Annotated in this window: 92 protein-coding genes, 2 tRNA genes and 1 other RNA gene (2 of these 95 cut by a window edge); 51 read left to right on the top strand and 44 right to left on the bottom strand. The window is 46.4% G+C overall.

Going from position 1 to position 115,343, the window contains the following annotated elements; all coding sequences use genetic code 11:
* On the top strand, window positions 1–346 hold the 3' portion of the coding sequence (locus U0358_RS08795) for a cytochrome b/b6 domain-containing protein (RefSeq protein ID WP_322406043.1). The gene continues 302 nt to the left of window position 1, outside the view; the window shows 346 of its 648 coding nt (coding positions 303–648); the start codon falls outside the window, past its left edge; the stop codon is at window positions 344–346.
* Here the strand turns inward: U0358_RS08795 and U0358_RS08790 are convergent.
* Window positions 343–807 carry a c-type cytochrome gene (locus U0358_RS08790; protein ID WP_322406042.1) on the bottom strand — a complete coding sequence of 155 codons (465 nt, stop codon included), beginning with the start codon at window positions 805–807 and terminating at the stop codon, window positions 343–345. The genes U0358_RS08795 and U0358_RS08790 overlap by 4 nt on opposite strands.
* Before the next feature lie 141 nt (window positions 808–948).
* On the opposite strand from U0358_RS08790, the gene U0358_RS08785 reads away from it, so the two are divergent.
* Entirely contained in the window at window positions 949–4,029 is a 3,081-nt protein-coding gene (locus U0358_RS08785; RefSeq protein ID WP_322406041.1) for an amidohydrolase family protein, read from the top strand.
* On the top strand, window positions 4,029–5,330 hold the full coding sequence (locus tag U0358_RS08780; protein ID WP_322406040.1) for an amidohydrolase family protein: 1,302 nt from the start codon (window positions 4,029–4,031) through the stop codon (window positions 5,328–5,330). The genes U0358_RS08785 and U0358_RS08780 overlap by 1 nt, the downstream gene beginning before the upstream one ends.
* A 99-nt stretch (window positions 5,331–5,429) precedes the next feature.
* On the opposite strand, the gene U0358_RS08775 is transcribed toward U0358_RS08780, so the two are convergent.
* Complete coding sequence (locus U0358_RS08775) at window positions 5,430–6,224, bottom strand: response regulator (protein WP_317498595.1); 795 nt, start codon at window positions 6,222–6,224, stop codon at window positions 5,430–5,432.
* A 100-nt stretch (window positions 6,225–6,324) separates the two neighbouring features.
* On the opposite strand from U0358_RS08775, the gene U0358_RS08770 reads away from it, so the two are divergent.
* Both U0358_RS08770 and U0358_RS08765 read left to right on the top strand, forming a co-directional pair.
* Window positions 6,325–6,630 (top strand): STAS domain-containing protein, encoded by a 306-nt coding sequence (locus U0358_RS08770; protein WP_011234950.1) that lies wholly within the window; start codon window positions 6,325–6,327, stop codon window positions 6,628–6,630.
* Window positions 6,630–8,300: a SpoIIE family protein phosphatase gene (locus tag U0358_RS08765; RefSeq protein ID WP_322406039.1), complete on the top strand. Its 1,671-nt coding sequence runs from the start codon at window positions 6,630–6,632 to the stop codon at window positions 8,298–8,300. Before U0358_RS08770 ends, U0358_RS08765 begins: the two co-directional genes overlap by 1 nt.
* On the opposite strand, the gene yciH is transcribed toward U0358_RS08765, so the two are convergent.
* From yciH to U0358_RS08750, 3 genes are read right to left on the bottom strand one after another with little or no spacing between them, the layout of a single operon-like run.
* Window positions 8,281–8,616 (bottom strand): stress response translation initiation inhibitor YciH, encoded by a 336-nt coding sequence (gene yciH / locus U0358_RS08760; protein WP_317498597.1) that lies wholly within the window; start codon window positions 8,614–8,616, stop codon window positions 8,281–8,283. The two genes, U0358_RS08765 and yciH, sit on opposite strands and share 20 nt — an antisense overlap.
* Window positions 8,617–8,621: 5 nt before the next feature.
* The gene (locus U0358_RS08755; protein ID WP_322406038.1) at window positions 8,622–9,380 is read right to left on the bottom strand and encodes a hypothetical protein; all 759 of its coding nucleotides are present in this window, start codon (window positions 9,378–9,380) and stop codon (window positions 8,622–8,624) included.
* Between the two features lie 28 nt (window positions 9,381–9,408).
* Window positions 9,409–10,092 carry a sensor histidine kinase gene (locus U0358_RS08750; RefSeq protein ID WP_322406037.1) on the bottom strand — a complete coding sequence of 228 codons (684 nt, stop codon included), beginning with the start codon at window positions 10,090–10,092 and terminating at the stop codon, window positions 9,409–9,411.
* A 137-nt stretch (window positions 10,093–10,229) separates the two neighbouring features.
* Between U0358_RS08750 and cysB the strand changes: the two genes are divergently transcribed.
* On the top strand, window positions 10,230–11,204 hold the full coding sequence (cysB, locus tag U0358_RS08745) for an HTH-type transcriptional regulator CysB (protein ID WP_317498617.1): 975 nt from the start codon (window positions 10,230–10,232) through the stop codon (window positions 11,202–11,204).
* 23 nt (window positions 11,205–11,227) lie between these two features.
* On the opposite strand, the gene U0358_RS08740 is transcribed toward cysB, so the two are convergent.
* The 3 genes from U0358_RS08740 to pabB all read right to left on the bottom strand — a co-directional run bounded on the left by U0358_RS08740 (window position 11,228) and on the right by pabB (window position 14,691).
* The gene (locus U0358_RS08740) at window positions 11,228–12,601 is read right to left on the bottom strand and encodes an L-serine ammonia-lyase (RefSeq protein ID WP_322406036.1); all 1,374 of its coding nucleotides are present in this window, start codon (window positions 12,599–12,601) and stop codon (window positions 11,228–11,230) included.
* 96 nt (window positions 12,602–12,697) lie between these two features.
* The gene (locus U0358_RS08735; RefSeq protein WP_317498601.1) at window positions 12,698–13,312 is read right to left on the bottom strand and encodes a CoA pyrophosphatase; all 615 of its coding nucleotides are present in this window, start codon (window positions 13,310–13,312) and stop codon (window positions 12,698–12,700) included.
* Window positions 13,309–14,691 (bottom strand): aminodeoxychorismate synthase component I, encoded by a 1,383-nt coding sequence (pabB, locus tag U0358_RS08730; RefSeq protein WP_322406035.1) that lies wholly within the window; start codon window positions 14,689–14,691, stop codon window positions 13,309–13,311. Before pabB ends, U0358_RS08735 begins: the two co-directional genes overlap by 4 nt.
* Window positions 14,692–14,828: 137 nt before the next feature.
* Between pabB and U0358_RS08725 the strand changes: the two genes are divergently transcribed.
* Both U0358_RS08725 and rmuC read left to right on the top strand, forming a co-directional pair.
* Complete coding sequence (locus U0358_RS08725) at window positions 14,829–16,352, top strand: fumarate hydratase (protein ID WP_322406034.1); 1,524 nt, start codon at window positions 14,829–14,831, stop codon at window positions 16,350–16,352.
* Complete coding sequence (rmuC, locus tag U0358_RS08720) at window positions 16,352–17,695, top strand: DNA recombination protein RmuC (RefSeq protein ID WP_322407470.1); 1,344 nt, start codon at window positions 16,352–16,354, stop codon at window positions 17,693–17,695. The genes U0358_RS08725 and rmuC overlap by 1 nt, the downstream gene beginning before the upstream one ends.
* A gap of 25 nt (window positions 17,696–17,720) precedes the next feature.
* On the opposite strand, the gene cysZ is transcribed toward rmuC, so the two are convergent.
* Window positions 17,721–18,461: a sulfate transporter CysZ gene (gene cysZ / locus U0358_RS08715; RefSeq protein WP_322406033.1), complete on the bottom strand. Its 741-nt coding sequence runs from the start codon at window positions 18,459–18,461 to the stop codon at window positions 17,721–17,723.
* A gap of 145 nt (window positions 18,462–18,606) precedes the next feature.
* Here cysZ and smc point away from each other — a divergent pair, with 145 nt between their 5' ends.
* The 3 genes from smc to ligA are packed head-to-tail and all read left to right on the top strand — an operon-like array spanning window position 18,607 to window position 25,086.
* Window positions 18,607–22,065 carry a chromosome segregation protein SMC gene (gene smc / locus U0358_RS08710; protein ID WP_322406032.1) on the top strand — a complete coding sequence of 1,153 codons (3,459 nt, stop codon included), beginning with the start codon at window positions 18,607–18,609 and terminating at the stop codon, window positions 22,063–22,065.
* Window positions 22,066–22,089: 24 nt separating this feature from the next.
* Window positions 22,090–23,061, top strand: coding sequence for a cell division protein ZipA (zipA, locus tag U0358_RS08705; RefSeq protein ID WP_322406031.1), 972 nt, complete (start codon window positions 22,090–22,092; stop codon window positions 23,059–23,061).
* Window positions 23,062–23,073: 12 nt separating this feature from the next.
* A complete protein-coding gene (ligA, locus tag U0358_RS08700; protein ID WP_322406030.1) occupies window positions 23,074–25,086 on the top strand; it encodes an NAD-dependent DNA ligase LigA in 2,013 nt (670 codons plus the stop codon).
* Here the strand turns inward: ligA and U0358_RS08695 are convergent.
* From U0358_RS08695 to gloB, 3 genes are read right to left on the bottom strand one after another with little or no spacing between them, the layout of a single operon-like run.
* Window positions 25,083–25,589, bottom strand: coding sequence for a hypothetical protein (locus U0358_RS08695; RefSeq protein WP_317498607.1), 507 nt, complete (start codon window positions 25,587–25,589; stop codon window positions 25,083–25,085). The two genes, ligA and U0358_RS08695, sit on opposite strands and share 4 nt — an antisense overlap.
* 8 nt (window positions 25,590–25,597) lie before the next feature.
* Window positions 25,598–27,232: a LysM peptidoglycan-binding domain-containing protein gene (locus U0358_RS08690; protein ID WP_322406029.1), complete on the bottom strand. Its 1,635-nt coding sequence runs from the start codon at window positions 27,230–27,232 to the stop codon at window positions 25,598–25,600.
* A gap of 48 nt (window positions 27,233–27,280) precedes the next feature.
* A complete protein-coding gene (gloB, locus tag U0358_RS08685) occupies window positions 27,281–28,042 on the bottom strand; it encodes a hydroxyacylglutathione hydrolase (protein WP_317498609.1) in 762 nt (253 codons plus the stop codon).
* Between the two features lie 74 nt (window positions 28,043–28,116).
* Between gloB and U0358_RS08680 the strand changes: the two genes are divergently transcribed.
* Window positions 28,117–28,887 carry a methyltransferase domain-containing protein gene (locus tag U0358_RS08680; protein ID WP_322406028.1) on the top strand — a complete coding sequence of 257 codons (771 nt, stop codon included), beginning with the start codon at window positions 28,117–28,119 and terminating at the stop codon, window positions 28,885–28,887.
* The gene (locus tag U0358_RS08675) at window positions 28,884–29,273 is read left to right on the top strand and encodes a rhodanese-like domain-containing protein (protein ID WP_317498611.1); all 390 of its coding nucleotides are present in this window, start codon (window positions 28,884–28,886) and stop codon (window positions 29,271–29,273) included. The genes U0358_RS08680 and U0358_RS08675 overlap by 4 nt, the downstream gene beginning before the upstream one ends.
* A gap of 1 nt (window position 29,274) precedes the next feature.
* On the opposite strand, the gene rnhA is transcribed toward U0358_RS08675, so the two are convergent.
* The gene (gene rnhA / locus U0358_RS08670) at window positions 29,275–29,748 is read right to left on the bottom strand and encodes a ribonuclease HI (protein WP_317498612.1); all 474 of its coding nucleotides are present in this window, start codon (window positions 29,746–29,748) and stop codon (window positions 29,275–29,277) included.
* 51 nt (window positions 29,749–29,799) lie between these two features.
* On the opposite strand from rnhA, the gene dnaQ reads away from it, so the two are divergent.
* The 9 genes from dnaQ (at window position 29,800) to tilS (ending at window position 41,812) form a co-directional block, all read left to right on the top strand.
* On the top strand, window positions 29,800–30,507 hold the full coding sequence (gene dnaQ, locus U0358_RS08665; protein ID WP_317498613.1) for a DNA polymerase III subunit epsilon: 708 nt from the start codon (window positions 29,800–29,802) through the stop codon (window positions 30,505–30,507).
* Window positions 30,492–31,832 (top strand): TIGR03503 family protein, encoded by a 1,341-nt coding sequence (locus U0358_RS08660; RefSeq protein ID WP_317498614.1) that lies wholly within the window; start codon window positions 30,492–30,494, stop codon window positions 31,830–31,832. Before dnaQ ends, U0358_RS08660 begins: the two co-directional genes overlap by 16 nt.
* 140 nt (window positions 31,833–31,972) lie before the next feature.
* A tRNA-Asp gene (locus tag U0358_RS08655) sits at window positions 31,973–32,049 on the top strand.
* Window positions 32,050–32,075: 26 nt separating this feature from the next.
* Window positions 32,076–32,152, top strand: a tRNA-Asp gene (locus tag U0358_RS08650).
* 206 nt (window positions 32,153–32,358) lie between these two features.
* Window positions 32,359–34,536 carry a M3 family metallopeptidase gene (locus U0358_RS08645; RefSeq protein ID WP_317498619.1) on the top strand — a complete coding sequence of 726 codons (2,178 nt, stop codon included), beginning with the start codon at window positions 32,359–32,361 and terminating at the stop codon, window positions 34,534–34,536.
* 100 nt (window positions 34,537–34,636) lie between these two features.
* Window positions 34,637–35,932, top strand: coding sequence for an NAD(P)/FAD-dependent oxidoreductase (locus U0358_RS08640; RefSeq protein ID WP_317498620.1), 1,296 nt, complete (start codon window positions 34,637–34,639; stop codon window positions 35,930–35,932).
* A gap of 78 nt (window positions 35,933–36,010) precedes the next feature.
* Entirely contained in the window at window positions 36,011–39,487 is a 3,477-nt protein-coding gene (dnaE, locus tag U0358_RS08635; protein WP_322406027.1) for a DNA polymerase III subunit alpha, read from the top strand.
* A 15-nt stretch (window positions 39,488–39,502) separates the two neighbouring features.
* The gene (gene accA / locus U0358_RS08630) at window positions 39,503–40,459 is read left to right on the top strand and encodes an acetyl-CoA carboxylase carboxyl transferase subunit alpha (RefSeq protein WP_317498622.1); all 957 of its coding nucleotides are present in this window, start codon (window positions 39,503–39,505) and stop codon (window positions 40,457–40,459) included.
* Between the two features lie 6 nt (window positions 40,460–40,465).
* On the top strand, window positions 40,466–41,812 hold the full coding sequence (tilS, locus tag U0358_RS08625; protein WP_322406026.1) for a tRNA lysidine(34) synthetase TilS: 1,347 nt from the start codon (window positions 40,466–40,468) through the stop codon (window positions 41,810–41,812).
* On the opposite strand, the gene U0358_RS08620 is transcribed toward tilS, so the two are convergent.
* Window positions 41,778–42,683 (bottom strand): GGDEF domain-containing protein, encoded by a 906-nt coding sequence (locus tag U0358_RS08620; protein WP_317498624.1) that lies wholly within the window; start codon window positions 42,681–42,683, stop codon window positions 41,778–41,780. The genes tilS and U0358_RS08620 overlap by 35 nt on opposite strands.
* A 167-nt stretch (window positions 42,684–42,850) precedes the next feature.
* On the opposite strand from U0358_RS08620, the gene U0358_RS08615 reads away from it, so the two are divergent.
* From U0358_RS08615 to U0358_RS08575, 9 genes are all read left to right on the top strand, one after another.
* Window positions 42,851–44,818 (top strand): monovalent cation:proton antiporter family protein, encoded by a 1,968-nt coding sequence (locus tag U0358_RS08615; protein WP_322406025.1) that lies wholly within the window; start codon window positions 42,851–42,853, stop codon window positions 44,816–44,818.
* Between the two features lie 120 nt (window positions 44,819–44,938).
* On the top strand, window positions 44,939–46,168 hold the full coding sequence (locus U0358_RS08610) for an efflux RND transporter periplasmic adaptor subunit (RefSeq protein WP_317498626.1): 1,230 nt from the start codon (window positions 44,939–44,941) through the stop codon (window positions 46,166–46,168).
* A 5-nt stretch (window positions 46,169–46,173) separates the two neighbouring features.
* Complete coding sequence (locus U0358_RS08605; protein WP_317498627.1) at window positions 46,174–49,350, top strand: efflux RND transporter permease subunit; 3,177 nt, start codon at window positions 46,174–46,176, stop codon at window positions 49,348–49,350.
* 131 nt (window positions 49,351–49,481) lie between these two features.
* Entirely contained in the window at window positions 49,482–50,192 is a 711-nt protein-coding gene (locus U0358_RS08600) for a DUF599 domain-containing protein (protein WP_317498628.1), read from the top strand.
* 12 nt (window positions 50,193–50,204) lie between these two features.
* Entirely contained in the window at window positions 50,205–51,236 is a 1,032-nt protein-coding gene (gene astE, locus U0358_RS08595; protein WP_317498629.1) for a succinylglutamate desuccinylase, read from the top strand.
* 157 nt (window positions 51,237–51,393) lie between these two features.
* Window positions 51,394–52,581: a thiamine pyrophosphate-dependent dehydrogenase E1 component subunit alpha gene (locus tag U0358_RS08590; RefSeq protein WP_317498630.1), complete on the top strand. Its 1,188-nt coding sequence runs from the start codon at window positions 51,394–51,396 to the stop codon at window positions 52,579–52,581.
* Window positions 52,581–53,558 carry an alpha-ketoacid dehydrogenase subunit beta gene (locus U0358_RS08585; protein ID WP_322406024.1) on the top strand — a complete coding sequence of 326 codons (978 nt, stop codon included), beginning with the start codon at window positions 52,581–52,583 and terminating at the stop codon, window positions 53,556–53,558. The genes U0358_RS08590 and U0358_RS08585 overlap by 1 nt, the downstream gene beginning before the upstream one ends.
* Before the next feature lie 12 nt (window positions 53,559–53,570).
* On the top strand, window positions 53,571–55,148 hold the full coding sequence (locus U0358_RS08580) for a dihydrolipoyllysine-residue acetyltransferase (RefSeq protein ID WP_322406023.1): 1,578 nt from the start codon (window positions 53,571–53,573) through the stop codon (window positions 55,146–55,148).
* Window positions 55,149–55,562: 414 nt separating this feature from the next.
* Window positions 55,563–56,618, top strand: coding sequence for an endonuclease/exonuclease/phosphatase family protein (locus U0358_RS08575; protein WP_322406022.1), 1,056 nt, complete (start codon window positions 55,563–55,565; stop codon window positions 56,616–56,618).
* Here U0358_RS08575 and U0358_RS08570 read toward each other — a convergent pair.
* Both U0358_RS08570 and U0358_RS08565 read right to left on the bottom strand, forming a co-directional pair.
* Window positions 56,608–57,468 carry a DMT family transporter gene (locus tag U0358_RS08570; RefSeq protein WP_416183003.1) on the bottom strand — a complete coding sequence of 287 codons (861 nt, stop codon included), beginning with the start codon at window positions 57,466–57,468 and terminating at the stop codon, window positions 56,608–56,610. The two genes, U0358_RS08575 and U0358_RS08570, sit on opposite strands and share 11 nt — an antisense overlap.
* 60 nt (window positions 57,469–57,528) lie before the next feature.
* Window positions 57,529–57,942, bottom strand: coding sequence for a DUF3293 domain-containing protein (locus tag U0358_RS08565; protein WP_322406021.1), 414 nt, complete (start codon window positions 57,940–57,942; stop codon window positions 57,529–57,531).
* Between the two features lie 70 nt (window positions 57,943–58,012).
* On the opposite strand from U0358_RS08565, the gene U0358_RS08560 reads away from it, so the two are divergent.
* Both U0358_RS08560 and U0358_RS08555 read left to right on the top strand, forming a co-directional pair.
* A complete protein-coding gene (locus U0358_RS08560) occupies window positions 58,013–58,426 on the top strand; it encodes a VOC family protein (protein WP_322406020.1) in 414 nt (137 codons plus the stop codon).
* Between the two features lie 149 nt (window positions 58,427–58,575).
* Window positions 58,576–59,871 carry a methyl-accepting chemotaxis protein gene (locus U0358_RS08555; RefSeq protein ID WP_322406019.1) on the top strand — a complete coding sequence of 432 codons (1,296 nt, stop codon included), beginning with the start codon at window positions 58,576–58,578 and terminating at the stop codon, window positions 59,869–59,871.
* A 39-nt stretch (window positions 59,872–59,910) separates the two neighbouring features.
* On the opposite strand, the gene U0358_RS08550 is transcribed toward U0358_RS08555, so the two are convergent.
* On the bottom strand, window positions 59,911–61,482 hold the full coding sequence (locus U0358_RS08550; protein ID WP_317498637.1) for an AbgT family transporter: 1,572 nt from the start codon (window positions 61,480–61,482) through the stop codon (window positions 59,911–59,913).
* 66 nt (window positions 61,483–61,548) lie between these two features.
* Between U0358_RS08550 and rnhB the strand changes: the two genes are divergently transcribed.
* The 4 genes from rnhB to U0358_RS08530 all read left to right on the top strand — a co-directional run bounded on the left by rnhB (window position 61,549) and on the right by U0358_RS08530 (window position 66,170).
* Window positions 61,549–62,148, top strand: coding sequence for a ribonuclease HII (gene rnhB, locus U0358_RS08545; protein WP_317498686.1), 600 nt, complete (start codon window positions 61,549–61,551; stop codon window positions 62,146–62,148).
* 66 nt (window positions 62,149–62,214) lie between these two features.
* Complete coding sequence (locus tag U0358_RS08540) at window positions 62,215–63,150, top strand: isopenicillin N synthase family dioxygenase (RefSeq protein ID WP_317498638.1); 936 nt, start codon at window positions 62,215–62,217, stop codon at window positions 63,148–63,150.
* A 12-nt stretch (window positions 63,151–63,162) separates the two neighbouring features.
* Complete coding sequence (locus U0358_RS08535; RefSeq protein WP_322406018.1) at window positions 63,163–64,968, top strand: bifunctional metallophosphatase/5'-nucleotidase; 1,806 nt, start codon at window positions 63,163–63,165, stop codon at window positions 64,966–64,968.
* The gene (locus U0358_RS08530; protein ID WP_322406017.1) at window positions 64,968–66,170 is read left to right on the top strand and encodes a multidrug effflux MFS transporter; all 1,203 of its coding nucleotides are present in this window, start codon (window positions 64,968–64,970) and stop codon (window positions 66,168–66,170) included. The genes U0358_RS08535 and U0358_RS08530 overlap by 1 nt, the downstream gene beginning before the upstream one ends.
* A 5-nt stretch (window positions 66,171–66,175) precedes the next feature.
* Here U0358_RS08530 and U0358_RS08525 read toward each other — a convergent pair whose 3' ends face one another.
* Both U0358_RS08525 and fadE read right to left on the bottom strand, forming a co-directional pair.
* On the bottom strand, window positions 66,176–67,744 hold the full coding sequence (locus U0358_RS08525; RefSeq protein WP_317498641.1) for an AbgT family transporter: 1,569 nt from the start codon (window positions 67,742–67,744) through the stop codon (window positions 66,176–66,178).
* 103 nt (window positions 67,745–67,847) lie between these two features.
* Window positions 67,848–70,301, bottom strand: a complete 2,454-nt coding sequence (fadE, locus tag U0358_RS08520) for an acyl-CoA dehydrogenase FadE (protein WP_317498642.1) — start codon at window positions 70,299–70,301, stop codon at window positions 67,848–67,850.
* Window positions 70,302–70,448: 147 nt separating this feature from the next.
* On the opposite strand from fadE, the gene U0358_RS08515 reads away from it, so the two are divergent.
* A complete protein-coding gene (locus tag U0358_RS08515) occupies window positions 70,449–71,210 on the top strand; it encodes a DUF3108 domain-containing protein (protein ID WP_322406016.1) in 762 nt (253 codons plus the stop codon).
* 18 nt (window positions 71,211–71,228) lie between these two features.
* Here U0358_RS08515 and purN read toward each other — a convergent pair whose 3' ends face one another.
* The 5 genes from purN to U0358_RS08490 form a co-directional block, all read right to left on the bottom strand.
* Window positions 71,229–71,867: a phosphoribosylglycinamide formyltransferase gene (gene purN, locus U0358_RS08510; protein ID WP_317498644.1), complete on the bottom strand. Its 639-nt coding sequence runs from the start codon at window positions 71,865–71,867 to the stop codon at window positions 71,229–71,231.
* Window positions 71,867–72,922 carry a phosphoribosylformylglycinamidine cyclo-ligase gene (gene purM, locus U0358_RS08505; protein ID WP_110013902.1) on the bottom strand — a complete coding sequence of 352 codons (1,056 nt, stop codon included), beginning with the start codon at window positions 72,920–72,922 and terminating at the stop codon, window positions 71,867–71,869. The genes purN and purM overlap by 1 nt, the downstream gene beginning before the upstream one ends.
* An 84-nt stretch (window positions 72,923–73,006) precedes the next feature.
* Window positions 73,007–73,720 (bottom strand): response regulator, encoded by a 714-nt coding sequence (locus U0358_RS08500; RefSeq protein ID WP_317498646.1) that lies wholly within the window; start codon window positions 73,718–73,720, stop codon window positions 73,007–73,009.
* Window positions 73,717–74,748, bottom strand: a complete 1,032-nt coding sequence (locus U0358_RS08495) for a sensor histidine kinase (protein WP_317498647.1) — start codon at window positions 74,746–74,748, stop codon at window positions 73,717–73,719. Before U0358_RS08495 ends, U0358_RS08500 begins: the two co-directional genes overlap by 4 nt.
* A gap of 16 nt (window positions 74,749–74,764) precedes the next feature.
* The gene (locus U0358_RS08490) at window positions 74,765–76,216 is read right to left on the bottom strand and encodes a TrkH family potassium uptake protein (RefSeq protein WP_317498648.1); all 1,452 of its coding nucleotides are present in this window, start codon (window positions 76,214–76,216) and stop codon (window positions 74,765–74,767) included.
* Window positions 76,217–76,338: 122 nt separating this feature from the next.
* On the opposite strand from U0358_RS08490, the gene U0358_RS08485 reads away from it, so the two are divergent.
* From U0358_RS08485 to U0358_RS08465, 5 genes are all read left to right on the top strand, one after another.
* A complete protein-coding gene (locus U0358_RS08485) occupies window positions 76,339–77,481 on the top strand; it encodes a peptidase C39 family protein (RefSeq protein WP_322406015.1) in 1,143 nt (380 codons plus the stop codon).
* Window positions 77,482–77,553: 72 nt separating this feature from the next.
* Window positions 77,554–78,672 carry an NADH:flavin oxidoreductase gene (locus U0358_RS08480; protein ID WP_322406014.1) on the top strand — a complete coding sequence of 373 codons (1,119 nt, stop codon included), beginning with the start codon at window positions 77,554–77,556 and terminating at the stop codon, window positions 78,670–78,672.
* Window positions 78,673–78,707: 35 nt separating this feature from the next.
* Window positions 78,708–79,361: an isoprenoid biosynthesis glyoxalase ElbB gene (gene elbB, locus U0358_RS08475; RefSeq protein ID WP_317498651.1), complete on the top strand. Its 654-nt coding sequence runs from the start codon at window positions 78,708–78,710 to the stop codon at window positions 79,359–79,361.
* A 101-nt stretch (window positions 79,362–79,462) separates the two neighbouring features.
* Window positions 79,463–79,821, top strand: a transfer-messenger RNA (tmRNA) gene (gene ssrA / locus U0358_RS08470).
* A gap of 193 nt (window positions 79,822–80,014) precedes the next feature.
* Window positions 80,015–81,238: an integrase domain-containing protein gene (locus U0358_RS08465; protein WP_322406013.1), complete on the top strand. Its 1,224-nt coding sequence runs from the start codon at window positions 80,015–80,017 to the stop codon at window positions 81,236–81,238.
* A gap of 166 nt (window positions 81,239–81,404) precedes the next feature.
* On the opposite strand, the gene U0358_RS08460 is transcribed toward U0358_RS08465, so the two are convergent.
* From U0358_RS08460 to U0358_RS08445, 4 genes are all read right to left on the bottom strand, one after another.
* The gene (locus U0358_RS08460; protein ID WP_322406012.1) at window positions 81,405–82,715 is read right to left on the bottom strand and encodes an SIR2 family NAD-dependent protein deacylase; all 1,311 of its coding nucleotides are present in this window, start codon (window positions 82,713–82,715) and stop codon (window positions 81,405–81,407) included.
* A 101-nt stretch (window positions 82,716–82,816) separates the two neighbouring features.
* Window positions 82,817–84,913, bottom strand: coding sequence for a DEAD/DEAH box helicase (locus U0358_RS08455; RefSeq protein WP_322406011.1), 2,097 nt, complete (start codon window positions 84,911–84,913; stop codon window positions 82,817–82,819).
* Window positions 84,906–85,541 (bottom strand): HamA C-terminal domain-containing protein, encoded by a 636-nt coding sequence (locus U0358_RS08450; RefSeq protein WP_322407468.1) that lies wholly within the window; start codon window positions 85,539–85,541, stop codon window positions 84,906–84,908. The genes U0358_RS08455 and U0358_RS08450 overlap by 8 nt, the downstream gene beginning before the upstream one ends.
* A 385-nt stretch (window positions 85,542–85,926) precedes the next feature.
* Window positions 85,927–86,742, bottom strand: a complete 816-nt coding sequence (locus tag U0358_RS08445; protein WP_322406010.1) for a hypothetical protein — start codon at window positions 86,740–86,742, stop codon at window positions 85,927–85,929.
* A gap of 274 nt (window positions 86,743–87,016) precedes the next feature.
* On the opposite strand from U0358_RS08445, the gene U0358_RS08440 reads away from it, so the two are divergent.
* Window positions 87,017–87,577 (top strand): tyrosine-type recombinase/integrase, encoded by a 561-nt coding sequence (locus U0358_RS08440; protein ID WP_322406009.1) that lies wholly within the window; start codon window positions 87,017–87,019, stop codon window positions 87,575–87,577.
* 37 nt (window positions 87,578–87,614) lie between these two features.
* Here U0358_RS08440 and U0358_RS08435 read toward each other — a convergent pair whose 3' ends face one another.
* The 7 genes from U0358_RS08435 to U0358_RS08405 all read right to left on the bottom strand — a co-directional run bounded on the left by U0358_RS08435 (window position 87,615) and on the right by U0358_RS08405 (window position 96,898).
* Window positions 87,615–88,418, bottom strand: coding sequence for a DUF3037 domain-containing protein (locus tag U0358_RS08435; protein ID WP_322406008.1), 804 nt, complete (start codon window positions 88,416–88,418; stop codon window positions 87,615–87,617).
* Complete coding sequence (locus tag U0358_RS08430) at window positions 88,418–89,122, bottom strand: HipA family kinase (RefSeq protein ID WP_322406007.1); 705 nt, start codon at window positions 89,120–89,122, stop codon at window positions 88,418–88,420. Before U0358_RS08430 ends, U0358_RS08435 begins: the two co-directional genes overlap by 1 nt.
* Before the next feature lie 103 nt (window positions 89,123–89,225).
* Window positions 89,226–90,230, bottom strand: coding sequence for a YecA family protein (locus U0358_RS08425; RefSeq protein ID WP_322406006.1), 1,005 nt, complete (start codon window positions 90,228–90,230; stop codon window positions 89,226–89,228).
* A 427-nt stretch (window positions 90,231–90,657) separates the two neighbouring features.
* Window positions 90,658–92,166 carry a phospholipase D family protein gene (locus U0358_RS08420; protein WP_322406005.1) on the bottom strand — a complete coding sequence of 503 codons (1,509 nt, stop codon included), beginning with the start codon at window positions 92,164–92,166 and terminating at the stop codon, window positions 90,658–90,660.
* 13 nt (window positions 92,167–92,179) lie between these two features.
* A complete protein-coding gene (locus U0358_RS08415; protein WP_322406004.1) occupies window positions 92,180–95,260 on the bottom strand; it encodes an efflux RND transporter permease subunit in 3,081 nt (1,026 codons plus the stop codon).
* Window positions 95,260–96,378 carry an efflux RND transporter periplasmic adaptor subunit gene (locus U0358_RS08410; RefSeq protein ID WP_322406003.1) on the bottom strand — a complete coding sequence of 373 codons (1,119 nt, stop codon included), beginning with the start codon at window positions 96,376–96,378 and terminating at the stop codon, window positions 95,260–95,262. The genes U0358_RS08415 and U0358_RS08410 overlap by 1 nt, the downstream gene beginning before the upstream one ends.
* A gap of 67 nt (window positions 96,379–96,445) precedes the next feature.
* A complete protein-coding gene (locus U0358_RS08405; protein WP_322406002.1) occupies window positions 96,446–96,898 on the bottom strand; it encodes a GbsR/MarR family transcriptional regulator in 453 nt (150 codons plus the stop codon).
* Between the two features lie 263 nt (window positions 96,899–97,161).
* Between U0358_RS08405 and U0358_RS08400 the strand changes: the two genes are divergently transcribed.
* From U0358_RS08400 to U0358_RS08390, 3 genes are all read left to right on the top strand, one after another.
* On the top strand, window positions 97,162–97,476 hold the full coding sequence (locus tag U0358_RS08400; protein ID WP_322406001.1) for a hypothetical protein: 315 nt from the start codon (window positions 97,162–97,164) through the stop codon (window positions 97,474–97,476).
* 167 nt (window positions 97,477–97,643) lie between these two features.
* Window positions 97,644–98,045 carry a GFA family protein gene (locus U0358_RS08395; RefSeq protein WP_317498670.1) on the top strand — a complete coding sequence of 134 codons (402 nt, stop codon included), beginning with the start codon at window positions 97,644–97,646 and terminating at the stop codon, window positions 98,043–98,045.
* Between the two features lie 237 nt (window positions 98,046–98,282).
* Complete coding sequence (locus U0358_RS08390) at window positions 98,283–100,169, top strand: diguanylate cyclase domain-containing protein (protein ID WP_322406000.1); 1,887 nt, start codon at window positions 98,283–98,285, stop codon at window positions 100,167–100,169.
* 38 nt (window positions 100,170–100,207) lie between these two features.
* On the opposite strand, the gene U0358_RS08385 is transcribed toward U0358_RS08390, so the two are convergent.
* The 9 genes from U0358_RS08385 to U0358_RS08345 form a co-directional block, all read right to left on the bottom strand.
* Complete coding sequence (locus tag U0358_RS08385) at window positions 100,208–100,933, bottom strand: hypothetical protein (protein ID WP_317498672.1); 726 nt, start codon at window positions 100,931–100,933, stop codon at window positions 100,208–100,210.
* Window positions 100,934–100,979: 46 nt separating this feature from the next.
* Complete coding sequence (locus U0358_RS08380; protein WP_322405999.1) at window positions 100,980–102,797, bottom strand: alkaline phosphatase family protein; 1,818 nt, start codon at window positions 102,795–102,797, stop codon at window positions 100,980–100,982.
* A 23-nt stretch (window positions 102,798–102,820) separates the two neighbouring features.
* Entirely contained in the window at window positions 102,821–104,413 is a 1,593-nt protein-coding gene (locus U0358_RS08375; protein WP_317498674.1) for an alkaline phosphatase, read from the bottom strand.
* A 190-nt stretch (window positions 104,414–104,603) separates the two neighbouring features.
* On the bottom strand, window positions 104,604–105,221 hold the full coding sequence (locus tag U0358_RS08370; protein ID WP_322405997.1) for an ABC-type transport auxiliary lipoprotein family protein: 618 nt from the start codon (window positions 105,219–105,221) through the stop codon (window positions 104,604–104,606).
* A complete protein-coding gene (locus U0358_RS08365; protein ID WP_322405995.1) occupies window positions 105,218–106,156 on the bottom strand; it encodes an MlaD family protein in 939 nt (312 codons plus the stop codon). The genes U0358_RS08370 and U0358_RS08365 overlap by 4 nt, the downstream gene beginning before the upstream one ends.
* Window positions 106,146–106,931: an ABC transporter ATP-binding protein gene (locus U0358_RS08360; protein WP_317498677.1), complete on the bottom strand. Its 786-nt coding sequence runs from the start codon at window positions 106,929–106,931 to the stop codon at window positions 106,146–106,148. Before U0358_RS08360 ends, U0358_RS08365 begins: the two co-directional genes overlap by 11 nt.
* Window positions 106,928–108,043: an MlaE family ABC transporter permease gene (locus U0358_RS08355; protein WP_317498678.1), complete on the bottom strand. Its 1,116-nt coding sequence runs from the start codon at window positions 108,041–108,043 to the stop codon at window positions 106,928–106,930. The genes U0358_RS08360 and U0358_RS08355 overlap by 4 nt, the downstream gene beginning before the upstream one ends.
* 71 nt (window positions 108,044–108,114) lie before the next feature.
* The gene (locus U0358_RS08350; RefSeq protein WP_317498679.1) at window positions 108,115–108,732 is read right to left on the bottom strand and encodes a TetR/AcrR family transcriptional regulator; all 618 of its coding nucleotides are present in this window, start codon (window positions 108,730–108,732) and stop codon (window positions 108,115–108,117) included.
* A 48-nt stretch (window positions 108,733–108,780) separates the two neighbouring features.
* Complete coding sequence (locus U0358_RS08345) at window positions 108,781–110,769, bottom strand: oleate hydratase (RefSeq protein ID WP_322405993.1); 1,989 nt, start codon at window positions 110,767–110,769, stop codon at window positions 108,781–108,783.
* Window positions 110,770–110,990: 221 nt separating this feature from the next.
* On the opposite strand from U0358_RS08345, the gene U0358_RS08340 reads away from it, so the two are divergent.
* The 4 genes from U0358_RS08340 to U0358_RS08325 all read left to right on the top strand — a co-directional run.
* Window positions 110,991–112,010, top strand: coding sequence for a zinc-dependent alcohol dehydrogenase family protein (locus U0358_RS08340; protein ID WP_322405991.1), 1,020 nt, complete (start codon window positions 110,991–110,993; stop codon window positions 112,008–112,010).
* A 174-nt stretch (window positions 112,011–112,184) separates the two neighbouring features.
* The gene (locus tag U0358_RS08335) at window positions 112,185–113,606 is read left to right on the top strand and encodes an aminotransferase-like domain-containing protein (protein WP_322405989.1); all 1,422 of its coding nucleotides are present in this window, start codon (window positions 112,185–112,187) and stop codon (window positions 113,604–113,606) included.
* An 87-nt stretch (window positions 113,607–113,693) separates the two neighbouring features.
* Window positions 113,694–115,052, top strand: a complete 1,359-nt coding sequence (gene ccoG / locus U0358_RS08330; RefSeq protein ID WP_322405987.1) for a cytochrome c oxidase accessory protein CcoG — start codon at window positions 113,694–113,696, stop codon at window positions 115,050–115,052.
* A 76-nt stretch (window positions 115,053–115,128) separates the two neighbouring features.
* On the top strand, window positions 115,129–115,343 hold the beginning of the coding sequence (locus U0358_RS08325; RefSeq protein ID WP_322405985.1) for a cytochrome ubiquinol oxidase subunit I. It continues 1,174 nt past the right edge of the window; only the first 215 of its 1,389 coding nucleotides appear in the window; its start codon is at window positions 115,129–115,131; its stop codon lies off the right edge, out of view.

Below are 115,343 nucleotides of genomic sequence, written 5' to 3'. Positions count from 1 at the left end.
CTGGGCTGTCATTATTATGCTTGGGTTGCTCTTAAGTCAGGTTATTACAGGGTTATTCTCAACCGACGGCATTTTATTCTCGGGGCCATTATCAAATTGGCTATCTTCAGATGGTCAAAAAGCGGTAACCAGCTGGCATAAAACTCAGTTCGACGTGATATTAATTGTTATTGCCGTACATGTTCTGGCCGTGCTTTTTTATCGCCTTAAAGGAACACCTTTAGTGGCTTCCATGGTGCATGGTTACAGAACCACCAGTCAGCAAGCGCCAAATCTTAAACCCGGCTGGCAGGGGCTCATTTTAGCGGTTGCTGTCTGGTTAATTTTAATGTTGCTGCTTAACTAGTCTTTATATTCGTCGTGGCAACCTTTGCAGGTTTTTGCGGCGTCCATAAAAACCGGTTTTATTGAGTCAATAGAGCCTTTTTGACTAACGTCCGCCAGTCTGGCAGCGTACTCTTGCAAGTCATTAGCGCGCTGCTGAAAGTCATCCCAGTTATCCCATATGGCGGTTAATGCATCAGAGTTGTTGCCTGGCATTGCGCCTTCAACACCGAAACCTGACCATGGAATACCTGACATTTTCTCAAAATCATTTGCACGACGTTGAAAAAAGTCTGCGTTGTATTCAACTTCGCCTTTAACCATTGCAGCCATAGCCGCAAAGTTTTGCTGCATAACCGATAACGCTTTTTGGCGGTATTCTACGGCTTTATCGCCATCATTAAAGGCGTGCTCATTAGCCGTAGCATTGAATGACAAAGTCACCAGTCCAGCTATAGCTGTTGTTAATAGTTGTTTTTTCATTGAAACACTCCGTTTGTTAAATTCACTGAACGTTAATAATACACGATCTGTCGGTTAATGCTTGTCACCTCTATATATAACAAAGTAACTTATCTAATGAGATAACTAAATGACAAAAATAAGTCAAAATGGGGACAATTCATGAAAAAAGTGCATCAGTTCAGTGCTCTGACGTTAGCGGTAACGTCGGTACTGACCGCGTCGGTTGCGGCTGATCAGACTTCCCGGACAAACGGAATGCGCGATAACACGCCAAGTCTGACGGCAATTCAGAATGCAACAATTATCAGTGAGCCGGGAAAATCTATCACTAATGCCACTTTGGTTATTGAAAATGGCGTCGTTCAGTCAATTGAGCGTAATAACCGGGCGCCTGCCGGAGCGCGGGTGATTGACGGGACCGGATATACAATTTATCCGGGGTTTATTGACCCCTACAGCAGCTACGGAATTAACGTTAGCAGTGAGCAAGAACGTTCGGACACGCCCATTTATAACAATGAGCGTGAGGGTGGTAACGCGGCAAATGACGCGATTCACTCGCAAAAACACTGGTTCAGCGAATTTAAGACCAACTCTGAAGATGCAAATAAATGGGTGTCACAAGGCTTCACCAGTGTCCAGTCGGCTAACTTAGACGGCATTTTTCAGGGACAGGCGGTAACGGTTTCGCTGGCAGACAGAATACCTAACGACGTTATTTACCAAAGTGAGGCAAAGCATTTTGGTTCATTTGATAAAGGCTCCTCACAGCAGCAGTATCCGTCATCTCTGATGGGCAGCATTGCGCTAGTCAGACAAACCTTATCTGATGCTAACTGGTATGAAAACTCTTATGGAAAGCAGTCGCATAATCAATCGGTCGAATTTAATGCGGCGCTTGATTCACTGACAGATATAGAGAATAACGGAATTGTTTTTAAGGTTGACAATGAGAAATCACTCTTGCGTGCTGATGATGTTTTTGATCAATTCAAAGTTCCGTCAGTGTATGTAGCCTCGGGTTACGAATACGCGCGCTTAGATGCAGTAAAAAATGCCGGAAGTGACTTAATTCTTCCGCTTAATTTTCCGGCTGCACCAGACGTTGACGGTGTCGATGCGCATCTCGACGTCGATTTAGCAAAGTTGCGGCACTGGGAACGGGCTCCGTCTAACCCGGCAATGTTAGCTGAGGCTGGTGTGGACTTTGCTCTGACTTTACACGATTTAGAAAGTACAGAGAGCTTTTGGCCTAACCTGCGTAAAGCGGTTGAGTATGGCTTGAGCGAAGAGCAGGCTCTTGCAGCGTTGACGACTATTCCGGCGAAAATTGCCGGGGTAGACGACAAAGCAGGGAGGCTGGCTCAGGGCTACAAAGCTGACTTTGTTATGGCTAAAGGCGATTTGTTCGTGGATGGCACTATTCAGTCAGTTTGGTTGCAGGGCGAAGAAAACGAGTTGGTATCCCGGGATAAAGTCGACTTTGTCGGCAATTACAGTATGAAACTGAATAATCAGGATATCGAGATTGACATTAAGCCTGGTGCCGCGCTGAGCGGTGAAGTTAAGTCAAATGAAAAGACCAGCGCTCTACGTCACGTGCAGTCAGGTAACGAATCTTTATCCTTTGTTGCCGACCTTGATGCAGAACCGGCCGGAAGTTGGCGCTTTAAGCTGGAACCTGAAGCTCAGGGAACGTTTTCAGTAACGGCGGTTTCTCCTGAAGGTGAAGAAGTTAGATTACAGGCTCAAATGGATTCAGACGAAAGCGAGACTGAAACGAGCGGTAAAGCGGAACCTGTGGAATATGTTAGCGAGCTGACGTTCCCTAATGTGGCATATGGCCTTGACGGTTTGCCGGAGCGTCAGGATGTCCTTATCCGTAACGTAACGGTCTGGACTGCAACTGACGATGGGATTCTTGAAGAAACGGATGTGCTGGTTCGAAATGGTGAATTTGCAGCTATTGGCAAAAATTTGTCTGCGCCGTCTGGCGTGACTGAAATTGATGGCGCGGGGATGCATTTGACTCCGGGCATTATTGACGAGCATTCACACATTGCTATTGAAGGTGGTGTTAACGAAGGTTCTGAAGCGGTGACATCGGAAGTTCGAATTGGTGATGTGATTAACCCGGATGATATTCACATTTATCGCTCGTTGGCGGGTGGTACCACCATGGCACAGTTGCTTCATGGCTCAGCGAACCCTATTGGCGGTCAGGCGCAAGTGATTAAATTACGCTGGGGAACCGATGCTAATGTCATGAAATTCGATGCAGCCCCTGAGTCTATCAAATTTGCATTGGGTGAAAACGTTAAGCAGAGTAACTGGGGCGACAACATGACCGTTCGCTACCCTCAAACTCGTTTGGGCGTTGAGACCATTATGCGTGACGGTTTCCAGGCTGCACTTGAGTACCAGCAGCGGAAGCAGGCTTATGAACGTATGAGCCGTTCAGAACGTAATAGGGCTGCAGCTCCAAGGCCTGATTATCGTCTGGAGACGTTGCTGGAAATTCTAAACAGTGAACGTTTTGTGCATGCTCACTCTTATGTAGCGTCAGAAATTTTGATGTTAATGGAAGTCGCAGAGGATTTTGGGTTTACCCTGGATACTTTTACTCACATTTTGGAAGGCTACAAAGTCGCTGATGAAATGGCTGAGCATGGTGCCAGTGGCTCAACCTTTGCGGACTGGTGGGCATATAAGTTTGAGGTGTACGACGCTATTCCTCATAACGCGTGCTTGATGAAAGAACGCGGAGTCTTAACCAGCATTAATTCTGACAGTAATGACTTACAACGTCGTTTAAATACTGAAGCGGCTAAATCGGTTCGGTACTGTGATATGGAGCCACACGAAGCACTGAAAATGGTGACCATTAACCCAGCTAAACAGTTGAAAGTGGACAGTTATGTGGGGTCTGTTGAAAAAGGCAAACAAGCTGATTTCGTACTTTGGAGTCATTATCCTTTAAGTGCTTATGCGCAAGCAGAGCAAACCTGGATTAACGGCCGTAAGTTTTTCGACCGCGAACTCGATAAACAGCGACAGCAGGCGGTTAAACAAGAAAAGAACGCACTTATCCAGAAAGTTTTAGCGGCAGGTGATGATGCAAAAATAGGGGCTAAAGATGGTTATAAGTCGGATCAGCCTACCTGGCACTGTGATACTGAACACGACTTTTGGCTAGATCACTTTACCGGTAAAGGGCATCAGCACGGAGGACAACATTAATGAATAAATTACTTACAACCGTTAGTGCCGCATTGGTCAGTGCGCTGACGCTTAATAGTGCTGCGGCACATGATGAAGTTCCGGGCGAAAAGCAAAGCAACCCTATTGTACTTCAGGGAGGAACCTTGCATACCGTTTCTGATGGGGTGCTTACCAACTCAGACTTAGTGTTTGAAAACGGTAAAATCACCGCTATTGGTCAGGATGTCAGTATCCCGGACGGCGCTGAAGTTATCGATATTTCCGGTCAGCACGTGTATCCGGGAGTTATCGCCATGGATACCACTATTGGCCTGAATGAAATTGAAGCAGTAAGGGCAACCCGCGACGCGCGTGAAGTGGGTGATGTGCATCCGGAAGTTGCCGGTCACGTTGCCTTTAATGCTGATTCGGAAATTATTCCGACGGTACGTTACCACGGCATTACTCACGCTCAGGTCGCCCCTGAAGGTTCGCTGGTAGCCGGCCAGTCATCTTTAATGAATTTAGATGGGTGGAACTATCAGGACGCTCTGGTAGCGGCAGAAATGGGTGTGCATGTTTCCTGGCCGCGCACATACGTGTTAAATACCTGGTGGGAGAGCCGTTCACCTGAGGAGCAGCGTAAAGCGAACGAGGAATCCCGTCAGCAATTAATGAAAGTCTTCGCTGATGCAAAGGCTTACTACGATGCAAAGCAGGCCGATCGTAAAATTGATCTGGACCAGCGCTGGGAAGCTATGATGGGCTTGTTTGACGGCAGTAAGAAGCTGTACGTACATGCCGACGATAAACGTCAGTTAGAGCAGGCCATTGATACCAGTCAGGAGTATGGTTTTGAACTGGTGCTTATGGGAGCCAGAGATGCCTGGCGTATTGCCGATAAGCTAGCCGAGTTTAATGTTCCCGTTGTTTTTGGCTCGCCTTACGGTCTGCCGGCTCGCAACGACGAAGGTTATGATCAGGCCTTTGCCACGCCGGCTCGTCTGGCTGAAGCCGGGGTAAACTTTGCTATTTCTTATCCGGGTTACTGGGACGTACGTAACTTACCTTTTGCCGCGGGAAACGCAGTTGCTTTTGGTTTGGACCAACAGCAGGCTCTTGCGGCTATTACGTTGAAGCCCGCTGAGATTATGGGTGTTGCTGACAAGCTGGGTTCACTGGAAGTCGGTAAAAGCGCTTCACTGAGTGTGTCTGAAGGTGACTTACTTGATCCCATTGGGCAGAAGTTAACGCACCTTTATATCGATGGACGCCAAGTAAGCTTAAGCAGCCGACATACTGAGCTTTACGAGAAGTATCGCCAGAAACCATCTGAATAGCCGTTCTTTGGCTAAAGCTAAAATGATAAAAGCCCCTGTCAGTTCAACTGGCGGGGGCTTTTCGTTTTAACGAACAAATATTAATTCTTAAATTCAGGATCAGCTGTTTAATAAACGGGCGATCAGTTTTCTTAACGTTGCCGGTTCAAAAGGTTTGTCGGTTAAGGCATCGACTCCGCTTTGTTTTACGTTAGCAAGTTGCGGCTCGTTAGCGCGTGCAGTCACCATGAGAACCGGAGTGTGAGCGTGTGCTGAACTATTACGAATGTATTGAGTGAGTTCACTGCCGTTTACTTCCGGCATATGAAAGTCGGTGACAATCAAGTCAAATTGATGTTCCACTAAGATATCAATAGCCTGCTGACCATTTTCTGCTTCAACAAAGCTTTCGACGCCGAGGTTTTCAAATACACGTCTTAAGACATGGCGCGAGGTCATGCTGTCATCAACGATCAAGACCCGCAAATCCTCGATATCATAAAGCTCAAGATGAAGTAGCTCGGGTTCCATCATGTCCATGGTGGCGGTAATGGCCCGCTGGAGCTGATCTGGCGTAAAAGGTTTTGGTAAAATGGCGATAATACCGGCTTGTTTGAACTGCTCCAGTTGATCGGCACGATGTTCTGATGATACCAACATAAAATGTAAAGTATCTTTTAAGTCATTAGTATTAATGAATTCAATGAGTTCATGTGAAGTGCCGTCAGAAAAATACATAGCGCTGGTGACAATATCGGGCTGCCAGCGAAGTATTTCTTCTTTTGCTTCAGCAATGGTTGAAGCGCCACGGGTATGTTGAATGCCGGCCTGGTTCAGGTGCTGAGTAATTACTTTTCTTTGCACATCGGAAGGTTCGATAAGCAAAATACGGAGTTCGTCAAAGGCTATTGCCATAATCACATAATTAGAATTTATTGTGATCGAAAGAGTAGGGTATTCAGCAGATAAACTCAATCAGAAAATCTGTGTTATGCTCATTAAAAAAGAGGTGAGTATGAACGTTAGTCGCGACTTTTCAAATGATGGTAAGCAATTAGTTATTGCTATTAAAGGGAAATTTGACTTTAGTCTGGTACAGGAGTTTCGTCAGGCCTACAGTCATATTGGTGATTCACAGCCAACCGTAATTATCGACTTGAGGGAAACCGATTATCTGGACAGCTCGGCACTCGGTATGCTGCTCAATATGCGTAAATCTTTAGGCAGCAGCGTAAAGGGCATTCAACTGATTAACGCTAAACCGGACGTGCGTCGTATTCTCGATATATCCCGCTTTGATAAGATGTTTGTTATTGCCTGATGAAGGTACTGATTGTTGATGATCAACCTGCTAACCAGGTGATGCTGAGTGGCCTGATAAAACGCTTTGGGCATCAGGTCACCTGCGCTCACAACGGCATGGAGGCTATCGATATTTTTGTCAGCCTGGCGCCGGACGTGGTGTTACTGGACGTTATGATGCCGATTATGGACGGCTTTCAAACCGCTCCTCGGTTAAAAGCCCTAAGCGGCGATGTCCATTTGCCAATTTTATTTATTACGGCACTGGATGATCAGGAAACCTTGTTGAAATGCCTTGAGGCTGGTGGGGACGACTTTATTAGTGTGCCGTTTGAACCGGTTGTCTTGCAGGCAAAACTCAACGCTCACGCGCGGGTTCGCGAGTTGAGCTATTCCCTCAAGGGTAAAAATGAGACTCTGGCTTACCATTCTAACCGAATGGAGCGAGAGCAAAACGTTGTCAGACACATGCTGACTAACGCGCTGCAGGAAAACGAAACAGAATACCCATTCTTAAAAACCTATCTGGCACCGGCCAGTGAATTTAATGGTGATTTAGTTCTCTCCAAAGCTGGGCCTCTGGGAAATTTTTATTTGTTTGTTGGTGATTTTACCGGCCACGGATTAGCTCCCGCCACCGGGGCTCTCCCTGTAGCCCAAACCTTTTTTGATTTAGCTGAAAAAGGGCTTTCAATAGCGAATATGGTTGAAGAGTTTAACCGCAAGCTGGTTAAGCTGTTACCCGACGACATGTTTTGTGCCGCTTTTGTCACTGAATTGTCCGCCAATGGTGAACGTTTAACATACTGGAATGGCGGCATTCCCGATGCACTGCTGATAAATGAAGCTGGAGAAGTTGAAAAACGGCTAGTGCCTGAGCATATGGCGTTGGGTATTTTGTCTCCTGAAGAGTTCAGTAGCCAGGTGAGCCACTGTTTTGTTGAGAAAAACACACGACTGATAACCTATACCGACGGTGTGGTTGAGATGACTAACAAGGCAGATGAGCGTTTATCTGAACGGGGGTTCGAGGCTTTGTTGTTACGCTATGCTCGCGAGAGAGACTTTGAGGGGCTGGTTGGCTCATTACAAACCTTTCAACAAGGGCAAGAGCAGTTGGATGATATTTCATTAGTTTGTCTGGATTGTGCAGCCACCGACATACCTGTCAACCAGCCTGATACTAATGTCACTCATTTGCCTTTCCGGTTAGTAATTTATCTAAAAGAAAACGAAATTAAGGGGCACGACCCAATTATTAAGCTGGTGGATTCCTTAAGTCATCTTGAAGGTATTGGCGCGCACAAAACAACCTTGTATTTATTGTTGGCAGAAGCTTTTAACAATACCCTGGAACACAGCGTTTTGCAGCTGGATTCGGGAATTAAAGAGACCGGGCACGGGTTCGATGAATACTACCGGACACGGGAAGCGCGGCTGGCTGTGTTAGAGGACGTAGAAATAGAAATCGATATTGAATACGAGCCGGATAACAGTTTGCTTTCATTCAGTATTTCATCCAATAGCGAGAATGGCTTTTCGGAATATCAGCAAGTATCTCAAGATGACGAACAACAGGCGTTTGGTCGTGGATTACAGCTGATAAGAAACTTTTCAAGCCATGTTGAGTGGCGTGACGGCGGACGGTGTTTATATATTGAATACGACCTTAGCCGCCCGCACGCTTAACTTTATAGCCTTCCTTTTTCAACCAGCTTTCAATACTGTCGCGCTGGTCACCTTGCAACTCTATTTCATATTCTTTAACCGAGCCTCCAACGCCACAGAGTTGCTTGAGTTTTTTGGCTATTGCTTTTAACTCTGATTGCGGTTTATCCAGTCCGGTAACAATAGTTACTCCTTTGCCTTTTCGACCTTTGGTTTCCCGGCGCAGGCGAACAATACCATCGCCCTCAGGAACTTCCTCTGGTTCAGGCTCTGGATCAATACGCCCCGAGTCTGTTGAATATACCATTTGGCTGAGTTGGTCTTTCCAGTCCGGCATTCTATCTACCATTTTCTCTTAGGTTGGAACAGTTCTTCTAAATCGTCTTCTTTTTTGTGTTTTTCTTTATCACGCGTATGAGCATCTTTTAGCTCTTGTGCAATTTTTTCCAGTGCTTTTTTAATGGATTGCTGGCGCGACGTAGTGTAGTCGTCACTAAAGCTCTGGTCTTCTATCGTGCGTAATGCTTTTTCATAATACTGTCTGGCGGAGCCTAACATCTGGCTTTCGTAAGCATGACGTCCGCGACGTATTAAGGTCTCAATATTAATTTTCAGTTGCAACTTGGTCAAACGTTGATCTTCGACACTAAAAACATTGCTGTCGACCCGGCCGCGGGAATGTTCGTTTCGTAAAGTAGAACGTAAACGCTTGAGCCCGTTGATCATTGCTATGATTTGCTTGTTATTTTCCGGGATCTCAAAGTCTTCACTGATTAACGAAGTGTCATTACGGTCAACACTTTGTATACGCTCTTCGTAGCTCTGTATTCGAGCCTTATAGTCTTTTGAAGGCGAGACAGCATTCATACTCTTAAGTATTTCTAACGCACGGCTATTAAGAACCACCAGCATGGATTTACCAATAGGGAAGAAGCTCGCCATATGAATGAGATCTTCAATCTGTTCAAGCGAACTGCGGAAACGCGCCATCTTTTTGCGACGCTCTAATTCTAAACGCTGTCTGTTCTGTTGTACCGCACCGACTATAATTGCCATTATTATTAGTAATATAATCAATGCGATGACAATGGTGTAAATCATATTACGCTCGTTAAGTTATAATTATTTTTCAGGGTAATGTTAAAGAGAAAACACCACCACCTAAGTGTCCATTATTTTTTAGCTCGATAAAACCTTTTTTATTATTTCGCTCGTGGGCACTTGCTATCATCTGGGCAAAATATAGACCTAACCCTGTCCGGGATTGTTGAATATTTAAGTGTTGTATCGGCATCGCGGCGTTTTCCAGCATTCTAGCAGGAAAACCATCGCCGTTATCGTGAACCATAATACGACATCCACCGTTTTCGGTTATCTCTACTTTTATAAAGAGCTTATCGGCTGTGTAGCGCATTGCATTAATGATGATGTCATTAAGTAGATGAAAGATCAGCTCTCTGTCGAAACAGCCTGTTGCTGTTTCATCAATGTCGGTACTGACAGTAATGTTACGCTGTTCAAGATAGAGCTCATTGTTTAGCAAAAGCTCTTCGACGAGTTCGTCGACGTGGTGCCAGTCGCTATTGAGTGGTAAGGCGTTATTATCGTTGCGATAAAGCGTGAGCATTTGCATTAAACTTGAATTGATACGCTGAGCCTCGTAATGGACTTTCGCCATTTTTTCTGTTGCACTGCTGTCGGTGACCTGTTCTGATACTTCTTCTATCATCTGAATGAGTAAGCACAGTGAATTTTTCATGTCGTGCACGGAAGACGCCAGGACGGTTGAAAAATCAAATGCGGGTTGGGTCATAGATGATAGTTCCTGTGGTCCAAATAGAAGCTCAGACAAAATACTGTTGCGATAGCTTTTATATTTGTCATAGTTATCAAGATTATTATAGTATTTTCTTATATCACATTTAGCAAACTAGAGTGGCACGTTCCTCAATGAAATTACAGCAGTTACGTTACATTGTTGAAGTAACAAATCATAACCTGAATGTTTCTGCTACGGCTGAAAGCTTATTCACCTCGCAGCCGGGCATTAGTAAACAAGTCAGAATGCTGGAAGACGAGCTGGGCGTGCAGATATTTGGCCGGACAGGCAAGCACCTGACTCACATAACGCCAGCGGGTAAAGACATCATAGCGGTCGCTCAGCAGGTTCTGGATAACGTTCAGTCAATTAAGACGGTTGCTGCTGAACACACCTTGCCAAACCAGGGTAAACTCAACATTGCGACGACCCATACTCAGGCTCGCTATGCCTTGCCGTCCGTTATTCAGCGATTTATTCAACAATATCCAAAAGTTTCACTGCATATGCATCAGGGGTCCCCTGAGCAAATTAGTGAGGCGGCGGCGAAAGGGCGGGCAGATTTTGCCATTGCGACCGAGGCGCTGCATTTATATCACGACCTTATTATGTTGCCCTGTTATCACTGGAACCGGTCTATTGTTGTGCCTAAATCACATCCGCTTACGCAACTGAGTAAGCTATCTATTGATGATATTGCTCAGTTTCCTTTGGTCACTTATGTGCATGGTTTCACTGGTCGTTCCGAGTTGGATAGAGCCTTTGCCGATGCCGGACATGAGCCTAAAATTGTTTTTACAGCAACCGATGCTGATGTAATAAAAACCTACGTCAGAATGGGGTTGGGCATTGGGGTTCTGGCTAGCATGGCTTACGACCCAAAAGAAGATACCGATTTAGTGGCGATACCTGCAGAGCATCTTTTTACGCACAGTACGACTAAGATTGGTTTCCGCCGAGGGACTTTTTTACGTACTTATATGTACGACTTTATTGAGAACTTCGCCCCACACTTAACGCGCGATAGGGTACAAAAAGCTACTCAGCTAAAAAGTCAGGATGAGATTGATAAACTCTTTGATAGCTGCTCACTGCCGATGCGCTAAGCACCGGCAGTAGCGTCAAACACTTAACATTCAATAATATTGACTGCCAAACCGCCGCGAGCGGTTTCTTTGTATTTGGTTTTCATATCGTTGCCGGTGTCCCACATGGTTTTAATCACTTTATCCAGAGACACTTTGTGGTCGCCTTCGCCTCGCATGGCCAGGCGGGCGGCATTAATAGCTTTAACCGAGCCCATGGCGTTTCGTTCAATACACGGTACTTGTACTAAGCCGCCCACAGGGTCGCAGGTTAAGCCCAAGTTGTGTTCCATACCAATCTCTGCCGCATTTTCGACCCTGCACGGGTCACCGCCCATAAATTCGGCCAGAGCACCTGCAGCCATTGAACAGGCAACACCCACTTCACCCTGACAACCGACTTCAGCACCCGAAATTGAAGCATTTTTCTTATAAAGAATACCAATGGCAGCGGAGGTCAGCAGAAAGCGAACCACTGAGTCTTCGTCCAGCGTTTCTATGAATCTGTCAGCGTAACTCATAACTGCGGGTATAATACCAGCTGCGCCATTGGTAGGAGCGGTGACGATACGACCCCCAGCGGCATTTTCTTCGTTAACCGCTAAAGCGTATAAATCTACCCAGTCCATGACTTGCATGGCATCGCTCGACTTTTCTTTTTTCAGGCGCTGATATAAAGCCGATGCCCTGCGACGAACTTTAAGTCCACCCGGCAGTATACCTTCGGTGGTAATGCCGTTTTTGATGCTTTCCTGCATGGTGCGCCAAATTTTCATTAATCCAGCCCGAATATCCTCTTCACTGCGGAAGACTTTTTCGTTAGCCATCATTAATGAACTCATGCGCATACCGTGCTCTTTACAATGCGCCAGAAGGTCTGCAGCACTGTCAAACGGATATGGAATCGGTTTAGACGACTGTTCTATCGCTTCTTCCAGCGTTTCGTCGAAATCTTCATCGCGCACAATGAAGCCACCGCCGATGGAGTAATAAAGGTCGTTATAGATGATTTCGCCGTCTTTCAACAGTTTCAATTCCATAGCGTTGGCGTGTTTGGGCATGGTTTTGCGGCGGTGAAAAGTAATGGCGCCTTCGCTGGGGAAGGAAACCTCATTCTCTCCAAGCAAATTCAGCTTTTCAGTCTTACGAGTTTGCTCCAGAAAATCTTCCACGCTGTCAGTGTCTACTGTTTCGGGAGTCTCCCCGACCAGCCCAAGAATAACGGCTTTGCCGGTACCATGACCTTTACCCGTTTGGCCAAGTGAACCGAACAATTCGACTTTTATTCCATCCGCGTTATTTAAATGCCCTGATTTTTTTGCGGCATGCAAAAATTCATAGGCTGCTTTCATCGGCCCCACAGTATGAGAACTGGAAGGACCAATACCAATTTTATAGATATCAAAAACGCTGATCATATTTATCCTTACCTGTCGCGCATGCGTACTCTGTTTATTATAGTATTGTCGCACGACTCATGTGGGGGGAAGCAAGTTTTGAGCAAAAATAAGTGGTCAGTTCAGTGGTCTGAAGTGATTTTTTCCGTCGGGCTGCAGTTGTTCTGATAACTCACGTAAAATACCGGCGGTTGCGCCCCAGATATTCCGGTGCTGCCAGGGGATGAAATACACGCGGTCATAGATAAACTTACGAATACGATAAACGTAGTGGTTCCCATGATCGAGAATATCAGCCAGCGGTACTTCAAAAATTTCAGCAACTTCACTTTCCTCGGCAACCAGCGGCTGTTGTGGTGAGACAAAAGCCACGTAAGGTCGGATCATAAAATAAGACAGCACTGGGTAGTCGTGTAAGCGTCCAATAACCTCCACCTGACTGCGGGGCAGGCCAATTTCTTCTTCAGTTTCTCGTAGAGCCGTGTCCAGTAAATCGCTATCGGTTTCGTCAAAGCGACCTCCCGGGAAACTGATTTGACCCGCATGCTTACGCAATTTGCTGGAGCGCCGTGTGAGTATAAGCGACAACCCATGCGGACGCTCAATAATAGGAATTAACACTGCTGCCGGGCGCAAACGTTTACGCAGTGGCTCATCAATTCTACGTTCCGCCGGTAGGGATGGGTGCATGCTGAAGCGACGCATAAAGTCAGCGCGACTGTTTATGGTCATGAGGTTAACACCGGCAGTATGCGTGACACTTTATCTTTAGTTTCCTGATACTCCTCTGCTGCCGTTGAGTCCGCGACCAGACCGCCGCCAGCCCAACAGTGTAATTGACCGTCTTCGGCGAGCAGCGTACGAATGGTAATACTGGTGTCACTGCGACCGTGCTGAGAAAAGTAGCCCATACTGCCGCAGTAAATATTACGACGATTCGGTTCCAGCTCTTCAATAATTTGCATAGCCCGAATTTTCGGCGCGCCGGTAATAGAACCACCCGGGAAGGCGCCGTTAAACAGACTTAACGCGGTGCGACCCGGCTGTAATTTACCGACTACTGTAGAAACCAGGTGATGCACCGCCGGAAAGCTCTCTATGGTAAACAAGCTTGGGGTTTTGATGCTACCCGGCTCACAGTTTTTACTGAGATCATTACGCAGTAAATCCACAATCATCAGGTTTTCTGCCCGGTCCTTTTCTGAGCTTAACAGAGTCTGCTGGCTGGCTTGATCTTTGTGCGTATCGTCAAATCGCGGACGTGTACCTTTAATGGGTTTTGTTTCTACTTGCCCCTTAGCGTCGGTTAGCAAAAAGCGTTCCGGCGACAGGCTCAGAATAGCGCTGCCGGGAAGACGCATAAAGGCAGAAAACGGTGCTGAATTAGCGTGTCGTAATTTAAGGTAAGCGGACCATTCACTGCCCTGATAACTGGCTGAATACCGTTGCGCTAAATTAATTTGGTAGGTATCTCCAGCCAGTAGGTAGTTTTGTACCGCGTTAAATTTACCGATGTACTGCTGCTCGCTCATATTGCTTTGCCAGTCGCTTAGCAATTGAAAAGTGTCAGGCTTTTTTGTTGCTACTTGTTGCTCCCAGAACGCGCGAAGCTCGTCTGACCGTCCTACTGGCGCAACTAACCAGACCGTGTCGCTCTGCCGGTCGATAATCAGTGCTTGGCTGTAATAAGCCAGTATTGCATCGGGTGACTGATAGGTATCTGCATTGAATTCAGGGATGACTTCCAGTGAGCGGCCATGGTCATAGCCAACAGCGCCGGCAAAGCCGCCCTGAAAAGGCAGTTCAGCAGGCCCCGAATAACGACCTGATAACTGATTCAATTGCTCGGCATAACGGCAAAGTTCAGCTGCCGAATCGGGCAAGGGAGGAAGTTTTGACGGGTTATCTGCCGATACTTTCAGGTTTCCTGCCTTGCAGCTTAAAACCAACTCTGGCTGCCGGAAGATAATATCGTAGGCACAGTTCTCATGACTTTGCGCGGCAGAGTCCAGTAACAGTGCGTAGCTTTCATGCTGACAGCGCTGAAATAACTCAATAGCTGAGGCCTGGCAATTAAGTTCTATCGCACAGAGATCCGGGAAAACACTCACATCATGCTCGCAATTCAGGCTGGTTATTCATTATCAACATACTACCACAGCAAATATTCGCCGGTCAGTGGCTCTGGTCAGTTGTTAGCGAAAACGCTATTATAGCGCCACGCAAAAGTTAACCAAGAGGCAGTTCCATGACCACCATTCGTCAGGCCGATTTTATTGACAGTATTGCCGATTCATTGCAGTACATTTCCTATTATCACCCACTGGACTTTATTAAAGCACTGGACGAGGCATATCAGCGTGAAGAGAGCGAAGCGGCGAAAAATGCCATCGCTCAGGTGCTGACTAACTCGCGTATGTCGGCACAAGGGCACCGTCCAATTTGTCAGGACACCGGTATTGTCACCTGTTTTGTGAAAGTGGGCATGGGTGTGCAGTGGGATAAAACTGATCTGACGGTTCAGCAAATGGTGGATGAAGGTACTCGCCGCGCTTATAACAACCCGGACAACCCACTGCGTGCATCGATTGTGGCAGACCCGGCGGGCGCCCGAAAGAATACCGGCGATAACACGCCGGCTGTTGTGCATATTGATATGGTACCGGGTAATGAAGTTGAAGTGATGATCGCTGCAAAAGGTGGTGGTTCTGAGAATAAATCGAAAATGGCGATGCTGAACCCCAGTGACTCTATTGCGGACTGGATTGTAGAAACCTTGCCGAAGATGGGCGCTGGTTGGTGCCCGCCTGGTATGCTGGGTATAGGTATTGGTGGTACGGCTGAAAAATCAGCGGTACTGGCAAAGGAGTCGTTGATGGAATCTGTCGATATCCATGAGCTTCTTGAGCGAGGCCCGCAAAATGCCGAAGAAGAGCTGCGTTTAGAAATTTTTAACCGCGTTAACGCATTAGGTATTGGCGCGCAGGGTTTAGGTGGTTTAACAACGGTGCTGGATGTGAAAATTAAATCACTGCCAACCCACGCGGCCTCTAAGCCGGTGACTTTAATTCCGAACTGCGCGGCCACCCGTCACGTACACTTTACGTTAGACGGCAACGGCGCGGCAGATTTAACTCCGCCGAAATTGGAAGACTGGCCGGATGTGACTTTTGAGCTGGGTGATGATGCTCGTCGCGTGAACCTGGATGAAGTGACCAAAGAAGACATTCAGGACTGGAAAATGGGCGAAACCGTGCTCTTGTCCGGCAAGTTGTTGACTGGGCGTGATGCGGCGCACAAACGTATTAAAGGTATGCTGGATAACGGTGAAGAGCTTCCGGTTGATTTTAATAACCGCTTTATTTACTACGTTGGTCCGGTTGACCCGGTCGGTGACGAAGTAGTGGGGCCGGCTGGCCCGACAACCTCTACGCGTATGGATAAGTTCACGGACCAGATGCTGGAAGAAGCCGGTATTATTGGCATGGTCGGTAAAGCAGAGCGTGGCCCCGAAGCCGTGGAAAGTATTCGTAAGCACAAAGCCGTTTACCTGATGGCCGTTGGCGGCGCTGCTTACCTGGTAGCAAAAGCCATTAAAAAGTCCCGTGTGGTGGCTTTTGAAGACTTGGGTATGGAAGCTATTTACGAATTTGAAGTGGAAGACATGCCGGTGACTGTGGCTGTGGATAGCGATGGTCAAAATGCGCATACGCAGGGGCCTGCTATTTGGAAAGCAAAAATTGCTGACCTCAATGAAAAACTAGGAGCTTAATTATGTCGCTGGCACTGTGGCAATGGATGGCAATAATAGGCGTGCCGGTTGTGACTGTAGTTGCGGCGTTGTTGTTGCTTTGGCAACAGCAACGCCGTTTGCGTTTACAGGCGGAGCAACAAAATTCGGCACTGGAGCAAGACGCGGACATTCTTCGTGAGCGCGTCGATGAACTTCAGCTCGAAGTCTATGAAAAAGACAGCCGCTTGCGTGAAACTCTGGCCAGAGCTGAACATGAGCAGAAAACCGCAGAAGAAAAGCTGAATTTACTGAAGGTTAGCGAAGAACGTCTGACCCAGCAGTTTGAAAATTTAGCCAACCGTATTTTTGATGAGAAGTCCAAAGGGTTGCAGCAGCATCACCAGCAGTCGTTACAGGCAACGTTAGAGCCGTTCAAACAGCAAATTGATGCGTTTAAAAAGCAAATTACTCAGCAGTATACCGATGAGACCAAAGAGCGCTCGGCACTTAAAAATGAAGTGATGTCGCTTAAGGATTTGAATCGTCAAATGGCGTCTGAGGCCGAAGCCTTAACCCGTGCATTAAAAGGCGACACTAAGCAACAAGGTAACTGGGGCGAAGTGGTACTGGAGCGTATTCTGGAGCAGTCTGGCCTGCGTGAAGGGCATGAGTATCAGACCCAGGCGCATCACCGCGACGAAGAAGGTAAGTCATTTAAGCCGGATGTGATTGTGCACTTGCCGAATAAAAAAGACGTGGTTATTGACTCGAAAGTCAGTTTGTCGGCCTATGAGCGGTATTTTAATTCTGACGACGACGCAGAACGTGAACGAGCGTTAAACGAGCACGTTCAGTCGCTGAAGCAACACATAAAACAGTTGGGTAAAAAGAGCTACCATCAGTTGGAAGGGCTGCGCACGCTGGATTATGTGTTGATGTTTATTCCGATTGAACCGGCGTTCTTGCTGGCAGTTGACAGAGACCCGGAGCTTATCCGGCTGGCGCTGGATAACCAGATTATGCTGGTAAGCCCGACTAACCTACTGGTTGCTCTGCGTACGGTGCATAACATCTGGCAGTATGAGTATCAGAATCAGAACGCTGAAAAAATAGCGACCGATGCTGCACGTTTGTACGACAAGTTTGTGGGCTTTGTGGAAGACTTAGAGAAAATAGGTAATGGCCTGCAGACTCTGGATAACCGTTATCAGGAAGCGATGAAAAAACTGAGTACGGGGCGCGGTAATCTCATCGGGCGGGTCGATAAATTCCGTCAAATGGGTGTGCAAACTAATAAACGGTTAAACCCGGATTACCTTGATTCCGAAGAAACCTCTCCGGAAGGTATTAAATCCGATGGTGCAGATAAGAAAAACGACTGAGCCAAAGCTCAGTCGTTTGTTTTTATCAACCTAATGCGCTGCGACGATAATGATCAACCCACAGTGAGGTTGCTCCACAAACCGCCAGCGGCATAATAATCAGGTTAATCAGCGGTATCATGGTCAGTACGGTGACCCCGAATCCAAAGCCCAGCGTTTTACTGCGTTGTCGGTGTAATTCAGAACGCATACGCGGAAACGACAGCTTATGATTGTCGAACGGGTAATCTAAGTATTGTATCGACATCATCCAGCAGACAAAGACATACCAAAGTACCTGTCCAATAACCGGAATAACCAGCGACAACAGAAAGAAACCGAGCGCCCGCGGAATGTAGTACATAAGTTTTTGCATTTCGCGTTTTAGCGTACGCGGAATATCTTTAAACAGACCCAGGAAACCCTCGTCGCCTAAGGTCTCGCCACTTTCATAGCGTTCTACTTTTTCTGCCAGAAGCCCGTTAAAAGGGGCTGCAATTAAATGCATGATGGTACTAAAAATAAACGAGAAGAGCGCAATAATGGTAATAACCGCCAATGGCCATAAAATAAACTCGAGCCACTGAAAGAAGTCGGGCAACCAGGCCATAAAGCGGTTCAGCCAGTAGTCCACCTCAGCATACAGCCAACTGAAAGCAAGCGAGAACAGGATAAGGTTGGTCAGAATAGGCACCACGACATAGCGGCGCAAACCTTTGGTTCGAATAAGCTCTAAACCGCGTCCTATATAAGCTAATCCAGAATTACTGTAGGCTGCTTTTTGCATGAAAACTCCAGAGGTTTTAATTTGCTTAGTATAATAAGGCAATACAATGGCACTGTGCGGGCTAAATTGTTACAAATGGCTACCGGATCTGCTAGAGTCTTGTGATAATAAACCGTCGTATTAAATTGATAATAAAAACAACTGAATGCGCCTAAAACACATCAAATTAGTTGGCTTTAAATCCTTTGTTGATCCAACGAAAGTTCCTTTTCCTGACCAAATGACCTGTGTCGTCGGTCCGAATGGCTGTGGCAAATCCAATGTGATTGATGCTGTGCGCTGGGTGCTGGGTGAAAGTTCAGCAAAAAACTTGCGTGGCGATGCCATGAGTGACGTAATTTTTAATGGCTCGAATGCCCGTAAACCGGTTTCTCAGGCCAGTGTTGAACTGGTTTTTGATAACAGTTCTGGGCGCATTCAGGGCGAGTATGCTGCGTTTAATGAAATTTCGGTTAAGCGGCTGGTGACCCGTGACGGCCAGTCGAACTATTTTTTGAACGGCAGCCGTTGCCGCCGCCGCGATATTACCGATTTATTTCTGGGAACCGGGCTGGGTCCGCGCAGTTACGCGATTATTGAGCAGGGCATGATTTCCCGGCTGATTGAATCGCGCCCGCAGGAACTGCGCGTGTTTATTGAAGAAGCCGCAGGCATTTCAAAGTACAAAGAGCGCCGCAAAGAAACCGAAAACCGGATGTTGCATACGCGCGAGAACCTGGAGCGCCTGAGCGATGTTCGTGAGGAGCTCGGTCAACAGCTGGAGAAGCTGGAGCGTCAGGCTGCGGCTGCCATTCGTTATAAAGAACTGAAAGCCAGTGAGCGGAAATTTAAAGGCGAATTGCAGGCCCTGCGCTGGCTGAAACTGGATAATCAGCGACAGCAGTTGCAGGCGCAATACGCTGAACAGCAAACAGAGCTTGAACGCTGGCAGGCACAGCAAAGTGGTGATGAACGGGGTGCTATTGAACTGAAAGAGCAGGCTGAAGAGGCGCGTGACAGCGTAGAGCAGTCGCAGGAGCACATGTTTTCAGTGGGTAATGAAATTACCCGTATTGAGCAAACTCTGAAACATCAGCAAGAGCTAAAAGAGCAGCGCAGCCAGCGACAGCAGCAGTTGAACGAAGAAATAAGCCAGCTAGATGAGCAACTGGCGGGTGATCGGCTGCAAAGAGAACAACTGGAAGAACAGCAACTGATGCTGGAACCTCAGCTGGAGCAAGTTGAGGAACAGCTGGAAAGCGTGGCTGAACAATCTCGGCAAGCCAATGAGCAATGGCGCCAGTGGCAGCAACAACAACGACAGCAGCAACAGCAGCAACGCGATGTCGAAAAACAGCAACAGCAGGCCCAACTTAAGCTGCAGGAGCTGAAACAGAGCCAACAGTACGCGCTGCAACAAGTGGAGCAATTTCACAGCCAGCAACAAGAGTTGCAGCAACAGGAACAAACATTATCTGTTGACGAGAACGAACAGGCTCTGGTCGAACTAAAACGTCAGCTGGAGCAGGAAGAAACTCGGTATCAGAACAGTAAGCAGCAACTGCAGACTCTGCAGCAAGCGTTTAAAGATCAGCAGCAACAACACCGACAGAATCAACAACAACAAGACAAAGCTCAGGCTCAGTTAACCGCCATTGAGCAACTGCTGGAAGGGAAACAAAATAACGACAGCCGCAGCGAAAAATGGTTACAGGAAAACTATCCAGACAGTTTGAAGGTAAGGGAATTACTTCAGGCTGAAAGTGGCTGGGAAATGGCGGTTGAACAGCTGGCTTACGACTGGCTGGATGCCGTGGTTCTGGAACAAGCGCCGGAAGAACTGGAAGCGGTTTCCGGGGTGAAGCTGGTGTGGCCTGTGAGTGGGCAAGAACCTGAAAGCTGGTCTCTGGCCAGTAAAGTTAAAGGTCCGCTACGTTATTGGGCGCCGTTGCAGCAGTGTCTGGCGATTGAGAAGGATAGTAACGCGGAGCAGCAATTGCAACAAAGCAACGCCAGTTTTGCGGTATCGAAAGCCGGCAACTGGTATTGGCAGGACGGTTTTATCGCGGCTCGAGTTGACGAGGATAACAGTGTTCTTCACCTGCAGACACAGCGCCAAAACTTACTAGAACAACTGCAGGTGCTGGCTTCCAGGTTGTCTGCAAGTGAAGCGCAGCTGGAGCAAACTCAGACGCAGGTTGAGCAGGCGCAAGAGCAGCTAGAGCAGGTTCAGCATCAAGTCCAGCAGATTCGTAACGAGCAAGGTAAAGTTGAAGAGCGGCTGCAGTGGAACTTACAGCAGGCCGAGCAAATACAGCAGCAGTTAAAGAGCCTGCAAGATAAGCAGCAAGAGCAACGATTGCATGCGGAAGATGCTGCTGAGCAGCAACAGCAGGTTGAAATGCAGTTGGAAGAGTTTGAACTGTTAATGGAGCAAACGGAGCAGGTTGATGAAGACTACGGTGAGCAACTGGAGTCTCAAGTTCGTGCCGAAGATGAGCAGTTACAGCAATTGCGCAGCCAACAGCAGCAGATGACGCTGCAACAGCAGAATTTACAGGCTCAGGCCGCACAGTTGCAGAAATTACTGCAACGCAGTGAACAACGCTACCAGCAACTTTTGCAGGAACGAAGTGAGCAGCAGACTGCAGACACGGATGAAAATGAAAGTGCACTCGATGAACAGTTAACCGAGCTGTTGGATAAGCGTGGTGAAGTTGCGGAACAGTTGCAGGAGCAACGCCAGCAATTGTCGCGGTTAGAGCACGACTTGCAGCAAATAACTCAGGGACAATCTGCAATTCAGGCCAAAATAGGGCAGGCCAAAGAGGCAATGCAGAGCACTGAAATTGAGCAGGTAAAATTGCAGGAACGCAGTCAGGCTGTACTGGAAACTTTGGCTGAAACAGGCCTTACATTGAAAAGTATACTGGAAGAGCTGTCCTCCGACGCTGACGAGAAGCAATGGCAGCAAGACCTGGAGTCAATACAAAATAAAATAAAACGCTTAGGCGCTATTAACCTGGCGGCAATTGATGAAGCCGAAGCGCAAAGAGAACGTAAACAGTACCTCGACCAGCAGGTGGATGATCTATCATCGGCGTTAGACACTTTAGAAGCGGCGATTCGTAAGATTGATAAGGAAACGCGACATCGGTTTAAAACCACTTTTGACGCGATAAACCATGATTTACAAATTCTGTTTCCGAAAGTTTTTGGTGGTGGCAGCGCCACTCTTGAACTTACCGATGATGACTTGCTGGAAACTGGGGTTACTATTATGGCAAGACCGCCGGGGAAGAAAAACAGTACAATTCATTTGCTTAGCGGTGGAGAAAAGGCACTGACCGCATTATCATTGGTATTCGCGATATTTCGCTTGAACCCGGCACCTTTTTGCCTGTTAGATGAGGTTGATGCGCCATTAGATGATGCCAACGTAGGACGGTTCTGCCGTTTGGTGAGTGAAATGTCCGAATCGGTGCAATTTATTTATATCAGCCACAATAAAGTGGCCATGGAAATGGCTACCCACCTGGCAGGGGTTACAATGCAGGAAGCGGGCGTTTCGAGATTGGTGGCGGTTGATGTTGAACAGGCTGTGGCGATGACAGACGCCGGATAACAAAATAAGCTTGATGGAGCAAAAATGGGCAGTTTACAAATAACCCTCAGTATTCTTGGGATCCTGGCAATCGCAGGTATTGTTGCGCATGGCGTATGGAAGATACGTAAAGGTAACCAGCAACAACGACAGCGTGAACAACGGGTTGCAGAAAATCGCCAGCAGCAATCGTCCCGTTTTGACGACGACGGTATTGGCGAAGTTCGGGTTTTAAAGAAAGAGGGGACCGGTGGCGGCTACAATGATGAACAAGCTTTTGAGCCAAAAGCAAAAACCTCGTCGCACAGGAATTCGATAGTAGAAGACGATGATGCCGACGCTGTTGAGCAGATGTCTATGGATCTTAGCAATGAGGACGATATGTCTGACTCATTGCCGTCTATGCGAGTCAGTAACGATGAACCGGTTGAAGTAGAACAAACCGAGCTTAAGTTTGATGGGGATGTTACCTCTGAGCCGAATGAGTCTTATAAAAGTGCAGCCGAACAGAGCTCTTTGCAAGAGTCGGTGCAGGCGCCTGAGCAAGAGCAAGAACCAGAACCAAAAGTCAGTGCAGATACGACTGATGATTTTGAATCAGCTCCGGAAGAAGTTATTGCGTTACATGTTAAAGGACCTGTACAGGGCGCAGTATTATTGCAAATGATGACTGAGCTGGGCTGTAAATTTGGCGAGCTGGGTATTTTCCACCGCTATGAAAACACCGCAGGCACCGGACCAATGATTTTTAGTGTCGCCAACATGTTCAACCCCGGCACGTTTGACCTGGATAATATGGAAAACTTTGAAACCGACGGCGTCGCGTTTTTTATGGCCTTACCCATGAAATTTGACGGTCAGCAAGCCTTTAATATGATGTTGAATGCGGCTAAAAAACTCGCTACCGAAATTCCTCAGGGGCAGGTTCTGGATGGCCAGCGTCAATTATTGACCCGTCAGTCGATTCACGAAGCACGCCAGCGTATTCGTGAATTTGAACGTAAACACTCAGCTTAATTACAGGTCATTATGAATCAGTCTGTTCACCAGCGCATGCAAGAGCTGGAGCAATTACTTAATCGTTACAACCAGGAATATTATGAGAATGACGAACCGTCAGTGCCGGATGCTGAATATGATCGTCTTTTTCGGGAACTGAAAAACCTGGAAACTGAGCACCCGGATTTAAAAAGTGCCCAGTCTCCAACGATGAAAGTAGGGGGTAAACCCTTAGGCAAATTTAGAAGTGTTCAACACGAAGTCCCCATGTTGTCACTGGATAACGCTTTTTCTGTCGATGAATTTGAAGCTTTTAGCAAGCGTGTTGAACAGCGGCTGGATACTAATCAAACCGTGACTTTTTGTTGTGAGCCTAAGCTTGATGGTGCTGCGGTGAGTCTACTGTACGAAAAAGGCCTGTTAGTGCGTGGAGCGACTCGTGGCGATGGACAAAGCGGTGAAGATATTACCGAGAACGTTAAGACCATACGCAATGTGCCGTTAAAGCTCTCTGGTAATGTCCCGGAGCGACTGGAAGTACGGGGTGAAGTGGTTATGCCATTGGGGGCTTTCGAGCGCTTTAATGAGCAAGCCCGGCGGCGCGAAGAAAAGGTCTTTGCTAACCCCCGTAACGCAGCGGCAGGCAGTTTACGCCAGTTAGACTCCAGAATTACCGCAAAACGCCCTTTGCATTTTTATGCTTACAGTCTCGGGTTAATATCAGAAGCCACGCAGCTTCCCGACAGTCATCACCAGCGTTTGCTGCAGCTGAAAGACTGGGGACTGCCGGTCAATATCGAAATAAAAACGGTCGATTCCGTGCAGGGGTGTGACGACTACTACGAAGCTATTTTAGATCGCCGGGAGAGGTTAAATTACGATATTGATGGCGTAGTTTTTAAAGTGGATTCTATTCGTCTGCAACAGGATTTAGGCTTTGTCGCACGAGCGCCGCGCTGGGCTATCGCACGAAAATTTCCTGCTCAGGAACAACTGACGACCATTACCGGAGTTGACTTTCAAGTTGGCCGTACTGGCGCGATAACGCCCGTAGCGCGCTTAGAGCCCGTTAATGTGGGCGGTGTTACAGTATCTAATGCGACTTTGCATAATGCGGATGAAATTGAACGATTGGGCGTGCGTGTTGGCGACTGTGTCAGTATTCGCCGCGCGGGCGATGTTATTCCGCAAGTGGTCAGCGTCATAAAAGATAAACGTCCTGATAGCACTGAGGCAATTGAATTTCCTCAACATTGCCCGATTTGTGAATCCGAAATTGAACGCGTTGAGGGCGAAGCCGTTGCCCGCTGTAGCGGTGGTTTGTACTGCGCGGCTCAGCGAAAGGAAGCGATTAAACACTTTGCTTCCCGTAAAGCCATGGATATTGATGGTTTAGGCGATAAAATTGTCGAGCAACTGGTGGAGCGGGACTGGATAAAATCACCGGCCGATCTTTATCGTCTGTCCAAAGCCGAGTTAGCAACTTTGCCGCGAATGGGCGCTAAGTCTGCTGAAAATCTACGAAATTCTATTAAATCGACGCAGGAAACAACCTTAGCTCGCTTTATCTATGCATTAGGTATTCGGGAAGTAGGGGAAGCGACGGCTAACGCGCTGGCGAATCATTTCAAAAACCTGGATGCTTTAGTTGCCGCTGAAAGTGAACAGCTACAGGAAGTTCCGGATGTTGGTGCTGTCGTCGCTAAGCACATTGTGTCTTTTTTCCATGAACCCCACAACCAGCAGGTGGTCAAGGAGTTGCGTGAGTTTATCTCCTGGCCTGAGGGGGACGAGGTAAGCTCCGTGCAAAGTGATCGTTTATCCGGCAATACCTACGTTATTACCGGTACCTTGTCGGCCATGACTCGTGACGAAGCGAAGTCTGCTTTAGAGGCGTTAGGGGCGAAAGTTGCTTCCAGTGTTTCTAAAAAAACAACCGCGCTGGTTGCCGGGGAAAATTCCGGGTCAAAACTGACCAAAGCCCAGTCCCTTGGGCTCGATATACTAGATGAAAATGCGTTAACTGAACTGCTCAGAGATTAACGTCCTTTTGAGCTCAGGTCTTTCAGCAGGCCTGAGCCATTAATATCGACAATGCCTTTTTCTTCGTCAAACTCGAACCGTATAGTTGGGTGCGTGCTTTCTAGCAGAAAACGACGATCATCGATTTGTACAAGTAAGTGCTTTAAGGGCTCATCTTCGTCGAATTCTTTTCGATGATTAATGCTGACTTTATGATCACCAATATTGAGCTCGAAACCTTTAAAAAAACCATCAGCAAACTCTGCCACATAAACCTGCCCTTGCTTATTCACAAACATATTAAGAATATAGTTCGGTGGCATTTGTGAGGTACGCATTTGTGACTTTCCGGCAGTAAAAATAATGGTGTCATACACCTTCTTATATTCGAAACCAAAAGTTAAAGGTTCCGTGCGGCCTGAAGGGTAGATAATTTTACCACTACCTTCGGCTTTCCAGTCGGCTAAAGTTTGAGCGCTAAATAGCAGCGCTGCAAAGACAAAAAAGTACTTTACGTTGTTCATAGGTTGCCTCAACTACTCACCTCGGTAACATCGACTTTTAACTTAAGCATTTGTCCGGGCTGTAGATAACGATTGCGTTGAATGTTATTCCATTGCTCAATTTGGCGAATGGTGACATTAAACTTATCAGCAATCCTGGCTAGTGAGTCACCGCTACGCACACGGTAGCTAATATTACGCATAATACTGTTAATACTGCTTTGTACCGTTGACGATGGCTTGGCTTCCGTCCAAACCACTAACTCTTGTCCAGGTCTTAAATAATCTCCCGGAGCCATCGAGTTCCAGCGTGCTAAATCGCGCAAGTTCACTTGGTATGCTCGGCTTAGATCCCAGAGTGTGTCGCCAGATTGCACCACGTAATCAATACGTTTACCGGAGCGTTTTTGATCTTGGCGATTTTCACGGCGCTGATCCTGCGATAACTTGTAATTATCGATATTGAGTGTCGCAACCGGGACTAACAGATGGTCGCCTGCGCGAATGATATCACTGCTGATGTCATTAACCTGCTGTATCACGTCAACAGACGTATTGTATTTTTTAGAAATAACGAGCAGGCTCTCACCCGATTTAACCTCGTGGCGGGTCCAGCTCAGCCAGTCTTTTGGTTCAGTTTCATTTAAGGCCTGTTTAAACTTTTCTGCATTCTGATTCGGAAGAAGTAAACGGTGAGGGCCGTTTGGCGCCGTTGCCCAGCGGTTATAACCAGAATTGTACTGGTGCAGTAAATCCAGAGGCATCTCAGCCATATCAGCCGCTAATGCCAAGTCGATTTGTGCAGGTGTTTCAACCACCTCAAGCTTGGGTTGATTCTCTATAGGGTACCATGCGACTCCGTACTCTTCGCTATTGGCGAGTATTTCCGCTAACGCTAATAATTTGGGGACGTAAGCACGAGTCTCGCGCGGTAAGGACAAATTCCAGAAGTCGGTTGGTTTGTTCAGACGCTCATTTTTACGAATTGCAGCGGCGACCCGGCCTTCGCCTGAGTTATAGGCTGCTAGTGCGTGCATCCAGTTACCGTCAAAGTAGCGGTGAAGCGCCTGTAAATAATCGAGTGCAGCGTGTGTTGCGGCAAAAACATCGCGACGACCGTCGTACCACCAGTTAATGTCCAGACCATATTGGCGCGCGGTACCCGGAATAAACTGCCAGACACCTGAGGCGCTGCCATGGGAATAGGCGAACGGGTCGAAAGCACTTTCGACTATCGGCAATAAGGCCAGATCCACGGGCATATCACGCTTCTCCAGCTCTTCAACAATGAGGTGAAGATAAGGTTCGGCACGCTTAGCCACACGGTCTAAATATTCCGGATGACTGGCATACCAGTTGCGCTGGCTCTGTACTCTGGGTACATCGGGCACATGAAAGCTGAGTTGCTGGCGAATACGCACCCACAAATCTTCCTGCTCCTGCGGGGTAAGCTTTACAGGTTCGCTGATTTTGATTTCTTCTTCGGCGTGCCGGCTGATCACTTCTTCCGGAATGACCGTCAGTTTCAGTTCCGCCGTTTCGTTCTTTGAGCTTACCGGTTCATTACTGCTAAACAGCGTTGTGCTCTGGCAGCCACTTAATGCCAGGCCACTGGCCACCATACAATACTTTAACCATGCGTTCTTTCGCTTGCTGTTTATCATGCGCAATCTATTTCCGATAATTATGAACATCTTGAGGAGTTTAAAGAATCAGGCATTATCTTTCCACTGCCTAATTGTGTAAAAAACATCCTCTGGGGTGTTTTTTACACTTCCGGCATGTTTATTGGCTGCTGAAATAACGCTTTTCTGGTCAAACCGGAGAAAGGGGTTAATGGCTAACTCCAGCTGCAGCGTGCTTGGCAGAGTTATTTGTTTTTGTTCACGTAACATTCTGACCTTTTCAGCGTAACTTTGCAGCACCGCGTTCTCTGGCTCAACTTTCAAGGCAAAATTTATATTCGCCTGAGTATACTCGTGGGCACAAAAGACCCGAGTTTCTCCCGGCAGCTTACGCAGCTTTAACAGTGAATGCGTAAATTGTTCTGGCGTACCTTCAAACATACGGCCACAACCACCGGAAAACAGTGTGTCACCGCAAAATAGAAAGCCGGGAGTATAAAAACTGATGTGATCCAGTGTGTGTCCCGGCGTGGTTAATACTTGCCACTGAATACCTCCAACGGTCAGCTCATCGCCTTCTGTAACTGTGCGGGTGAGCGTTTTTATATCAGGGTTTTCGGGGCCGATAACCGGACACGGGATTTGTTCCAGCAATTCAGCTATGCCACCAGTATGGTCGTAATGGTGGTGAGTAACTAAAATAGCCTCAATACTTTTATTATTTTGTTCCAGCCATTGTTGAACGGGTTTGGCTTCGCCGGGGTCTACAATAATAACGTTGTCATTATTATTGGTTTCAATTGCCCATATGTAATTGTCGTCGAAAGCTTCAATAGCGTGCACTCGCATGTTAACCCCTATAACGCTAGGATGAGAAACCCAGCGAGTAAGTTGAAGATAAGTTCATAATACAGGAATTAGCCGTGTTAATTAAACCAGCATATTCGAAAATTGATTTAGCGGCTCCCGGGAATTGGCAGCAAATGGCCTGTGGCCACTACATGATGGAACAGACGGCTGAGTTAATTCGAGCTCATCAGCGGCGACTAAAGCCGGGGAAAACCGTGGCTATAGGTTCTTTGGGTCCGGGGCTTAATGAGTGCCTTAAAAATGGAGCTCAGTGGTTTACTGTCGGTACAGGCAGTGACGTAGCGGTTCGCAGCAAGTTAACAGAGCTGGCTTTAAAGGAAAACAGTGTCGACAACCTAATTGCTCCTTTTGTCCTTGAATTTTGTCGGCATCCGCACCAACTACTTAGGGAGGCTACGCGAGTACTGGACGACGATGGCGTATTAATACTGACGGGGTTTAACCCCTACAGTCCGGCGGTAGCCAGTGGCTTTCTCATTCGCCATAAAAAACGTTTCCCATGGTGTGGGAGGTACTTTACACCAGTAAGAGTTAAAGACTGGCTGGAATTGTTGGGGTTCGAAATCCTGGAGTCTGAATTTTATGTTTCGAATTTTCTGCACCATAGCGAGTATCGGGGAAGTGACTGGTCAACGAAGCTAAGCAACTTAATACCAGGACTGCGCGCCGCTTATTTCATAGTGGCACGCAAACAAACGCTGATTAACAGATTAAAACCGTCAGCTCAAAGAAAGCAGCTTTCGGTTAACGGAAGGCAGGCAGCAACAGCAATGACGACGAAACAATTTTCAAAGTCGAATAAACAAATAAGAGGTAAATTATGATTACAGCACAAGAGTTATGTGGAAAAGCGAAATCGAGCGTCAAAGAAGTGAACACCGAAGAACTGCAAGAAGCCATAGAGCAGGGTGCGCGTGTTATTGATGTGAGAGAGCCGGCGGAGTATGGTCAGGGACACATTCGCCAGGCGGTGAACATGCCCCGTGGAGTGCTGGAAATGCAGTTAAATCAGCATCCTGATGTGGCCGGATATGACAATGCTCTGGAGCGCATCGCCGAAAAGCCCTTGTACCTTATTTGCCGAACCGGTGGTCGTTCAGCTCTGGCCGCAGAGAGCCTGCAACGCATGGGATTCGATAACGTTTACAGCGTAGATGGCGGTATGAGCGCCTGGCAGGAGAAAAAACTGCCGGTAGTTGCCGGCGAGTAGTTTACTCGCTGTCAAATCCTTTATCTTCAAGCATAGGCTCGCGCGTTGCGGCGTCGCGAGCCAGTTCATCACAACGCTCATTTTGTTTGTGTCCGGAATGGCCTTTAATCCATTTCCATTCAACTTTATGGCGGTTAACTTCTTCGTCCAGTTGTTGCCATAAGTCTTTATTTTTTACCGCTTTACGCGCCGAGGTACGCCAGCCGTTTTGCTTCCAGCGCTGCATCCACTGCTCGACGCCTTGCTTCACATACTGGCTGTCGGTGGTCAGAATGACATGGCAGGAGCGCTTTAACTCGCGCAGTCCCGCGATAGTAGCCAGCATTTCCATGCGGTTATTGGTGGTCAGACGATAGCCCTGACTTAATTCTTTGTGATGCTTCCCGTATTCCAGTACGGCGCCGTAGCCACCCGGCCCCGGGTTTCCCAGACAAGAACCATCAGTATATAAATGAACAGCTTTTGAGTTCGACATGTTACTTGCTACTATATCCTTTGTTTCCAGCGAGTATATCAGGATTTCAGCATGCGTCAGGTCGTATTAGATACAGAAACTACCGGAATTGACCCCGCAAAGGGGCACAGAATTATTGAAATAGGCTGTGTGGAGCTTATTAATCGCAAATTAACCGGTAATCATTTCCATGTTTACATTAATCCGGAGCGGGTGGTCGAGCAGGAAGCGATTGAAGTTCACGGTATAACCAATGACTTTTTAACCGACAAACCCGTATTCGCTCAGGTGGTTCATGATTTTATTGAATTTATTAAAGGATCTCAGTTAGTTATTCATAATGCGCCATTTGACGTGGGTTTTATGGATGCTGAGTTTAGTCGTATTCGCCCGGCTGTTGGCCTGACCAATGATTTTTGCTCGGTACTCGATACCTTGCAACTTGCCCGGGAAATGCGGCCAGGGCAAAGAAACAGTCTGGATGCATTATGCCGCGCCTATGACGTTGATAACTCAGCACGTGAACTGCACGGCGCCTTACTGGATGCCGAGATTCTTGCTGACGTCTATTTGATGATGACCGGTGGGCAAACGGCATTAAACCTGGCCAGCCACGGAAAAGACAATCAGGGTGGCTCACATAAAGTAGAACATCAACGGGTCACCAATCGCCCCGCATTAAAGGTTTTACGGGCAACGGCCGATGAAGAGACATTACATCAGGAGCGTTTGGCGCGAGTCAAAGAAGAAGGTGGACATTGTCTGTGGCAAGACTCTTAATAGTATTATTGGTTTTAATAAGTAGCTCATCAGCCTACGCGGTACAGAGTTTTAGCACGGTTGACTCTGGCTCTGACTCGAAAGAGGAAGTTGAAAAGCGTGCTATGACTCTTATTGAAGGCGATCTTACTAATAAGTTGCCAATTAAAGGACAAAGTTTCCGTATAGATGAGAACGTAGAAGAAATCACTCTGTTGTTTTTTCGCGAACCGGGCAGTAAGCCTTTGGTTCTCATCAAGCCTGACGGGAGTAAATGGTACGACGCCCGTTATCCGACAGAAAAAGTAACTTGGTACACTGACCCTAATTTTGACATTATCCGGATAAAAGAGCCTCAGCCAGGCCCCTGGCAGGCTGCTGGACGTATTGATGAGGAAAATAAAGCCTTAGTCATCTCTGATATTCGCTTTGAAGCAGAGCCTTTACCCAGTCCATTATTTCAGTACGAAGAGCTGAAAGTAGAAGGGAAACTCTATAATGGCGATGAAGTTGTTAAAACCTCACGTTTTCGTCAGACCGTGCTACTGGATGTCCTGTTTGTCAGTACCAATAACTCGGACTTTGATAACTTTGGTTCGAATCCGTCACGTGTAGCGCAATTCGAAGATGACGGCCGGGGTCATGATGAGAGAGCGGGGGATGGCATATTTACCGGTTTCTTTAATTTGGATGTGGCACCGGGTGAGTGGATGGCCACTTATGAAATGACCACTCCTTTGTATCAACGAGTATTTGAATTCGGTCCTGTTGTGGTTGAGCCGTTACCGGTTGAATTTGACGTTATTCAGTCAGAGTCTGTGGACGATAATCATCAGTTTGTTATCCGTGTTGATGAAGATCGGATAGATCCGCAGAGTCTTGTGATTAATGGTGAAACCAGCTTTCCGAACGGTGAAGTTCGGAAATTTACGGTCAGCCAGATAGAGAGTTTTCCGCACCGTGTCGACATTGCTAACCTGGCTTTTGGTAAGCATCTTATAGATTTAGATATTTTTGCCACCAGTGTAGGGGGGCGTGAATTTGAAGCCAGAATTGATGATTTTAGTTTTATTGCAAAAGAACCGCCACCACCTGAACCGACAGCGGCAGAATTAGCAGAACGGCAGCAATTAGAACTTGAACGTCAGCGCGAACAGGCAAGGCAGGAGCGTGAGGCTAAGCAAAAGCAGGCGATGACCAATCTAATCATTATTGTTGTTGTTAATATTGCTCTCATTGCGTTAGCTTTAGTTGGGCTGTGGTGGTTTAAGTTTCGTCGGAAAAAAGTTGCGGTTGAGAGCGATGAAGCGGAAACTGAAAAACCAGAGAAAAGTGGTAAAAAGTGACCTTTGTGGTTAAAAAAGCGCAGATCTGAATATAAATCAGACAGTCGGTTAAAATCTTTAAAAAAAGTGTTGACTCATTTGCCCCTCACTCGTAATATGCACGCCGCGTTGAGGGAGACTTCAAAGCAAAGTGCTAATGCGGAGTGGTAGTTCAGTTGGTTAGAATGCCGGCCTGTCACGCCGGAGGTCGCGGGTTCGAGTCCCGTCCACTCCGCCATTTAGTACGCCCCAAAGAATTTTTGCGGAGTGGTAGTTCAGTTGGTTAGAATGCCGGCCTGTCACGCCGGAGGTCGCGGGTTCGAGTCCCGTCCACTCCGCCATTATTCTCTCTCTTAGTAATTCCCCCTGTAAAATCTAAATTAATTATCTTTTTTACTTTCTTCCGTTTGTTGTATTTTTCATTCATCTTAAGTTTTACCCCGAAGATCATGCTTTTTGCCGTTTAGCTCTTGAGCCTGAGGCTCCACAGGGCTAGAGTATTGTCACCAAAATCACAATGACAAAACGTAGACAACGGGAGATACCCATGCGTAAAACTTTACTGGCTGTAGCAGTGGGCGCGGCAGTATCGTTGGGAGCTTGCAGTGATGCAAATAACTCATCAACAACTGAGAATCAGGCTGCTTCTGCTGACAGCAGTCAGCAAGAAACTATGACTAACCCATTCTTCGAGGCCAGCTCTCTGCAATACCAGGCACCGGACTTTGATGCTATTGAGTTCAAACATTTTGAACCTGCATTTGAGCGCGGAATGGAAGAGCACATGGCTGAAATTGAAGCTATTGCAACGAACTCAGCAGAACCTACTTTTGAAAATACCATTGTTGAAATGGAAAAAGCGGGCAAAATTCTGGGGCGTGTAAGCTCAGTGTTCTATAACCTGTCTTCTTCTAACAGCAGCGATGAAATTCGTCAGTTACAGGGTAAGCTAGCGCCTGAGATGGCCTCTCACCGTGACAACATCATGCTGAACCCAGATTTGTTTGCGCGAGTTAAGAACTTATTTGATAACCGCGACTCTTTAGATCTGGACTCTGAGTCTGAGCGTTTACTGGAAGATACTTACAAAGGGTTTGTTCGCGCCGGCGCAGAGCTGAACGACGAGCAGAAACAACAAATTCGTGATATCAACGAAGAGTTATCCAGTTTAACAACTGAATTCCAGAAAAGCTTAATGGCGCTGACTAACGAAAACGTCATTGTTGTTGATGATAAAGAACAACTGGCTGGACTTAGTGACAGTAAAATTGCGTCGTTAGCCAAAGCGGCAGAGAGCCGTGATATGGAAGGTAAGTACGCTATTACTCTGACTAACACAACTCGTCAGTCTATTTTGACCGATTTAGAGAACCGAGAACTGCGTCAGAAAATTTGGGAAACCTCAGCCAACCGTGGGTCTGGTAATACGGAAACTGACACACGTCCTATGGTTCAGCGTTTAACCAAGTTGCGCGCTGACAAAGCAAAACTTCTGGGCTTCGATAGCTGGGGTGACTATGTGCTGGCAGACAACATGGCTGGTACGCCTGAAGCCGCGCAGTCTATGTTACGTGACTTAGTACCCGCTGTGGTCAGCAACGTAGAAAAAGAAGCTGAAGAAGTTCAGGCAATGATTGAAGCTGAAGGTGAAGACTTTGAGCTTAAGCCCTGGGACTGGTTCTACTATGCTGAGAAAGTACGCGAAGAAAAATACGCAATTGATGCTGACGAAGTAAAACAGTACTTCGAGTTTAATCGCGTATTAGAAGACGGTGTTTTCTATGCAATGAACCAATTGTTCGGTATTACGTTTGAAGAGCGTAATGATATTCCGGTTTACCACGATGATGTCGTTGTGTATGAAGTAAAAGACGTTGACGGTTCAAGCATTGGCTTGTTCTATGCCGACTACTTCACTCGTGACAGCAAACGCGGTGGAGCCTGGATGAGCTCGTTCCGTACTCAGTCTGAGCTGATGAATCAGAAGCCGGTCATTTTGAACAACATGAACATCACTAAAGCGCCTGAAGGTAAACCAACCTTGATCAGCTTTGATGAAGTATCAACCATGTTCCATGAAATGGGCCATGCGCTGCACGGTATGTTCTCTGACGTAAAATACCCGTCGCAGGCAGGTACTTCTGTACCGCGTGACTATGTTGAGTTCCCTTCAACTTTCCAGGAAGACTGGACTCTGAACGAAAAAGTGATTGCCAAATACGCCAAACACTACGAAACCGGAGAGCAAATTCCGGACGAGTTGCTGGAAAAAGTATTAGCAGCGCGTAATTTTAACCAGGGTTTCGATACGCTAGAGTATCTCTCTGCTGCGTTGTTGGATCTTGAGTATCACACGATAGAGCCGGGAACCGAGATTGATGATGTTGCTGGTTTTGAGCAGGACGCGCTGGAGAAAAACGGTGTGGCGATTGAAGCCGTACCACCACGCTACCGTTCAACTTACTTTGCTCACGTATTTGCGGGCGGCTACTCAGCAGGTTACTACGCTTATATGTGGAGTGAAGTGCTGGCAGCCGATGCGTTTAAGCATATGGGTAACAACGGTGGATTGAGCCTTGAAAATGGTCAGGCTTTCCGTAAGGAAATTCTGTCTAAAGGCAGCAGTAAAGATCCTATGCAGCAGTATATCGACTGGCGCGGTCAGGAACCGACAGTTGAAGCTTTACTTGAACGCCGTGGATTAACGGATCCAAGTATTGACTAAGCTATATTGAAATAAATACGACTGAACAGTCGTTATCTAAAGCCACTGGCGTTATCATCGTCAGTGGCTTTTTTATTATCTGCAGATAAGCGAGGCACAAATGCAAGAACGGATTGTCATAGTTGGTGGCGGTGCTGGCGGATTAGAATTGGCGACTATGCTGGGAAGAAAGCTGGGTCGCAAAAAGAAAGCAAAAATAACGCTAATAGACAGAAATAGTACCCACTTGTGGAAGCCGTTGTTGCACGAAGTTGCCTCAGGTGCTCTGGACTCGCGGCTGGCTGAACTGGATTACCGCGGACAAAGTGCCCGCGAAGGTTTTCAGTTTCTGGTCGGCACCTTAGAGTCTGTGAATAAAGACGAAAAGTCGATTCAATTAGCAGCTATAAAAGATGAACAGGGCCATGAAGTGTTGGCGCCGCGCAGTATTGAATACGATAGATTAATTCTTGCCATTGGCAGTGTTACCGCAGATTTTGGAACCCCCGGCGTTAGCGATCATTGTTATTTTCTGGACTCACTGCGTCAGGCGGATGAGTTCCATGAGCATTTACTAAATGAGTTTTTACGGGTAAATCAGTCGATTGAAGACGGCGAAAATACGAAATTGTCACTGGCTATTGTGGGCGGTGGGGCAACCGGAGTAGAACTGGCTGCTGAACTCATTCATTCGGTGTCATTGTTGTCTATTTATGGTCTTTCTTTCCTTGATCAAAAACATTTTGAAGTTCGCTTGGTTGAAGCCGGTAAACGATTATTGCCCGCGTTGCCTGAGCGTTTGTCAGCATCGGTAGAGAAGAAACTGAAATCGCTGGGTGTTGAAGTCATATTGGGTAACCCGGTTACTGAAGTAAAAGAAAATACCCTGGTGTTGTCCGAAGGAGAAAATATCAGCGCCAATTTAATGGTTTGGGCAGCGGGTGTCCGGGCTCCTGACTTCGTCAGTGAATGGGGCCTGAAAGTCCGCAAAAACAACCAAATTGAGGTAAATGAGTATCTCCAGTCGGTCTCTGACGAAAGCATTTATGCCATAGGTGATTGTGCTGGTTGTCGTATAGACGATGAACGTTGGGTACCACCAAGAGCTCAGTCAGCACATCAGATGGCTGAATGTTTGTATCAGAATATTGTACGTGAGTACCGCAACAAACCAGCAAAAGCCTTTAAATATAAAGACAGGGGCTCGCTAGTCTCACTGAGCCGTTTTTCGGCGGTCGGTAATTTAATGCAAAGTAAAAGTCTGTCAATGTCGCTCGAAGGCACTTTAGCGCGTTGGGCTTATGCCAGCCTATATCGCATGCACCAAAGAGCCCTACACGGCTGGTGGAAGATGTTTTTGTTGTTAATGGTGGACAAACTTAATCATGTTGTAAAACCGCGACTGAAATTACACTGACGATATACTTCAGAGCCTGCTTAAGGCACAATAACGACCCTAAAAACGATAACGAAAAAGCCAGACTGTATCCGTAAAATGACTGCACCAAATTTTGTTCACTTAAGAGTTCATAGCGACTTTTCCATGATAGATGGGCTGGCGAAAGTTGGTCCAATTTGTGAGGCTGTTGCTGAAGCGGGTATGCCTGCTTTAGCTATTACCGACCAAATGAACTTTTGTGGTCTGGTTCGCTACTATGGAAAGGCGCATCAATTGGGCTTAAAGCCTTTAATAGGGTGCGATTTCTGGGTGCAGGCTGACTATCCTGAGTCTGAAATTTTCCGCCTGACTGCACTGGCAATGGATAACGAAGGTTATCAGCAGATAACTCAGCTTATTTCAAAAGCTTATTTGCGCGGTAATATTAAGGGCAAGCCGGTTATCGACAAAGACTGGCTGAAGGAACATAACGAGGGCATTATCTTATTGTCCGGAAGCCGTCAGGGCGATGTAGGGCATGCTCTCATTAAAGGCCACGACAGTCAGCTGGATGTCGCCCTCGATTTCTATCAGCAATATTTTCCTGATCGCTATTATCTGGAGCTGGTGCGCACCGGCCGACCTCAGGAAGAAACCTATTTACATAAAGCGGTGGCTTTAGCCGGAGAAACCGGTCTACCCGTTGTCGCTACTAATGAAGTGGTTTTCCTGAAAGAAGAAGACTTTGATGCTCACGAAATTCGTGTCGCTATTCACGATGGGTATCAATTAGAAGACAAACGCCGGCCAAAGAAATATTCGCCACAACAATATTTGCGCTCCAGCGAAGAAATGACGGAGTTATTTTCTGACATTCCTGAAGCAATAGAAAATACTGTTGAAATAGCTAAGCGTTGTAATGTCACTGTGCGTTTGGGCGAATACTTCCTGCCTAAGTTTCCCACTGGCGACCTGACAACAGAAGAGTTCTTAATCAAAGTTTCAGAAGAAGGGCTGGAAGAACGTTTAGAGTTTTTGTTCCCTGACGCGGAAGAGCGACAGCAAAAGCGCCCAGAGTACGACGAGCGACTCAAGCGCGAACTTGGCGTTATTAACGATATGGGCTTTCCCGGGTATTTCCTTATCGTTATGGAGTTCATTCAGTGGAGTAAAGATAACGGCATACCCGTAGGTCCGGGGCGGGGTTCAGGTGCCGGCTCTCTGGTGGCTTACGCACTTAAAATAACGGATTTGGATCCGCTTGAGTTTGACTTACTTTTCGAGCGATTCCTTAACCCTGAACGGGTTTCCATGCCGGATTTTGATGTCGACTTCTGTATGGACCGTCGGGATGAAGTTATCGATCACGTTGCTGATCTGTATGGTCGTGAAGCGGTTTCGCAAATTATTACCTTCGGTACCATGGCGGCTAAGGCTGCAATACGCGATGTCGGGCGGGTATTGGCTCATCCTTATGGTTTTGTCGACCGAATTTCCAAGTTAATACCGGGTGACCCTGGAATGACTCTGGCCAAAGCTTTTGAAATTGAGCCTCAGCTTGGCGCAGCGTACGACCAGGATGAAGAAGTTAAGGCCATTATTGATATGGCCCGTATTCTTGAAGGCGTGACTCGTAATGCCGGCAAACACGCCGGCGGCGTGGTTATTTCCCCAACCAAAATAACCGACTTCTCGCCACTGTATTGTGATGACGAAGGAAATAACCCGGTCACTCAGTTTGATAAAGACGATGTTGAGTCCGCTGGCTTGGTTAAGTTTGACTTTTTGGGTCTGAGAACACTGACCATTATTCAGTGGGCGGTCGATATGGTGAATCGCCGGCATGCTCAGAGTGGTAAAGACCCGATTGATATTACGTCGATTGATTTAACTGATCCGGCGTGTTTTAAACTGTTGAAAAAGGCCGAGACAACAGCGGTGTTTCAGTTAGAGTCACGTGGTATGAAAGAGCTGATTAAAAAGCTTTTGCCAGACTCTTTCGAGGACATTATCGCCTTGGTGGCACTATTCCGGCCGGGGCCTCTGCAGTCCGGCATGGTTGATAACTTTATTGACCGGAAGCACGGCAGGGAAGAAATTTCTTACCCCGATGCCGAGTATCAGCATGAGAGTTTGCAACCCATACTGGAGCCGACTTACGGCGTTATCCTTTACCAGGAACAGGTGATGCAAATTGCCCAGGTTCTGGCGGGCTACACTTTGGGTGGCGCAGATTTATTACGCCGAGCCATGGGAAAGAAAAAGCTCGAAGAAATGGCTAAGCAGCGAGAAATTTTTGCTAAGGGTGCGGCGCAAAATAATATCGACCCTGAACTGGCGACGAAAATCTTCGACTTGGTAGAGAAGTTTGCCGGTTATGGATTTAACAAGTCACACTCGGCTGCTTACGCTTTAGTGTCATATCAGACCTTATGGATGAAAACTCACTTTCCGGCAGAGTTTATGGCCGCGGTGATGTCCGCCGATATGGATAACACCGATAAAATTGTCACTCTGGCGGATGAATGCGAACGCATGGGGCTGGACTTGTTGCCACCGGATGTAAACAAAGGCGAATATAAATTTACCGTCGATGAACAGCAACGAGTGGTTTACGGTATAGGCGCAATAAAAGGCGTGGGCGAGGGCCCAATTGAGTCTATTATTAAAGCCCGTGAAGAGGGCGGGTCGTTCCGCGATTTATTCGACTTCTGTTGCCGGGTTGACCTAAAGCGAACGAATAAGCGCATTCTGCAGCGCTTAATTCGTGCTGGTGCAATGGACAACTTAGGACCTCACCGCGCTTCATTAATGGCAACGCTGGAAAAAGCCATTCGTCAGGCCGAACAGCACTTGAACGCAGAAAAAATTGGGCAGTCGGATATGTTTGGGGTACTGACCACCGAACCTGAAGCGGTTGAACAAGAATTTGTCAGCGTACGTAAATGGTCGGAAGCGGTCTGGTTAGAAGGTGAGCGGGACACCCTGGGTCTTTATTTGACTGGTCACCCTATTAACCGTTTTCGTGCAGAGCTCAAACATTACATTAATAGTACATTGTCCAATGTTACTCCCACCCGCAAAGATGAGAGTATTGCTATTGCCGGGCTAGTGATTGATGTGAGAGTACTGACCAATAAAAGAGGTCAGCGTTTTGCTATAGTGACTTTAGATGACAAAACAGCGCGCATGGATGTACGCTTATTTAGTAATGAATACGAAAGTTATCAGGAATTGCTCGAAAAAGACCGAATTTTGTGGATAAAAGGTGAGGTCAGATTTGATAACTTCAGTAATAGCAATACAATGACCGCCAGAGAAGTGATGGCAATCGAGCAGGCTCGGGAAACATATCTCCGGCATTTAGCAATTACAGTAACGGATGAGCAGCTTGCTAAAGGTCTTGCCGGAAAACTGGAAAAGCTATTACAGCCCTTTGCTGAAGGGACTTGCCCGATAAAAATGAGGTATCAGTCGGAACGTGTTGAAGCCACTTTAAATGTTGGCGCACAATGGTATGTGAATCCGTCTGATGAATTAATATACGAATTACAGAATTTGCTGGGAACTCAGCAAGTTTCACTCGAATTTTAAAGGAAATGACAGCGAATGAGCCTTAATTTTCTGGACTTTGAACAACCTATTGCGGAACTTGAAGCGCAAATCGAAGAACTGAAGTCTGTTGGCAACCGCGGACAACTGGATCTTAATCTAGAAGAAGAAGTGCAGCGACTGACTACAAAGAGTCAGGAACTGACAGAGAAAATCTTTTCTGATTTGGGTGCGTGGCAGGTAGCACAGCTGGCGCGGCATCCGTTACGTCCTTACACGCTTGACTATATTCGCATGATTTTCACCGAGTTTGACGAAATGGCGGGTGATCGCTCTTTTGCTAATGACGAGGCGATTGTTGGCGGTATTGCGCGTTTAGACGGCACTCCGGTTATGGTTATAGGCCAGCAAAAAGGTCGTGAAACCAAAGAGAAGATCCGCCGAAACTTTGGTATGCCAAAACCGGAAGGTTATCGTAAGGCGCTACGCCTGATGCAAACCGCCGAACGGTTTAAAATGCCAATTGTTACCTTCATTGATACACCGGGCGCTTATCCTGGAATTGGTGCGGAAGAACGCGGTCAGAGTGAAGCCATTGCGCGCAACTTGAAAGTTATGGCTCGCTTAACCGTGCCTATTGTTTGTACTGTTATTGGAGAGGGTGGTTCTGGTGGTGCTCTGGCTATTGGTGTCGGTGACCGCGTTAACATGCTGCAATACAGTACGTACTCTGTTATTTCTCCGGAAGGTTGTGCTTCTATTTTGTGGAAAAGTGCCAGCAAAGCACCATTAGCAGCAGAAGCTATGGGCGTAACCGCAGAGCGAAGTAAAGAGTTGGGGCTGGTTGATTCTGTGATACCTGAGCCTCTAGGCGGCTCACACCGCCATCAGGAAGAAATGGCGGTAAGGCTTAAACGTCAGCTTATTGCTGATTTGGGAAGCTTACAGGGCTTAAGCCACGAGGAGTTGCTGGATCAGCGCTATCGTAAACTTATGTCTTTTGGTTACTGCTAATTACCAATGATGAAAGATGGTCTTTATGACCTGTTTTGTGAAAGCTTAGAGTCTCTTGCATTAAAGCCGGGGCAGCAATTAGTTGCTGCCCTTGGTGGCGGGGCTGACTCGCAAACTATCCTCGACTTGCTGATGCGCTTTCGTCAGCATAACCCTCAGTATCAGTACTTAGCCATTCATTTAGATCATAGTTTTCACCCCAGTTCAGCTGACTGGTCGTCGACCATTGAGCATGCTGCTAAGGCTTATGGTGTAAAAACGGTTTTTGAGCCGCTTAATGTGCCTGTAGAAAACCGGCAAAGCAAAGAGGCCGCCGGACGTGAAAGTCGTTACCGGAGAATGGCCGAGCTGACCGACGATGATGCGGTATTACTGCTTGGACAACACCGCAATGATCAGATCGAAACCTTTTTTCTGCAATTAAAACGCGGCAGCGGGCCAAAGGGTTTATCCTCAATGGCCGTTGTTCAGCCATGGGTGGACAACCGTCGTCTCTGCCGGCCTTTGCTTAGTGTGAGTAAAGAAGATATTTTAAGCTATGCGCGGCAACACAAGCTAACCTGGATTGAAGATGACACCAACTACGATACCCGTATTGAGCGGAACTTTTTGCGTCATAAAGTAGTGCCGCTATTAGAGCAGCGCTGGCCACAGTTTGGGCATAGCGTGCTGAGGTCGGCAAAGCTTTGTGCCGAGCAACAGCAGGTAATGGATGAGCTGTTGCTGGAAAAGCTGCATAAAGCGCAGAAGCACAAGAGCCACTTTCCTTTAAGTTTACTCAGTGATCATTCTGCTGCTATGCAGCGAGCGTTACTGCGATCCTGGCTGCAAAAGCTGAAATATTCGTTGCCCAGTTACGAGCAACTGGAGCAAATTCGGTTACAAGCTCAAAGCGCAACAGACGACAGCCAAATGCAGGTTCAGTGTGATGGCTACAGTGTGCGCTACTTTCAATATGCCCTATGGTGCGATAATAATGTAGGGCAATTACCTGAGGATTGCTGGTTAGCTGAGGCGAATGTCGATTTGGGTGAATGGGGTAAGTTAAGCGTGCCTGACGCACTGCTGACGAATAGCAATGAGTTGAGGTTAACCTTTTTGTTAAGCTCAGAAAAACTGGCAAAACCAGGGCGTCATGGGCGAAAAAAATTGAAAGACTGGCTAAAACAGGCGGGAATTCCGCCGTGGTTAAGAGCCAGACGACCAATACTTGAGTTGAACGCTCAATACGTGTGGGTAGCCGAACTTGGCTGGTTCAGCTACCAGGTTATTGAAAAAACAGAATTTGAGAGCCTTCAGTTGCCTGAGCCAGACTGGGTTAGCTCAGGTGCCGATTCTTACCGGCAACTTTAGCGGCATAAAGGCGTCTGTCGGCTTCGTCAATGATATCCTGTGGGCTATGAAAACTCTCCATAACCAGGCTGCCGGCGCTAACGCCAATATTAAAAGTGGCAAGGTTGACGTCGTTACTGAGCGCATCCCGAATACGGAGAAAAACGTCGTCAGCTTGCTCTGGTTGCGTATTCTCGAGTATTAATACAAACTCATCACCGCCATAGCGAAAGACCCTGTCCGTATCGCGCAGTTGCTGTTGCAGTAACCTACCAAACAGTTTCAGTACTTGATCGCCTTGCTGGTGTCCATGACGGTCGTTGACGTTTTTAAAGCCATCCATATCCAGTAACATGACAATATGAGACTGTTCTTTGTCGCGCTTTAAACGTGCACTAATGTGCTCAAGCGTTTCGTCCAGTAAGGCTCGATTGCCAAGGCCGGTTAAATGGTCGCGTATGGCAACTTTTCTTAAGCGTGAAAACTCTATAGCATTACGCAGAGGAAAAGTCAGCTGCCGGTGCATTTGTTCCAGGCGGACTTTATTCACATAGGAAGGTTGACGTTTGAATTGGTAAACCATTTGTCCCAGGTATTCTTTATCGGCATAAAGCATTACTGAGTATTCGCTCTCAACGCTCTCGTAGTCACCAATTAAATTAATAATTTGGTCATCAAAGATAAATTGCAGGGCACTTACGGGTAGACGCTGAACCATGTATTCTGCGTAAATAGATAATACCTGATGCAAATCGAGAGATGTCTGCAGTCGTTCAATTAACGGAGTTGATTTGCTTTGCAAATCGGCCGATGAGGTTAATTGACTGATAATTGCCTGAGTTTTGTTCTCAGTTGCCTTACTCTCAGTTTTTGCTACAGCTCTGTTTAGCATGACAAACCCTTTTGCCTGAATTTGATAATTTAAAATTTACTAGCAAATATTAGGCCAATAATAGAAAAGCTATATTTTACAAAACGTTATAAGAGCTAGTTTTTCTGAAACAAAAGAGTGTTACTATTTTGACACTCATAAAAACAAAGACATCCAGGAGTTTATGAATGAACGGTACATTTTCCAGCCTTCTGCTCTTATTAGCAGTTGCCGTTATTCTTGTCTGGCTATTCAGAAGAGTGAAATTGCCGGCAATTTTGGCCTACTTAGTTGCCGGTATTATTGCCGGCCCCGATGTTATGGGCTGGATAGCTGACCCGGATGATTATCATCTGGTTGCTGAGCTGGGTATTGTTTTGCTCCTGTTTTCGTTAGGGCTTGAGTTTTCCTTACCGAAGATGATCGCGATGCGGCGATGGGTGTTCGGCTTAGGTGCGGCCCAGGTTCTTGGTTCCTTGTTAATCTTTTTGCTTATTGGGTTTATCTGGCTGGATGAATGGGCTGCATCTCTGGCTATTGCCGGAGCGCTGGCGTTGTCCTCTACTGCGGTTGTTATCAAGCAATTAAAAGAAAGTGCACAGACGTCAACCCGCCGCGGGCAGATGAGTGTCGCTATTTTGCTATTTCAGGATATAGCGGTAGTACCACTGCTTATTATTATTCCTTTACTGGCCTCCGATAATGGCAACATTGGCTACACTTTATTAATGGCTTTGGCGAAAGGTGCCGCCGTTATTGCTGTGCTCATGACGATAGGCAAATGGGTTTTACCGTATTTATTCAAAGAAATAGCCAAGCAAAGAACCGATGAGCTGTTTGTTTTAGCGACGCTTCTGGTTGCACTGGTTGCCGGTGGTATGACTCACGTTTTCGGGCTGTCTATGGCGTTAGGTGCTTTTTTAGCCGGAATGATGCTGGGCGAAAGCCAGTATAAACACCAGTTGGAAGCCGATATTCGCCCGTTTCGCGATATTTTAATGGGCTTGTTCTTTACGACCATAGGCATGCAGCTTCAGCTCTATGGGTTCGTCCAGAATTTTCACTGGATACTACTCGCTTTAATTGTAATGGCCGTGATTAAAATTGCGTTAATTAGCTCGGTAGCGCGCTTTATGGGTGAGCGTGACGAAGATGCCTGGGGCAGCGGTATTTCGCTATTTCAAATGGGGGAGTTTGGCTTTGTCATTGTCGCCTTGGCAAGCAGCCATGGTCTGCTGAGTAAAGAGATTGTCACCAGTATGATAGGCATTGGTGTGTTGAGTATGGCGATAACACCTATTGTTATTCACCGGTTGAAATCTTTGGTGAATCTGGTTGTCCGCCAGCCCGATCCTCTGGTCGATATTGAGCAGCAGCGAACCTCAGGCAGTGAAGGGCTGGAAAATCAGGTACTGATTTGCGGCTTTGGCCGGGTTGGGCAAACCATGAGTCGATTTTTGGACGCCGAGGGTATTACTCATATAGCCGTAGATAATGATCCAATGCGAGTTCAGGAAGCCGTTGCCGGTGGCGCTCGTGTCTATTTCGGGGATAGCGCCCGAAAAGACATCTTACGAGCGGTAGGAGCCGAGAGTGTCGATCTTATTATTATCAGTTTCGCCGACGACCTGCGCGCACTCGAAGTGCTGAAAGAGCTTCGCCAGTTAAACCCCGATGCCTACATTATTGTGCGCAGTCGTGACGATATAAGGTTAACTCAGTTACAGGAAGCTGGGGCATCCCAGGTAGTGCCGGACACACTGGAGGCGAGTTTAATGCTGATTTCTCACGTGCTCAGCCGCAGTGGTATTCCAATACGCCGTATTCTTGCGCGGCTGGATAAAGAAAGACGCAACCATTACGGTGAAATGCATGGCTTCTTCCAGGGGGACGAAACTGAAATTACGCCGGAACTGGCTGACAAACTTGAGTTTTTACGTGCTTTAACCTTGCCGGAAGGTGCCTGGGCGACGGGCAAACGTATCGATGAATTAAACTGGGATAAGCATCAGGTGCAACTGAAGGCTTTACGCCGTGACGATGAGGAAATTCCAGAGCCTGATAATGATACCGAATTACAACCGCAAGACGTGGTCTTGCTGGTGGGTAAACCGCGTTATGTTGAGGCTGCGGAACGTTGGCTACTGGAAGGCTGAAACAGTCCGTTACAACTTAGTGCCGAATTCACACAACTGGCAACAGTTAACGGCTAACATTTTACATTATTAACAGCAATAATGATGCTGTGAGTTAACCAATTACGAGAACAATAAAAAATGAAATTAAAAAAACGAGCCTTTATTCCGCCGTTAATTATTGTTGGAGCTATCGTTTTAGCGATACTTGCAAGTATGTCTGCTGAGCCGCCAAAACAGAAAGATAGAAGTAAACCCGCTGCGATGGTTGAAGTTCTGGAAGTGAGCCCTCGTGACATGACTTTTATTGTAGACTCGCAGGGAACGGTAAAACCAAAGCATTCAACCACACTGGTGGCAGAAGTGACCGGACAAATTGTCGACGTTGCTGAGAATTACCATGCCGGTGGTTTCTTCAAAAAAGGCGACACACTGGTTCAGGTCGATCCATCTGATTATGAAGTTGCAGTCCAGCAGGCCCGAGCTAACTTGTTACAGGCTCAGTCCGAGTTAGAGCAAGAGAAGGCGCGGGCTCGCGTTGCTGAAGAAGAATGGTCTGCATTTAAAGAAGGAGATGCTCCCGAACTTGGTTTGCGTAAACCGCAACTGGCCAGCGCTATTGCCGCAGTCGAGTCGGCTGAAGCTAATCTTGCCAGAGCAGAGCGTGATTTAGAGCGAACCACCATAAAAGCACCTTACGATAGCGTACTCCGTAGTAAAGAAGCCAACCTGGGGCAGTTTGTTTCAACGGGTAGCCAAATCGCCCTGGTTTTTGATACCCGTACGGCAGAAGTTCGGTTGCCATTAAGTGACCTTGATATGACGTATATTCTTGATCCGGCTCTTGCGGAAGAAGCGCCCCGAGTGCAGTTAGAATCAATGGTTTCCGGGGAGTCTGCAACCTGGCAGGGACGTCTGGTTCGGACAGAGGGTGTCTTAGATGAAAATAGCCGTGTTATTTATGGTGTCGTAGAAGTCTCCGACCCTTACAATTTGGGTGAAGAGACACATCCAATACCTTTGCGCTATGGACGTTTTGTGCAAGCGAAAATAGAGGGGACTGCAGCTAAAGGGGTGATGGAAGTGCCGACGTATGCACTGAACCCTGATGGGTCTGTCTGGGTTGTTCCTGAGAATCGAGAGCTGGAAAAACGTGATGTTGACGTTGTGCGAACTCAGGGAAATACGAGCCTTATCAGTTCCGGGCTGGAAAGTGGGGATAAAGTGGTGCTGACGCAGTTGAAGAATGCGTTACCGGGTATGAAGGTGCGTTTGCCCGGCGACCCACTGCCAGAGCAAATGGAAACAACGGCTAAAGCAGATGAAAGCGGTGAGAAAAAAGCCGAAGATTCTGAAAATGTAGGCGGGTAAACATCATGACGACTGAAAAACAAACCGGTCTGATTGCGTGGTTTGCACGCAACTCGGTAGCCGCAAATTTATTGATGATCATTATTCTGGTTGCAGGCGCGCTGTCAGTGTTCACTGTGCGCAAGCAGATGTTCCCGGAAATTGAACTGAATATTATCAGCATTCAGGTGCCTTTCCCCGGTGCTGCGCCACAGGAGGTGGAGCAGGGCGTCATTATGCTGATAGAAGATGCGATTGAAGATGTTGATGGCGTTGAAGAGATGACTTCTCAGTCACGGGAAGGCGGCGGTAGTGTCACTCTGGAAGTTGAACCCGACTATGACGTACAAGTTGTCATGGACGAGGTAAAAATGCTGGTGGATGCAATTCCTAACTTTCCCCAGCAAATTGAAAAACCCAATATTTACCGGGTAAGACCACAGCGGCAAGTTATCTGGATGTCGGTTTATGGCGACCTAGATGAGCGCTCCCGTAAAGAGCTGGCAAAGGAAGTTCGGGATGAGCTCAAGACGGTCGGCGGCATAACCAAAGTTGATGTGGTTGGTGACCGTGATTATGAAATTTCAGTTGAGATTTCTCAGCAGGATCTTGAACGCTATGGACTCACCTTTTCGCAAATCGTCGACGCGGTTCGTGGTACCTCAATTGATGTTGCGGGTGGGTCAATAAAAACCCCCAACGGTGACATTTTATTGCGTGCTAATAACCAGGCTTATGTAGGTGGTGAGTTTGAGGAAATTGTCTTATTAAGCCGTGCTGACGGCACGCGTTTAACTCTGGGTGATATAGCCAAAGTAGAAGACGGTTTTATTGAAGAAGAGTCTTATACCCGCTTTGACGGTAAACCGGCAACTTTTGTCCGGGTGCAGTCAGTGGGTGATCAGAACGATCTTAAAATAGCAGAATACGTCCGCGACTATACGAAGAGAAAAAATGAGGAGCTACCTGATGGCGTTCAGGTAGCACAATGGGGAGACTCTTCGTATTACCTGCAAGGCCGCCTGGATCTGATGCTGGATAATATGTGGATGGGCGGACTGTTGGTTTTCCTCATGTTGTCCCTGTTCTTACAACTGCGTTTGGCGTTCTGGGTCATGATAGGCATTCCGGTGTGTTTTTTAGGCACCATTGCGTTAATGCCTCTACCGATGTTTGATATCTCAATAAATATGATCTCGCTGTTTGGCTTCATACTCGTGTTAGGGATAGTGGTGGATGATGCGATAGTCATAGGAGAGAGTGTCTATACCGAAATAGAAGAAAACGGAAAAAGTATTGATAACGTTATTGCAGGGGCTAAGCGTGTGGCTATGCCCGCTACCTTCGGTGTATTAACAACGATGGTTGCCTTTGTCCCCATGTTGACGGTTGAAGGGGGGATGGGCGCTATTTGGGAGTCTATTGCCTGGGTCGTTATTCTTTGTCTGGCGTTTTCGTTGGTAGAATCAAAACTGATATTGCCGGCACACATCGCCAATATGAAATACTCCAAACAAAAGGGTGAAAAAAATAATGCATTTCAACGTTTTCGCAATAAATTTGCGAGTGCGATTAAGTCTTTCGTAGAGAAGCATTATCGTCCATTTCTTAAAAAATGCCTGCACTACCGCTATACAACGTTAGCAACCTTTGTCGGTATGCTGATTCTGATGGCAGGCCTTATGAGTGGAGGTATTGTGCGCTGGGTTTTCTTCCCGGATATTCCCAGCGATTTTGTCCAGGCGAATGTTGAAATGCAGCCCGGTACTTCAGAAACTCGTACCATTGAAGTTTTGAACAGTGTGGAAAAATCCCTTAACGCGGTAAATAGCCGTATTAAAGAAAGTGACGGTGAAGCCGTTGTTCGTCATACCAATATCTGGATGAACGGCAATACTTCCGGCACCGTTTTTGTTGAGCTGCAAAAAGGCGAAGACCGTCAGATAGACGGGTTTGAAATTGTGAATCAGTGGCGTGAGTCTGTTCCTGAATTGGCTGGAGTCAAAGCCTTAAACTTCCAGGGAAGTATGAGCGGTGGCAGTGGCTTTGATGTTGAGTTTCAGTTAATAGGTGAGAATCTGGACGAGCTGAAAGCAGCAGCTGACGAGCTTAAACTGAAACTTGCCGACTACGACGGGGTATTTGATATTGAAGATACCTTTGGTGACGGGAAAGAAGAAATTCTTCTGCAAACCAAGCCGCTAGCAACCGCTATGGGGATTAATCTGGCTGAACTGGCTACACAGGTTCGCTACGCCTTTTATGGTGCTGAAGCTCAGCGCATACAGCGTGGCGACGAAGAAGTTAAAGTCATGGTTCGTTACCCTCGTGATCAGCGGGAGTCCGTTGGCAACTTGCAGGATATGAAGCTGCGTGGCCCTGATGGTTCTGAAATTCCATTTACCGAACTGGCTGATATCGAGTTCGCGGAAGGTTATAGCACTATTACTCGTATTGACCGCCAGCGCTCTGTAAACGTTCGTGCGCGAGTCGATAAAGACAGAGTAGAGCCTTTCCGCATTGTCAACGAAGTACGTGAAGATAAAATTCAGCCCATTCTGGATAAGTACCCGAGTGTTGGTTTCCAACTGCAGGGAGCGACTCAGGATGAAGCCGAAGCAACCAGCTCGCTGGCTATTGGCGGACTGCTTGCAATGTTTGCTGTCTATGCGTTAATGGCCATTCCACTGAAGTCTTATAGTCAGCCATTAATTATTATGTCGGTAATACCTTTCGGTATGATTGGCGCAGTTATTGGGCACTGGGTTATTGGTATGCCGGTCAGCATTTTAAGTCTGTTTGGCATTATTGCATTAGCCGGGGTGGTGGTGAATGACAGTCTGGTCATGGTCGACTATGTTAACCGAGCCCGGGATATGGGAACGGATTTACGTAAGGCGGTGCTGGATGCCGGTTGTCGCCGCTTCCGTGCAATAACCCTAACCTCGTTAACGACTTTCTTCGGCTTGCTTCCAATAGTTCTGGAGAAGAGTCTGCAGGCTAAAATAGTAATACCAATGGCAATATCACTGGCCTTTGGTATTATTTTCGCAACGGTCATTACCTTGTTGTTAATCCCTTGTCTGTACTTGATTTTGGCTGATACCAAGCGAGGAGTGCGTACCATGTTGTCCTGGTATGGGCTGGCAACACCGCCTGAACCTAAAGACATGAGCACCAAAGAGGCACTGGAACACTACTAAGTGCCTGAGCAAATAAAAGAAAGCCGGAGCTAAGTCTCCGGCTTTATCGTATGGTTCGTCATAAACTGGTAAACTAACTACTCTAAACTGTTAAATTATTAATAACCGAACACTCCAGAGGAAACGCTGACATGTTGCTGTCGCTTCTTGATCTTGCCGCATTGCTATTTTTCTTTTTCTGCTGGATAGGCTATTCATTGTTCGCCCGCAAACGAGCCCGAACTACGCATTGTCTGTCGAGCATTTTGTGCTCGTTAAGAATTGACTGGTTTACCACTGTCATGCACAAGGAGAATCAAGTTGCTGACGCGTCGCTTATTGGGAATGTCGAGAGAACTGTAACCTTTTTCGCCTCTTCTACCATTTTAGTTCTGGCTGGTGTTATTACGGTCTTAGCGCATGCAGATGAAGTTGTATTGGTGCTAAATGAAATTCCGATGAGTCCCGATACCAGTTCTATTTTGGTGCAGTTTAAACTGTCGGTGTTAGCCATTATCTTTATCTACGCCTTTTTTAAGTTTACCTGGTCTATTCGTCAGTTCGGCTTTGTGTCTGTCCTGTTGGGAGCTTCGGTTGAGTATCATCAGAGCAATAAACCAGAAGAAGAGCGTCGGCGTTTTGCTATGCATGCGGCAAAAGTACTGGATCAGTCCGGGCATGAGTACAATAAAGGCCTGCGCACATATTATTTTGCTTTGGCCTATTTATCCTGGTTTCTGCATCCCGTCATCTTAATTGCTTCAAGCGCTGTGGTGGTCGCAGTGCTTTATCGTCGTGAATATCGCTCACGAGTATTACGTGAATTGTTGGCAACGAAAGGCTATGTGCCGGGAAAAAAATAATAGGAGAAGGTTGTGAATAAGGTATTTTCTGATTTTCTGGCCTGGACTCGTGAACATGAGTGGGGTTGTAGCGAGAGCCATGACTTAACACTGAGCAATGGCACGAAACTTTCGGTCTGGGATAGTGGGGTGTTAGAAGTTTCGCCGGCTAGCCCGGGACACAAGGATATTGTGTTATCCTGTGCGGTGCATGGCAATGAAACCGCTCCTATCGAAATATGTCGGGATATCATTAATGACATTATTGATGAAAAGCAGACAGTCACGCACCGTACGCTGTTTTTGATTGCCAACCCGGCCTCAATAAATAAAGGTGAACGGTTTGTTGAAGAAAACATGAACCGGCTGTTTAGTGGAGCACATAGTAAAGGCAGTACGCAAAACAAAGAACGCGAGCGAGCAGAAAAGATAGAAAATTATGTAGAGCGTTTCTACCAATCGGCTCCGGAAGGTTCCCGCGAACGTTTCCATTATGATTTACATACCGCTATTCGCGACTCAAAACGTGAAAAATTTGCGGTTTATCCGTTTACGCACGGTGCGCCTTACAGCCGCCAACAGCTGCAGTTTTTGCTGGCTTGTGGCGTTGATACGATATTATTAAATCAGGCACCGACAACGACATTTTCATATTTTAGCGCACGTCAGTTTAATGCCCATGCGTTTACTGTTGAGCTGGGTAAAGTTCGTCCATTTGGCGAAAATGACAGGACTAAATTTGCCGCAGCTGAAACGTCTTTACGCAACTTAATTTCGCAAACTGAGCTGGATTTTGGTTCCTTTGAACCTGGACAACACTATGTATTTAAAGAAGCGCAAACCATTAACCGCACTCAGCAGGACTTTGAGCTAAACTTTGCGGATGATGTCGCTAACTTCACCTCTTTTAATAAAGGGGAGCTATTGGCCCGGGATGGTGACAAGGCCTGTTACGCGCAGCATGACGGTGAACATATTATTTTCCCTAATGCCAAAGTGGCGCTGGGGCACCGGGCGCTGTTAACCGTGGTGCGAGTACCCACGGAGTCGCTCGATTTAGTCTGAAACTAATGAGTCTAGGCTACCGAAATTTGTTAAGACTGTTCGTTTCTATTTACACTTAGCGCACTCAGTTTTCATTGGGGGGTGGTTTGCATGTCACTTTACGTAAAGGTAAAGTAACGGCAGTTTCCAACCCAGCTTAAAACCGAAAGAGAAGGTTATGGTCAAGGATAAAAAACACGACACAGAAATTGTGACGAAACCGAAATGGTTTGATAAAGATTCAGTCACAATTCCAATGCTGCAAATTTTAAAAGAAGATGGCAGTTTTCATAAAGATGCCGACATGCCGGAGTACGATAAAGAGCTGATCGTGAAAATTCACGACACCATGCAATTTATTCGTATTCTTGATGAACGCATGATTGCCGCTCAACGTCAGGGCCGTATTAGCTTCTATCTGGCCTCTCGTGGTGAGGAAGCCGAGAGTGTGGCGTCTGCCGCCGCACTAGACGCTGGCGATATGATCATGGGGCAATACCGCGAGCAGGGCGCTTTAGCATACAGAGGCTTTACCGTTGAACAGTTTATGAATCAGCTGTTTTCTAACGAGAAAGACTTAGGTAAAGGTCGTCAGATGCCAGTTCACTACGGTTGCGCTGACTTAAACTTTATGACCATTTCGTCGCCTTTAGGAACGCAAATTCCACAGGCAACAGGTTATGCATTTGGCCAGAAGATGGACAAAACCGATAAATGCACGATCTGTTACTTTGGTGAGGGCGCCGCGTCAGAAGGTGACTTCCATGCAGCCTTGAACATGGCGTCGGTTTACAAAGTGCCAGTCATCTTCTTTTGCCGTAATAACGGTTACGCTATTTCTACACCGGCGCAAGGCGAACAGTACGCCGGTGACGGTATTGCCCCGCGTGGTATTGGCTATGGCATGAAAACCATACGTATTGACGGTAACGATGCTTTCGCCGTACTAAAAGCGACACAAGAAGCTCGTCGTCTGGCGGTAGAAGAAAACGAACCAGTTCTCATTGAAGCCATGTCTTATCGCATGTCTGGTCACTCGACGTCGGATGACCCAACGGGCTACCGTACGCGTGATGAAGAAGCAGACTGGCAGGCGAAAGATCCGCTTGAGCGTTTACAGAAGTGGATGATGAACGAAGGCTGGTTGGATAAAGACCACGTTGAAGAGCATCACGCTGAAGTGAAGGCGAAAGTTCTGGCGGCGTTAAAAGAGTCAGAAAAAGTGCCGGTCCCGCACATTGATGAACTGATCAATGATGTTTACGACGAACCGACTGACATGCTGAAAGAGCAGTTAGACGAGTTGAAAGAGCACATCCGTAAATATCCGGATGCCTACAGTAAAACGTCGGGGAGACTGGACTAATGGCTAAAATGAATTTATTACAGGCCATCAACAGCGCGCTAGACCTGGCGATGGCTAAGCATGACAATGTATACAGCTTTGGTGAAGACACCGGTGGTTTTGGCGGTGTATTCCGTGCAACCTCAGGTTTAACCGAAAAATACGGTAAGCACCGTAACTTTAATACCCCACTGGTCGAGCAGGGGATTATTGGTTTTGCTAATGGTCTTGCCTCACAGGGCAGTTATGCCATAGCCGAAATTCAGTTCGGAGACTACATTTTCCCTGCGTTTGACCAAATCGTGAACGAGACGGCCAAGTTCCGTTATCGTTCAGGTAATGAGTTCAACGTGGGTGGTTTAACCATTCGTACTCCGTACGGTGGTGGTATCGCCGGTGGTCATTATCACTCGCAATCTCCGGAAGCTTACTTTGCGCATACGCCGGGCATAAAGATAGTGACCCCGCGTAACCCGTACGAAGCTAAAGGGTTATTGCTGAGCGCTATTTTTGATAAAAACCCGGTGTTATTCATGGAGCCGAAGCGTTTGTACCGTGCTTCAACGGGCGAGGTTCCGGAAGAAGAATACACCATTCCGTTAGGCAAAGCCGACGTAGTCAAAGAAGGTAAGGATATTACCGTTCTTGGCTGGGGCGCGCAGATGGAAATGATTGAAAAAGCGGTGGAAAAATCAGAAGAAGACGGCGTTTCGTGTGAAGTCATTGACTTGCGGACCATTTCTCCATGGGATGTTGAAACCGTTACCGAGTCGGTTTTAAAAACCGGTCGTTTGGTGATCACTCAGGAGGCTCCTATTACCGGTGGCTTCGCCAGCGAAATTGCGGCAACGGTTCAGGACAAATGCTTCTTGTATCTGGAATCACCAATTGGCCGAGTGTGCGGTATCGACGTACCGTATCCGCTGTGTCACGAAAAAGAGTACATGGCTGATCACTTGAAGATTTATGAAGCGATCAAACGCTCAATGAACTACTAAGGACCCATCGACATGAGTAAAGACTTTATTCTGCCCGATATCGGCGAAGGGATCGTAGAGTGCGAAATCGTTGAGTGGCTGGTTGCCGAAGGTGACGAGGTTAAAGAAGATCAACCCGTAGTTGAGGTCATGACTGACAAAGCTATGGTTGAGATCCCGGCCAAAGACGACGGCGTTGTGGAAAAACTGTATTACCAGAAAGGCGATATTGCTAAGGTTCACGAACCGTTATTTGCAATTAAGCCAGCTGACGGAACTTCTGATGAAGCGCCGGCTAAAGAAAGCGAGCCGACTAAAAAAGAAGAACCGAAAACAGAGGAAAAACAAACTTCAAGCGGCGGCGACACAACTGACTTTATTTTGCCTGATATTGGCGAAGGTATTGTTGAGTGCGAAATCGTTGAATGGCTGGTGTCTGAAGGCGACGAAGTGAAAGAAGACCAACCGGTTGTTGAAGTTATGACGGACAAAGCAACGGTTGAAATTCCGGCTAAAGACGACGGTACCGTGGTCAAGCTATATCATAAAAAAGGTGATATTGCGGAAGTACACAAGCCACTGTTTGCGTTGAAGCCTGCGGGCGGCGTTCAGGAATCTACTTCAAATGCCCCACAGAGTCATGTTGACCCCGACGCTAAGACTTCGCCATCTGGCTCCAAAGCAGAAGCGGAGCCGCCAGCGAAAGCGCGTCAAGGCAAAGCCATTGCCAGCCCGGCAGTGCGTCGTCTGGCCCGCGAAAGTGATATTAACATTGCTGAAGTGCCCGGTTCAGGTAAAAAAGGGCGGGTTCTGAAGAAAGATATTGAAGCCTTTAAATCGGGTGAACAGAAGTCAGCGGCATCAAGCGATAGTCAGCAACCGCAGAAAGCAGCTGCTACCAGCGGTGGTACTCGTACCGAAGCTATCCGCGGTGTGAAAGCGGCTATGGCCAAGCAGATGATGAGCTCGGTCAGTACGATCCCGCATTTCACCTACGCCGATGAATTTGATGTTACTGACTTAATCGCATTGCGTGAAAAGCTAAAAGAGCAATACAAAGAGAAAGGCATTCGGTTAACTGTCATGCCATTCTTTATAAAAGCTTTGTCGCTGGCGATGAAAGAATTCCCGGTGATGAATGCACAGGTGAATGAAGACTGTACTGAGATCACTTACTTTGATGATCACAACATTGGCATGGCCGTTGATACCAAAATTGGCCTGTTAGTACCTAACGTCAAGCAGGTGCAAAACAAGAGCATCATCGATGTAGCCAATGAAGTGACTCGTCTGACTCAGGCATCGCGCGAGGGCAAGTTGCCGCAAGCCGATATGAAAGGCGGTACTATCAGCATTTCAAATATTGGCGTTATTGGCGGTACGGTGGCAACACCTATTATCAATAAGCCGGAAGCGGCGATTGTCGCTTTAGGTAAGGTGCAGGAACTGCCGCGCTTTGATGCCAACGGTAACGTGGTTGCCCGCAAGATAATGACGGTAAGCTGGTCAGGTGATCATCGTATTATCGACGGCGGCACCATTGCTCGTTTCAACAAACTCTGGCAGGAATACCTCGAAGACCCAACCAGCATGCTGGTAAATATGGTCTGAGATAGAGGCTGAGCCAGAAACAAAGAGAGTTAGGCTAAGTTAAGAAACACGCCGTGAACCCCTCCATGGGGGCTTGGGTGACGCCATCCTTGGCGTCACACAGTTTCTTAACTTACACCTAACTCTTTTTTTGTTTCTGGCTATCTACATCTGCGTTCAGTAAGTTAAATAAAGCTAGCAGATCCTACGGATAGTGGGCGTAGCGCCTGAAGTTAAAACCCTCTGATACAGGAGTGTCGAAGGCCATGGATGGCCTTCGTCAAGCCCTCATGGATGAGCTCGTTGCGTCTCCTGTATCAGAGGGTTTTGACTCCAAGCGGAGCGCTCTATCCGTAGGAGCGTTAACACTTCCTTTCACCTTATCCTTCGCAGCTGTGCTATTGTTTTCTTATCTGAGAAGTATCGAGAGTCAGCATGTTTGAAATTATTTATCTTTCTCTAGCGATATTACTGTTGGTCCTTACCCTCGCGCCATTGTCCCGAGCGCAAGTTTGGTGGATACGTGGTCTGGATTTCCCCCGCTTGCAGCTGTCGGTGTTATTAGCGGCTCTGCTGGTTGTCGGCTTGGTTGTTATTCGTGACTGGACGTCTGTTACCGCTATTGCTTCGGGGGCTCTCATTGGTTGTTTAGTCTGTCAGCTGTGGTGGGTTGTCCCTTACACTTTTTTCTTTCCTAAGGAGGTTGAAGCCGTCCAGGCGGGTAACGCTGATGAGCGTTTGCGCATCATGACAGCGAATGTTCTTACCCCTAATCATAATAGTGATGGCTTGCTAAAGCTCGTTCATGACTTTACGCCAGATGTATTGGTTACGCTTGAGTCTGATGACTGGTGGCAGGAACGGTTGGATGCAATTGAAAAGGATTATCCACATACGGTCAAAGTCCCTTTAGATAACCTCTACGGTATGCACGTTTATTCTCGCCTGTCGTTGTCTGATGTCAGTGTTGAATATCTGGTTGAAGACGATAAACCGTCGGTGCATTGTTTTATCGAACTGCCTTGCGGGCAGAAAGTAAAAACGCACTTCGTGCATCCGGCACCGCCAAGTCCTTCCGAGAATGAAGAGTCAGAAGAACGCGATGCTGAACTGGTGTTGGTTGCACGCCGGGTTGAGCCGGAGAAATATCCGACGATAGTCACGGGGGATTTAAATGACGTTGCCTGGTCCCGCACGACGCTTCTTTTCCGCAAACTTAGTGGCTTGTTAGACCCTCGTATTGGGCGTGGCATGTTTAATACATTTCATGCCGAACACTGGTTTGCCCGCTGGCCTCTTGATCATATTTTCCATAGCCATCATTTTGCTTTGGTTTCGATGACGCGCTTGCCAGGCTTTGGTTCTGACCATTTTCCTTTACTCACAGAGCTTGCTTTGGCTGCTCATGAGAATGGTGCAAATGATGGACCTTCGCCAGATGAAGATGACAAAGAAGCTGCTGATGAAATTGTGGATAAGGCTATGGCTTAAGCTTACGCCGAAAGTGAATACGTTGAACTAACAGCCCGAAAATAATGAGAATAAGCCCAGCCAGCGTACTTGGATAAATGGTTTCGCCAATTACGACAGAGAGCAGCAACAGCGAGATAAAGGGCGAAATAAAAATTAAGTTGCTGATAAGCGCCGTATTAGTGGCTGTTTTCATGGCTTTTAACCAAAATAGAAAGGTTATTCCCATTTCAAATAGGCCTACGTAGCTTACCGCCGCCCAGCCTTGCCAGGGTATTTCAGACCAGTCACTCCAGATAAAACTGGCGGCAATAAGTATGGGTAAGGCTAAGCCGAAAGAAAGTACTAAGCTAACAACAGAATCGGCGTTACGGCGCGTATTCAGGATCCAGTAGCCAGCCCATAAGAAAGTGGAAATTAACGCCAGCGTAACGCCCCAGGGATCACTGAAGCTAAGCTCAAGCACATTACCGCGTGTGGCAATAACCAGTACTCCAAAATAACCTAAGGCGCAGGCAACCCAGTCGCGACGCCGTATGCTTTGTTTTAAAAACAGAGCGGCCATAATGCTAAGGGCAATGGCCCAGGTGTAATTGAGTGGTTGAGCTTCGGAAGCCGGCAGCAGTTTATAAGCCTGGAAAAGCACCAAATAATAAATGAGTGGATTAATAAGCCCCATGAGCAGGTAATACAAGGGCATTTTACGTAGCTCGAGTATTAATTCGCTGGTTTTCTTCTGAATAAGGCAGACCAGCGCTAGAATGACAAAAGAAACACTACTGGCTGCAGTAACCATCTGCAATGGGGTCATGTACTGCAGGGTTATTTTGAATGCGGTAGCCACCGTTGACCATAAAAGTACGGCGATGATCGCATAAACAAAGGCTTGTTTATCAGCGGCTATGGTGTGATGGCATAGTGACCCCTTAACTCATACGTCGATGAGTACTGCAGCTTGTTGGTATTCAATCCAGACCAGCGCATTTTGCTGATACTCTTGCGCCAGGTCAATGGCTGTTTTCTGGCTAAGGCCTAAAACCATAAAACTGGCTTCCGGCGGCCATTGCTTTTCGCGGTCCTGACCTTCTCCTGAAAAACAGCAAACGTCAGCTATTTGTTCTAAATGAGTCGCTAATTGCTTATTTCTGCTTTCATTTTCGGATTTTTTAAGCAATTGGCTTTGTGGGTTAAAAGCCGTGATAAAGGTGCCTGTAGTGTGACCAGTACGTTCACATAACCGGTCAAAGGCATTATTCTTTTGGCCTATCGTCAAAGTGATTGTCTTTTCTCCAACGGCGAACCAATAATCCGTATTTTTATAGTTGTCTAGCAGTTCTTTATCCATGCTTTGACCCGAGTATCGATGTTGATTAGAGTACATAGCAAGATTTTAGCGTTAACCGTGAAGATGTTCTATGAACCCCAGTATTAGTGTGATCACTTTAGGTGTTGATGATCTGAAACGTTCATTGGCGTTTTATCAGGATGGTCTGGGTTGGGAAACCGATGGCATTATTGGTGAAGAGTTTGAACATGGCGCCGTGGTTTTCTTTAAATTACCCAGTGGGCTCAGACTGGCTTTATGGCCGCGTACAAGCATTGCTAATGAAATGGGCGTTGAAGTTGCCAGTGCAGCGAATGAAGTGTTGTTAAGTCATAACGTCAATTCCCGCAGTGCGGTTGATGAGGTTATGGTGGAAGCGGAACGGGCAGGGGCCGATATTCTTAAACCTGCAAAGGACTTGTTCTGGGGTGGCTACGGTGGTTTTTTCAAAGATCCAGACGGACATATTTGGGAAGTAACTTGGAACCCGGCCTGGAGTGCTTAGCAGAAGTAAAAGAATCCCATCAGCGAATCCTTGAAATATTTAGATTTATCTGAATTTTTTCTCGATAAAACGCGTAAAAATGATCCTGAACTATTTTACTGAGCGTATCTTCTTATATTATTTTTTATTTATGATGAATAGGAAAGCCCATGTTTGGCTCAAAAACGAAGTATCAACTTGCGCAAGCTAATAAAGAATTGGGTGAGTACGAACAGCTGATAAATGCCATTGACGATAATATCGCTCGAATTGATTTTACCCCGCAAGGTTACATCATAAATGCTAATAATCTGTTTTTAGAAGCCATGGGTTATCGGCTTGACGAGATAGTATCAAAGCACCACAAAATCTTTTGTGATAACGACTATGCGACAAGCACAGAGTATCAGAACTTTTGGAAGCAATTGGCGCAGGGGCAGTCTCACCATGGACGCTTTAAGAGGTTCCGTAACAATGGGAATGTCATGTGGCTTGAGGCTTCTTATTTCCCGATTAAAAATTCAGAGGGGCAGGTCGAATATATAACTAAAATAGCGAAAGATGTGACTCGCGAAGTTCTGGAGTTAGAACACCAGGTCGCTGTTAGCACTGCAATTGATAAGTCCATGGCAACCATAGAATTCTCTCCATCGGGCGAGATCCTTCGTGCCAATAAGAACTTTTTAGACACAGTAGGTTACCGGGCTGATGAAATTGAAGGACGTCATCACCGCCTGTTTTGTGAGCAGGCGTTTTATGATGAAAACCCCAGCTTCTGGAAAGAACTGAGTGACGGTCAGTTTAAAACAGGCCAATTTAAACGCCTGAGTAAACACGGAGAGGCCATTTGGCTTGAGGCCAGCTACAACCCCATTTTTGATGAGAATGGGCAGGTGACAAAGATCATTAAATTCGCCAGTGACGTAACGGCCAGCGTGGTTAAAGCTCAGCAAACAGTGGAGGCTGCTGCTGTGGCTTATTCTACTTCGCAGCAAACCGCTTCTATTGTCAGAGAGGGTAAAGCCTCGATTGAAGTATCAGTAGAAACCTCGAATGAGATTCTTTCGAAAAGTAACAAAACAGATGAAGTGATTGAGCAACTTCACGAGCAGGCTCGCAGTATCGAGGATATTGTTAAAACAATTAACGGACTGGCAGATCAAACGAACTTATTGGCGTTGAACGCAGCTATTGAGGCGGCCAGAGCCGGAGAGCACGGACGAGGATTCGCTGTTGTTGCAGATGAAGTGAGAAATTTAGCGTCGCGGACGACACAGGCAACCAGTCAAATTTCCGGCGTTATGGAACGCAGCTCTGAGGTTTCTCAGGCTATATCGACATCGATAGATGATATTCAAAAAATGGCTGAACTGAGCAAAGAGCAAATTGGAAAAGTGAAAGACTTGATAGAAAAGGTAGATGAAGGCGCAACGAATGTCGTCAATGCAGTGAGCCACCTTTCGTAAGGTGACTCACTGTTTTTATACGAGTTCAGATACCAGTAGTTAGCCAGCAGGATAAACGTAGTTTGCCTGAATACCCAGAGGAAAGCCAAGAGTCCAGTAGAGAATAAGGAAGGCAGACCAGAGTATTAAGAGCGCTACAGTATAGGGCAGCATCATTGCTACTAAAGTACCTATGCCTGTGCCTTTAACATAGCGCTGACAATAAAGAACGACCAGTGGGAAGTAAGGCAGTAACGGCGTAATAATGTTACTGGATGAATCACCGACACGGTAAGCAGCCTGAGTTAAGTCGGGTGAATAGCCCAGCTGCATAAGCATAGGCACAAAAATAGGCGATATCAGGGCCCATTTAGCCGATGCTGAACCGACAAATAAGTTAATAAAAGCCACTAAGAAAACAATACCGACCATAGTGACCCCACCGGACAGCTCTAAGCTCGCCAGGAAGTTAGCCCCTTTAACGGAAATTAATGTGCCGAGTTGTGAGTCGCCGAAGGCTTTTATGAATAAGGCACAGAAGAACGCCATAACCATATAGTAGGCCATGCCTTCCATCGACTTAGTCATTGCACTGATAACATCCTGTGAGTTACCGAAATTACCGGAAATATAACCGTGAACAATGCCCGGAATAATAAACAGCAGGAAGATGAGCGGAACAATCATGCCCATAAGAGGGGCTGAGTAAGATGCCAATTCACCGGTTGCCGGGTCAGCCAAAGGAGTATTTTCAGCCGTTGCTGAGAAGTACAACAAAGCCAACCCTACCGCCATGGTGATTACGCCAGCATAAAATGCTTTGCGGTCACGTGGGGAGACATCGTCTAGTGCCGGCATGTCATCGGTATCACCATCAATTTCGGCACCGCGCAAACGGGGCTCAACCACTTTGTCCGTCAGGAACCAGCCAATGGCAACGACGACAATTGACGAAGCGGCGGTAAAGTAATAGTTGTTCAGTGGGTTCAATTGCATGTCCGCATCAATAATTTGTGCGGCACTTTCAGTAAAGCCTTGTAACAAAGGGTCTACAGCTGAAGGAACAAAGTTGGCACTGAAGCCGCCGGAAACACCAGCAAAGGCCGCCGCGATACCGGCCAACGGGTGTCTGCCGGCAGCGTAGAAAATCACACCACCTAAAGGAATAACCAGTACATAGCCTGCATCAACGGCAGTATGACTGACAATAGCAACCAGAATCAGTACTGGTGTCAGTAACATTTTTGGCGTGACGTTAAGCATCAACTTTATGGCGACATTAATAAAACCCGAGCGCTCGGCTACACCGACACCCAGCATGGCAACCAGCACAACACCTAGAGGCGCAAAGCCCATGAAGGTGTCGACCATGTTGGCAAGAAATGCGGCCATTTCGGTACCACTTAATAGGTTGGTAACGCCTATTGTGTCACCGGTTAGAGGGTGCTTTTCGTCAAAGCTGACGCCGGATAACAGCCAAGACATTACCCAGACAATGATTAATAAGCCAAAAAACATGACGGCCGGATCGGGCAGCTTATTACCGACCTTTTCAACGCCATCTAAAAGGCGATTTAACAGACCGTCCGGCTTGTCCTTTTGCGAACGGTCTGGTTGTGGAGATTGAGCCATGGTGAAACCCCTGATTGTTATTTTATTGGTCTAATTATTATGCGCAGGTATCATAACCATTATTCTATGGTGGAACAAAGCAAACAGGGTGAAAAAGTGTCGATGATTTGTGGTACAGATGAAGCGGGTCGCGGACCTATTGCCGGGCCGGTTGTGGCAGCGGCCGTCATTTTAGACCCGGATAACCCAATTGAAGGGCTTAACGACTCAAAAAAACTGAGCGAAAAGAAGCGTGAAAAGCTGAGTCTGGAAATAAAAGAAAAGGCACTCTATTGGTCTATTGCTCAGTCTGATCCTGACGAAATAGAAGCCATTAATATTCTATGGGCGTCGATGAAAGCTATGCAGCGAGCCGTGGAAGCGCTTCCGCTAAAGCCCGATATGGTGCTGGTAGACGGTAATAGGGTTCCGGAGTTGAATGTACCTGCCAAGGCCATTGTAGGCGGCGATGCCAGCGAACAGTGCATTGCTGCCGCCTCAATTTTAGCGAAGGTGGAGCGGGACCGACAAATGCTCAAGTGGCACGAACTATACCCACAGTATGAATTTGATAAGCACAAAGCTTATGGCACAAAAAAGCACCTGGAATTATTAGAAAAATACGGGCCTTGCCCTATACATCGTAAAGGCTTTAACCCGGTTAAGCGGCTTTTGGCTAACTTGTGATTTAACCCGAAAATTCATACACTATACGGCTATTCATAAAGCTCTTTCAGGAAGTTGGAATTCACCATGCAGTCTATCCCGCACGTTGATATGCGCCGTTATCAGAATGACTTTAATGCTTTTACCCAAGATGTTGGTAATGGTTACGAAAAATACGGCTTTATTGCCTTAACCCAGCACGGCGTTGATACCGCGCTTATTGAACGGGCACTGGATACCTGTCGTGAATTGTTTGCGTTACCTGAAGATGTAAAAAAGCAATATCACCGTCCGGGTCAGGGCGGTGCCAGAGGTTATACGCCCTTTGGTACTGAAGTGGCTAAAGACGCCAAACATGTCGACTTAAAAGAGTTCTGGCATGTGGGTCGTGAAATTGAAGGCGAGCCGCCGTACCCGCAACTATTGCCAAACGTCTGGCCACAAGAGCTGCCTAAATTTAAAGACGATATGCTGGCTATTTACGCGGCTTTGGATAACTTAGGGAACCAGGTGCTGGAAGCTCTTTCTGTTTATCTGGGTCAACCGAAAGACTTTTTCCGAAACAAAGTGAATAACGGCAATTCAATTCTGCGGCCTTTACACTATCCACCTATTGTTGATGAAGATACGCCATCTGTTCGTGCTGGTGCGCATGAAGACATCAACGTTCTGACGCTCCTGGTGGGGTCGCGAGAACCGGGCTTAGAAGTGTTGGCCAAAGACGGCACCTGGGTGCCGGTAACGATTATTGAAGGTGCCATTATTTGCAATGTGGGTGACATGTTGCAGCGCTTAACGAATCATGTGCTGCCATCGACAACACACCGGGTGGTTAATCCGCCGGCACCATTTAATGAAAAGTCGCGTTATTCAATACCCTTCTTTTTACATTTTAATCCAGATGTGATGATCACACCGCTGGAAAGCTGTATTTCGAATGAGAATCCGCAGCGAGATGACCCTATTACAGCAGATGACTATCTAATGCAGCGCTTACGTGAAATTGGTTTGATAAAAGACTAAAAGGAGCCGCTGGTGAAAACAGGCGAGTTTAATCTAAAACGCATAGTTCAGGGTGTGGCTGCTGTCACTGTTTCTGCATTACTCATCAGTTGCGCATCAGCTCCGCAGGAGCCTGAAAGCAAAGAGTTTCGATTAACGTTATTGCACATTGGCGACCATCATTCTAATTTGGACGCTAAGCGGCAAACCTTAGTGTGGGGAGAACAGGAATGGCAAGTTGATGCCGGTGGCTTCCCTCGTGTTGGCGCGCAAATCAAAGAGCTACGCGCGGCTAACGAAAATGTACTGACGTTGCATGCTGGTGATGCCCTGACAGGCAGCTTGTATTTCACCTTGTTTGGTAGTGAACCCGACGCCCGTATGATGAACAACATCTGTTTCGATGCTTTCACTATTGGTAACCATGAGTTTGATACCGGCGATGCCGGACTGGCCGAGTTCCTGCAGGAACTGGGGACTGAAAGCTGTCCCACCGTGAAGCTCGGAGCGAACATTAAGCCAAAAGTCGGGCAGTCTCCACTGACACCTGACCGCGAGTGGCAAATGTTTCAGCCGTACACAATAGTCGAGCGTGGCGGTGAAGAAATAGCCATTATTGGTCTGGATATTGCCAGTAAAACGAAGAAGTCATCGCAGCCCGATGAGTCCACTGAGTTTTTAGACGAACTGGAAACGGCGCGCAAGTATATCGCGGAAGTTCAACAGCAGGGTATCGAAAAAATAGTTCTGCTAACGCACATTCAGTATGAGCGGGACAAAGAGCTGGTGCAGCAGTTGCCGGGTGTGGATATTGTTATTGGGGGTGATTCGCATACGCTGTTAGGCGACTTCAGTGATTTTGGTATGCAGTCTGACGGGCCTTATCCAACCGAACTGACCAATGCTGACGGCGACAAAGTTTGTATTGGTCATGCTTATCAATATTCATTGGTAGTTGGCGAGATGAAAGCCGTATTTAAAGGTGACAAAATTGCGGAGTGCGGCGGACGTCCGCATTATCTTCTGAGTGACGACATTCAGGTTAGCGACGGTATTGTGACCACTTACGAGCCAATTAAAACCGCGCTGGAAGAAAGTGAAGTCTTCAGCTTTGTTGAACCTGACGCTGAGCTGGAAAGCATGTTGCAGGAGTATCAAGGCAAAGTTGAAGAGTTTTCTGCCGAAGTGCTGGCGCAAGTGCCACAGCAAATTTGCAGTCAGGAAATTGATCTGCCGAGACGCGATGGTTGTGCTGACATAATAAGTTCTGGCGCTCACCGCCTGGTTGCTGAAGCATTCCTGAGCTCAGTGCCGGAAGCTGACTTCGCTATTCAAAATGGTGGTGGTGTCCGCTCTGGTATTAGCCAGGGAGACTTCACCGTAGGTGACGCTTTCACTGTACTGCCTTTCGCAAATACTCTGGTTAAGCTGGAACTGAGCGGCTCTGAGTTCAAACAGGCAATAGAAGAGGCGCTGGCCTATTCCATTTCTGACGGTGGCTCAACCCGAGCTTACCCCTATGGTGCAGGTATTCGTTATTCGGTTGACTTAACCAAAGAAAAAGGCAGTCGTGTGTCTAACCTGCAAGTGTGGGATAAAGGCAGCAACAGTTGGCAACCAATGACCGCCAGAGCTACCTACGTGATGGTGACAAACAGCTTTATTGCAGGTGGTCAGGACGGCTATAACACCTTTTACCGTGTCAGTGAGCGTGGGAGAGCCCGTAATACGGGAATAGATTACGCTCGGTCACTGTCGGATTATGCCAGAGAGCAGAAGGTTCTGAAGCGTCCGCAAGAATTTGCCACACAATCGTACGTTCCTGTGGGAGATAAATAATGGCTCGTTCATTCGAGCCGGCCCCTGTCTCCGATAACGCCAGATTCGATTTCATCGTTGTTATTCTGGCGCTGTTGACGGCCTTTGCGCCTCTTTCCATTGATATGTACCTTCCGGCTTTCAGCGCTATTGCATCGGACTATGCGACCGATACACACCACGTTGAACTGTCGCTGACGGCTTTTTTCTTCGGCCTTTTTATTGGGCAACTGCTTTATGGCACGGCGACTGATAAATTCGGGCGTAAGAATCCCTTGTATATCGGTTTGGCTATATACGTAGTGACATCCATTGGCTGTGCTTTTGCGCCGGATATTCAGTGGCTGATTGCTTTACGTTTCCTGCAGGCTATAGGGGCTTGTGCCGGTATTGTTATTGCCCGCGCTGTGGTGCGTGATTTGTATACCCCGCAGGCTTCAGCTCGCGTGTTTTCATTTCTGATACTGGTCATGGGCGTTGCCCCTATTCTGGCGCCTCTGTTTGGTGCCTATGTCACCGAATGGATGGGATGGCGTGCTCTGTTCTTAATTGTTGCCGGTTTAGGTGTGGCCTCCGCTGTGACTATTCACTTTGTGTTGCCAGAAACCCGCGGGCGTCGCTACGACGTGCGTATGCGAAATACCGGCAGCACTTATTGGGCGGTTCTGCGAGACCCTTCATTTCTGCGTTATTCGTTAACGGGCGCTATTGCTCAGTCAGGATTATTTGCCTATATCACAGGCTCGCCAAAAATGTTTATTGAGGTTTTTGGCCTTGAGCCTATGCACTACAGTTGGCTGTTTGGATTAAACGCTATTGGCATTATTGGTTTTTCACAGCTTAATGGCTGGTTACTGAAGTACCACTCCTCACGCAAGATCCTTAATGTTTCCTTACCGGTATTGGCCGTGGTGTCCATTGTTATGTGCGTTATGGCGTATTTTAATGCCGGATTCTGGGGAATATTACTGTCGCTATTTGCCTATATATCGACTTTAGGCATGGTATTCCCGAACGCTATGGCGGGGGCTTTGGCTGAACAGAAAGAACGCGCAGGTTCGGCGTCTGCCGTAACCGGTAGCTTACAGTTTTTAATTGCTGGTTTGGTTTCTGCTGGCGTGAGTCAGGCCGGTTCATATACTGATTATGCCATGGCCTGGGTCATAGGTGTGGCCGGCTTACTCGCGGTAATTGCATACCGCGTAATGCGCCGGCCAGAATAAGCTTTTTAGTTATAATAGGTCGGTGCGGCTGGTCCTACAGGGAATCCAAAAACAAAGACCCAAAGGAAGAAAAGCAGCGACCAGCCTACAAAGAAGAACATAGAATAAGGCAGCATCATGGCAACCAGAGTGCCAATACCTAAATCCTTCTTATAACGAGCCGCAACGGCCAATATTAAGCCAAAGTAACTCATCATTGGGGTAATAACGTTAGTGACTGAGTCACCAATGCGGTACGCCGCCTGAATAACTTCCGGCGAGTAGCCAATCAGCATCAGCATAGGGACAAAAATAGGGGCGGTAATAGCCCACTGAGCAGAAGCTGAGCCCAGCATTAGGTTTACGAAACCGCAGACCATAATGAAGAACAGGAAAATGATAGGACCGGTCATACCAATATTGGTCAGGAACTCCGCACCATTAATGGCAAAAATAGTCCCGAAATTCGTCCATTTAAAGAAGTTAACGAATTGCGCCGCAAAAAACACCAGCACAATATACATCCCCATAGTGCTCATGCTGTGCGACATCGCATCAATAACATCACGGTCCGTGCGCATGGTCTCGACAGTTCGGCCATAAACGTAACCGGGAATAGCGAAGAAGAAGAAAATATAAACAACAACGCCTTTTAGAAACGGCGAGCCTTTAACTTCACCGGTTTCCGGGTGACGCAATATTCCCCACTCAGGTACAACGGTTAACGCGAGAATACCAGCCAGAACCAGAACGCTTAACCCCGCGTAAATTAACCCGCGTTTTTCCTGTTTGGTCAGAGGGTCCATTGACGATTGATCGGACAAATCAATAGAGGCTTCGTCTTTGTTGTATTTTCCCAGTTTAGGCTCGACAATTTTGTCGGTTATCAACGCGCCCATAATGGCAATGAGAAAGGTGCTAGCCATCATAAAGAACCAGTTAGCTTCTGCACCAACGGTGTAGGCAGGGTCAATAATTTTAGCGGCTTCTTCGGTGATGCCTGACAGTAAAGGATCAACAGTGCCAATTAATAAGTTAGCACTGTAGCCAGCCGATACCCCGGCAAAGGCTGCAGACAGACCCGCCAGCGGGTGACGACCCAGCCCGTAAAAAATCATGGCCGAAAGTGGTACCAATACAACATAACCTAGTTCTGCTGCGGTGTTAGAAATGATACCAGCAAAAACAATGGTCACAGTTACCAGGCGTGGTGGAGCTTTCATGACCAGCCCGCGCATAGCCGCTGAAATTAAGCCTGAGCGTTCAGCAACACCGACACCTAAAAGAGCAACCAATACCGTCCCTAACGGTGTGAAGCCGGTAAAGTTGGTGACCAGATTAGTAACAATGCGCTGTATTCCCTCAGCATTAAGCAAGCTGACTGCTTTTATAACGGTTTCGCCGTCTCTGGGGTCTACCGCACTGACGCCAAAATAAGCAGCTATGCCACTAATGAAAATAATGAATAAGCAGAAGACTGCGAATAGGGTAATGGGGTGGGGTAACAGATTACCAAGCCACTCAACGCCATCAAGAAAACGGGTGAACCAGCCTCGTTTGCTGGTCGCGTTATAGTCATTATTAGGAGACTGCATAACTCGCGCCTTTAGTATAAGTTTTAGACCAGCGCAGGATTCTAGCATAAAAAAACGGCGCCGCTGAAATCAGGGGCGCCGTTTTTCGATTAACCTTCAGCGGTTATGCAGCTTCATCTTTCTTGAGATTTTTCAGGGCATAATCGAATGCTGCCTGACCGGCTAATAAATCTTCCGGTGCAAAGTCATCGACGTTAATGGTACGCAGACGACCGACTTCCGTGCGCTCAAGCAGAGCCACTTCGTCGTCACTCAATACGCCCAGCTCTTTACCTTTAGCGGCTAGCTGGTCTAATTGAGTAAAGCTGAAGCGTTTACCGGCTGCTTTACAAACTTTGTCGTACAGTGGCTCTGCGGCAATCACATTCTTCAGGGTTTCTTCAAGGAAACCAAAGTGACCTTCAGGGCTCAGGAACTGGCCTTCGCCTAAACGCGTACGAACGTCGTTTGGTGACATAAGCATACGGGCAATTTCATGGTCGTTTTTATCTGTAGGACGTTTAGCGATACGGCCTAACGGATACATAACGGCGCGCATGAAGCTACCAACACCGCCAAAGTTCGCCAGCATTTCCAGCTGTGCTTCCTGTAACTTATGCAGAGTGTCCTGCATAGCCCAGTGAACTAACGGCAAGTCTTCTTTAATGCGACCCTGGTCATGATAACGTTTCAACACACAAGAACCGATGTATAGGTAGCTGAGCATATCACCTAAGCGTGCAGAAACGCGCTCTTTACGTTTAAGGCTACCACCCAGTTTACCCATCGCAATGTCTGACAATAACGCCATGTTGGCACTAAAGCGGTTCATCTGCTGGTAGTATTTACGAGTTTCGTCGCTAGCCGGAACAGAGCTCAGGCGGTGACCACCAAAACCATAGAACAGTGAACGAACAAAGTTACTGATGGCAAAGCCAATATGGCCAAACACGGCTTTATCAAATTTCTTCAATGCATCCGGGCCTTTTTCAGCCGAGGCTTCCATTTCTTTCAGAACAAATGGGTGGCAACGAATAGCGCCCTGGCCGTATATCATCATAGTGCGGGTAAGAATGTTGGCACCCTCTACTGTAATGGCAACCGGAACCCCCTGGTAACCACGGCCAAGGTAGTTATTCGGACCTAAACAGATACCTTTACCACCGTGGACGTCCATAGCGTCGTCCATGCAAGCACGTAGCTTTTCAGTCATGTGGTATTTCGCAATAGCACCAATAACACCAGGTTTCTCGCCTAAATCAATACCTTTGGTCGATAACATCGTCACCGCGTCCATCAGGTAAGCGTTACCGGCTATGCGAGCCATTGGCTCTTCAACACCTTCCATTTTACCTATAGGCAATTTGAACTGGCGGCGGATACGTGAGTAAGCACCAGTTGCCAGGGCCATTTGCTTAATGCCACCAGCACTGTTTGACGGCAGAGTGATTGAACGGCCAACTGACAGGCATTCAACCAGCATACGCCAGCCTTTACCGGCATTTTTCTGACCACCAATAATGAAGTCTAATGGAACGAATACGTCGTTACCGCGGATAGGGCCGTTTTGGAACGGAACGTTCAGCGGAAAGTGACGGCGACCAATTTCAACACCTTTGGTATCGCGAGGAATAAGGGCACAGGTAATTCCCAGCTCTTCTTCTTCACCAATAAGGTTGTCAGGGTCGTACATTTTAAATGCCAGACCTAATACGGTAGCTACTGGCGCTAAGGTAATGTAGCGCTTATTGAAATTCAGTTTGATACCGACAATTTCTTCGCCGTTCCATTCACCTTTACACACCACACCTGAGTCAGGAATGGCACCTGCGTCGGAACCGGCTTCAGGGCTGGTCAAAGCAAAGCAGGGAATTTCGTCACCGCTGGCTAAGCGTGGCAGGTAATGATCCTGCTGATCTTTCGTACCATAATGCTGCAATAATTCGCCCGGGCCTAATGAGTTAGGTACACCGACGGTTGAGGCCAGCACGGTACTGACACCGGCAAGTTTCTGCAGAACACGAGACTGGGCGTAGGCAGAAAACTCCAGACCACCGTATTCTTTCTTAATGATCATGGCGAAGAATTTTTCGTCTTTCAGATACTGCCAGACGTGCTCAGGCATGTCTGTTAGTTCGTGGGTTACTTCCCAGTCGTCCAGCATTTTGCAGACTTCTTCACATGGGCCTTCTAAAAAGGCTTTTTCTTCAGCCGTTAACTCGGCTTTTGGTACCTTATGAAGTTTTGACCAGTCAGGGTCACCACTGAATAAATCGCCGTCCCACCAGACCGTACCGGCTTCCAGTGCGTCACGCTCGGTATCAGACATTTCTGGCATTACTTTGCGATATGCGCTAAGAATAGGCTTAGTCAGCAGGTTTAAACGAATTGGTGCTATATTAAGCGGAACCAGAACAATTGCCAGAATAGCCCAAAGTACCGGACCGACAATGTCGATTGCGCTACCAATAGCGAACATAATGACAAGACCGGCGCTGAACATAGCCAGGCTGGCTCGTTTGTAGATTAATGCAGCCGCGACTATAACAGTAGCGACAATCCAAAGTGCAATACTCATAATGTAATACTCCGATTTGGAGGTCTGACCAGTGATACTGTGCAAGTTAGATCAACCGGAGTATATTTTCAAGGAAAAATTGAACGGGCGTTTGAATTTTGTTGTCAATATAAACGTCCAGTAGTAAACAGAAGGGGAGAAGTGAAAGTGAAAAGGACTGTCAGTTGGCTGGTATCCAGCGCATTATTAAGTGGTTTGGCAATGAGTACTGCTGTTGCAGATAGTCAGCAGAACGCCGAACAATCCATCGAGCAACCCATCGAACAGTCAATGAAGCCGTATCAGGCTGACTATGTGATAACGCGTGGGGACAGCGAATATGGTGAAGGTTATCGTTACCTTGAAGTGTCGCCTGAGGACGAATGGCAATTGCGTACAAAGTCGGACATTTCCTGGTTTATTTTGTCGGATACCCGTGAAGCTCGTTCGGTATTTATTGTGGATGAAGAGAATAGCCGGCTGGAGCCTCGTGAGTTTATTTACATGAGAACCGGCACCGGATCGGATAAGTCCTTTCATGGTGAATTCAAAGCGAATGAGAAAAAGGTTCGTAATGTGGATACCGGGCGTATGCTGGATGTGAACTGGGAAGACGCGTTATTTGATGAAGCCAATGTGACCGAACAATTGCGTGTAGATTTGGCTAGTGGCGCTGAAACCTTTAAGTACCGGGTGGTTGATGAAAAAGGTCACCAAGACGAATATCGTTTTGAGGTGCTGACAACAGAAAAATTGTCGTTGCCTTATGGTGAGGTTGAAGCAATAAAAGTAGGGCGTATAAGGGATAATAACCGGCGCCAGACCTTTTTCTGGTTCGCGCCGGAGCTAAACTACGTCATGGTTAAAATGCAGCAATTCAAAGAAGGTGACGAGCAGGCCACCATGTCACTGAAAAGCTTGTCTATGTAAACCGGCATTAATGGCAGATTACTCGGCGGCGTAGCCTTGAGCGCCCAGGACTTCGCCGTCTAGTGTAACGCGGCCGCCTTCCAGTTTAAGTCTATCCTGGCAAAACCAGTTAACCACCAGCGGATAAATGCGGTGTTCCTGCTCGTGCACGCGAGCCTGAACTTCTTCCACTGTGTCGCCGTCAAAAATAGGTACTTTGGCCTGCAATACCACCGGGCCACCGTCGAGTTCTTCTGTCACAAAATGCACACTCACGCCGTGTTCGGTATCGCCTGCGTCCAAAGCCCGCTGGTGCGTATTCACACCTTTATATTTAGGCAGAAGGGAAGGGTGAATATTGAACATGCGGCCTTCATAATGGCGTGTAAAACCACCTGTCAGAATGCGCATAAAGCCGGCCAGAACAACTAAATCGGGCTGGTAACTGTCAATCAGCGACTTCAGTTCGGCGTCATAAGCCTCGCGAGAGTCAAACTCTTTATGACTCAATACCTCGGTATCAATGCCTTTAGCCGCGGCTTTCTCTAAGCCTTTAGCCGAGGCTTTATTGGAAATAACCGCAACCACTTCACCGGCTAGTTTTTCATCTTCGCAGGCCTGTTGAATGGCCTGCATATTACTACCGGTGCCTGAAATTAGTACAACAATACGCTTCATTAGTGAGTCTCGTCGGCCAGAATGTCGACTTGCTCTTCACCTTCAGCCGCGTTGGCAATACGGCCAATTTTCCAGGCGTCTTCACCGGCGTCTGTCAGAATTTGAATGGCTTTATCTGCTTGCTCGTTGGGAACCGCAATAACCATACCCACACCACAGTTAAAGGTGCGGTACATTTCTTTCATGCTGACATTGCCGTTTTCTTTTAACCAGTCAAAAATAACCGGCCAGTCCCAGCTGTTGCCGTCAATAACGGCTTTGCTGCCTTTCGGTAAAACTCGTGGAATATTTTCCCAGAAGCCGCCGCCGGTAATGTGTGACAACGCGTGTACTGGTACGTGTTTAATTAGCTCAAGAACCGACTTAACGTAAATGCGGGTAGGCTCTAATAAATGGTCAGCCAGTGTTTTGCCTTGTAAATGAGATTCTAGATCAGCACCGCTCACTTCAATAATTTTGCGAATAAGCGAGTAACCATTTGAATGAGGGCCGCTGGAGGCCAGCGCTATTAACGCGTCGCCGTCGGCAACCTTGGTGCCGTCTATAATTTCAGATTTTTCCACCACACCGGTACAGAAACCGGCTAAGTCATAATCGCCGCCTTCGTACATGCCCGGCATTTCTGCCGTTTCGCCACCAATAAGCGCACAACCCGACTGTTCACAGCCGTCGCCGATACCGGCAACTACATCGGCTGCTACGTCAACGTCTAGCTTGCCGGTTGCATAATAGTCGAGGAAAAATAGCGGCTCAGCACCCTGCACAATAAGGTCGTTGACACACATAGCAACCAAGTCGATACCGACGCCGCGGTGGCGTTTCAGATCTATGGCTAAACGCAGCTTGGTCCCCACACCGTCGGTGCCTGATACCAAAACCGGTTGCTTATAACCCGCCGGAATTTCACACAGAGCACCAAACCCACCAATGTTACCCATGACTTCAGGCCGGTGCGTGCGCTTAGTAACGCCTTTAATACGCTCAACCAATGCATTACCAGCGTCAATGTCGACGCCCGCGTCTTTATAACTTAAAGAAGGTTTTTTATCGCTCACAGAATAATCCCGACTGGCAAAATTTGCGCGCAAGTTTAACACGATTTAAGCCACAAAAGGTAGCTTAAGCGCCTCCTTATTGTGTCAGGATTTCTCTGCGATAAACCGGTAACCAACACCGGGTTCTGTTTCTATATACTTTGGCTGTGCTGGGTCATCTTTGAGCTTCTTACGCACCTGGCTGACAAAAATACGCAAATAGTGGGTGTCTTCCTGGTGCGTTCGACCCCAAATTTTCTCCAGCAACTGTTGCTGGGTCACGAGTTTTTGCGGGTGGCTGACTAAGAAATCCAGTAAAGCGTATTCTTTACGGGACAAGTTAACGATCTCGTTTTGCAGAAACACTTTGTGTTGCTCGCGGTCAATGAGTAACTCACCAAAACGAAGCTGAGCTTCGGCTGTGGGGTGTTGATTGGAGAGGTCGCGTAATAAAACATGAATACGCGCCATAAGCTCACGAATACCAAAGGGTTTGGTCAGATAGTCGTTGGCACCGCCTTCCAGTAGTTTCACTTTCTGTAGCTCGTCGTCACGTGCGGTCAGTACCAGTACCGGCACCTGGCTCCATTCGCGTAATTGGCGCATTACCTGATAGCCGTCAGCGTCAGGCAGGCCTAAATCAAGAATAACCAAATGCGGGTTCTGGCTGGTAATCTGCTTTATTCCTTGCTCGGCTGTCGCTGCTTCCAGGTAGGTGTAACCTTCGGCGGTAAGCGAGGCGCGCATAAAGCGTCGTATCTGTGGTTCGTCATCAATGACTAAAATGCGAGGACCGCCGGCGCGGGCTTGTGCATTCATGAGACTTCCTCTGTGATGTTGGCGTGTGGTAGTTGAATCCGGACAAGGCAGCCATCAGAGCTTTCTTCAATACCAATGTGGCCGTTATGAATGTCGATTATTCCTTTAGCAACGGACAGCCCCAGACCGGTTCCGCCAGTGCCAGAGTCTTTCTCGCGCGACGAATAAAAAACATTAAATACAAGCGAACGCTTACCGGTTTCTATGCCCGGACCCTGGTCTTGTATGTCGATGATAACGAACTTGTCGGTCTCTGACAGAGTTAAAGTGACGGGAGCTGTGTCGCCGGAGAAGCGCAAGGCGTTATCAATGACATTAAATAACGCCTGTTCCAGTAACGAGGACTGAACCTCAACCATAGCGTGTTGTAAATAATCGTTAACCAGTAACCGTTCTTGTGAAGCAAAGCGCGAAAGAGTTTTACTGATAACCGGGCGAATATCCTGTACTGCATGGGTCAGACGAATTTCGCCGTGCTGAAGCCGGGTGGCCTGTAACAGATTTTCGATATAACGATGCAGGCGGTCACTCTCATCCAGAGCGCCCTGCAGAAGCTCAGCGCGCTCCTGTTCTGGCAAGCGCTCCTGATACGCCTGCAAGGTGCTTAAATTACCAATGACGCTGGCAAGCGGGGTTCTCAGGTCGTGTGAGACAGACAGTAAAATATTTGAGCGCAGCTGAGCCTGGCGTAAGCTTTCTTTCTGGTTTCTGAACGAGGTAGCTAAGTGGCTGGTAATAACAGCCACAGCAATAAATACGACCGCAGTAACCATTTCGTCTATGTCGGTCATGTGCAGTGAATAGCGGGGCTCTGTGAATAAAAAATTAAACAACAGCAGGGCCAGAACAACGGCAAGTAGTGCCGCGCGAAAATTGGTTAAAAACGCAATAAGCAACACCGCCAGTTGAAGAATGAGTACCGTACCCGAGGTTGGCAGTAACCAGTGATCGAGCAGGTAAGCAAGACCGGCCGCCGTGCCGGTGATGACGACGGAGGTCAAGTAACCTAACCAGGGCTGTTTACTCATGTTCTAATCTCATGTGCTAGTCCCGCCAGAATTGAGGAAGTAACAATGTTAGCAAAGTAAAGTATTCAAGGCGTCCTAAAATCATTGCTAATGTCAGTACCCAGGTTCCGGTATCCGATACCGGAATAAAGTTACTGGAAACTTCGCCAAAGCCGGGGCCAAGTACGTTCAAACACGCCGAAACGGCGGTAAATGCAGAGAAAAAGTCCAGCCCAGTCAGCATCAGCACGAGAGTAAGCACCATTGAGCTAATAGCGACCATTAGCATAAAGCTCATTACCGCCTGGATGACGTCGTTAGTCACTGCTTTTCCCTGATACACCACTTTCATAATGGCACGCGGATGTATTGCCTGCAGCATTTGATGTTTCAGAATGCGTAAGGTAATGACATTACGAATAAATTTATTGCCTCCGGCCGTAGAGCCGGCACAGCCGCCCAGGTAACTGGCTGCCACTAAAAAGCCAGCGGTGGCCGCAGGCCACGCGGAAAGATCATCGGCACCGTAACCGGTACTGGTCATAAAGGAAACGACATGAAAAATTGCCTGATTCAGCGACTCCCAGAAAGAATGATGAGTTTGAGCGTTAAATGCCAGAACAGTAAGAATAACGCTGAAAACCGCCAGCGCAATTAAGAACCAGCGAGTCTCTTCGTCCTGCCAATAGCCACTTATGGCTCTGGCTGTAAACAGTTTATGGTGCAGGGCAAAACTGATAGCCCCCAGAATCATAAACACATCGGCCACCACCAAAATAATGGGTTGCTGAAAGTGTCCCATACTGGCGTCGTAGGGCGAAAAACCGCCGGTTGATACGGTCGTCAGACTATGAGCTATGGCGTCGAAAGGAGACATACCTGCCAACCAGTAACTGCTGGCACAGCCTACTGTCAGGCACAGATAAACTAACCAAAGGTAACGGCTGGTGCTGGCAACCCGTGGCGCTAGCTTTTCGTTTTTAATAGGGCCCGGAGTTTCCGCTTTAAGCAGGCGCATGCCACCCACGTTCAGCATAGGAAGAATGGCAACCACAAAAATAACGATACCGAGGCCACCCATCCATTGCAGAAACTGTCGATACAGTAAAAAGCTTTTGGGCATTTCATCGAGGCCGGTGAGAATGGTTGCACCGGTGGTGGTCATAGCACTGACCGATTCAAATACCGCGTCGGTGAAGCTGACCCCGGTAACGGACATAATAGGTAATGCCCCCAGAACGCCCATTAAAATCCAGGTAAAAGAAGCGAATGCCAGGGCTTCGCGGAAAAAGATTTTCTTTTGCTCACCGCGATTAGTGCGGATAAAAAGAAAAAACGCCAGAATAAGGCACAATAAAGAGGGGTAAATAAAATCGGTAAAAGTCTTGTCCCTAAAGACAAAAACAGAGAGCAAACCAAAAAAACACTGAATTGAGGCAATCCAGATCATAGGCCAGGTTAATAGGCGCAACGTTGCTTTTAAATTCACTGTTACCTCGTCCGAAGAACCGACTTTTTCTATCGCTAAGGTTAATTCCGCGGGGCGTAAAATCTCTATACCGAAAGCGTCTTTAGGCGTAAAATCTGCGTAAAATTAAGGGGTTTTATTTTATGGCCAGTATTCAACCGGCACGTAATGAGCATTTAGACGCGGCAGCGGCGCTAGAAGCTGCCACTTTCCCCGAAGATGCGATCAGTAAGCGCAGTTTTCGGCGGTTTATTGAGTCGCCTAGTGCCGATTTTCAGGTGTTACTGCTGAACGAAAAGGTCATTGGGTATACCGTTGTTCTTTACCGAAATAATACGAACCTGGCTCGACTTTATGCGCTGGTTGTTGAAAAAGAGCATCGTAGTAATGGCTATGGGCGCCGTTTATTGAAAGTTGCAGAAGACCTTGCTGATGAACGGCACTCCTTGTTTTTACGTACCGAGGTGGCAACCTCTAATACAATAGGGCAACAGCTGATGAACAGCGAAGGCTTCCGGGCAATTGAGCTGCGCGAAGCGTATTTCCCGCCTTCTGCATCGCAATCGACAGACGCTCTGGTTCTGCAAAAACTGTTGCCTCGCTATGAAATGGGTGAAGATGCAGGCGTGGGAGCAACCGAAGAATATGTTCCTATGTTGACCCAGTCGACGGAGTTTACCTGTGGTCCCGCAAGCTTGCTAATGGCTATGGACTATTTCGGCCGGCCGAGTAGTGACCCGCAAGCCGAAGAACTGGAAATTTGGCGCCAGGCGACCACCATTTATATGACCTCCGGACACGGCGGTTGTGGCCCTCATGGGCTGGCGCGTGCGGCGTTTCAGCGTGGCCTGAAAGTTCGGGTGGAAGTGAATACCGACCAGCCATTATTTGTGGATTCGGTTCGTCAGGAGCAGAAAAAAACGGTAATGCAGCGCATACAGCAGGCCGATATGACTTACCTGGAAAAGCACGGTGTTCCCATTGTTGTACGCGACTACGACGTAACCTTAATAAAAGAAGACTTAAGCCAGGGCTGTCTGGTTATGGTGCTCATTTCTACTTATCAGTTTGATGGTATTCGAGCACCGCATTGGGTCTTAATTTGCGCTGCAGACGACGACTTCATTTATATAAACGACCCCGACTATGACACCTTGCCCTGGGAATCTCCTACGGAACGTCAATATTTACCCGTGCCTATAAGTACCTTCAGCAAAGCCTTTGGCTACGGCGGTCGTAAGCAAAAAGCAGCGGTCGTACTTTCAGCTGATTTAACAACAAAGTGATCAATTCCCCTTGAATTCTGCGTAATTATGCTCAAAGTCATATAACAGTATTGGATGAAAAAGGAATTCCGTATGAGTTCAGCATTTGATGATTTTGAATTAAAAGGCCACAAGCTTGAAAACCGTTTTGTTGTGGCTCCCATGACACGAACCAGTGCCGACAAGAAAGGCAAGCCAACGGAGTTAATGGGCGAGTATTACGAGCGTTTCGCGAAAGGTGGCTGGAGCATGATCATCAGCGAAGGCGTATACACAGATCAGCAGGCAAGCCAGGGGTATGAAAATCAACCGGGTATTACTGACGCACCACAAACCGATGCCTGGAAAGAAATTGTCGAACGAGTACACAAACATGACTGCAAGTTCATTATGCAGTTGATGCATGCTGGCGCTCAGTGTCAACACAATGAATACACTGACACGCCAATCGCCCCCAGCGAAGCAAAGCCTAAAGGCGAACCGCTGGACTTGTATGGCAAAACCGACGGTTGGCCTGACGTGAAAGCCATGGATGAAACGGATTTTGATGCCGTTATGAACGGTTTTGTTGGTGCCGTGAACCGGGCTAAAGAAGCTGGTTTTGACGGGATCGAGCTGCATGCGGCTAACGGGTACTTGCTGAATGAATTCTTGAGCGATTATTTTAACCAGCGTCCTGACCAGTGGGGCGGAGAGATGGCAAAACGTATGCATTTTCTGGAGTTAGTCGTTAAGGCTGCGAAATCTGCCGCAGGCGATGACTTCGTTGTCGGTGTACGTTTAAGCCAAATTACCGTGACTGACTCGGATTATCAGTGGCCGGAAGGCGAAGACGCCATGATAAAAGTGGTGAAGTCGATGGAAAAAGCTGGTGTGGATTACATTCACACAACAGACACAGACGTAATGCGTAAGCCATTTAAAGGCGGCAGTAAAAAGTCATTGGGCGACATTGTGCAGGAGTTTTCGGACATTCCGTTAATTGTAAATGGTGGTATTAGCGAGAAAAACTATGAGCATGTTGCGGCGCACTATCCTAATGCTTTATTGGCCATGGCGAAAACGTCGTTAGCGAATCCGGACTTTCCTACTCGCATTAAGTCTTCTGAGCCCATACGTCGGTTAGATTTTGCCATGCTGCAACCAACCGCTACACTTGAGAATGAGTGGAAGTGGCGCGATGAAAACGACGCGCACATTAAACTGGATTAAAGCGAATTTTAAGTAGCGGACAGGAGGTTTCGACTATGAAAAAAGTAGCAGTTATTTTATCCGGCTCCGGTGTTTTTGACGGAGCGGAAGTGAACGAAGCTGTATTAACCCTATTGCACATAGCAAAGCAGGGTGCCAGCTACGAGTGCTTTGCGCCGGACATTGAGCAAATGCACACCATTAACCATCTTAAGGGTGAGGAAAGCGGTGATAAGCGCAATGTTCTGGAAGAAGCAGCACGTATTACCCGCGGTGAGGTCAAACCTTTAACTGATTTAGATTCAGCAGAATTTGACGCGTTGATATTGCCAGGCGGCTTTGGTGTTGCCAAAAACTTCTGCGACTTTGCCGTTAAAGGTGCTGATATGACGGTAAATGACCAAGTGTTGAAGGTTGGTAAAGCCTTTATTGAAGCGAAGAAACCTGCGGGCTATATGTGTATTTCACCTGTCTTGTTGCCGCACATATACGGCAAGGGTGTAAAAGTGACTATTGGTAATGACGGCGAAGTTGCCAGCGCCATTAATAAAATGGGTGGCGAGCACGTGAACTGTGGTGTTCGCGACATTGTTGTTGATGATAAGCACCAGTTAGTGACCACACCCGCCTATATGCTGGCTGAAAACCTGCCGGATGCCGAAGAGGGCATTAGCAAGCTGGTTGAAAAAGTTTTGTATATGGCAGCCTGATACCTGACTGAAAGCCTAATAAATAACCGCTTAGGTGCGGAACTTATAGCACTTAAGCGGTGTCTGAGTTATAGTACACAAGTTACGTAAGTAATAGCTTTGGGGCTGATCTGGATTCGACGGGATACACGAAACCCAAGGTGCATGCCGAGGTGAGGCAGGCCTCGTAAAAAGCCTCAACCTAATAGTTGCAAACGACGACAACTACGCTCTAGCGGCTTAATAACCCGCTAAGCCCATCCCCCGGCGCTTTGTCTGCGAGACCGGACCAGGATGGCTCAACCTAATGTAGACTCGCGTGGATGCTTTGTCCGGAGCTGAAGCGTTAAAACCAATCGGACTCGTCAGTTGTGAAGCCTGTCAGTCGGCGTCACACTGATTAACTAAATGACTGACTAAGCATGTAGGACCGAGGATGTAGGTATTGCGGACGCGGGTTCAACTCCCGCCAGCTCCACCAATTCCATAAAAGGGGATGTCTCACGACATCCCCTTTTTTCTTTCTATTTCACGGAAAATAAGGCTTTCAGAGGCATTTCTCCTCCCAATTCTTCCCAAGAAAATTGCTAGCAGCCTGAGTTTTTAGTATTCCAATTTGTATTCCAAGCGATTTGGGATACACTCTTTGGAATACAACGAAGGGAGATCTGCTTATGGCGCGCTCTACTATTGGGCTCACGGATACAGCCGTCAGACAACTCAAACCAAAAGACAAGGACTACGTTAAGTCCGATGGGAAGGGCTTGCAGCTGCGAGTGAGAGTCAATGGCTCTAAGCTTTGGAACTTCAATTACATTCACCCTATTACCAAAAAACGCGTGAACATGGGGTTGGGTAGTTATCCCGATGTGAGCCTTAAAAAAGCTCGTGAGTTTACAGAAGCTGCTAGAAGTCAAGTTGCTGAAGGAGTAGACCCTAAGCTCGCCAGAGAGGAAGAAAAGGCGGCACAACGCTATTCAGAGAACGCGACTTTGATAAAAGTCGCTGAAGAGTGGTTCGAGATTAAAAAGAGCGAGGTCACTGCTGACTACGCCGACGATATTTGGCGGTCGTTAGAGCTACATGTATTTAACCGTTTAGGTGAAACGCCGGTTAGCCAGATTAGCGCTCAAACGATAATTGACGTGCTACGACCGGTTGAGAAAACAGGGCGGTTGGAAACCGTTAAGCGTGTGATTCAACGATTAAGCGAGATAATGAATTACGCTGTCATTAAGAACTTAATCACCGGAAATCCAATCGTTGCAATTAAATCTGCGTTTAAAAAGCCTAAAAAGCAGCATTTACCGACAATTACAGCAAAAGAGCTTCCTGACTTCTTAAAAAAGCTCCACGAAACAAATGTTACGTATATTACTCGCCAGGTTATTAAGTGGCAGTTGCTAACAATGACAAGGCCATCTGAGGCTGCTGGCGCTAGATGGAGCGAGATCCAATGGCTTGATGATGGACAAGTGAATTGGGTTATCCCGGCTGAACGGATGAAAAAGCGTCGCCAGCACACCGTCCCTCTGTGTGAACAGGCATTGAAGGTGCTGGAGGACATGAAGAGCGTAAGCGAGCAGTACGAACATATATTTATCTCACTGCGAAAGCCACAAACGTCCATTAACAGCCAAACCGCCAATATGGCGTTAAGACGCATGGGTTACCAAGATAAACTCGTTAGCCACGGTTTACGGGCCTTAGCGAGCACCATTATGAACGAAGAGGGCAAAGATCCCGATTTGATCGAGTCAGCGCTGGCGCATGGAGACCCTAACCAAGTACGTAGTGCTTATAACCGCGCGGATTACCTCGAGCGTCGCCGTGAACTGATGCAGTGGTGGGGGGATTATTTGGATCGGGCTTTTAGGGAGGGATTGCAGACGCTCTAAGCTTTTTTGAATTATAGCCTCTAAATTGCGGAGGCCGAATGAGGTCTTTTCTTTAAGATATTGTTTTATAAATATTTTAATACGGTTTACAGGATTTTTTGTAACTTTAAGTGTTACTACATTCCTAAAGTCTTAATAGAATTAATTTTGTCAGAGATCACAGGTGTTAAGTATCTACGCTGTTCACTACCTCCAGTGCATCAACCGAATCGGTACTGTCTTTTATATATTGTTTGATGAGGCTTCTATTAGGAGCAATTACCTGCGGCCAACGGTTTTTCCATACTTTATAGGCATGCCAAGAGTAGCCGATATAGTATTCATTTCTCATAGTGGTCATAGAATGAAGTACTGTCTCTAAGAATTGCTCTTTTATTGGGGTCTCCTCGATTTCCGTAATCGAGGCTAAGTATGCTAGCCAGCCAGCTAAGTGCTCATATTGCTCCCACGCATTTGGCTCCTGAGTATGTTTCCTTTTTGCCTCAATAATATCGCCAATCATAGTAACAACCTGCTCATCCTTGAGACTTAAGCCTTTTGCAGATAAAGACGACATTATTCTGTAGAATGAATCATCTAGCTTTAAAAATTTCTCTGTAAACTTGGAACCTTCGTAAACAACTCGATGTAAGCTTTGCAGTGATCTATCAACAATTTTTTCAGCATTAGGTATTTGCTCATTCAAGCGCGAAAAGAAATTTTCTACCTCTAGTTTGTCAAGAACTCTTATTCCATAGCAGTGAGAGTAATAATCCTTCACATGTTGGTCCACTGAAGATCTAGATATGAGGAAAATATTTGAACTAATAACATGGCTTTTAGAAAAGCCTTTATAGTCGCTAATGATCGCTTTTAGATTAGTATCCCCGAGTGAATAGCCAAGTATTACCACCGTGTTTTCATGTAATACTGTACTTAGCTTCCGCGAAAAATATGAATCACTGTTAATAAATCTGAAATAGTCCTCAGAGGTGACGATCATATCGTCTGGAGAATCTGTGGAGCCATGAACGTGGTAGACCTTTACATTAGAAGAAGCCCTCGGTATCGGACGCCCTGGAGTAATCGATTGACATTTATTTTCTGCTGCCAGTTCTTCAGATAGCTTATCATAGTTTGTGGTTATGACCCTGAATTTTCGATTTGAAAAGAAGCTACTAGCTTGTCCTATATCACCCTTCAGTTCTAAGTTACGTATAACTTTAGCGATTTCCTCGTGGATATTGAAACCTTCAGCAGAAAGCTTTATCGAAATTACTTGAGCTGCCTCTTCTAAACTAAGTTGTGATGGCTCGTTTGCGGGAAATATTGATGCTTTAAACTCGTCTGGATTAGGTAGTTTTTCGCATAACCCTTCTAGTAACTCCTGCCAGCTAGGAGCATCGTTATCAGATACCGATTTAGAAAAACCAGTGCCTGTAAAAAGGCATAGTCTATTATTTGCAGCTGCATAAGCTATTTCGAAAAACTCACTCATTTCGATGTCCTTGTTTTCAACTCTTCATAGCAATAGTAAAACGAATTTCTCTGGTTACACGTTTTTGAAGAACTAGGTTTTTAAAGTGAAATTTATTAGTATTATTTTCTAACCATAATTCCCTCAAAAAAGTGGTTGATTATGTATTTATCGAATGAGTCTAAACTATCTGAACAGGTTAATATTTTTTCTACACCTGCTCTTCTAAAATCATCTAAGATGTCATGGATAGGTTTCTCTTCATCCTTTAAGTCAATATAACCGCTTTCATGAATCTTTTTGGATATCATTCTCGGTAACCCATACTCTTCTAGCTTATATATGTTAGGAGGTAAAAAGGCGTAACCTACTTTTGCGATAAAAGGGGAGATGTCGACGTTATTAGTTGGAAACAATTCCATTTGAATGATATTTATTTCGTTTAATAGTGTAGATAATTTAAATGTTGCTTTCCTTTCTAAATCAAAAAAGTCATCGATGCCAATATCAAATTTAGAAAGCTCATCTAAAAGATTTGGGAAGCTGTGATTCCAGTTGTTGGAAATACACTTAATAAATTCGACAAACTTAGTATAAGGCGCGCCAATATAACCTGGAACTGTTTCCAGCGCCTTATATAACGACCATCCCCAGTTTTCAGGATTGTTTGAGTTAAGAAAGCCTAAGGATTTATAGTTTTCGGGGTTGTCGGACAGCGCACGAGATACTTTTAGGATTATCGACGAGTCAAAATCTCCAAAAGACTCATCACTCTGTAGCTTTTTAAAAGACTCTTCGCCCAGCATTTCGGTCATTTCTTCCTTATAGGCTATAATCTTTGCTATTTGATCAGCTGTTAGTTGTTGAGAGTACTCAGTTTCATCTACACTACTGGCTAAATCTTGATTAAATTCAAGTTCTAATTCACTTTCTTCTTCTTTTGGCGGGGGTTCAAGTAGATAAACATTTCCAATAAAATGTCGAAACATTCTGCCACCTCGACCTATAATGTTTTTATAGGTGAAATCTCTTAGTTTTGCGTTACCATTTTTATTTCTCCAAATAATAACATTTTCAGCAGAGGTGTTTACGCCTTCAATAATTGAAGAGGTAGATATGAGTCTGTTTATTCCGTCATCTTCTTCAAATAACTTCACTTGCAGTTGACTAAGAGATCTATGTAGCCTGCCGTTATGAACACCACACCCTCTTTTAACTAAGTTTGTTAAAGTCCAATTTCGTTCGTAGTTTTTGCTTAGCCAGTTCGAAAAATCAACAAGTAACTGGCTCTCTTTTACAGCCGACGAATCTATAATAAGGTTAGCGACTTCGTTTATTCCAGAGTAAGTTCCAGCATATATTAGAGTTTTTCCATTTTTATATTTTAGTATCTCTAATAACTCATCACTTTTACTATGTTCTTGTCCATCAATATTCAGGTATTTGTTGTGCTTTTCTAAAAAAACAGTATTAAAATCAAGTTCCAAAAACTCCATGCCATCAGTGAATATACTTTGCTTTAGCTGTTTTATGTTAGGTGCTAAAAAGTATCTTTGTTTTGATATTTTACTTAGTTTAAGTATAGCCCTTAAAAGCGATGTCGAACGCTCTTTATCATGCTCTTTGCTGGCTTTATAAAATTCGTCGACAATCAAAATATCGATTTCACTAATTTCGCTTAGATAACTTGCAGCTCGCTCTTGTGGGAAAATTAGGATATTTCTGTCTGCTAGCTCAACATCTGTGGTTGTTATAATCTTATAAATATCCCCAAATTTTCTCTGTAATCTTCTACGAGTTTCGTCGGTCAGGGCTATTGTTGGAACTATGATTACAACATTCTTTGGTTTTTGTATGGAAATAAAAGAGTCAATGACAAAACTCTTTCCGAAGCTTGTAGGTGCGCTCACTGCTATATCGTTCTTTTGTAACAGTTTTTTCAAAAGTAAAGATTGGTCTCGATGAAGAGCTGCTTCACCATCGCCAACATCAACCTTAAATGACTCATGTACGAATCTTTCTTGCCATGAGGCCTTGTCTAGATTGATATATGGATAGAGTCCAACGCTCCTAATAAAGTGATTAAGTGGTTCAGGGAATTCTTGTTTGTTTGTTTCTAGTTCAGCTAAAATCTTTATAACTTTGTTTCTAGCATCTTGCATAGACCCGGTCAGTATGGAATCGTTTATTTCATGCATTTTCTCAAAAATATCATTCATCTTTCGCCGCCTCTTTGTAGTGTTTAACGTTTGCAACGAATTTTTCTACTATCGCTGATTTCTTTGGAACTGGAAACAAAATTAAGTGGAATGATATTTCTTCATAAAGATGGATCGAGTTAAGTTTTTCTAGCTGCTTTTTGAAATAGACTGTTGCTCTATCGAAATGAAAATCTTTGACGCTTTCTCGGTAAGAGTCTGATAAGAAGCTATTTTTACGCGTTATTTCGCACTCGTGTAGAAGTAGAATAGGTATGTGGAGTTTAGGCTTTAAACTATCAATTGACTCTTTTTGAGATAATGCGGACTTAATATCTTCCCTGAGTCTCTGGTTCTTAACGAGATAGTCGATGTCGTTAACATTAGTTACTATTGCATTTTCTCGTTTTAATTTTTCGGTTGATAGCGAATTTCCTACGGATTCGATAATATCGGCTAAACGGGCATTGCTAATATCATTGAAAAACTTAGCTTCGCCAAACCATATAGTGAACTCGTCTTTATCGTTTAAAACGATATGCACACTATCAGCTCCTTTTGCGTTGTCCTGAGCATTTTGTTTATAAAAAATCTTTGGAACAACCGGTAAGGCTTTGTAATGATGTTTCATTAATCCATATAAAACTATTTCCGCTAACTCGCTTCCTTTCCCAATGTCACCGTCGGTTAGTCTTAAACTTTGTGCGGCGCTAACGAGACTGGTTTATTAAACTTTCTCGCTCTAGATATGAAAGAGTTGTCTCAGCAATATTGTCCCATACGAAATTGTGGAATTTACTGTAGCGCCACTTTCCATCTTCATAGTCATTCATAATAGATAGAACAGACTTTCTTTCTATAGGGCTAAGAGTATCATCTTGACTAATATTAAAGAACTGGTCGTCGACTAAAACTTCAAAATTCATATCACATCCCTGTTTACAATATTATTTTTAAACCAATATTATAATTTAATTTAAAGAATGCCTTTAATGGCTAATCAAAAGCTGATTTTTCAGACTTAATGAAACATCTTAGTAAGTTTTCGTAGTCTTGATAGCATAACTGTAGTCTTCTGGATACCTATCAAATACTTCTTTCCAGTTTACTTCAGGAGCTACTGATGTTACGTCATTTCCCGATGATAAGAGACGTTCGGTTAAACGGGGGTAGTGTTGGCGGTACATATCCCATGCAGCTGCGTACTTTTCTCGAATCGACTCTGAGTACTCACTATTCATTGAACCTATGTACATGCTGTTTACGTGATGTATCTCCGGCAGTATGAACCATTTGGAGTCGGTGCACTCTATTACGTCTGCTGGTATTGGAAAGCCTCCCTTCCCGTACATCTCAACCTCATCTAGGGCTTGAGTAATGTATACAAAATTATAATTTTTATTAAATTCACGGTATTTAAATATACTGCTGTAATGAGAAATACGCTTGTCTATAAATAAACCAATGGCTTTTAACTCTTTTTCCGAGTTATACGCATCAACTAGCGCATTGCCGTAGAAGCATGGGACATCGTTTAACTCATAGTGAGTAAAATCGCCATATGTAATTACAGCACGAAAGAAAACATTTCTGCCCATAAGTCTATGCATTAGGTCTTTGACGAACTCACACATGAACATGATGAGGTATTTGGAATCTTCTGGTGTGTCTCCTCCGTTTACGTTGTAAACCACTACTGTGTCTGAAAAAACGACAACTTTAAATGCATCATGAGAATGTGCGTTTAAGCTGGTGATTACTTCGTATAGGTCGTCAATTTTTTCACTTCCTTGCCTGACGAGCTGAGAAAAACCGAGAATGTCTAAATAAAGAAAGAATCTTTCGTTCATAGGCACCTTTAAATACTAACACCGCATTTCTCGTGCAGTTTAGGAAAGCTAGAAAAACTAGCGAATAAGTTCTCACATCGTAAAAATAGCTCGAGCTGACGCCTCGAATTTTGAGATATATATTATCCCGTATAATGTAGTCCTATAGCGATTTAAGCTTGTTCCCAAAATGCAATAACGGGAACACGCAAACCCACTAAAAACGGGCTATTTCCCCCTTTATACCCTCTTAAGTACTCAAAATCACGTTTTACAGCAAAAAAGGAACTCGATCATGGCCGAAGTACAAGCGGTTAAAGATCTGGATACCGTAAAGCTGATTAGCTACCTTCTCAAACGAACTTATGGTCAGCAGATTGCGGACGTTTGGGATGTGGGCTTGAACCTGGCATTACGGATCTCAGATTTACTATCCATAAAGTTTGAAAACATACACGATGAGCGTCTGGCTCTGGTTGAAGGGAAGACGTCGAAACAAGCAACCATTAAACTGAACGACAAAGCACGGTCGATTATTGCTCGCATTAAAGAAGAGCATCCAGACCATATTTACCTATTTCAATCTTATCGAAACCAATGGTCTAAAGGTTTAGACGAGGCCCCGATTAGCCGCCGTTACGTTTCGCGGGCGTTCGCGGCGATAGGGGAGGAGGTTGGCATTAAACTGGGTACTCACTCAATGCGGAAGACCCGCGGCTACCACCTTTATAAGAACACTAACGACATTGCCAGGGTAATGAAAATGCTGCGCCATAGCTCTGAGGCTGTGACGCTGCGCTATATTGGCATTACTCAAGAGGATGTTGATAGGGACTTTGCTGAACTCGAGCTATAGGGGCTACAAGCCCCTATTTTTTGATCCGGGCTTTGAATTATGCGTTATTAGCAAAACTCAAAATTTCTGGAGAATCATTGGCATTCGCGACAATTATCTCTCTTTGAGAAGCGATGTTAACGGCTTCAAAGTACGCTTCTTCAAACCCTTTGTCTGTTGGCTTTTCTACTGCCAGCATCATGTTGTGAGGCAACACTATCTGTTCATGTTGTAGGCGTGTGAGTCTATCTATCCACTGAGCTGCATGCTCGTAGGCTGCTAATGGCGTTTTTCGTTCAAACGCAAGAGGCCGAATTACTTTTGTACTGTTAGCACTTTTTTTAACGAATGGCAGCTTGAATTCACCGAGCTTTGTTTCGAGCACTTGAGCCTTAAAGTCTTTTACATTTTCACGTTTCAACAGTTGACGAATGTTTTGTTCTATTATGCTCTCGCGATACTTTTCGCTAAGGAAGCTTCTTTCGACATAATGCTCGTACAAGTCGATGAGCTTATCGTCAATGTTATTAACTACTGCAGTGCTAACTCCCCCAAAAGAGATCACACCTTCTCGGTGCCGGGTCAGCTCCTGAAATAACGCAGCGGTAGCTTTTCCTGGCTTGTCTATGGCGAATTCTTTCAGGCGATTAAGTTCTGCCTCTAAAAGTTGTAATGCGCTGCCGAACAACTTGCCATCGAGGTCTTCAAAGAATTGATTAACACGACCAAAACGCTTACGTGCAAGTTTAAACTTAATTTTACCGGTATCGGGCGCACAAACGACCACACCAACATTAGCAAACTCTTGGGTTTCAGCGAACGGCATAAAACGCACAGTGGCATACATGCATAACGTATTCATTATATCCGCTCCCAGAAGTTGTCATGGTTTATTAGACCTAATGTTAACCGAATCTGCTCCATAAAGTCATCTGTTAGATCCCACTCATCTGGTACCCGCGAGAATATTTCATCAAGCTGTCGAAGACAGTTACTCGCGCGATCTTGATAAAGTTGTCGCGATAATAAATCCCGCTGTTGTATCCAGGCGTCTCTACCGAGGTGATCTTTAGTAAAGTCGTAAAATTCGAAGCTATCATCAAATGCCAAGTTATGATCTAAAGCCCAAAAGCGCTGCTCGGCAGGTTGATAGAATACATTTGGGTTGCCGCCCTTCATTGACAAAGTACGATCGCCGTTACGGACCCAAAGATCGAATATAAATAAGTTTGCAGCTACTTCCTGTCCAAAGTTCATCATTAGTTGATAGTTGACCTCTTGAAGACCATCGATAAATTCGGAAGCAAACGCATCACCTTCGCCGAGAGAGTCTTGTGCCTCCTCGTTGTATTTGATGACCGTTGAGTCGATGTAAGCAACTTTGAAATTTGGTAACGGCAAGCCAAAACGTTTGGCTAGGTGTGCACAAACGTATTCAGAGATTAGCTGCTTGTTGGTTGTTCGCTGTCCTTTGACAACGTATTTTTTGCCATCATCGGCGACACATAAAAAGGGCCGAGTGCTGCCTTGCTCTAAGGGCCTGATAATTTCTTTTATCTCAATCATGTGTGGCTTCTGATCCTTACGCTCACCAAGGTTCTCAGATTATCGACTATCTCAACAAATCACAAACTTACTTTACCGGTAGGCGGTTAACGACAATCTAATTTTATTCAATGCTGACGTTAAATGTCTCGTGCATTGACCGTAAGCAGGTCACTTGGGGAGCAACCCTTTTACCATCAATAACGCGCCTAGGGTCAACCATGACAAATCCAAAGAATTGCAGAAAACGCTTAATAAACCTTGATTCGATGAGGAGCGAAAGCTTATCTTTCTCAGAGAAAAATTCTTCTCCAGCGAGCGCAGTAAGCAAATCAGGGAATGCCTGAATCATCTCATCTACCAATCGTTCGTGAGACTCATGATGCTGAAGTCGCCAAACCATGAATAGCCAGAACTGCTGTAGCGGAATTTCATCTTCCCAAAGGTCAAAGTAACCCCAGTTGTATTTGTAAACGGCTGTTTCTAGCATGATGGGGAAAAACGATTCCAGGCCAGATTGCTGGTATTGGCGTTTAGCCCAGGCAGAGACGTGGAACTTATTACTTTTTAGCTTAAAAATCCCCGCTATTTCAGTAAGAACACGGGAGTAATGTAGTGCGTTAAACTTGTCTTCATTGGCACCCGCAAATTCACTAATGCTGATGGCCCGCTCGAATGGAGCAACCGCAAACTCGGGTAAAAATGCGCTCGCTTCTTTCACAAGCGCCGCCGGGAGGTTACCCTTGGCGGTCGCCTTAATCTGCCCACCGTTAGCTAATGCGGTCTCCAGCATTAGTTCCAAATAACGCATGACCGGACTGGTGCTTAAATCAGAGGGTGTATTTATTGTGATGCCGTCTAACTCGGAAAAAAGGGCATAGAGCCAGTTATTAACTTGCCCTGGGGTCAGACCGCAGAAGTCTTGGTGAGGCGTGTTATTAATTTTATTAGATTGGTGCTCGGCGATAACATTCAGCTCGTCCATTGAAAGATCAGGATTCATTGCTAACATCTGCTCGATGCTATCAACAAAGTCAGCATGCTGCTTACCAACAGAACTCATGCAACAACGCTTATATTTTTTGCCGCTACCGCACGGGCAGGGTTCATTGCGACCGATTTTTGCCATTAATCGACACCTTATTTAAATTTATTCAGCCTATCCATTAAAAATCCGCCCAGCCATCGGGTTCTACCCCGTTTCTACGGACGGTTTAAAACGGTTGTAAACATCTTGCTAAGTTGGATCCCGACTTTGTATTCGCGATACTTTTTAAAGATATTCCAAAGTGAAGTGATGAATACTGTAGAGATAAAAAAAATAGTGACCCACAGGTTTATTTCAGCATCAGAGGCGAATAGTAATGCAGTATAAGTAATGGGAACAAAAACAAAAATAATAACCATCCACGCTATACCTAGATACTTTAATATTCTATTTAGCATTTTTATGACCTATAGCATTCCAACAAAAAAACTCCGAGTAATATGACCATGGTTCGTGCATAAAGTGATTAAGAAAAAATGGCGCTTCACCGAGTAAGCCAACTCACTTTTCAAAGCAACCAATCAATGGGTAACAACGAAAAAAATCCGGCCGAAAACCTTTGAAACCAGGTTGTTCCTGGCTCTGTATCGTATCGGCGATGATGGCTGCCGTTTTGCTCAAGCCAGTATAGCGAACCGGATGGAGCTAAGCGCACTTCATAGGCGCTGTAAGGGACTTCTTCGATAAAGACATCTGCCATCGTTGATGCTATTTCGGGGCTCTCAATAACAAAGCCTAGCTCAGTATTGAGCCTTGCTGAGCGAGGGTCAAAGTTAAATGAGCCAACAAAAACACGTTGTCCGTCAACGGCAAATGTTTTTGCATGAAGGCTGCTTGCTGAACTGGAGAAACTTGTTTCGACAGATTCATAGATAGTGGTATCGGTGCCAACAGTACCTGGGCGCATCTCAAATAAGCGTATATCAGCTTCTAAGAGACGTTTCCTCCACTTTGCGTATCCCGAGTGCACAACGGCAACATCGGTAGCGGCAAAGGAATTTGTTAACACACTAATACTCACTCCGTTTTCTGCAATGCTCTCTAGCGCTTTCACTCCTGACAGGGTTGGTACGAAATAGGGAGAAACCAGTAATAATTGCTTTTTAGGTTGACCAATTATCTTCCGGAGTGCGTGAACGATGAGTTGATCCGGCTCCGCTTTACCTAAGGCTTTAAGCGGGCTATCACTCACTATTTGAGTTTCAGCCCAAATAATTGAATCGTTATCCAATAATTCACTGAGATTGGATGGTTGATCAATATTAGTTTGATGAATAAATAAAGGGGAGTCTGATGGCGTCGTTGATTGAGAAATAAGTTCATAGGGGTAAGCTGAGTCACTGTTCCAAAAAGCGTCAAAATCGCTGGATACTTTCGCAACTACATCTCCTATCGCAAGAACATCCAGATCAGCAAAAAGAATACCATCAGAGCGGTAAAAATAGTCATCACCTATGTTTCTTCCCCCGACTATCGTAGCTTGATTGTCCACAGTAAGAGACTTGTTGTGCATGCGTCTGTTTGCTCGTGGGAAGTCCGTTATAAACCCTAGTACTCGAGAGCTTCTGGGGAGAAATGGGTTAAATAATCGCACTTCTATACTAGGATGACCGTTTAGCCTTTGTAAGGACTCGTCAATATCCCGGGAGTGAAGATCGTCCAATAACAACCTAACCTTTACACCACGATTAGCAGCTTGGAAAATGGCTTTAGTTAAACGTTGTCCAGACTTATCGTCACGCCAGATATAATATTGAATGTCCAGTGCAACTTGTGCATTGTTGATTAATATCAGCCTGGCATCTAAGGACGGCTCTGCTTCGGCTAAAGGTATTATACCGGTACTTTCGGGGGAGTTTCGAAGTACCGGAGATAAGAACTGACCAAGCCGAGTGCTTTGAGTTTTTGAAACTGACACAGAGTAGCTTGGCGTTCGCTGTTCTAAGTCGGGAAGACTGCTGCAGGCGATACAGCTAGAACAAATAATGACCGTTAAAACGATATGGTGTAAGCGCATAGTGAAGCCAAGTTTAATTGGCTTTCTCCCTTCTTTGGCCGTCCCAGGCAAGCATTGCCGGAGTTAATAGAAGCGTAATAAACGTCGCAACTAGCAGTCCGCCAACCAGTGCTGTAGATAACTGGATCCAGTATTGTCCTGAAGGCGCCCCAATAAAAATATCCCGCTCAAAAAAGTCGACGGTTAACCCCAACACCATAGGTAACAATCCGACTATCGTCGTTGTCGCGGTGAGAAGTACCGGACTTAAACGTTGCATTGCTGCTTTTACCGCAGCTTCCATCGGAGATAATCCATCCGAGCGGTACTCGTTATATGCGTCAATTAGAACGATATTATTATTCACTACAATACCCGCCAGAGCCATAATGCCGATTCCGCTCATTACTACAGAAAAGGGCTCTTGCCGCACGAGTAATGCAAGCAGCACGCCAGCTAAAGAGAATACAATGGCGGATAGCACTAAAGCACTCTGGAAGAAGCTATTCAACTGTAATAGTAGGACGAACAGCATTAAGAAAATGGCTAAGGCAAATGCCAGTAATAAAAAGCTCATGGCTTCATTCTGGTCGTCAAGCTCTCCGGTAAAATCAAATTCCACACCTTTGGCAAAATCACTCTTCTTGATCTTCTGTCGCAACGTTTCCGTTGCTTCGCCAACAGTCACTCCAGGAACAAGACCTGATTCAATTGTTTGTACGTTGCGTGAATTCACACGAGTGATAATAGTTGGGCTTAAACTGGGCGATAACTGGACAAAATTTTCTATTGGCATGAGACCTCTGCTCGCTGGAATGCGTAAATTAGCAAGGTCTGCCATTGAGCGTTCTTCCCAGGGATAGCGTATACGAATATCGACTTGCTCTGGTGCCGACTCAGGCAGATAAGTGCCAACTAAGACACCATCGGTCAATAGACGCGCTAAGGTACCTAAGGTCGCGACATCGACGCCATACTCAGCAGCTTTTTCACGGTCCACATCAATTTTTATCTGTGGCTTAGGGGTCGCCATGTCACTGGACGTATCAATAAAATCATCTGATTCTTTCATTATCTCGAGCAACTTACCCACGGCTTCAGGCAATAAGCTCCGATCTTTCGCTGACACTTCTATAGAGACGGGACGAGCAGAGGACGGACCGCTTTGTTGTTTTTCAATCTTTAGTGCTATCCCGGGTAAGTTGTCTGTTTTAGCGCGAATACGCTGTATGATTTTTGCGGCAGAATCGCGCTCCTGCCAATCCAGCAAATCAATTTGTAGCGTACCAATAATTTCAGAGTCCAGGTTGGCTTTTAGCCTTTCCTCAACTGACCCGATGGTACGAGAATAAATGCGTTCAATGCCCGCGACCGGCTCAACGGCCTTATCGACGAGCTTAACCAGATTATCAGCTTCACTTACTGATAAATTACCATCGGCTTGAACTTGTATTTGTATACGATCGGCCTCGATGTCAGGGAAAAAGTTTACGCCTTGCCCGAGCTTGCTGTAGAGGAAAAATGAAAGTAATAAGACAAACAGGCTGACCAGCAAAGCAAGTAACGGCTTACCCACCATATAGCTAACCAAAGACTGCAGTTTTGAGCCTTTGTCTGCTGCTTTTTCTGATTGTGAGGTCACTGATACTTTGCTTTTTACTGAGGACCCAATTATCGGAACGAAAACCAATGCCATGAGTAAAGACATGAGCAGTGTTATGATAACAGTGGCGGGCAGATAAAACATAAATTGCCCGGCCATACCAGGCCAAAAGAGCAGTGGTATAAATACGGCGAGGGTGGTCATTGTCGACGCAATAATAGGCCACGCCATGCGTTGGGAAGCTGCCAGGTAGGCTTGTAATCGGTCTTGTCCTTGTCGACGATAGCGCTCCGCAAGGTCGACCACGACAATGGCACCATCCACTAACATACCAATGACTAAAATGAGTGCGAACAGCACCACGATGTTCAGTGTAATACCCAGCAGTTGCAGCGTTAGAATGCCGCCAAGAAATGAGCCTGGAATCGCAAGAGCAACGAGCAGGGAAGCTTTGACGCCCAAAGCCACCACGACAGTTAGTATGACGAGAATAATGGCGAGTATGACATTGTTTTCAAGGTCGCCCAGAAATTGCTTAACATCGTCGGCCTGGTTTTGCATATAAGCGACATTAACGGTTGCAGGCCAGTCGGTGCGCTCCTGTTCGACCATTTGGGTTACACGATCGACAACGTCAATCACATTAGCGCTGCTCAGTTTTTTAATATCAAGTGCTATCGACGGTTGACCATCAATACGGGCGTAACTGACGGGATCTTTAAAGGTGCGTCGAACTTCAGCGACATCGCTTACCCGTACGACATTATTGGGCGTAGTTTTTATCGGCATCTCGAGTACATCGACAATGTTCTCAATGGTGCCAGGGATGGCGACGCTAATGCGTCCTGCTCCGGTATCCATTGCACCCGCGGTAACCAGAAGGTTGTTATTACTAATAGCCTGCGACACCTCCGCTAATGAAATGTTGTAAGACTGCATAGCTAATGGTTCAATGATGATCTCTAACAGATCTTCACGATCACCGGACATATCGACTTCGAGTACGCCATTAAGCGTTTCAAGTTTATCCTCTAAGTTACGTGCCAGTTGGATTAAGTCCCGTTCGGGAATATTGCCTGAGAGCGCGACCGTTAAAATGGGGAATAACGACAGATCAACTTCTTGCACCGTGGGCTGCTCAGCATCGGATGGTAAATCTTGCTCTGCTTTTTCAGTTTCATCTTTGACATCACGCAATGCTTTTTCATTGTCGAAGCCTGCGGCAAACTCCAGTTGCAACATGGCAAAGCCTTCACCGGCTTGAGCGGTTAAAGTATCTAAACCGTCGATGCTTTGTAATTTTCGCTCAAGCGGCTCGACCAATAAGCGTGCGCTGTCTTCGGTTGAAATGCCGGGGTAGCTTACGGTGACGGTGAATACCGGAATGTCGATTTCGGGTGCTGCTTCTTTGGGAATTGTGGCGTAGGCGATGCTGCCCATTATAAACAACACAGCGAGTAACAGTATCGCTGCGCGATTGCGTGAGAAAGCGGCGGCAATAAAGGCTTTCATTATAATTCCTCGCCTTTGTCATAATCAGCAGGTACGGGTTTGGGGGTAACTTTTTGACCGGCGGTCAACGAACTATGGCTAATGATGACTAAACGCGTTTCGTCATCCAGCCCGCTGACCCATAAGGCATTAACGTCTGCCCGCTCCACAGTAACTGGAGAAAAACGTGTTTCGTTATTGTCATTAATGGTTAAAACACCCATGCGGCCAGCGGCATCTATTTTGATTTGGGCCGCAGAAATTTTGTGTGCTTTAACGTTGTTGGTTTCAATAGTGACTTCGGCACTCATACCGGAAGGGATAGGGTCGTTCTGGTTTGGGATGGTTATTTCAACGCGAAATGTCCGGGTCTGCGGATCGGCAATAGGAGCGATAAAGCTGACCTGTCCCTGACGATCAGTACCACCGATAAGTTTGACCGTCGCGGGCATGTTGAGTTTGAGCCTGTGAATTTGACTTTGTTGTACGTTAATAATGGCGATTAACGGATCGTTATCGATAAGCTCTAGTACTTGGTTGCCGGCTGACACATAAGCACCTTGCTCAATAAAGCGTTGATTGATAACGCCGCTGACCGGTGCTGTCAATTCAGTATTTTCAATATCGAAGGTAATACGGCGAAGCTGTGCTCGTGCTGCTTCTAGTTGTGCTTCCAACGCCTGGAGTTGAGACTGGGACGACAAATTTTGTTCGATGAGCTTTTTCGTCGCATTGAAGTCGCTTTGTGCTTTTGTTACTTGAGCTTCTGCCTGAGTGCGTTGAACTTCGCGATCATCAATAGAAAGTTTTGCAATGACATCACCTTGGTTAACCTCAGCACCGCTGTCGGCAATCATCTCGAGCATGCCGTCAGTACGTGCTCGAATATTAAGTTGCTGATTTGGTCTAATTTCGCCGTTTAGTGTCAACTCGCGAGCCACAAGCTGGGCTTGACTATTTCTTACTGCAACTGACGGTAAATTGCTCTTAGTTGCGTTTGTCTTTTCGGTATCGCCTCTGAAGATGAAACCACTGGCTATCCACAAGAAAACCAAGGTTACGATGGCAATAAATACGGCTGTAGAGCTACTGATTCGGCCTTGCTGCTTGTGCAGTGAGCCACGTGATGATGAGGTCATTGATGTTGCACCTAAATTATTTAAATGTTTTCGTCAAACGTCAATTTTTCTGACTATTGAGCATGGCTTAGCGTTCGGATTTCAACTCCAACAGCAACTTTTTCACGCTTTCATCGTAGAGTGTATTAAACCTTTCCAGCTCAGTAATTTTCTCCTGAGCTTTAGAATTCTTAATACTTGCTTTGGCTTCCGTTATTATCTTTTTCGCTTCTTCATGCTGTTTTATCTTTAATTCCAGCAGCGAATCATAAGGGTTGGTACGCATTACAAAATGGTTTTGGCGCTTACCAGGCAGCGCTCTGCGTTCGACCAGCTGGAGCATTTCCAAAAAGCGAATATTGGTGCTGACACTTCCTTTACTTATTTCAAGTAAGCTCATGAGATCGGCTGTATTTAGTGGGGCATCAGATATGATAAGAGCCGCAATTATTTGCCCGGCAATGCGAGAAAGACCATAGCCCTGAGTGTGCATGCCCATATCGGTAATAAACTGTAATTCTGCTTCGGTGAGCTTATTCATAGTAAAAACTTGTTAATTTGGATAATTTAAGGCTAAGCTGTTTAGCCTGTTCAGTCAAGACTGAACAGGCTAAATAAACTTTTCCAGAGATATGAGAGTGATGATTAACCTTTTTTTAGTATTTTCAATTCTTAACCTAACGTTGTTCGTGATACCTATGAATTAGGTTCAAAATGCACGCGCACGGCATAAAAGTTTTAGACTTCAGGCAGTCAGTTTATGAGCTTAATTAGAATTTAGAGCGGGTATAACAGGAGAAAAATATGATTAAAAGAGGACTTATATTGTCGGCAGCTATTGCCGTCTTGTCAGGCTGTAACGATCAAAGCGTTCCGATTGATCAAGAAAGCTTATGTGAAGTGAGGGATTGGCAAAAAGACGTTACTGCCGCTTCATGTAAAGCAGGTCAGAAGGTTGTCTTCCTTCCTGGTTCTTTCGGAAATGAGCAATTACCCGTTATTTTTGCAGCAGTTAATTGTGATCACCGCTTCAACATTGCCCTTACAAAAGGTGGTGTTTCATGTATTTATTCTCCACTCAAAGCAGAGGATCAAGAAACGACTGAAGGTAAGGACTGACAAAGCCACCTCAAGGGCATTGTTTAATCTGCTGAGGTTTGAGGTGGCTAAGCTTTTGTGCTCCAAGCACAGTCCTATAACCAATGTCCATTAAGGAGGCGCTAATGCGCGCGCACAATATAAAAATGTAATGTTCGCGCGGTCTCCAGGCAATAGAGGAAAACTTGATGACTGATTATTCTGGTTCTTGCCTGTGTGGCAATGCGAAATTTGAAGTGCAAGGGAAGTTCGATGGCTTTTACCTGTGTCATTGTCAGCATTGCCAAAAGGATACCGGGTCTGCTCATGCGGCGAATCTATTTTCGAAATCAGCCAAGTTGACTTGGTTGGCGGGCTCAAATTCTGTGACAACCTTCACGCTTCCAGGTACTCGTCACAAGAAAAGTTTTTGTAAGTTCTGCGGTTCCGCATTGCCAATCATTCATGAGGCGGGGTTGCTCGCCATTCCCGCCGGGTGTTTGGATACGGAAGTCTCTATGGCACCAACAGCTCACATCTTTACATCTAGCAAAGCTGTTTGGGATAAAGGTTTAGGTGATGTGCCGGAATTCGGTCGGCTGCCAAAGTGAGCAGCAGTGGGCATCTTTCAACGTTAGTCAGTCAAAAATAGCCATTATAAACTATTAACAAGGACGACTTGTAAATGTACTTCATAAATATAAAAGCGCTAAAGTAGCAGCATAAATCGGGTCAGTACCAGAACCCTCACGTTGAATTTGGTTTTGATTATTGTTGTTTAGCTTGTTTTGATAATAGCATTTGTTCAAAATGCTTGTTAGATTTACAGAAAACAATGGCCTAGCATTTTGGAAAGACGACAGGATAATCGCCGACTGCACCGGCGGGAGAAGCTAACAACAGCGCTGCTGGTAAAAATCAGTATTTGGGCTATTTCTATTGTGATTATTGCTTCGGCTATTACTTTCCTAACCACCTATAGCAACGACAGAGAACGGGTTATAACCGTTTTAAAACGAGATTTAGCACCTACCCTTGAACGTAACCAAGCTTTATTTAACCGTATTGAGAGTAACGCCGATATTTTAACGGAAGAATTTCTTAATCAATACGAGATAGCACGAGCTACTGAAGGTTTGACTCACCAATTTGATGAGTGGTACGAAGAGACCTCGCCCGGAGTAGTACGATTAAAACCTGAGTTTTACCGCGGGATTACAACTTACTCTCGATACTTTGAAAACCTTAGTGCCTTTTTAGGGCCCCGGGAGAAGCCAATAAACGATGAGTTTAAAATACGTGTGTTGGCGGCCCAGCATGCTTTAAATGAACTCGGGCCGGCGTGGCAAAAAGACGTATCTAATACCCACTTCTCTATGCCTGAGAACGCATTGTTAATTTATTCAGTTGATTCTCCATGGGGACTTTTGGCCGACAAAGATTTGGTGATCACTGACTTTTCGGTGGTTAAATCAACGCTGCAAAGCGAAAACCCAGATCGTGCTCCTAACTGGACGGGGCTTTATTATGATATTTCGGCTGATGTATGGACAATTACCTATCAAAAGCCCATTGATTTAAACGGGCAGCATTTAGCAACTGCCAGCTTTGATGTCGCATTAAGTAGTTTATTGAGTGACTTAACGGAGAAAAAGCGACCTGAATCAGAGCACATCGTTTTAAATACGAAAGGCGATTTAATTGCCGCTTCAAATCTGACGCAAGAGGCTATTGTCGAGCGCTCAACGCTCACGTCTGAAACTTATGCGGAGCCTTTATACCAGCAGTTAAGTCATTTGGTCACAAGGGAAAACTGGACGAGTCAGTCCTTTATTTTAGAGAACGAGATAGAGGGACAACTGCTTATTGTCGATAAAATAGCTGGCCCGAATTGGTGGCACATAACCGCCTACCCATTGAGTGAAATTCGTAAACAAGCGGTAGACCTTCCAATTAGATTGGTAGCGGCGGGTGTCGGCTTAGTCATACTTATTCTGTTGATGACGTACTGGCTTATTCAAAGAGAAATCAGTAAACCATTGCACGAAGTAGCAACAGTAGCGTCATTAATGGGGCAGCGTAATTACCAGGAAGCTTTATCTCACAGAGCAGCATCTATAAAAGCCCGGGGTGAAGTTAAACAAGCGCTGGATGCATTTAAAACTATGGCGGCTCGGTTTATTTCGGCTCAAACGGAACTGGAGCAACAAGTTGAGTCACGCACAGCAGAGCTGGCTGAGGCGAATAAGCAATTGGACGCGCTGGCGCATATGGATGGTTTAACCGGGCTATTTAATCGTCGAGCTTTTGACAAGGATTTGAGTGCCGCTATCGAGTCAGGGAAGTCCTACTATTTAATGATGGCCGACATTGACGAATTTAAACCATACAACGACAACTACGGGCATGAGGCGGGTGACCGTGCTTTGAAAAGAATTGCTGACTGCCTAAGAGACAAAACACTACTAAAAGTTTACCGCTATGGAGGCGAAGAGTTCGCAATAATTATCCCAGCAGCTGAACCCATTGAGCAGAAGTTGAATGAATTGCGTGAGGCCATAGTTGAACTAGCGATTACGCATGAGTACAAACAAGCGAAGCCGCCTGTATTAACCTTAAGTATGGGGGCTGCGCCCCTTAAAGCCAAGCAAGCGGCGGCCGGTACAATTCGACGGGCAGACCGGCAGTTATACAAAGCGAAAAGTGCCGGCCGGAACTGCGTTTGTGTGGAATAGCTCGTCTGGTATTGGCATTACACCTTTAACTTGCATAATTAATGGGTGTGCTCGCTTTTAATAGCACGCCCTTTGGTATCGTAAAAGCCACTGGCGCCTTGCTCGATAAAGCCCTGAGTCACCATGTTCGTTAAAAATGGGTCAGTATGATCGTCACCAATATCAGCATAGTCGGTCGCTTTATAATTGTCTCTTCGCTCAAAAAATGCAGCCACTTTGTCGGAGTCTTTCGTTAGACTTTGTTGCTGCCAGACTATGCTGTTGCCTTGGTTATCTTTTCGCTGAAAGCGAAGTGGCAGCTTGTAAGCCGGAAGCCACTCAAGTACCAATTCGTTTCCATTTAGCGTTTTTTTATAAGTGACCACTTTCATGCAGCCAGAGTCACGTTCATCCACTTTGTTCATCGAATCGATAAGCTGGTTAGAAACCAACTGGTTTCTATAGGACCAATCCGTTTCTCGTTTTCCATGAACGAGCTCATTAGGCTGGTATTCGATAGCACGTTTGTGTTCGTCAAAATAACGAGTTGGCTTTAGCATGCCTTGGCGCACAAATTGCCACATCTCTGTGATTTGTGTCTGCGCGTATTGATGAGCCACATGTTCGGGTTTTCGCCACACTGTCATTTTCGTATGCTGCTCATTACCTGCTTGGGTTGAGTGCTTAATATCGTAATCAGCAGTTAACCAGAGAGCATCGCAACTCTGGGCTGAAACTTGAGTACTGGTAATGGCAATAATCAAAATTGAAAGTATTTTCCACATTGCATTATCCTCTTGGAAAGGCGGCTGTAGAGCCGCCGTGAAGGGGTTAGTTTAAGCGGTTTTCTGCTTGTTCAGCTAAGTCACTTGCATAGTTCATAATATGAAAGATAATGCTTTGTTCATTGGTGCCGTTTACCATAAAAGCGGCAGGACCTTTTGCATAAATCCCAACGTCTTCACCCGAGTGGGTTTCAGAAGATAGGGGAACCAGGGCTTCCTGGTGGTATCCTGGTTGAGTTGTATCGATACTATTTAGGTCCTTACGCCCTGCGCTTATAGGCATTCCGTAGCTTGCATCAGAGTTTGTTTCGCTGCCTAAGTCCATAAAGCCACGACCGTTTGTATAACCTAGCGTAGTGTATGGCATTCCATCTGCAGCTTCAGCCGGAGCATCAGCGCCTACATTTACAACTTTGCCTAGTATAGGGTTGCCGCGTTTAGGATATCCGGCAATTGTAAAAACATGCCCGTGATCCGCTGTAACAATAATGAGCGTATCGTCATCATTGGTCATTTCGTCGGCTTTAGCTATTGCCCGGGCAAATTCTATGGTGTCATTAAGAGCGCCATAAGCATTCCCGGCGTGATGAGCATGATCGATTCGTCCAGATTCTACGCTAAGAAAGAAACCTCTTGGATTCTTATTTAGTACGGCTATCGCTTTTTCTGTCATTTCTGTCAGTGACGGCTCACCGGCAATATCGTTGCTGCGGTCAGCTTCATATTGCATATGCGACTCGTTGAATAGCGCAAACACACGTTCCGTTGAGTCTGTTATGCTGTCAAAACCGATGCTATCGTAAATGTAGATGCCAGTAGGATATTGCGTTTGCCACTCTGTGGTTAAGTCGCGGCCATCGGTACGGTCACCCTCAACACTGCTGGCAGCGTCCGGACTGTTAAAAGCTGGATCTTTAGGTAAGAAGTGTCGACGCCCGCCACCCATAACAACCTCAATGCCGTCTACATCAAGACCGCTGAAGCGACTTTCCAAATTAGCCTCAAAGTTAACTAATTGCTCCGCAATATCCTTACAGCCTGAGTTAATGGCTTCTTGTGGCATGTCGGAAATATCTTCCCAGTTGCGATCAGCCGACTTTGCGAAGGTAGCTGCTGGCGTAGCGTGAGTGATTCTGGCGGTGGATATAATACCCGTCGACTTACCCGCAATTTCGGCTAACTCTAAAGCCGTAACCAGCTCATTGCCTTGTGCCGTTGAGCAGTCACCGCGTTGAACGGTTTCGTCAACTCCAATAACACCAACGTCTGTTTTGACGCCGCTCATCATTGCTGTCATTGTGCCGGCAGAGTCAGGTGTTTGTGCGTCCACATTGTAGGTTTTGGAAAGTCCGGAGAAAGGGAAGTGGTCGAAGCTGAGCTCGTTTTCTTCACCCATTAAGCCTCTGCGTTGACCATCCAGTATGCGTGCAGCGGTAACTGTTGAAACTCCCATTCCGTCGCCTACAAACAGAATTACATTTTTTGCCTGTCCGCGAGCCTCTTTAACGGTAGCTTCCAGCCACGCTTCTTTATTTTGTTCCGATACCTGCTGAGCTTGGACATACCAGCTGTTATTAAGGTTATTCAATATTTCTCCGCTATTAATAGCCGTATTACCGGGCTCGCAAACGTAATTTGTGCTCTGAATTTCACTGTCGTCCAATTTGTTATTGCCATTTGTATCTTGCCCAGAGTCGATACGAACGCCACCGTTAGGACAATTTTCATTGCTGGTCATTAAAGTTGTTTGTTTGGTCAGACCGTTAATAGCATCGGTACCATTAACACCGTCATCTCCTTCGAGATCGCAAGCGGCTAGACTGATGACGCTAAGGGTGATTAAACTGAGTTTAAAGAGTTTCATTCTTTGCTCCATTTCGCTTCAGATTACTCGTCGAGAAGTCCGAGTGCTTGGTTAATGATATGAAAAACAACGCTTTGTTCTACTACGCCCTGTACCAGTTGGCTTCCTGGTCCTGTCGCGTGCAGTGTTATATCCTCGCCCGAGTGGGTCTCTGAACTAAGCGGTATCAACGCTTCCTGATGATAGCCGGCAGAGGTGGTATCAATACCCGTTAAGTCTTTGCGACCGGTATCAATATCCATTGTGTAAGCAACATCGGAATTGGTTTCTGTTGCTAAATTCATAAAGCCTCGACCGTTGGTGTAACCTAAAGTGGTATATGGCATGCCGTCAGCTGCTTCGGCTGGCTCTTCAGACCCAACGTTAACAACTTTACCTAAAATGGGATTACCACGTTTAGGGTAGCCAGCTATTGTAAATACGTGTCCGTGGTCAGCCGTTACCAGTATCAGTGTCTCCTCGGGATCAGTATTTTCATAGGCTGACTTGATTGCTGCTTCAAACGCCAGAGTATCGGTTAGAGCCCCTGCAGCATTCCCTGCGTGATGGGCGTGGTCAATACGGCCTGACTCCACCATCAAAAAGAAGCCTTTATTATTTTTTTTCAGTATATTGAGTGCGGTCTCGGTCATTTGCTCAATTGACGGTTCGCCTGCTATGTCGTTATCGCGATCTGCCTCGTATTGCATATGAGATTCGTTGAAAAGCCCGAATAACTTGTTTGTACTAGCAGTGTCGAGGCTGTCAAAGCCTGCTTGATCATAAACGTAGACGCCATCTGCGTATCGTTCTTGCCATTCAGAGGTTAAGTCCCTGCTATCGGTCCGATCACCCTCAACTGCGCTGCCTGCGTCAGGGCTGTTAAACGACTCATCTTTTGGGAGAAAGTGACGTCTGCCGCCACCTAAGACAACTTCAATACCATCAACATCTATTCCGGTGTAACGTTGTTCGAGGTAAGTTTCGAAATTGACAAGCTGATCGGCAATATCTTTACACCCCTGATTAATAGCTGACTCAGGCATGTCAGATATATCTTCCCAGTTACGATCTGCAGATTTCGCATAAGTTGCGGCAGGTGTTGCGTGTGTAATTCGGGCCGTAGAGACAATGCCGGTCGATAACCCTTTAATTTCTGCAAGCTCTAGTGCTGTTGCTACTTCATTACCTTTAGAGGTGGAGCATTCACCGCGTTGGACTTGCTCATTGACGCCAATAACGCCGACGTCCGTTTTTAAGCCTGACATCATAGCCGTCATAGTGCCGGCAGAGTCAGGAGTTTGAGCGTCGACGTTATAAGTTTTGACTAGCGCTGTTCTAGGAAAACGTTCAAATGCCAAAAATTCTTCTTCACCTGGCTGTCCGTTAAGTTGACCTTTTAGTATGCGGGCTGACGTCAGCGTAGAAATGCCCATGCCGTCACCGACAAATACAATAACGTTTTTGGCTTTAAACTGGTTATTAGTTACTTCTTTTTCAGACAGGCGGGTTTGTGCTTCAGTATACCAGGCATTGTCTTTCTGATAGTTAGGTATGACTTGAATTTGTTGCGCTACCGCCGTCATTGAAAGACTGACGGCAATAGCCGCAGAAACTGCTTTCCATCGTGTATTCATTTAGGTTCCCCAATCGTTAAAAGAGTTACTTCAATTCGGCGTAATTAAGATAGGGGGAGAGTGTTAAAGCTTTGTATACTTTATATGAATACACGGTGCTGTTTTTATGACAGCGGAGAAACTACTTTCGGTTAGCGCCTGCGTGCCAGGCACACGGGCGCTATGCTTTCGAAGTTTTTAATTCGCGAACCTAATCCGTTTTCGGTTTAAGAGACATATAGACCCACTCAGACAGCGCGGTGTTTATGTTATCCATGGCTTTGCCCAGAGCCGCGGTGGCGTCTTGCATTGAAGAGCCGGTTACTGAAGTTTGCTCTGCTAATAATGTACTTGCTAAAACTTCTTGATCAGATTGGCTAATCAGACTGACATGCAAGATTACATGAGCTTTCTCACCTGCTTCGGAGTCTTCTATTTGAAAAGCACGCAGATTGCTGTGAATAAGATAATCAGCAGACAAGTCTATTTCCGTACTTACTACTTGCGAAAACAAGTCGGTACTTTGCAGGGTTTGCATCATACTTTGCTGTACCAGGGTTGGTGCTCGATCGGCCCAGCGAGCTCCGGCGTAGTATCGTTGGATTTGGCCATTACTGAATTCACTAATCCGCGAGGTATTGAGCGAACTTAGCGTGTTTGGTTCTGCGACACTTAGCGTCGTGTTCAGTCTTGGTTCTGATATCGTTTTTAGAGAACCGCTAATTGGTAAATGATAGATTTGAATTTTCTCGGCTTCGGGTAGCACCGAACATGCTGCTAATGAGGTAATTATCAGGCTTAGCATGATTTGCCTCAGGTACAGTTTCATTTCTCAACCTCCTCGACTTGTCCACGCCTCAGCAGAAATGACCCAGGCTCTTCTTCTAGTTGCTCCGCAATGCGCTTAATAACACGTAAGGTTCGTTGCAGCTCTTGCGCCGCTGGACCGACTTCTCTCAATCCACGAACACTTTCTTCTAACGACTCTTCATTCTCATTCATGATACGTGTCAGATCTTTGCTTCCTTTTTTCATTGCCCGGAGCGTATTCTGCAGTTCTATAAAGGTTTCGTCGCCGTGCCTGCTAAGCAATTTCTGGCCTTGTTCAGCAAAGCGTGTCAATGCGGCCATGCTCTTGCGCGACTCATCAATGGTCTGGTGCAAGCCTTCAGCAATGCCCTGTAAATCATCTTCTCGATCGGCCATTGCGGAGGTGAGTGACTCTACATTACGTAAGGTTTTTGCTACGCGCTGAGTATTTTCATCAGAGAACATACTATTGATGTTCTGGACAAACAGATTCACATTTTGGAGCAGACTTTCGCTGTTAGCGAACAATTGGTTAAGTGCAGAGCGTTCAGCCACAATTACCGCGGGATCACTTTCAGTACCATTTAACCGAGGGCTCTCTGGTGAGCCGCCGTATAGGCGAATAAGTGCATTACCGGTTATATTGGCTAGTCCCAGGCGCGCTCCTGTGTCATCTTTAATGGGAGTATCCGAGTTGACCCGAATGCGTACATGCACCACTCTTGGATCGTTAGGATCCAAGCGCAAATTAACCACGTCGCCGACTTTAATACCGCTGTATTCCACTGCACTACCGGGATTCAAACCGCTAACTTCGTCGTTAAAAATAACTTTATAGTAGGCATAATCACTATCGATACTGGTTTTCCCCAGCCATAGGACAACACTGATAAAAGCCGCGCTTATAATCAGCACAAAGCTGCCGATTAACACATGATGTGCTTTAGTTTCCATGTTCTGGCCTCGTTTGTTGATTACTCACAGCTCTACCTCGCGGACCATGAAAGTAAGCTTGTACCCAACTATCCTGATGAGCGGCGACCCTATCGAGGGTATCCACTACCAGTACTTTTTTCTGTGATAATACCGCCACCCGATCACTAACTTGATAAATACTGTCCAAATCGTGAGTGACTAAAAATACAGTCAACCCAAGCGCTTGTTGCAGGGTCTTTAACAGCGAATCAAATTCACCGGCTCCAATAGGGTCAAGCCCAGCTGTAGGTTCGTCTAAAAATAAAATGTCCGGGTCCAGGGCAAGTGCGCGGGCTAAAGCAACTCGCTTTATCATACCACCGGATAAAGATTGCGGCATGGTTTCCGCTGTTTGCGCATCCAGTCCTACCAATGCAAGTTTTAAAGAGGCGATATCACCGGCGTCATTGGCGTTCATTCCTAAGTGTTCACGCAAGGGCAGTGCGATATTTTCACGTACATTTAGTGACGAGAAGAGTGCACCTTTTTGGAAAAGCACGCCTGTATTTCTATCGACCCGTTGACGCTCGGCAGTGGAGAGCTTCAATACATCCTTGCCATTAATTTCAATGCTGCCTGCAGCCGGTTGGGTTAGCCCCAAAATGCTGCGCATTAATACTGATTTTCCCGAGCCAGAGCCGCCGACCACGGTCAGCACCTCGCCACGATAGACATCGAGATCAAGCCCCTCGTGTACCACATGTTGGCCAAACTGATTACGCAGGTTGCGCACGGCTATAGCTATGTCACTCACCAGTTAATCTCCATAAAGAAAAGCGCAAACAGAGCGTCGAGCAAAATTACCATAAAGATTGACTGCACTACACTCGACGTGGTGTGCTCCCCAACTGACTGAGCGCTGCCACTGACTTTAAAGCCTTCGTTACAGCCAATAATCGCAATCACAAAGGCAAACACCGGGGCTTTTATCATTCCTACCCAGAAGTGATTTATTCCGGTATCGCGTTCAAATATATGGAGGAAAAGCGCTGGTGAAATATCCAATGTCAGAGCGGAAATGACCATCCCTCCGCCAATACCCGACGCCATTGCAACAAGGGTCAAAGCCGGCAAACTGACAAGCATAGCAAGCACTCGCGGTAACACGAGAATTTCAAGCGGATTCAGGCCTTGTGCACGAAGGGCATCAATTTCCTCGTTAGATTTCATTGAACCAAGCTGAGCGGTAAAAGCACTGGCTGTTCTCCCGGCAAGCATAATTGCGGCAAGCAATACAGCAAATTCGCGCAAAAAGGAAAAACCAACCAGGTTGATGGTATATATACTGGCGCCGAAGTCGCTGAGTACGGTTGCACCTAAAAAAGCAACTACCGCACCGACCAAAAAGGTCAACAGCGCTACAATCGGCAAAGCGTTTAAGCCAGTTTCTTCTAGCTGGGCCACAAAAGCTGTTACTCGCCAACGTGACGGACGACCCATCACTTGAGCCGCACTTTGCAGGGTGGCACCCATAAATCCGAGTAAGTCGCGCTGGTTGCGATAGAGATTTGAGCTGAACATGCCTATCCGTTCGAGCATTTGGACAAAGCCGTTACTTTTGGCCGGCAACGGCGGCTCCTGATTACTGCAGGCATTAATGACTGTATCAATAAGATTGTTTTGTTGCTCAGTTAAGGGCAATTGGCGTAACTTGTGTTCACCTAAGGCGCGATACAATAACTGTACACCTGCAGTATCGAGTTTTTTCATCGAATCAACATTGCAAGTTACTGATTTCGGTACGTCCCCCAGGTTAGCCAGCTGTTTTTTTAGGTCAATGTAATGGGCAACTGTCCAGTCTCCCCCTAGGGTTAAATAACCGCAACCTTCAGCCTTGTTAAAATGAATATAGCCGTTTTCCTGCATGCTTAACGTTCAACCTTTGTATTAAAATTAAGCTGAGCTAACTCAGGCGCATTTTAATATTGTAAACCGTTTTACGTACTCGGTGTAACGATCATGTTACGTAAAAAAGAGAGAAACACCTGATCTCGGGGTAAGGCGTCTTTAACCGATCCTTGTAATGCTAACCCGGACCAAAGCGCGTAAAGCCCTCTGGCTAAATCAAAAGTGGGAATAGCTGCAACTAAGTTGTGGCGATTAATCAGATTCTCCAGTAGGGTAGTGAATTGTTTTAAACTCGCCATTTTAACTTTTTCACTACGTGCAGCGAAATTCGGGTCGCGTCGAGAGTGGAGTTGTAACTCAACGGAGAGAAGCGACCAGCTCGGATCAAGTGCTAACTCTGATAAACGACACGCTAGCCAATCTAATGTCTCATCGATATCCTCGCTATCTGGTTTAGATACGAGTTCTTGCATGAGGGAAACTTCCTGTTGAATATGGCTTTCGATAACGGCAAGTAAGAGTTCGTCTTTGCTCGTAAAGTTCGAGTAAAACGCTCCCTGAGAAAACCCCGCACGTGCACAGAGGTTTCGCAGCGATGCCGAGACCACTCCTCCTTCTGCGAACATCTGATTTGCGGCGTCAATTAAGCGAAAACGAGTTTGCTCTTGTTGTTCGCGCCGAGTCAGCCTTCGGGCTGTGTGTGTCATTTTTAAATCCTCAGGCGGTGCGTCGAAGACGCACCGCTATGGCTCGGTTTACTTGTGCTTGCTTGAGAAACTGTCACGAACCTTTGTAATCCAAGATCCAATTCCTTTGACAGCCTCGCTTCCTTTACTCAAAAGATCTCCAACTTCCTGTGCCAGCATCTCGTGTTTAGAGCGTTCAGAATCTGGTAAAGGAGGCAGGATATGAGCAAAATAAGTTTTATCCAATAGCCAGTGTAACAGACGTTCACCCATAAAGGGATGACCACTATTCAAAGCCCTTGCCCCTTTTATCATGTTTCGGATGTCGTATTGTGTTGGGCTAATGTCCGGTACTTGCTTAGGAATGTTGAGCAGCTTATACACTCCAATCCGTGCAGTACGAACGGAGGTTTCCATAGTAAAAATAATGTCGTTTCTGGTCTCAACGAACTGCCCGACTAGTCCCAGGTTGGTGCATCCTTCAGGCACTGGCTGAGGTCGGTCTCCTGCTGCACGTTTCATAAATTGAGAGGTGATATAGGGCATGAGGGCGGTGCGGACTTTTGTTCTGGCCGCAACTGCTTCCAGTTCGTCTTCTATGCCGAGATGGTGACAGAGTTCCGCGAGAATTTCTTTACCTGTGCATTGCGGCATCGGTTTTTTGACCAAATTTCCGTCCTTGTCCATCAGCAGGCCATAAACCCAAACCACTAATGTATCTTCAGGTTGGTCCGGGAAGTGTGGCTGACGGTTGATGGTTACGCTCAAGAACCAATTAGAGTCGGTAAAGGTGATGATCCCACCTGTCACTGTTCGGCCTGAGTAAGGATCATTGACCGAAAGCTCTGTCAATTTATCCACCAGAGGAGAGGATTTACAGGTTAGCGTTGCGGACTCCCACATTGATTGATCAACGTCACCGTAAAATTTCTCTGGTTTACCAAATACGGGGGCTTTTTCGGCAAGATTTTTCCAGAGACTCCAACCGCTGTTCTCGCCTGGATCATGACGGTCTACTTTCAAATCAGGTACAGTATTCATGTCACCATAGGCGGTGTTTTCTGTCATTGACCCGGTGAGTGCAAAAACCAGGTCGCCATCTGCCACGTCAATGCGTTGCTCTTCATCAGCTACGACACAACGTATACCCGTAACCGTTTTCTGGCCGTTAGATTCTGTCATATCCAGGTCATACACGCGGGTATCCAGCTGAAATTTTACGCCTTTATCGCGTAGCATATTAGCTAACGGCTTAATGAAAGTATCGAACTGGTTGTATTTCGGGAAGACAAGAACCGACATGTCACCAAACCCGTCAATGGAATCGAGGAAACGATGCATGTAGAGTTTAGTCTCTAATAAACTATGACAGTTTTTAAAGGCAAACATACTGCGGAAAAGCGACCAAAAATTGCTTTCAAGAAAGCCTGTGCTGAAGTATTCCTCAATGGTGATATCATCGAGCTCTTCTTTGCGTTTAAGGAGCAGTCGTATCATTTCCCGTTGTTCGGATTTCGAGAGACCAAAGTCGGTGAAATCCATGATCTCTCCGCAATTGCGCATTAACCGGGCTTTCGAGTAATTTGGGTCGTTGTCGTTAACCATTCGGTATTCATCGAGGACTGAATATCCTTCAGGCAATTCAACCGCGGGTACGTCCTGAAACATATCCCACAGAGTGTCGTAGTTCCAGTTCATTTCACGGCCGCCACGAACGATATACCCGTCTTCCGGGTTACCAGAACCGTCCATGGAGCCACCTTCGACCGCCATTTCTTCCAGAATAGTGATGTTTTCTGGCGGCATATGGGCATCGCGGATTAAGTAAAAAGCAGCGGCCAGACCACCAATACCACCACCAATGATATAGGCTTTTCGTTTTTCCACGCCCGGGGTAGGTAAGGGGCGATGTCTTGCATAGGGGCCGATGAAATCATGCGGTGGTAACGTATTTTGTGGTTGATGATGCCAGTAGCCGGAAGTTGCGTCGGGTTCGTGCTCGAATCCTTCGGGCGCAGTTTTTCTGATATCGAAGCCTGGAATATTTGAGTTTGCCATGAGCTATATCCTTCTTTTGTAAAGATTTTAGACTGAATGTCTAAACACCTTGAATTTAAGAGTAGCTTATGATTTTCAGATATCAATTGATATCTGAATTTCGACTGATATTTAAGATTGGCTTGTCGTAGATCAATATTGTGCAAGTTCAGTGTATTTGATCCGATCCCCCTCATAAGAACTACAATTGAACACACACTCTAGTTAAAGGAACTAGCAACATGACTAAGAAGATGAAAGCGCTACGACTCAAAAAGCCGTTTGGGCTGGATAATATCCAGGTAACCGAAATGGAAGACCCCGGCCAGCCTGGTCCGGGAGAAATTCGCGTAAAGGTTAAGGCCAGCTCTCTTAACTTCCATGATTACGGCGTAGCGTCTGGTTTTATCCCAACGGAAGACGGACGCATTCCAATGTCTGATGGCGCCGGTGTTGTTGAAGCCGTTGGCGAAGGCGTGGAAGAATTCGCGGTAGGGGACAACGTTGTTTCTACCTTTTTCCCTTACTGGCAAAGTGGGCCGGCACCAGTGGGCGACTTCCACAACACGCCGGGCGATGGTATTGATGGTTACGCTCGCGAAGTTGTGGTGCGTCCTGCTCAGTTCTTTACTCATCAACCTAAAAACTACAGCCATACTGAATCGGCAACGCTGACGACTGCAGGTTTAACAGCCTGGCGCGCTCTGGTCGTGGACGGTGGCATTAAACCGGGCAATACGGTGCTCGTGCTCGGCAGTGGTGGCGTATCAGTATTTGCCTGCCAGTTAGCGAAAAGCCTGGGGGCGACGGTATTTGCCACATCCTCTTCTAACGACAAACTCCAACAGTATAAAGAGCTTGGAGCGGATCATCTGATTAACTACAAGGAAGACCCTGAATGGGGCAAAACGGTTGGTAAATTAACTGGCGGCCGTGGCGTAGACCATGTGATTGAAGTGGGTGGCCCGGGCACCTTGCCACAGTCTATTAATGCGGTCGCGATAGCGGGGCACATTGCGTTAATTGGTGTTCTAACCGGAAGTGAAGGTGAGGTTCCAACCGCTAAACTAATGGCTAAGCAGGCACGACTACAGGGGTTAATTGTTGGCAGCTGCGACAATCAGAAAGACTTTGTGCGTGCTCTAGAAGCTAACGGTGTGAAGCCGGTAATTGATAAAGCCTTTGCTCTGGAAGAATTAGCGGATGCGTTCCGTTATGAAGAGTCCGGCAAGCACTTCGGTAAAATTTGCATAGAGTTTTAAATCATTCTTGGGTGTTCAATATTCACCCAACAGTCTCTGATAGAAAGCCCGAGACGTTCTAAAGCAAAAAATGCATGACTCTTTCTGCTTTGATTTTTCTGTAACGGGCTTTATATAACAGTTAAGAAAATAATCTGTTATTATTTAGCTCGTTCGGTTCATCAGAGTATTTTCATGAAAAAGTATGAGCTACTGGCAAATCAGTTAAGGCTTCAAATTGAGCAAGGCATATGGTTGCCCGGTGAAAAACTGCCTTCTTTAAGGAGACAGGCGGAGCAGTCCGGTTATAGTCTAATGACGGTTTTGCATGCTTATCAAATGCTCGAGTCTCAGGGCATTCTGGCGGCTCGGGAGCGCTCAGGCTACAGCGTTTCTGCCTCGGTAAAATCTCCTCAAAATCAGTCACATTCTATTCAGCCAACTGAAGCGGTTAGTGTGAACGACTTTGTATTTGAAGTGCTGCAGGCATCTCGTAACGTTCATACGTTGAGTTTAGGTTTTGCGTATCCTGATCCTTCCTTGTCTCCGCGCTATCAACTGAATAAAGCAGTTGCGTCAGCAGCAAAACAGTCGTCTTTAATGACTGCGCTGGATAACCTGCCACCCGGTAATGAAGAGCTGCGGCATCTAATTGCTAAGCGTTACGCGGCGCGAGGTATGAATATTTCGCCCGATGAAATTGTAATAACCGCAGGGGCACTGGAGGCGCTGAGTTTGAGTCTTCAGGCCGCTACTGAACCAGGCGACTGGGTGGTGATTGAAGCTCCGGCCTTTTATGGTGCGATGCAGACCTTAGAGCGGCTTGGTCTTAAAGCTATTTCTGTGGCGGTTGATCCTGAACATGGGCTCGATATGTCATCTCTGGAGCGGGCGTTTCAGAGCTATGATGTTAAAGCCTGCTGGTTAATGTCGAATTTTCAGAATCCGATTGGCTATTCGCTTAGCAATGAAAAGAAGCAGCAGGTGGCGCAACTGCTGGAAAAGTACAACGTCGTGTTAATTGAGGACGATGTGTACAGCGAGTTGTATGAAGGAGACACGGCACCGCTGGCAGTAAAACAATTTGATAACAGCAATAACGTCATGCTGTGTTCGTCATTTTCTAAATCGCTTGTAGCCGGGTTTCGTATTGGCTGGGTGGCAGCCGGTAACCGCGCACTGGAAGTACAAAAACGTCAACTAATGAGCACCTTAGCGACCAGTGCGCCTATTCAGTTATCCTTAGTGGAATATCTGTCGACAAAAAACTACGAGAGGCACCTTAAAGAATTACGCAAAACGCTGGCTTCCCGAAAACGTAAAATGCACGAGTTTTTGCAGCAACAGCTAAGCGACATTGCCAAAATCTATAACCATAGTGGCGGTTATTTTTTGTGGTTGGAGTTTGACGCCAGCGTCGATACCACGTTGTTGTACCGCGAAGCTCTGGATAAAAATATTACGCTGGCTCCGGGCAAACTGTTCGCGTTGCAGGATGAGTTTAATCATTGCTTGCGGGTGAATGCTTCGTTTGAGCTAACCGACGCCAACAAACAGCTGTTGCAACAGCTTTGTCAGCACCTGAGGGAGCACATTGCTCGCCGTTCTGCTGACTGATCTAGCTTTTTAACTCTTTTCTGTATCTACCCCCGAAAACTCCAGTAATTAGAATTCCTCTGTGTTGTTCATTGCGGAGTAATTACGGTGAGTGTCAAGCAAATTTCAAAAAAGGATGTCATTTTCCAGACTGGCGTGCCAGATGGGAAAATTTATATAAAAGAGGAAACCGGTAAATATCAGCGAAACCGCCGTTACCTGAACGTTTTCCTAATGCTTCTTTTCATTGCCATTCCATTTATTCAATACAATGGACAACAGGCCATTTTGTTCGACGTAGCACAGCAAACTCTCCGGTTTTTCTCCATTAAGTTGTTTCCGCAAGACCTCATCATATTTAGCCTGATATTTATCCTTGCTGCCTTCGCTTTGTTTTTTGTGACGGTTCGTTATGGCCGGGTGTGGTGCGGCTTTACCTGTCCGCAGACAGTCTGGATGCTAATGTTTAACTGGATTGAGCGGCGTATTGAAGGAACTGCGAACCAGAGTAAAGCGTTAGATAAAGCGTCTCTGAGCGTTGAGAAAATCGCTAAAAAAGGTGTTAAGCATTTAATCTGGGCGGCCGTTGCTTTGCTGACGGCGTTAACTTTTATGTCCTACTTTACTCCCGTAAAAGAACTTTATTCTGGCTTTTTTACTCTTTCAAGTTCTGGTCTTATTTATGGCTGGGTTCTTGTTCTGGCTGCCTGCACATACGGCAATGCGGGTTGGTTGCGTGAAAAAATGTGTCAGCACATGTGCCCCTACGCCCGTTTTCAATCTGCAATGTTTGATTCCGGTACCAAACTCGTGACTTACGACGCTACCCGTGGTGAAGACAGAGGGCCGAGGAAAAGAGGCAGTGCTCCTTCGGAGCTGGGTGATTGCGTCGATTGTAAACTCTGCGTGCAAGTTTGCCCGGCAGGTATCGATATTCGCAACGGCTTGCAATATGAGTGCATTAACTGCGGTTTGTGTGTGGATGCCTGCAATAGAGTGATGGATAACTTTGGCTATGAAAGGGAACTCATTGGCTTTCGTAGTGAGAAAGAGTCTGCACGCAATGGCGGCGGTCAATGGTTATACGGCGTGGTGTCTGCACTCATCATTACCGGGATCATCGTCTGGATGCTGACATGGCAGAGTTTTGAAGTAGGCGTGATAAGAGACCGTCAGGCTTTGTATCGAATTAATAACCAGGGCTTGGTTGAAAACGCTTACACCGTCACCTTGCTGAATAAATCCAGTTACGTAAAAAACTTCGATGTGACGGCTTCCGGGCTGGAAGGCGCTCAACTTTCAGATATTGGACCTTTTGCTGTAGGTCCTGGAGAGAAGCGAAGTGTTGTACTGACATTAACGACGGAAGAGGAGCCTGAGGCCACAATCTCACATTTTGATTTCGTCATTGAGTCTCGGGAGTCTGAAGAAACCGTTGTTCACGAAACCATGTTTTATTCAGGTTAATAATTATGAGATCTGCCTCTTATTTTTGTCTTTAAAGACAGAAAGTTAGAACAAGCAGTAGTTAAGAGAGGTCGCTATGTTCGAATACTTTGATGCACTGTTTTTAGCGCGCTTTCAGTTTGCGTTCACTATCGCGTTTCACATTATATTTCCTTCGTTTACTATCGGGGTAGCCAGTTTTCTGGCTGTTCTGGAAGGGTTGTACCTCAAAACCCGTAACCCGGTGTACCAGCAGCTCTTCCGTTACTGGGTGAAGATCTTCGCTGTGGCCTTTGGTATGGGCGTGGTCTC

The sequence above is a fragment of the Idiomarina sp. PL1-037 genome (assembly GCF_034422975.1).
Taxonomy (GTDB): Bacteria; Pseudomonadota; Gammaproteobacteria; order Enterobacterales; family Alteromonadaceae; genus Idiomarina.
This window is presented reverse-complemented; position numbering and strand designations above follow the sequence as displayed.

Excerpts from the sequence above, each read along its gene's own strand:
- U0358_RS08790 (WP_322406042.1), bottom strand. The coding sequence starts at position 807 with ATGAAAAAACAACTATTAACAACAGCTATAGCTGGACTGGTGACTTTG.
- U0358_RS08785 (WP_322406041.1), top strand. The coding sequence starts at position 949 with ATGAAAAAAGTGCATCAGTTCAGTGCTCTGACGTTAGCGGTAACGTCG.
- U0358_RS08780 (WP_322406040.1), top strand. The coding sequence starts at position 4,029 with ATGAATAAATTACTTACAACCGTTAGTGCCGCATTGGTCAGTGCGCTG.
- U0358_RS08775 (WP_317498595.1), bottom strand. The coding sequence starts at position 6,224 with ATGGCAATAGCCTTTGACGAACTCCGTATTTTGCTTATCGAACCTTCC.
- U0358_RS08770 (WP_011234950.1), top strand. The coding sequence starts at position 6,325 with ATGAACGTTAGTCGCGACTTTTCAAATGATGGTAAGCAATTAGTTATT.
- U0358_RS08765 (WP_322406039.1), top strand. The coding sequence starts at position 6,630 with ATGAAGGTACTGATTGTTGATGATCAACCTGCTAACCAGGTGATGCTG.
- yciH (WP_317498597.1), bottom strand. The coding sequence starts at position 8,616 with ATGCCGGACTGGAAAGACCAACTCAGCCAAATGGTATATTCAACAGAC.
- U0358_RS08755 (WP_322406038.1), bottom strand. The coding sequence starts at position 9,380 with ATGATTTACACCATTGTCATCGCATTGATTATATTACTAATAATAATG.
- U0358_RS08750 (WP_322406037.1), bottom strand. The coding sequence starts at position 10,092 with ATGACCCAACCCGCATTTGATTTTTCAACCGTCCTGGCGTCTTCCGTG.
- cysB (WP_317498617.1), top strand. The coding sequence starts at position 10,230 with ATGAAATTACAGCAGTTACGTTACATTGTTGAAGTAACAAATCATAAC.
- U0358_RS08740 (WP_322406036.1), bottom strand. The coding sequence starts at position 12,601 with ATGATCAGCGTTTTTGATATCTATAAAATTGGTATTGGTCCTTCCAGT.
- U0358_RS08735 (WP_317498601.1), bottom strand. The coding sequence starts at position 13,312 with ATGACCATAAACAGTCGCGCTGACTTTATGCGTCGCTTCAGCATGCAC.
- U0358_RS08725 (WP_322406034.1), top strand. The coding sequence starts at position 14,829 with ATGACCACCATTCGTCAGGCCGATTTTATTGACAGTATTGCCGATTCA.
- cysZ (WP_322406033.1), bottom strand. The coding sequence starts at position 18,461 with ATGCAAAAAGCAGCCTACAGTAATTCTGGATTAGCTTATATAGGACGC.
- smc (WP_322406032.1), top strand. The coding sequence starts at position 18,607 with ATGCGCCTAAAACACATCAAATTAGTTGGCTTTAAATCCTTTGTTGAT.
- zipA (WP_322406031.1), top strand. The coding sequence starts at position 22,090 with ATGGGCAGTTTACAAATAACCCTCAGTATTCTTGGGATCCTGGCAATC.
- ligA (WP_322406030.1), top strand. The coding sequence starts at position 23,074 with ATGAATCAGTCTGTTCACCAGCGCATGCAAGAGCTGGAGCAATTACTT.
- U0358_RS08695 (WP_317498607.1), bottom strand. The coding sequence starts at position 25,589 with ATGAACAACGTAAAGTACTTTTTTGTCTTTGCAGCGCTGCTATTTAGC.
- U0358_RS08690 (WP_322406029.1), bottom strand. The coding sequence starts at position 27,232 with ATGATAAACAGCAAGCGAAAGAACGCATGGTTAAAGTATTGTATGGTG.
- gloB (WP_317498609.1), bottom strand. The coding sequence starts at position 28,042 with ATGCGAGTGCACGCTATTGAAGCTTTCGACGACAATTACATATGGGCA.
- U0358_RS08675 (WP_317498611.1), top strand. The coding sequence starts at position 28,884 with ATGATTACAGCACAAGAGTTATGTGGAAAAGCGAAATCGAGCGTCAAA.
- rnhA (WP_317498612.1), bottom strand. The coding sequence starts at position 29,748 with ATGTCGAACTCAAAAGCTGTTCATTTATATACTGATGGTTCTTGTCTG.
- dnaQ (WP_317498613.1), top strand. The coding sequence starts at position 29,800 with ATGCGTCAGGTCGTATTAGATACAGAAACTACCGGAATTGACCCCGCA.
- U0358_RS08645 (WP_317498619.1), top strand. The coding sequence starts at position 32,359 with ATGCGTAAAACTTTACTGGCTGTAGCAGTGGGCGCGGCAGTATCGTTG.
- U0358_RS08640 (WP_317498620.1), top strand. The coding sequence starts at position 34,637 with ATGCAAGAACGGATTGTCATAGTTGGTGGCGGTGCTGGCGGATTAGAA.
- dnaE (WP_322406027.1), top strand. The coding sequence starts at position 36,011 with ATGACTGCACCAAATTTTGTTCACTTAAGAGTTCATAGCGACTTTTCC.
- accA (WP_317498622.1), top strand. The coding sequence starts at position 39,503 with ATGAGCCTTAATTTTCTGGACTTTGAACAACCTATTGCGGAACTTGAA.
- tilS (WP_322406026.1), top strand. The coding sequence starts at position 40,466 with ATGATGAAAGATGGTCTTTATGACCTGTTTTGTGAAAGCTTAGAGTCT.
- U0358_RS08620 (WP_317498624.1), bottom strand. The coding sequence starts at position 42,683 with ATGCTAAACAGAGCTGTAGCAAAAACTGAGAGTAAGGCAACTGAGAAC.
- U0358_RS08615 (WP_322406025.1), top strand. The coding sequence starts at position 42,851 with ATGAACGGTACATTTTCCAGCCTTCTGCTCTTATTAGCAGTTGCCGTT.
- U0358_RS08610 (WP_317498626.1), top strand. The coding sequence starts at position 44,939 with ATGAAATTAAAAAAACGAGCCTTTATTCCGCCGTTAATTATTGTTGGA.
- U0358_RS08605 (WP_317498627.1), top strand. The coding sequence starts at position 46,174 with ATGACGACTGAAAAACAAACCGGTCTGATTGCGTGGTTTGCACGCAAC.
- U0358_RS08600 (WP_317498628.1), top strand. The coding sequence starts at position 49,482 with ATGTTGCTGTCGCTTCTTGATCTTGCCGCATTGCTATTTTTCTTTTTC.
- U0358_RS08590 (WP_317498630.1), top strand. The coding sequence starts at position 51,394 with ATGGTCAAGGATAAAAAACACGACACAGAAATTGTGACGAAACCGAAA.
- U0358_RS08585 (WP_322406024.1), top strand. The coding sequence starts at position 52,581 with ATGGCTAAAATGAATTTATTACAGGCCATCAACAGCGCGCTAGACCTG.
- U0358_RS08580 (WP_322406023.1), top strand. The coding sequence starts at position 53,571 with ATGAGTAAAGACTTTATTCTGCCCGATATCGGCGAAGGGATCGTAGAG.
- U0358_RS08575 (WP_322406022.1), top strand. The coding sequence starts at position 55,563 with ATGTTTGAAATTATTTATCTTTCTCTAGCGATATTACTGTTGGTCCTT.
- U0358_RS08565 (WP_322406021.1), bottom strand. The coding sequence starts at position 57,942 with ATGGATAAAGAACTGCTAGACAACTATAAAAATACGGATTATTGGTTC.
- U0358_RS08560 (WP_322406020.1), top strand. The coding sequence starts at position 58,013 with ATGAACCCCAGTATTAGTGTGATCACTTTAGGTGTTGATGATCTGAAA.
- U0358_RS08555 (WP_322406019.1), top strand. The coding sequence starts at position 58,576 with ATGTTTGGCTCAAAAACGAAGTATCAACTTGCGCAAGCTAATAAAGAA.
- U0358_RS08550 (WP_317498637.1), bottom strand. The coding sequence starts at position 61,482 with ATGGCTCAATCTCCACAACCAGACCGTTCGCAAAAGGACAAGCCGGAC.
- rnhB (WP_317498686.1), top strand. The coding sequence starts at position 61,549 with ATGGTGGAACAAAGCAAACAGGGTGAAAAAGTGTCGATGATTTGTGGT.
- U0358_RS08540 (WP_317498638.1), top strand. The coding sequence starts at position 62,215 with ATGCAGTCTATCCCGCACGTTGATATGCGCCGTTATCAGAATGACTTT.
- U0358_RS08530 (WP_322406017.1), top strand. The coding sequence starts at position 64,968 with ATGGCTCGTTCATTCGAGCCGGCCCCTGTCTCCGATAACGCCAGATTC.
- U0358_RS08525 (WP_317498641.1), bottom strand. The coding sequence starts at position 67,744 with ATGCAGTCTCCTAATAATGACTATAACGCGACCAGCAAACGAGGCTGG.
- fadE (WP_317498642.1), bottom strand. The coding sequence starts at position 70,301 with ATGAGTATTGCACTTTGGATTGTCGCTACTGTTATAGTCGCGGCTGCA.
- purN (WP_317498644.1), bottom strand. The coding sequence starts at position 71,867 with ATGAAGCGTATTGTTGTACTAATTTCAGGCACCGGTAGTAATATGCAG.
- U0358_RS08500 (WP_317498646.1), bottom strand. The coding sequence starts at position 73,720 with ATGAATGCACAAGCCCGCGCCGGCGGTCCTCGCATTTTAGTCATTGAT.
- U0358_RS08495 (WP_317498647.1), bottom strand. The coding sequence starts at position 74,748 with ATGAGTAAACAGCCCTGGTTAGGTTACTTGACCTCCGTCGTCATCACC.
- U0358_RS08485 (WP_322406015.1), top strand. The coding sequence starts at position 76,339 with ATGGCCAGTATTCAACCGGCACGTAATGAGCATTTAGACGCGGCAGCG.
- U0358_RS08480 (WP_322406014.1), top strand. The coding sequence starts at position 77,554 with ATGAGTTCAGCATTTGATGATTTTGAATTAAAAGGCCACAAGCTTGAA.
- elbB (WP_317498651.1), top strand. The coding sequence starts at position 78,708 with ATGAAAAAAGTAGCAGTTATTTTATCCGGCTCCGGTGTTTTTGACGGA.
- U0358_RS08465 (WP_322406013.1), top strand. The coding sequence starts at position 80,015 with ATGGCGCGCTCTACTATTGGGCTCACGGATACAGCCGTCAGACAACTC.
- U0358_RS08460 (WP_322406012.1), bottom strand. The coding sequence starts at position 82,715 with ATGAGTGAGTTTTTCGAAATAGCTTATGCAGCTGCAAATAATAGACTA.
- U0358_RS08455 (WP_322406011.1), bottom strand. The coding sequence starts at position 84,913 with ATGAATGATATTTTTGAGAAAATGCATGAAATAAACGATTCCATACTG.
- U0358_RS08445 (WP_322406010.1), bottom strand. The coding sequence starts at position 86,742 with ATGAACGAAAGATTCTTTCTTTATTTAGACATTCTCGGTTTTTCTCAG.
- U0358_RS08440 (WP_322406009.1), top strand. The coding sequence starts at position 87,017 with ATGGCCGAAGTACAAGCGGTTAAAGATCTGGATACCGTAAAGCTGATT.
- U0358_RS08435 (WP_322406008.1), bottom strand. The coding sequence starts at position 88,418 with ATGAATACGTTATGCATGTATGCCACTGTGCGTTTTATGCCGTTCGCT.
- U0358_RS08430 (WP_322406007.1), bottom strand. The coding sequence starts at position 89,122 with ATGATTGAGATAAAAGAAATTATCAGGCCCTTAGAGCAAGGCAGCACT.
- U0358_RS08425 (WP_322406006.1), bottom strand. The coding sequence starts at position 90,230 with ATGGCAAAAATCGGTCGCAATGAACCCTGCCCGTGCGGTAGCGGCAAA.
- U0358_RS08420 (WP_322406005.1), bottom strand. The coding sequence starts at position 92,166 with ATGCGCTTACACCATATCGTTTTAACGGTCATTATTTGTTCTAGCTGT.
- U0358_RS08415 (WP_322406004.1), bottom strand. The coding sequence starts at position 95,260 with ATGAAAGCCTTTATTGCCGCCGCTTTCTCACGCAATCGCGCAGCGATA.
- U0358_RS08410 (WP_322406003.1), bottom strand. The coding sequence starts at position 96,378 with ATGACCTCATCATCACGTGGCTCACTGCACAAGCAGCAAGGCCGAATC.
- U0358_RS08405 (WP_322406002.1), bottom strand. The coding sequence starts at position 96,898 with ATGAATAAGCTCACCGAAGCAGAATTACAGTTTATTACCGATATGGGC.
- U0358_RS08400 (WP_322406001.1), top strand. The coding sequence starts at position 97,162 with ATGATTAAAAGAGGACTTATATTGTCGGCAGCTATTGCCGTCTTGTCA.
- U0358_RS08395 (WP_317498670.1), top strand. The coding sequence starts at position 97,644 with ATGACTGATTATTCTGGTTCTTGCCTGTGTGGCAATGCGAAATTTGAA.
- U0358_RS08385 (WP_317498672.1), bottom strand. The coding sequence starts at position 100,933 with ATGTGGAAAATACTTTCAATTTTGATTATTGCCATTACCAGTACTCAA.
- U0358_RS08380 (WP_322405999.1), bottom strand. The coding sequence starts at position 102,797 with ATGAAACTCTTTAAACTCAGTTTAATCACCCTTAGCGTCATCAGTCTA.
- U0358_RS08375 (WP_317498674.1), bottom strand. The coding sequence starts at position 104,413 with ATGAATACACGATGGAAAGCAGTTTCTGCGGCTATTGCCGTCAGTCTT.
- U0358_RS08370 (WP_322405997.1), bottom strand. The coding sequence starts at position 105,221 with ATGAAACTGTACCTGAGGCAAATCATGCTAAGCCTGATAATTACCTCA.
- U0358_RS08365 (WP_322405995.1), bottom strand. The coding sequence starts at position 106,156 with ATGGAAACTAAAGCACATCATGTGTTAATCGGCAGCTTTGTGCTGATT.
- U0358_RS08355 (WP_317498678.1), bottom strand. The coding sequence starts at position 108,043 with ATGCAGGAAAACGGCTATATTCATTTTAACAAGGCTGAAGGTTGCGGT.
- U0358_RS08350 (WP_317498679.1), bottom strand. The coding sequence starts at position 108,732 with ATGACACACACAGCCCGAAGGCTGACTCGGCGCGAACAACAAGAGCAA.
- U0358_RS08345 (WP_322405993.1), bottom strand. The coding sequence starts at position 110,769 with ATGGCAAACTCAAATATTCCAGGCTTCGATATCAGAAAAACTGCGCCC.
- U0358_RS08340 (WP_322405991.1), top strand. The coding sequence starts at position 110,991 with ATGACTAAGAAGATGAAAGCGCTACGACTCAAAAAGCCGTTTGGGCTG.
- U0358_RS08335 (WP_322405989.1), top strand. The coding sequence starts at position 112,185 with ATGAAAAAGTATGAGCTACTGGCAAATCAGTTAAGGCTTCAAATTGAG.